Below are 87,089 nucleotides of genomic sequence, written 5' to 3'. Positions count from 1 at the left end.
CTTACAGACAGCACCACGTTGTTTGCCGCGGCCGTTGAGCCCATTCTTGAAAGCAAGTGTTACAGTTGTCATAATGAACAGAAGGCGAAAGGAAAACTTATTCTGACGTCGCTGGCCAGCATGGAGAAAGGTGGTAAGAATGGCACCTTGTGGAAAGCGGGTGACGCGAAGCACAGCCTTATCATGGAGCGGCTGACTTTGCCTTTGGGAAGCAAGGAGCACATGCCGCCGAAAGACAAGGCGCAGCTTACAGAAGATGAGGTGCTTTTTATTTCACGGTGGATCGGTGCAGGTGCTGATACAAGAACGAAGTTGAATGCAGTACCTGCCGTCGATACGCTGAAAAAACTGGCAAGCCCGATCGTGGCAAGATATTATGCCGAAGAGGGGATCGCGCCCCGGTACCATTTCCAGTTTTCATCGCAGCAGAAGGTGCGGGAGCTGAGCACACCTTATCGCACCGTTTCGCAGATCGCGCGCAATGAGCCCGCGCTCCAGGCGGAGTTTTACCTCAGCGGATCATTTCAGAAGAAATACCTTGAAGAGCTGAGCAGTGTTAAAGATCAGCTTATCGCGATAGACCTCTCGAAGATGCCGGTGGTGGATGATGACCTGAAGATGCTGGCAAAGTTCGATAACCTTGAAAAGATCATTCTGAACAACACGGCCATCACAGGCGATGGTTTCAAACACCTGTTGAAGCTTGAGCACCTTCGCTCGGTTTCATTGTCAGGCACAAAAGTCACGGCTGCGGCTTTAAAAACGCTTGCACCCAATACAAGCATCAGGGAAGTTTATTTGTGGAATACGCCCGTGACAGACAACGAGATGGCTGGCCTGCGACAAACGTATAAACAGATCAGCTGGGATACCGGCTACCGGCCCGATGAAAAAGAGATGCTTCGCCTGAGCGCGCCTTTCCTAAAAAACGATGCGCAGGTATTGAAGCAGAACGAGCCCGTGATGCTGAAGCACAACCTGCCGGGTGCCGTGATCCGCTACACCACCGATGGCAGCGATGCCGACAGCCTGAAGAGCAATACGTATAAGGATCCATTGCCTGTGACGCGCTACACGGTGATCAAAACAAAGGCTTACAAAGACCGCTGGCTGAGCAGCAAGCAGGTTGAATATGTGTTCTTCAAAACAGGTGTTAAACCATCACGGGCCGAGCTGTTGACGAAGCCGGACAGCAAGTATGCGGGAGAAGGACCTTCAACCCTGATCGATAACAAAAAAGGAATGCCTGATTTCTACCGCGATCCCTCGTGGATGGCCTTCCGGAATGAACCTCTTGAAGCTGTGTTTTTCTTTGAAGGCGATGTGCCCACGCTCACAAACATCACGCTGAGCTATGCAAGAAATATTGGCTCCATGTGTATGCCACCCGCCACCTTCGAAGTGTGGGCAGGCTCCAACCCGAAAGATCTTAAACTCTTGCGCAAGATCACCCCGGCACAACCCACCACCTGGGTTCCCACCCGGATCGAGGGCGCCACCATCGATATCCCTGCTTCCACGTTCGCGTGTTACAAGATCGTAGCCCGTCCACTCTCCAAACTCCCGGACTTCCGAAACGCAAAAAATGAAAAAGGATGGCTAATGGTAGATGAGGTGTTTTTTAATTAAAACCTGATCCTCACATCATCCTTATAATCCACCGGAACCTTGATCGGCACACCGTGATAAGATAATCGAAGCGAGCCCTTATAGTGAACTTCGAATTTTTTTCCACCGATCAATCCCAGTACAGTATCCATAAAGCCCAGCTCTTTGATCGCCAGCTTCACCTCCAGGGGTACGGTAAACTCACTTTGCGAGGGAATGTGGGTTTTCAACTTCTGATCCACATGCGCGGCCCTCTTGCCGTTGATAAAGATCTCTACGTTGATGCGCTTCAGCCTTCCACGCACTTTATTGGGATTGAAAAAAACGGCGTTGGCCTTGAGCATGGGGTCTGAAGAGGCATCTACCACCACATCCTTGATCCGGCGTAGCTCTATATCCTGATCGGGCTTCTCGCATGACGCAAGGAGAAAGATGATGGCAAATACGCCCAGGATCCTTTGAAGTGTAATTTTTTTATACGACCGTGCATTCATAATCGGCTGGTTGCTCGTAAGTATAGACATTTAGCGCGTAAATTTGTTACATGATCACTGTTTTCGATTCCATAGCCGACGACCTCGCAGAGCACGGATATGCCATTGCCGATCAATTTCTGAGCCAACAGGAAGTCAACAATATCCTTGACCTGGAAGAATTCAAAAATGGTGCTGAAAGTTTCAAAAAGGCCGGCATTGGCAAAAACAAAGGTTTGCAGATCAATGAGGCTATACGCGGAGATTATATTCAATGGCTCGACCGGAGCTCGGCGCCCCGCCCTGCCGTGGTCTACCTCGAGCGGCTGAGCGACATGATCCATTTTTTGAATCAGGCACTGTTCCTGAGCCTGAAAGATTACGAGGTGCACATGACGGTCTATCCGCCCGGATCATTTTATAAACGGCACCTCGATCAGTTCAAACAAGACGACCACCGGAAGCTTTCCGTGATCTGTTACCTCAACAACCACTGGCAGGAAGAACACGGCGGACAACTCAGAATGTACCTGCCCGACGGAACGCGTGATATCCTGCCCGTTGCCGGAAGACTGGTCTGCTTCAGAAGCGATCAGATCGAGCATGAGGTGCTGCCCGCCACCCGCGAACGCCTGAGCCTCACCGGTTGGATCCTGGACCAGCACTCCGAGCTCAGACACCTGTAGCCTTGAGTTACGAGCTGTTAGCCGTGAGATTTGGAGCACCTTCTCGAAGCTCGCGGCTCAAAGCTTATTAGCTCCAGTTTGATAACCGGAAACTTGGTAGTATTTTCAGGAACACGTGACCGTCCCGCGCTCTCGAACAAAAGTCTGTTCTAGTTAGTCTTGACGGCCCCAACTTTAAACCTGAAACTTTAAACCTGAAACTTTAAACCTGAAACTTTAAACCTGAAACTCCCACCCATGAAAAGATCCTGCCTGCTCCTAACGCTGACCCTGGCCATCGGTTGCAAACCCGCCAACGATCCTGCCGTAAAATTTTCGGTATTGTTCACCAAAGAAATGAGCGATCAGGCCCAGGATGGCAGGCTTCTGCTCATGCTCGCCGATAACGACAAAGGTGAACCCCGTACCCAGATCAGCGATGGATTGAACACCCAACTCATCTTCGGCGTTGACGTGGAAGGAATGAAACCGGGAGATGAGATCGCGATCGGCGACGATGCTTTTGGCTTCCCCATCCGCAGCATCAGCCATGTTCCCAAAGGAGAATATTTTGTTCAGGCACTCATCAATCGTTATGAAACATTCAAATTGAAGAGTGGTCACATCGTGAAGCTTCCGCCCGACCACGGTGAAGGCCAGCAGTGGAACAGCAAACCCGGAAATTTTTACAGCAAACCTCAGAAGATCAGCTTCGATCCCGCCTCGCAGGAAGTGGTGAAGATCACCATGGACCAGAAGATCGCACCCATTGAAGAACCCAAAGATTCGAAATACATCAAGCACATCCGCATCCAGAGCAAGCTGCTCACGGAGTTCTGGGGAAAGCCCATGTACCTTGGTGCGCATGTGCTGGTACCCGAAGGTTTCGATACCCATCCCGAAGCACGTTATCCGCTGATGGTATTTCACGGCCACTTTCCCAGCGACTTCGGTGGGTTCAGCGAGACACCACCCGATGCGAAAATGGATACCACCGATTACAATGCCAGGTTCGGCATCTACGGCTACAACAAATTTCAGGCACGGGAAGCGCACAACTTTTACACGCAGTGGATCAGCAAGAACTTCCCGCGTTTTCTCATCATCGAGATCCAGCACGCAAACCCTTACTACGACGACTCCTACGCAGTGAACTCTGCCAACGTTGGCCCTTACGGCGATGCCATCATGCAGGAACTGATCCCCGCCATCGAGAAACAGTTCAGGGGTATCGGGCAAGGTTGGGCAAGATTCACATACGGAGGGTCTACCGGCGGATGGGAAGCGCTGGCCGTGCAGATGTTCTATCCCGACGACTTCAATGGATGTTTCGCAGCCTGCCCCGATCCCATCGATTTCCGCGCCTACTGCCTCGTTGATCTTTACAAAGACAAGAATGCTTACTGGTACGAGAGCAATTTCAAGAAGGTGCCGCGGCCATCGCACAGAAATTACCTGGGCCAGATCCAGTCAACTACGGAAGAAAGCAATCACTTTGAGCTGACACTCGGAACCAAAAGCAGATCGGGCCAGCAATGGGATATCTGGGAGGCCGTGTACTCGCCGCAAGGTGACGATGGTTACCCCAAACGGATCTTTGACAAGCTTACCGGCGAAATCGATCCCGAAGTAGCGAAGTACTGGAAGGAGCATTATGACCTGCGCCACATCCTCGAACGCGACTGGGCTACGCTGGGTCCCAAGCTTAAAGGCAAGATCCATATCTATTGTGGCGACATGGATAATTATTACCTGAACAATGCCGTGTACCTGATGGAGGATTTTTTAAAACGAACGAACAATCCTTTTTACGGAGGAGAAGTGGCTTATGGCGATCGTGCCGAACATTGTTGGAACGGAGACCCTGTAAACCCGAATTATATTTCGCGTTTACGGTATAATACAATGTATCTTCCGAAAATACTGAAGCGCATCACAGAGAGCGCTCCCAAAGGGGCGGATCTGAAGAGTTGGCGATACTAAAGGCCCATACCGAATAATCCGGTATAAACACCAATGATGATGGCCACTGCAATCCCGATTACAACCAGAATTTTTCTTTTGCTGATCATGACATCAATCATAACGTCTATTTGACACCAAAATTAGGTTTCCGGTTGCTCCCGCTAAAATTTTTTTGACCAATCCCTCCGAATCCCGTGACGAAGTGTTGAAAATCTGAAGTGAAACGGAACGGTCCACAGTCCACAGACGACAGTCCACGGCAGATCAGTGTTGAAATGGATATTTGCCTACTGTTCGTTTGCCTATTGCCTACTTCGCCGAAAATGAGATACTTTCTACGAAGCACGATCCAGTAACATCACGCTACACTACCGTGGACTGTGGACCGTCGACCGTGGACTCTTCCTACTTCTGCCCCAGCATCAACGTCTCTGAAGCCGAAGTCGAGTATCCTTTATTGATTCCTTTCTCCACGGCCGGAATTCCTTTTTTCATCCATTCGGGAGCGGGTGCGCCTTTCAGGTAATGATCGAAGAACTGGCTCATGCGGATGGCGAAGTCGGTTCTGTCCTGCCGCTGGGTGAGGCCATGACCCTGGTTGTTGTAGTTGAGCATCCACACGGGTTTATCAAGCCTGCGAAGCGCCATGTAGAACTCTATTCCCTGGTACCAGGGCACAGCGCCGTCGCCATCATTGTGCATCATCAGCAGCGGCGTTTGGATCTTATCGGCAAAGAAGATCGGAGAGTTTTCGATGTAACGTATCGGCGTCTCCCACAAAGTGCCACCGATGCGGCTCTGTGATTTTTCATATTGGAACATACGGCTGAAACCCGACTCCCAACGAATGCCACCATAGGCGCTCGTCATGTTCGACACCGGCGCTCCTGCTTCTGCTGCCGCAAACATGTTGGTGCGGGTAACGAGATAAGCCGTCTGGTATCCGCCCCAGCTGTGGCCCTGAACACCGATGTGCTTTTCATCCACAAAACCTTTGGCGATGAGGCTTGTCACGCCCGGCAGGATACAGTTGTGAGCACTTTCTCCCGGATAGCCGATCTTGTAAACAATGTCAGGCACAAACACCAGGTAGCCGTTGCTGGTGTAATAGGAGTAGTTGATGTATGACCGGATCGGCGCCGGTACAATGTGGTTATACAGGTTGTCAGTATTCTTCTCGTAGAAGTAAACGATCATGGGATACTTCTTCTTCGGATCGAATCCCTCGGGTTTGTACAGTAGCCCCTGCAGTGGAATGTTGTCGAGCGATGTCCATGACACCATCTCAACCGAGCCCCACAGGTAGTTCTTCATTTGCGGGTTGGCCTGGCTTATCTTTTTTGGCGCGCTGAAGTTCGGGTCAGTAGTCCACACGTCGGGATATTCCGTGAAATTCTCGCGCGTATAGATGAGGCGTTCCGCATTTTTTGCTTTGATCACGGAGGCGTAACGGTGCTCGCTCATCACCAGCTTCGTGAGCTTGTTGTCTTTTAAAGACAGTTTATAGAATCCCGAGACCTTGGTGGTTTCATCAAATACCTGGAGCAGCATTTCTTTTTCAGGATCAATGAACCGCTCTTCAGGGTCGAGCTTCACGTAACGGAACACCAGCTTCTGCTCACGGCCGATCTTGGTCAGATTCACGGGAGCTCTTTTGTTTTCGGGATCCAGCGACCAGATATCGTAACGGTCATATACGAGCATAGACCTGTCGTTGGCGAGCCAGCCTGCCACGCCGTAAGAAGAAGGGAAATCCGGATGATCGTCTTCTTCATCGGCAAACCTGATCTTTACTTCCTGCGCCAGCTTATAGGTCTTTGAATCTTTGACAGCGTAGCTGAACCATGCGGTGTCGGGCAGGCTGAACCAGTAAACGTAACCTGCTTTTGGCGAGATGAAGGGATTTCCCTTCAGCTTTTTCACCACGTCCTTTTTGCTGCCATCCGCCACGTTGAGTAAAAACACATCTTCGTAGCCGCTGATGTCCCAGGTGGTGTTCCTGCGGTAGGCCATATCGGAGCGCCCGAGCGCCACAGCAGCGTTACCTTCGTCGGCCTGGTCAACCGTGGGCATCTCTTTGCTTCCCAGCGTCACCAGTTTTCCGTCAGCAAGGTGGATCACTGATTGGTAAGACCTTTTCTTTTCGTTATCGAGCTGTTTATTCTGCTGCGGATAGATGAGGCCGTCCTGCCAGTTCCATACCTCCACGTTCACGATCTCTTCTTGCAGCAGCATGGTATCCTGAACGACAGGCTGCGGGTTGATGCCTACAAAAAGTTTGGAGCCATCTTTGGAAAACGACGGAACGTAATGCTCACTGACGATCCATGACGGTGGCATGCCTGTTTTGTTTTCATCAGCAAGCACAATGGCGGAGGCATCACCTTTTTTCCAGTGATAAAGTTTGGGGTAACGCTTCAGGGCTTTGGTGGTATCGGCATCAACAATAAAAGACACTTGTGTGCCATCTTCGTTAATGGCCAGTCCTTTCATTTTCTGTTTCGCTTTTCCGGCATACAGCGGCTGCAGTTTTTCCTGCTGGAGGTCATACCAGTACACGCCGGCTTTCAGCGTGCTGTCGTTGCCGGTGGAGGCAAACAATACACCCTGGCCGTATTTGGCGATGGCGTAATCTTTCACATAACCGAACGAGGTCTCTTTGCCATCGGAGAGTTTTCTCAGCACCAGCGTGTAGCCGTTGTCATCGGTATTCTTTTTGATCTTTTTTGGCTTGACTTCTTTTTTTACGGAATCGGGTTTCGATTTGGTTTTGTCATCGGCCTTGGGCTTCGCTTCTTTTTTGGCTTCGAGCTGGTAGGCAACCCAGCCGCCCGCTTTTTCAGCGATCTTGTAAGAACGGATCTCTGCGATCTTCTCGAGCTTCTTTGTGCCGAACGCATAGATACCCAGTGAATCTTTGGGGAGATCTTCTTTTTTCTTTTTCTGCCTGCGCAGGTCTTTTACCGTATTGATGGGCGGCTTGATCCTGAAAACAGCGTAGCGGCTGTCGAAGGTAAGCCCGATCTCCGCGGCGCGTTTTACAGAATCCTGTGTATTGGCTTTCAGGTCGAAGAACACCACCTTGCCATCTCCGTCCTGGGGATTGATGGCCAGCGCCACAACGTTACCGTCGGTGGTAATTGCCTTGTAAGGGATTTCCCTCCACTGGTCATATACCGCATGTGTGAGCGGCTTTTTAACGACAGGAACAGTCTTGGCAGATTTCTTTTGTGACCACGCACAGAACGTGAGCAGGATGAATGATAAACTAAGAATAGCAGGTCTCATTTTGAGTTTAGGTTTAGCGAGGTAAATTAGAAATTTTAATCCCACGCCCGAAGCAGTAGTTACATATTATACCGATAACCTGATATGGAGGGATGCCACTACGTGCAAGCGGAGTCTCTGAGGCTTCAGCTGCCTCGGAATAGAATCAACTTTCCGATTTCACCAAAGTCCTTTACGGGAGATTCTGGCACGACTAGTGGTAATGCTTAATCGAAAAGGCCTGAAGGCCTTCGACATCGCGAGATGCATTTTTTGGCACGTAACATACGCTTGCAGATAGAGGCGAATGCTCAATGCCCATTTCCCAATGCCTCTTTTTGATAGCAATATTTTTCAAAATGCGGTTGCCTCAAACCCTTATCTTGACACGCAAACCAGACAGAATCATTATATGAGATCAGGAAAAATTTTATTCATTGCGCTGCTGGCGGTGGCATCGTTTGCTGCCCTAAGCTTCAAAGAGAAAACAGCTCCCCCTTCTAAAGCGGAACAATTGATTGCCGACTGGGAGCGGGCGAAAGCCTACACGTTAGATTATCTGAATGCGGCGAACGACGATGTGATCAGCTTTAAACCCACCGCCGAGATGCGCACCTTCGGCCAGCAGATGTTGCACATGGCCGACGACAATTTTGGCTTTGCTGCCCTCGCCTCCGGAAAGACCAGTCCTTCAAATTTCGGAGAACTTGAAAAAAGATCCGCAGAATTCAAAACCAAAGCAGCGCTCACGAAAGCGGTGATGGACAGCTATGATTTCACCATCAGCGTATTGAAAGATATGAAAGACGATCAGCTGAACGAAGTGATCAAGGTCTTCCGCTGGCAGGCAAGTCGCGAAGCCACCTTCCAGAAATCATTCGAACATCAGACTCACCACCGTGGCCAAACAACCGTATATCTTCGCCTCAAGGGAATCAAACCACCAGAAGAAAGATTGTTCTGATCAATTGCCACGGGTTTAAATCCGTGGCAATTGATGCTCTACCTCAACAGCTTGTCAAAGGTATTCGTAGCCACGAAGTGATAATTCGGTCTTGCTTTTTCGTAGATCTCCTTCGCGCGTTTTTTGCCGGCTTCCGTTTTCACAAGCTCATTGTACAACGGGCTGAGGAATTTTCTTCTGCCGGTGTTGATGAGGAACGACTCGATCTTTCCGTTCATCTTTTCATAATTGTTGCGGATGGCGATCACACCCCAGGCTGTGACAATCTCCGCATTGCCTGACGCCGAGAAGTTGCCAAACTCATCTACCGCCTTCATTTGCTGCGGTGTGAGCGATGGCGGCAGGTTCTTCAGGAAGTGCAGCCACTCATGGGTGCTCCAGTCTTTGGCGCGGCTTTTATCCAGGGGCTTTTCCGCTTTCCAGCCGGCCAGCAGCTCGTCTACCTGCTTGAATTTGGTGGACGAAGGCTGTGCAATATCTGCGGGCAGGCCCTCCGTGGTGATCCACGCGTTGAAAAGCGGGTCGTCGAGCGTTACCTTGAATTTGTCCTGGTAGTATTTTTTGATGTAACGTTTGAAACCTTCCGTGTCCATGGAAGTGAAGGCGTTCTCCGAGAAATAATCTTTCAGGAAGCTGTCGAACTTATCCCTTCCATGCTTCTCTTCAATGGAGCGCAGGAAGAAGTAACCTTTGTTATAAGCGATGTCTGTAACACCATCGTCGGGGTTGCGGCCTTCCAGGTTCAGCAGCAGCTTGGTGTCGGCGGAGTTATTGGCTTCGTTGAGCGATTTCACCTCGTCTTGCAGGTCCTGGAGGTTGAGAGACGCAAGCATTTCGGCATAGTCTCGGCCATAGAGCTTCTCCATGATGCGCGTCTCGAAATAAACTGTGAAGCCTTCGTTCAGCCAGAAGTCGTTCCAGGTGGCGTTAGTCACCAGGTTGCCAGACCAGCTGTGGGCCAGCTCATGCGCGATGAGTGATGTCAGAGACCGGTCGCCGGCCAGTATGGTGGGGGTGGCGAAGGTCAGCCGTGGATTTTCCATTCCCCCGAAAGGGAAGCTCGGTGGCAGCACGATCACATCGTAACGTTCCCAGCGGTAAGGACCGTAGAGCTCTTCTGCGCCTGCGATCATTTTTTCCAGGTCGGCAAACTCCCATGCTGCTGTGTCTAGTAAAGAATGCTCAGCATAAATACCAGCCCGTTCGCTAATAGGTTTGAAGGCTACATCGCCTACCGCCAGCGCCAGCAGGTATGACGAGATAGGTTGTTTCATTTCAAAACGGTAAGTGCCTGTGTTGTTCTTGTCTTTCGGATTGGAGGCGCTCATCAGTGCCAGCAGGTCTTTGGGAACGGTGACCTCTGCATCGTAGGTGAAGCGGATGCCCGGCGAGTCCTGGCAAGGTACCCAGCTGCGGGCCAGGATAGCCTGCGACTGTGTGAAGAGGAACGGAAACTTCTTGCCTGCGGTCTGCTGAGCGCTGAGCCATTGCAGCGCCTCGGCATCAGGACTGGTCTCGTATTGTATGTTCACCACTTTTGTTCCCGGTTTGATCAGCACCGCGAGCGCCTGCCCCAGAATGGCGTCATTGTCAGCGAGCTTGAACTGAGTGGGTTGGTCATTGTCGAGGGTCACTTTCTGTATGGTGAGTCCCTTGGTGTCGAGGATGATCACATCGGCATCGGGTGTGGCTTCTATTTTCCACGAAGCCGTGGCGCTGATCGTTTTGGTGTCGAAGCTGACCGTGGCCTTCCAGCTCAGGTGCGTGACTTTGGCTTCAGAAGGTTTGGCGAATGAATGTGGATCTTGTGGCATAACGATTTTTTCCGGTGTTGTTTTGGTTCCGCAGCCGCTCACGATCATGAGCGCGATCACGAAACCGGATATTTTTGAGAACATGCGTTGAGTATTTTTTCTGCCTGCAAGAACGGAAACTTTTTGATGAAGCGAAAGCAGCAACGATGCTTCGTCAGGCCGGGTTGTGGAAGTAACTTCCGCGCGATGAGCAGTCGTCAGACCACTGGCATGCGTCGGGGGTAGTGCGCGATGGTCCGACGACTAAACAAATGCCCGCAGTGATCCGACAACTAAGCATAAAAAAAGGCAGTCACGATGACTGCCTTCGCTAACGGGGTTAATAATAACCTTACCAACCATTAAACTCCCGTCCGCAAGATGGCCTGCTCCTTTCAAGATAGGAGGGCATATCGTCGTTGTAGTAGTCTACTTCATAACTTCTTGTTGTGCGTACGTTAACATGGCGCATGGCTACGGGAAGTGCTGCGCTCACTGTCCAGTTGTTTCCGGCGTACGATATGTAAACGCTCCGCTGGAAGTCATAGTATACATCGTAATCGCGATAGTAGATATACCGCGGGCGATTGTGATGATGATGTACTACCACGGGCCTGTGACCACAATAACGGTCGTGATAGTGAATGTGCACGTCGCGTCTCCTGTAATCATGGTGATGGTGACGATCCCTGTCATGGTCATGGTCTCTCCTGTTGTTGCTGTAACTGTCGTGATGGTCACGATCGTCGTGCCCGTTGTTGCCATGCCGTTCATGGTTATCATCATCCCGGCCTTTGTCTCTTCCTCGTCCTTGCGCCACTGCATCCATTGAAACACCGATTACTGCCAAACTCATGAGCAGTGAAAAAATTGTGCTTTTCGTTCTCATATTCTCGGGGTTAAATCCCTTCACGGGGATAAATGCAAATGAGGGGCCAAAAATCAGAAGTTAGAAGCAAGGAGTCAGGAGCCAGAAGAGGAGTGTATGAAAAGTAGTAAGGAGTAAGAATTAAGAAGCAAGGAGAACGCCTACCGTTTGGGGAAACGGTGTGCATACACGAAGCATTACCTTCTATAGGAGATCAAATCGTACCTCGTAAATCGTACTTCGTACTTACGAATAGACGAACTCTCCGAACTCACTCTTGATTGTAACTTTCTTTTGGGTTGAAGGTTCTACTCTACCGATGATGCGGGCTTCTACGCCAAAATTTTCGGAGATGCGGATGATCTCGGGGGCCAGCTCTTCGTCTACATAGAGCTCCATGCGGTGGCCCATGTTGAAGACCTTGTACATTTCTTTCCATTCGGTGCCGCTCTGCTCGCGGATGATCCGGAATAAAGGTGGCACATCGAACAGATTGTCTTTGATCACGTGCAGGTTATCGATGAAGTGAAGCACCTTGGTTTGCGCGCCGCCGCTGCAGTGCACCATGCCGTGGATGAGCCTGCGATATCGCGTAAGCACCTCAACGATAATGGGTGCGTAGGTGCGGGTAGGTGATAATACGAGCTTGCCTACATTCACATCCGTGCCATTGGATTTATCGGTCACTTTGTACGACCCGGAATAGATGAGCTTGGCGGGAACATCCCTATCGTAGGTCTCGGGATATTTCGAAGCATATTCGTTGTTGAACACATCGTGCCGCGCGGAAGTAAGGCCATTGCTGCCCATGCCTCCGTTGTATTCGTCTTCGTAGGCGGCTTGTCCGAACGACGATAAGCCCACGATAACATTGCCGGCTTTGATCCTGCTGTTGTCGATCACATGGTTGCGTTTCATGCGGCATACCACGGTGCTGTCTACCACGATGGTGCGCACCAGGTCGCCGAGGTCTGCGGTCTCGCCACCGGTGCTGATGATGTTGAGACCGTGTTTGCGCAGCATGGCCAGCACTTCTTCGGTGCCGTTGATGATGGCGGCGATCACTTCACCGGGGATGAGATTTTTGTTCCTGCCGATGGTGGATGAGAGCAGAATGTTTTCAGTGGCGCCTACGCACAACAGGTCGTCAATGTTCATAACGATGGCGTCCTGTGCAATACCTTTCCATACCGAGAGATCTCCCGTTTCTTTCCAGTAGATATACGCCAGCGACGATTTTGTACCGGCGCCATCTGCGTGCATCACAGCGCAATATTCCTCGTCATTGCCCAAATAATCGGGCACGATCTTGCAGAAAGCTTTGGGATATAAGCCCTTGTCCAGTTTGCTGATGGCCTGGTGAACATCTTCTTTGGAGGCAGAAACCCCGCGCTGGTTGTAACGGTCAGACACTGAATGAAATACTTTTTACCATCCCGTAACTCCGGGATGTCTCTGCAAAGTTGCAAATTTTAAAATTAAAAGGGATGACATCTTTTCAAAAGATGTCATCCCTTATTGGACAAAAAAAGACCCGTCAGACAACTGCTCCTTCCATCACAGTACGAACACGCTTTGCCTGACGGGGTATATAACTATTGTTTTCCTTATGTTTAAATACTGTTCGCAGCTAAAAAGGTTTCAACGTCACAGCTGAAGTTTTCGAAAAAATTCCCAGGTAATGATGCCGAGACATACTGAAACATTAAGTGAATGTTTTGTTCCATGTTGAGGAACTTCCAGTGCCAGATCTGCGTTTGGAAGTGCCTCCTCGCTCACGCCATTCACTTCGTTGCCAAAAACAAGACAGTACTTTTTGCCGGGCTCGGGATCGAACTGCTGCAGCGGTTTACTTTCCGTGGTCTGTTCAATGATCACGATCGTGTAATCTTTCTCTTTCATTGTTTTCAGAAGTGCGCCTGTCGATTCAGCATATTCCCAATCCACAGATCTGGTAGCGCCGAGGGCAGACTTCTCTATCTCGCGATGCGGCGGTGTGCCGGTAATGCCTGTGAGGAATATTTTTTCGAGCCGGAAAGCATCCGCCGTGCGAAAAGCCGAACCCACATTGTGCAAACTGCGCACGTTGTCAAGCACAATACAAACCGGGAGCTTATCAGACCCCTTGAACTCATCCACCGAGATCCGCCCCAGCTCTTCTAGTTGCAGTTTTTTCATCGGGCGAAGTTAGTTGAAAATTTAAAGTTTGAAGTTTAAAGTTGGGCGTGCTGGTTGCCAGTTGCCAGTTCCCGGTTGCCGGTTCGTGATCGTTGTAAAACTCAATTCCGGTTCTATTCTTCGGTTCCAACACCGACACTTCGATCATACCTCGTCTTCTTCTGGCTTCTGACTCCTGGCTCCTGACTTCTAGTCTCAACTCCTTACTACTTAATTCTTACTCCTTACTCCTTTTTCTTCCCCCTGAAAAGCACCACCTTCGATACCGGGAACCACGTTGTAAATACATGCGCCTGATCACGATCCTCCTCTTCACCATCACCATCACGGCTTCAGCCCAGAATCCCTGGAAGAACATTTATTCAAAACCTGCGTGGGAAGCACGCGATAAATGGCAGCGGGCAGACGAGCTTATTTCGATGATGAAGATCGCAGAAGGAAGCCACGTTGCCGATATTGGATGTCACGAAGGGTATATGACCTTCAAGCTGGCCAGGGTAGTGAACAACGCAGGCAAGGTATATGCGGTGGATGTGGACCAGTCGAAGCTCACGAAGTTGGACGGTTATATCGCCAACAAAAAACTGACCAACATCCAGACCGTCAAAGGCGACTACGATAACCCAAAGCTTCCGCAGGAGCAGCTCGACGCCGTGATCATTCTCGATACTTATCATGAAATGGACGACCACGATGAGATCCTGCAGCACGTAAAGAGGGCACTGAAAAAAGGTGGCAGGCTGGTGATCTGTGAACCGATCGCGGATGAACGCCGAAAGCTCTCGCGTTCGGTGCAGGAAGGCAAACACGAGCTGGGCATGAGCTACGCGCTGGAAGACCTCACCAAAGCCGGGTTCAGCATCGTCCACCAGAAAGACCCGTTTGTCGATCGTACAAAGGAGAAAGGGGATAAGATGTGGGTGATCGTAGCTGAAAAGTAGGCAGTAGGCATCCCGATAGCTATCGGGACCGATCGCAGGCGATCGGAGCAGTAGCAATAGTAAGGCTACGGGCATCACATGCGCTGTTCCAATTTCAACAGTAAAACGCTCATGATGGCTTGCACAATCCTTTGCCTACTGTTGTGATAGCGAAGCCATCACAATTTGCCTACTGCTACTATTCCGCTCATCGCTAACGGCTCGCAACTCACTAACCCACTGATCATCAATTTTTAACAAAAAAACCATTCGTCGCCTCCATGCTTTTCTATCTTTTCTATCTTTGCTTCAATGTCTGAAGCTAAGACCACCGTTGAAACCCCGTTGATGAAACAATACAACGCCATTAAGGTGAAGTATCCCGGGGCATTGCTGCTTTTTCGTGTAGGTGATTTTTACGAAACGTTCGGCCAGGATGCGGTGGCGGCGAGCAAAGTGCTGGATATCGTGCTCACGAAACGTGGCGCCGGATCAACCTCCGAAACCGAGCTTGCAGGCTTTCCTCATCATGCGCTGGATACGTATCTGCCGAAGCTAGTGCGTGCAGGGCACAGGGTCGCCATCTGCGATCAGCTGGAAGATCCGCGGTTTGTAAAGGGCATTGTGAAACGTGGTGTTACAGAATTGGTCACACCAGGGCTTTCTTACAACGACAACGTTCTCGATAAAAAACAAAATAACTTTCTCGCTTCCATATTCGCCGGCAAGGAGCTGGGCATCTCGTTCCTGGATGTTTCCACGGGCGAGTTTTATGTGGCGCAGGGTAATGAGAACTATGTGCTGAAGCTGCTCCAGAGCTTTGCACCTTCTGAAGTCATTTTCAGCAAAAGCTCGCGCGAAAGATTTGAAAAACTTTTTGGTGCCGAGTATAACACCTTTGCCCTCGATGAGTGGGTTTACGCCTACGACTATGGTTATGACAAGCTGATCAGCCAGTTCAAAACCGCCTCCCTCAAGGGATTTGGCATCGACGGCTCCGGTGAAGCCATCATCGCGGCAGGTGCCATTCTCCATTATCTGGACGATACGGAGCACAAAGACACCTCGCATATCGCGTCCATATCGCGCATCGATGAAGACCGGTATGTGTGGCTCGATAAGTTCACCATCCGCAACCTGGAGATCGTTCATTCACAGCATGAAGGAGGTGTTCCGCTGATCGAGATCCTCGATCATACCGTTACCCCCATGGGCTCGCGCCAGCTGCGCAAGTGGATGATCCTGCCACTGAAGAGTAAGGAGGCCATCGACGAAAGGCTCAGGGTTGTGGAGACCTTCCATGCCGACGATTACTTTGCCGACAAAGTACGGGAGCCTCTGAAGCAGATCGTTGACCTCGAGCGATTGATATCCAAGGTGGCCGTGAACCGCATCAACCCGCGCGAGCTGCTGCAGCTGAAGCGTTCGCTGAAATGTATTGTGCCCATACGCCAGGCGTTGAAAGACCATACTTCTGTTGAGCTTCAGCGAATGGCGGAGCAGCTTCATCCCTGCGAAGACCTCATCGACAAGATCGAACGTGAGCTGCGCGAAGACGTATCCATCAACAGCAACCAGGGCAACATCATCAAGGAAGGTATAGACGCCGAGCTTGACGAACTGCAGAAAATAGCCTTCTCCGGCAAAGATTACCTGCTGCAGGTGCAGAAGCGGGAAGTGGAACGCACCGGCATCTCGTCGCTGAAGATCTCGTACAATAAAGTTTTCGGATACTACCTCGAAGTAAGCAACGCCAATAAAGATAAAGTTCCGGCCGACTGGATCCGGAAACAAACCCTGGTGAATGCCGAACGTTTCATTACCGAAGAGCTGAAAGTATACGAAGAGAAGATCCTTCACGCCGAAGAAAAGCTCGTGGTGATCGAGCAGCGCATCTTCAACGCCATGGTGCAGCACGCAGCTACGTTCATCTCGCAGATCCAGCAGAATGCACGGGTGATCGGCCAGCTCGATTGCCTGCTCTCCTTCGCTTCTGTGGCGCGTGCCAATCGTTATAACAAACCGGAGATCAACGATTCGCTGATCCTCGACATCAAAGCCGGCAGGCACCCCGTGATCGAAAAGCAGTTGCCTGTGGGCGAATCATACGTGCCCAATGATATTTACCTCGATAGCGATCAACAGCAGATCCTGATCATTACCGGTCCTAACATGGCAGGTAAGTCGGCGTTGCTGCGGCAAACCGCGCTCATTGTGCTGCTGGCCCAGATGGGTAGCTTTGTGCCTGCGGAAAGCGCCAGCATCGGCATCGTAGACAAGATCTTCACCCGCGTGGGTGCTTCCGATAATTTATCGAGAGGTGAATCAACGTTCATGGTGGAGATGACGGAGACGGCCAGCATTCTCAACAACCTCAGCCACCGAAGCCTGATCCTCATGGATGAGATCGGAAGAGGCACCAGCACTTATGACGGTGTGTCTATTGCCTGGGCCATTGTAGAATATCTTCACAACCACGGCCATAAAGACTGTAAGCCCAAGACCCTGTTTGCCACACACTATCATGAGCTGAACCAGCTGGCAGAAGACCTCACCCGTGTGAAGAACTTCAATGTGTCAGTCAAAGAGATCGGCGACAAGATCATCTTCATGCGCAAGCTGAAGGAAGGCGGCAGCGAGCACAGCTTCGGGATCCATGTGGCGCAACTGGCCGGTATGCCCAACAAGGTGGTGTTCCGCGCCAACGAGATCCTTCACTTCCTGGAGAAAGACAAACACAAGAACGAAAAGAAAAAGATCCAGGAGCTTCCGAAAGCTACACCTCAAATGAACCTCTTCGAAGCCGACCCCCGCTTCATGCAGATCCAGGATATGTTGAGTAAGGTAGATATCAACACGTTGAGTCCGGTGGAGGCTTTGCTCAAACTGAACGAGGTGATAGGAGTTTTGAAGAAGTAGGAGTAACCCTCCTTCGCTGCTCTCGCACTAATGCCACGGCGTGCTACGGCGGGCGAAGGGAGCTGGGAATAGAAGTCAGGAGTCAGGAGCAAGGAGTCAGAAGAAGGCGGTGTGGATCAAGTGATGGTGTTGTGACTCTAGGGGAACGGAGCTGGGAAAGTGAGTTTCACCAGGGTCTGAACCGGCAACCCAACCTACGCTAAAGCTTCGGCGGGTAAAACTGGTAACCGGCAACTGGCAACCGGCAACCTGAAACTTGAAACCTTAAACTTCAAACTCTCCTAACCTCCATTAACCGTTTCCTGATCCGACTAAGCGACTCCGGTTGAATACCCAGATACGATGCAATGTACTGCTGGGGAATTCTTTCGATGATATCAGGACGGCTTTCGATGAGGTGAAGATAATTCTCTTCGGGAGAATGATAGAGCAACCGGTGTGTGCGCTCTGCCAGCACGATGAACAAATGTTCTGCCATCAGCCTGCCGTACTTCTGCCATACGGGATACTGTTCATACAATGCCTGCACCTTATCGTAGTGCAGCTCGATCAGCTCGGATTCTTCCAGCGCCTTTACACAGATGTCGGAAGGTTTGCGCGTGAGAAAGCTGATGTATTCGGTGGCATATTCGTTCGCAAAGAAAAAATGTTTGGTGAGGTCCTGGCCGTTCATGGTCTTGAACACCCTGAACGATCCCTTGTTGATGAACGATACATTGTTTACCACCTGGCCTTCGGAGACCAGGAATTCGCCTTTCCGGAGGAACCTGCGCGTAAGACAATCGCGGTGCGCCTTCCATTCTTCGTTCGTTGCATCAACGACTCCGGCTATGAACTGACGCAGGGGTGTGTATTCATCAGCTGACATGTTGCTTTTAACGGCAAACTCCTGTCAAATGATATGCCTCACAATATTAAGTTTTCTGTCGTTTGCCGCACCTCAAACGTTTGTTGGTCTAAAAATCCCCCGCCTTCACTCCATCGCGCTAATTCCATCGCGAGCTGCGGCGGGTAAAGAAGCAAGAAGAAGCTAGAAGTCAGGAGCCAGAAGCCAGGAGTCAGAAGGGGAAGGTGTGAGTTGACTGAAAGCTTCATAAAACTGAGAATACAGCCTCCTATATAGCTAATGTCAGATTCTTATAGCAGCCGCAAAATTGTCAGTTGAGCATCCCTACACCTGAAAAGTACACAAGACTTCAACTTAACTCGAACCTCTCCTGACTCCTGGCTCCTGACTTCTGACTCCTGAAACCCACCGAAACCATCAAAATGTAAATCTCACATAAGGAACAGGGAAGAACGCCTGCTGATATTGGGTAGCGATACTGTTGGTGCGCGGGTTATAGCTCTGGCTGAAAATGTTTTTGTTGTTGGTGAGGTTCTGAAGATCGAGCGATACCTCGAGTGTGCTCTTTGCATACTCCTTGCGGTAGGCCAATCGCAGGTCGGTGCGGAAATAACTGCTTTGCCGCTCACTGTAGGCGTCACTATTACGGTAAATGGTGCGGCCAAATTCCTGCGACTTCGCGAAGTCTATCGGTGTAAGAAATTTTCCGCCGATGGTGGTGAGCTTCAGGTTGAGTGAAAAGAACCTTCCATTGTTGCCCAGCTTCCATTCTTTGCCCGCCAGCGCATTGAATACAAACCTGGTGTTAAAAGCGGTGTTGCGTTCTATGCCGTCGCTGCCTTCGTAACGTGAGTCGAACAGCGATGTGGTGAGCAGGTAATAAAATCCGCGGCTGTAAAAACGCTCGAGTGTAAGCTCAAGGCCGTAGTTGGTTCCGGTGCCGCTGTTCACGAGGCTATCCTGGTCCAGGGGCGCAAAGCTGGCGCCGGTGTTGAGGGCCGAAAAAGAAGTTGGTTTCCGTTCAACCGGTACATCGTTCAGGCGCTGGTAATAGGCTTCGGCTTTCAGCCTGGTGTTGCCGGAGATATTCCAGTCGTAGGTGAGCACATAATGCTGGCTCGCGGTAAAGTCGAGGCCTTTGTTCGTCAGCACCATGGTACCGTCCTGTGTTTTAGTTTGGATAAAAGACGTGGTGATGTTTTGCATTTGGTGATGCAGGCCGTACCCCAGGCTCAGTGCATGCGAACCGTTGATCACATACTGAAGACTCACGCGCGGTTCGGCCACGATCTGTTCGTTCAGTGAGTAGTATTGGCCATGGATGCCGGTGTTCAGCGAAAAGCGGTTGGTGAACCGGTGACGCCATGTGGTGTAGAACTGGTAGAGCGTGGCATTCTCGTCAACATCCAGCCGTACCGTATCGCGGTTCAGGTTGGCATACGCATCGCGGTTGAACAGATCGAAGCTCATGGCGTCGATGTAAAATCCTGAGGTAAGACTGTTCTTGGTATCGAGCTTGGTGCGGGTGTAAAAGTTCAGTGAATATTTCCGTGTGGTGAAATCGGCTTCGCTGGTAAGATATTTGGCCACCACTTCATTAGTCTCATCCCTCACCAGGGAATCGGCATAAAAATTCTCGCTGGTAGCGCTGATGCCTGCCGTGAGCTTCAGGAAAGTTTTTTCCGACACACTTTTTTCATAGCTGATACCGGCCACACCCGTCTGGTAGCGCGGGTAAGAATCTATGTTCTCGCTTCCGTACAGGTCTGTGTCATTATCCAGGTCTGCCTCACTTCCCAGCAGGTCGATCTCGCTGGCGCCGCCGAGTCCGAATATCGAGATCTTTCCATTCTTGCCGGCAGGCAGACTCACCTTGAAGTTCAGGTCCTGGTACAGCGGTGTGTTGGAGCCGGTGCCGAACTCGATGCCCAGCGTCTGAAATACGGCCAGCGTCGAATAACGATAGTTGATAATGTACGATGCTTTGGAATTTTTGCCGAAATGCCCTTCTGCGCCGAGCTCAAAACCATTGAAGCCGATCTGGCCCAGGAACTCGTTCTTCTGATTGTTGCCATCGCGAAGCTTCAGATCAAAAACACCTGCGGTGGCATTGCCGTATTGTGCGGGGAAGGCGCTGGTGATGAAATCGGATTTGTCGATGTTGTTGTTGTTGAGGATGCTCACCGGTCCGCCCGTAGCCACCAGGGCGCCGAAGTGATTGGGGTTGGGAATGTTCAGTCCCTCCATCTGCCACAACATGCCGGTAGGCGAATTGCCGCGCACTACGATGTCGTTGCGGGAGTCATTGCCGCCTACCACGCCCGCGAAATTGGCTGCCATGCGCGAAGGATCACCCAGCGCGCCTGCATAACGTTTGGTGTCGTCAACGTTAAAAGACCTGGCGCTCACCACGGCCAGGTCGTTGTTGGTGGCTGTTTTGTCTTCTTTTGTGTCGGCGATTACCGTGACCTCGCTGAGCTGGCTCACCTTTTCCGTAAGGGTTATGTTCATCACCACTTCTTTTCCGGCAGTAACCATTACGTTGGGGATGGTTTGATCTTCGTAACCGATATAGCTGATCTTGAGCGTTTGCCTGCCCACGGGTACTTTTTCAATGCGGTACTCGCCACTTTCATCGGTAGTGCTTCCGAGCACAGCACCCGGGCCCGACATGACAACCACATTCACCCCGATGAGTGGTGTTTGCGAGACCTCATCCAGCACCCGGCCGCGAACGGTTTGTGTGGATTGCGCCGCCGCCGTAACAGCGAAAAAGAACATGATCAGTGTGCCTGTCAGCAGTAAAGGATTTGTTTTCATGGGTGTTGAGTTGTTATTACGACAAAATTGCCGGCCCGGGCCCCTATCCATCCTTGATGTCGGTTAGGTAAAAAGGAATATTGTATTGATCTCGGTTAGGAAATTCTGAACGGAGAGGGTGTGCTGACTAGGAGCCAGAAGTCAGAAGCCAGGAGTCAGGAGGGACGGAGCCGGTCAAGGAGCTTCTTCCTCCGATGTACAGCAAAAAAGTGACTTCAGTTGGTACACCGTACCATGTTACAACGCCGGTTCCCTTCTGGCTTCTGACTCCTGGCTCCTGACTTCTAGCCTTTACTCCTAAGCACCTTCAGCACACCCTAACACCCGTTCATGACCAAATCACCTGTTTAAAGGCGGATACTGAAAAAATTCCCCGTACCTTTGCAAAGTTTGAAAAGTGAAATTCAGCAGGCGCTTACGAACTTTATTAAATACCTCTGCTGTTAGCATCAGACATGAGTCAAACAACCATCACACCACAAGCACGCAAGAAACCTGTAGTTAAACAGGAAATAGCATTTCTAGCTGTGCACCTACTGCCGCTGGGCGCTATCTGGACAGGCGCTACTATGTTCGACTGGATCGTATGCGGCGTACTGTATGTTACGCGTATGTTCTGGGTTACCGGTGGATATCACCGTTACTTCGCGCATAAATCGTACAAGACCTCACGCTGGTTCCAGGCCGTGATCGCCTTCTGTTCTGAAACCACTGCGCAGAAAGGCGTGCTCTGGTGGGCAGCGCATCATCGCCATCATCACCGCCACAGCGATACACCTGCAGATCCGCATTCAATGAAGATCTACGGCTTCTGGTATTCGCACATCGGCTGGATCGTAGGTCCCGACTTTAAAGAAACCGACTTCAAAACCATCGGCGATTATGCCAAATATCCCGAGCTGGTGTGGCTGAACAAACATTACCTCGTGCCGCCCACCATCCTGGCCGTTGCTATGATGGCCCTCGGTGGAATTGTGAACGGCGGAAGCATCACTACAATGTTTACAGCGGCCGGTTTTTCTACCTTGTTCATCGGATTTTTCCTGAGCACGGTGATCCTGTATCACGGCACGTTCTCCATCAACTCCATCATGCACAAGTTCGGCAAGCAGCGTTATGAGACCGGCGAAGAATCGAAGAACAGTGTATGGCTGGCATTGCTTACACTCGGTGAAGGATGGCACAACAACCACCACTACTACGAGACCTCTGCACGTCAGGGATTTTTCTGGTGGGAGATCGATATCACTTACTATGGATTAAGAGCGCTGCAGGCTGTGGGCCTCATCTGGGATCTGAAAGGTGTGCCCAATCACATCAAATACTCCAAAAATAAGGAGCATGCCAAAGAGCTGAGAAAACAATATGACGCACAGAAAGAGAAGCAGCTTGAAGAGCAGGCTGCCTAGAAGATAAAATAGAACAGGTTAAAAGCCGTTTGAGTAACATCAGGCGGCTTTTTTTATGCCCTGATTGTCCATGGCTGGACAGTCAACTTTCTGAAAATGGGCACATTGCTTAAGTTTATTGTCGGGAACGTCGCTACAGCTGCTTAAAACCCTTCCTGTGAATCTGGTACAGGGTTCGCGCAAAGCATCGGCAAAAAAACTTTATGATCCGCAATTACTTTGTCATAGCCACACGGAACCTGAAGAACAGCACCCTGTATTCAATCATTAATGTTGTAGGGCTTTCCATCGGCATTGCCTGCTGCCTCATCCTTTCATTGCTGGTGCTGGATCAACTGAGCTTTGATCGTGATAACGTACATGCCAAAGATATTTTCCGTGTTGTTCACCGCCAGGTAGACGGAAATCAAACAATGAATGTTGCGTACACGCAGGGCGTGCTCGGGCCGGAGCTGATCCGGAATTTTGCCGAGATCAAAGAAGCAACGCGTGTGGGCATCTTACAGGAGAATGTGCTGATCGAGAATAAAGAGCCCATGGAAAGAAAGATCATCGCTGTTGACCCGGCGTTCTTTTCCATCTTCACCATTCCGTTCAAGACCGCTTCATCGAAAAAGAATGTGTTGCCTGACGATGGCATCCTGATCAGCGAATCGGAAGCCGTTACACTCTTCGGCAAGGATGATCCCATCGGTAAGGTCATCACCGTTCAGGACATGGCCTCGTTCAGGGTTGTTGGCGTGTACAAAGATATGCTTCGCTCTCACCTGCGCAGCGGCTACATTATTTCTTTCACCTGGGTTGAAAAGACACAGCCACACGCATCGTCATGGAATTTTAATTCATTCTACAATTATGTGTTACTGGCGCAGCGTGACGACGCAAAGGTCATCGGCAAACGCATCGACACTTTTGTGCACAAGCATACACCCGAGTCGTGGAAGTCGTTCGAGTTTTTTCTGCAGCCTCTCACGGAGATCTATGTTGACACAACGTATACCGGCAATCCAATGCCAGCCATCGGCAAAACGTATGCGTATGCGTTTGCTGCTGTGGGACTGGTGATCCTGCTGCTGGCGTGTTTCAATTATATGAACATGGCCACGGCACGGTCTGCCAGGCGCGCGCTGGAGGTGGGCATCCGGAAAGTGATGGGTGCCTATCGCCGTCAGCTGATCGCGCAATTTCTAATGGAGTCTTTTATCATCTGCACATTCAGCTTTCTGCTGGCCATTCTCTGGGCAGACCTTGCCCTTCCTTTCTTTCAGTCGTTCACCAATGCCTCGCAGATAGAAATGATGCGCTTCGATCTCAGCAACTTCTTCAGCGACTACAGGCTGGTGGCAGGGCTGATACTATGTAATTTTCTGCTGGCCCTGGTGGCGGGATGTTATCCTGCATTCTTTCTTTCGCGCTTTATTCCGGTTTCGGTGCTCAAGGGAAGGAAGATGAGCGACTCCAGCCGGAAGATGCGGAGAACGCTGGTGTCTGTACAGTTCACCCTCACGGCCATTCTTGTTGTGCTGGTTACAGTGATCTTCAGGCAAGTACACTACATGAAATCCAAAGACCTGGGTTTTAACAAAGAGGGATTGCTGCTGTTTGCGGCAGTGCCGAACAGCAATACCAGTGTTGCCTCATTCAAAGCCGAGTTGCAGAAGATCGCGGGCGTGAAGCAGATCACAGTTGCCTCAACATTACCGGGCAGGCTCATCAACACCACTGGGCTTCGCAGGGTCAACACACCGGAGGCGGAGAACCTCAAGATCGGGTTTGTCTCTGTTGATCATGACTACATTCCAACACTCAGGCTTACCCTGCTGGCCGGAAGGAATTTTCATGTGAACGGCGCTGACACTGATACCGGTATCATCCTGAATGAAAAAGCCGTACAGGCATTGGGTTGGACACCCGAAGAGGCTATCGGCAAAAAAGTATCAGGATTTATTTTCCGCGACTCGCTGCCTGGTGAAGTGATCGGTGTTATCAAAGATTATCACGTGTCGTCCCTTCGCAAAGAGATCATGCCGCTGGCCCTGAGCTATCAAGCAGTCAATAACCGCTACATTGCACGGCTTGAAAGTGGCAACCTTGCGCAGACGCGCGATCTGGTGAAGCAGGCAGCGACACCGCTCGTTTCCGGCACAACATTCGAAGCCAAGCTCATGGACGATTACCTGGACAGTGTTTACATGCTCGAAGAGAAAATGGGTCAGCTGTTTACTTTCTTCGCCACCCTGGCCATCATCATTGGTTGTCTTGGATTATATGCGCTCTCGGCTTACGAAGGAGAGCAGCGCATCAAAGAGCTCGGTATCCGCAAGATCATGGGCGCCACTTCGCTTCAGCTGCTGATCTTGCTCTCGCGTAATTTTCTCAGGCCTGTATTCATTTCGCTGGTCATTGCCATGCCACTGGCGTATGTCATCGGCAATTTCTGGCTTCAAACATTTCCATATCATACATCATGGTCTGCCGGCATATTTTTACAGGCTGCGTTCTGGCTGCTCATGCTGGGATGGCTTACCATTCTCGGTCAGGGCGTGCGCGCGTCGGGGCTTAATCCTGCGGACACATTGAGGCATGAGTGATCAATTGTCGAATTCACTTTTGTAGACCACAGTGCCGTCGTTACCGGTTACATCGACATAATCCACTTCGCATAGGCCATTAGAGATGAAGGCGAGCCCTGCAATATTTTTGGTGGACTGTTCATAGGACGTTTCGAGGGCAACCGCTCCGTTGATCCTGATCGTGACGTTCTTGTTTTCGGCATGCAGCTCAACTTCATTCCATTCCGTGAGGTTGTAGGCAATATTTTCCAGGTTCATTTGTTTGCCTTCCAGCTTTTTGTTTCCTAAAAGAACAAAAGCCTCTGATGCACATCCTTTTTCGGTGCTCTTGATGATCATATAGTATCGCTGGCAAAAGATTTCCAGCGTAATAAACGGACAGAGACTGTTTTTGACGTCCTTCATCCGCACCCTTGTTTTCATTGTAAAGTTGTCGCCGGATACGTTCTGCTGCGTGGGAAAAAATGAATAGGTGTAGAAGAAATTTTGCCTGGTGTCGATGCCGTTTTGGATCAGCGTTTCTTTTGATATTCCCAATGCGCCGTTTGAGATCGGCTTTTCGACCTCGATGTATTCAGTCTTGTACTTTTCCTTCTGCTCATTGGCGTAGAACACCCACCGGTCAGTGGGTATGCTCACCTCCACCACCCTGATGGCCGAATCGTTCGCTATCAACTTGGCAAGATGGTAGCCGGGCTCATAGTAGATGTCGGTAACCGTATAGTGATTTTTATAGATCCGGATCCTTTTGCGGTCATCCCACGATTGCTGTATGAAAAAACTGTCCGCATCTACATTGTCAACATTATAGGTAAACACAACCGTATTGGGCAATTGGTTTTCAGTGATCTTTTTGGCAGAGAACACCACCTTATTCCAATCACCCGAAACAGTTTTGCGCCGGGTCATGACAAATGCCGTCACCAGCACTGAGACGACAACCAGCGCTACGATAACCACCCGGAACAGTGGCCTGGCCGGTGTTGTGCTCACAGGCAGGTCTGTTAAGGATGCCATCCTTTCGGAGGATGTCAGCCTTGTATCCGGACCTGCTTCCGATGCTTTGTACTCCTGCCAGTTGGTGAAGCCAAAATAACGGGCGATGGCGTCGAGGGTTGCTACCTGGGGAAGTTTGCTGAATTCACCATGTGAAAGCCTTTTGATCGTGGTGCTGCTCAGCATAATCCCTGTCTTGTTTTTGATCTCGGTGCTGATGTGTTCGTAGTTGCGTTGCGTCATTTTTGCAGCGTCCGGGAACCCGTTCAGCCTGAAGATTTTCAGGAGGCTGTTTTTGACAATTGTTTGCTCTTCCATAACCCGATGCGGGATTTTAATATGTTTTGTTTGGCTTTTGTAGCCTTTTGTCTGGCTTTTGGCGAAGACGGATCAACGGATCATCCGTTTTTTTACAACGGTTCGATCAAAAAAATAAACGACCAATTTAAGACATATGTTAACATCAAAATTCAACCTTTTTGGACGCATTTTCTATGGCGTCTCGATCGCTGGCGTGGGCATCTTACAACTTTTGTCCGGCGAATTCAGGCGATTTATCTCACCCATACCGGCCGGAGAGTCTTATGGATTCATAATTTACATTGTTGGGATCTATTTCCTGATATCCGGTCTGCTGATAACATTTGACAAAAAACTAAGAATCACTTCGGTGATCCTGGCTTATGTGTTAATTCTGTTTATCGTGTTCAGTCACATCCCATGGGTATTTATCCATATTCCGGACAGCCTGGAGCTTGGCGCTTTCACGAACACACTCAAGCTGAGCGCATTTGCCGGAGGAGCGCTGCTGATTGCGCTTGGCAGCCGCGCTGAAAATATGCCGGGTAATTTTATGACAGGTTTGTCAAGGCTGGCGCCTTTCGGCAAATACTTCTTTTGTATCATGCTGTTCATTTTCGGGATCGATCATTTTATTTACCGCGACTTTGTAAGCAGCCTCGTGCCTAAATGGATACCGCTGCCGTTGTTTTGGACGTACTTCACAGGCATTGCGTTGTTAGGCTCAGCAATATCGATCGTGACTAACATCAAAGTGAAACTGGTGGCCCAGCTTTTAGCGATCATGCTTTTCATTTGGTTGCTAACGATACACCTGGTGCTCGCCATCAAATATCCCAACTGGAACGGCGGAGAGAATATAACGGCCTGCTTCCAGTGCCTGGCATTCACGGGTATTGCGCTTACCATCGCCTCCCAGGCGGAGGTGCCACAATACGAGCAAAAGATTTCGGAGCGGATACCAGGCTGAGACCTTGAGTTAAAAATTCCGCAAGATCATACAGCTAATTTTGATAGCTGCCGCTGAAATTTGAACAGTCTGTGTCAGGAAACTGATAACCGGTATTTTTTCATAAAACGCTATCTGTATGAAAAGAGATAATTTCATTCTATCACTATGCATGGTTGGTATTGTGGCTATGGCATTCATGTCAGTCGAAGACATCAACGATCGGTCCATGCCTTATCCGGAGGGTTTTCGGAAATGGGTACATATAAAAACAACGTTGACAGGTTTTGGCCGTGTGCCGCAAACAAAACTTGACGGCTTTCACCACATCTACGCCAATGAAAAAGCAATAACAGGATATGAAACGGGACATTTCCCCGACGGCGCCATCATTGTTTTTGACAAGCAGGTTGCAGATACCGCCAGGAACGTGATAAAATCAGGTAGCCGGAAATTTATCAACGTGATGTATAAAGACAGTAAAGCTTTTGCCGATACAGGCGGCTGGGGCTTCGAAGAATTTACCGGAGACTCTAAAACTGAAGGACGGCTTTCTGTGGAGCGTCAACAAAGCTGTTTTAAAAGTTGCCACCAGGCTCAGGCAAGTACGGAGTTTGTGTTCACCAAATTCACGAATTGACATTTCAATTTGTTGTGGTGCGCAGGTCTTAAGATAGATAAGGGCAATAAATGATCAAGGCGCATACCACCGCGGCAATGCAGATGATAAGTACCGCTCCTGCGGCCAGGTCTTTTGCCTGGCCTATCATTGGATCAGGATTCTCAGTAACCCGATCCGCTAACTTTTCAATGGCGGTATTGAAAATCTCCGCCATCCACACGATGCCTATGAGCATCAATGTAATTAGCCACTCGGTTCGGCTGACAGCGAGCAGACAATTTACGATAAGCACCGCCACTGCCGCCACCAAATGAAAAACCATATTACGCTCATAACGGAACGCGAGCGATATTCCGCGCATGGCATATCGATAGCTGGCCAGGTGTTTCCTAATCATGGTTCATCTTCTTTTGTTCATTTTTTACTAGAACTTCGCGGGTGATTTTAATTGCATTTATCGACTCACATGTGCCAGGTAAACCGAAAGGAAACATGCCAGGCAGATAAAACCATGGAGCGTAAAAGGAGATAATATGTTTTGTTGCGAACCGTGAGATTGAAATGAGCAATAGGCAAGCAACCAAAACAGCAGGTAAAATGCAATATCCCAAATATCAAACCTTCCATTAGTGACATGAACGAGCTGACAAAATTCCAATCCCACGGCAAATAGTATCGGCACAAGAACAACTTGTATTTTATATCGCCTGATTTTTATATAAAAATCTTGCGAAAGCGCTGTTGCACAAAACACCCATAGGCCTCCCGGCAGTGAAAATATTGCTGGCTTGTTCAACGGTATTGTATTGATAATGTAGTTTTTTATCGCAGTGTAAGTTTCAAATGACAGAATTAAAATCATGAACTCATTCACGACTGTCTTTTCGGATCGATAGAACAGGTAAATAAACAGGCTAATGGATAGTGCTATAACTATGCTATAAGCTCTTTTCATAGATCAGGATTTTGAAATAAGAAAACAGCCCTGCATTGAATTCTTCCAGCAGTTTAAATTTTTCAAGCTTACGTAAACTGGATATATGAAACACTGATTTAAAGTAGAATAGCCTGGAGAGGCTTTCAAAGGTTTTGTCTAAGTACTTCAGCCAATTATTGGGTGTGAAGTGATTGAGGATAAAGACTTTTCCATTGGGTTTCAACACACGATAAACTTCTTCCAATAATTTTTCCGGATCCTCGACTACTGCAATGACGTGTGAGAGAATAACGTAGTCAAAAGTTTTATTCTGGAACAAAAGGTTTTCTCCACTCATATGTAAGAGTCGAATATTACCCTTCAGATGCTTGCGTGCGCTGGCGAGCATACTTCTGGAAGTGTCGATACCAATAATTTCATGTGTATTATAATAATTGAAATGCGTTCCGTTTCCGACGCCGATTTCGAGCAACCGCCCATACGGGCAGCTGTTGATTCTGCTGAAGAATTTATGTTTCTGGGGCTTTAAGAAAAAGTCAATAATCGGATACAGGAAGGTTAATCGATCATAGAATTTTTCTGAGTTGTTAATCATTGTTCATTAAATATTTTCAGTCCGCTTAGTCTTTCCTTTTTGTGCCCTCAACAAATGTATTTAAAAGAACTTTGATTTTCAAAGTGAATGCGCAAAAAAGAGCGCAAAAGTCTCTTTTACTCATCACCCATCCGGTCAAAACAAAGCGTTCCTCGCAGGAGATTATCGGTCAGGTTTTTAGGAAAGGAAGGTGAAAACAACGGTAATTAAAAAGAATAAGAGCTGACCCCAAGAGAGGTCGGCTCTTTATATACCCCCAGAAGGGAGTAGAACCTTAGTGCGGAAGATACATCACTCCACTTTTATGATCGTTGCCTGCCGCGCAATAACACTCCAGGAATTATTCTTGAACATCCAGACATTGGTAAACCGCCTGGTCACCGTTTTGCCTGCGTTGGGCTGTGTGCCCTGAGGTTTTATTACTTCACTTCCCATCACCACCGCTACGTTGTCATAGAAAGAGATCTTTTCAATGTTTCTTTCAAAGGCCAGATACTTCAGCCCACCATTCCTCAGGAGCGCTTTGGTTCCCTGCACAGTGCCCACCACGTTGGCCGGCGTATTGACGATCATATTGGGTGACCAGAGCTTGTCAAACAATACAAGAGAATCACTTTTCAAAACCGACGCCACTTCCAGGGCATCCAATCGCCTGATCTCGGCTTCTTGTGGATGTTGCGCAAAGGCAACGTGCGATAAGCATGCCGAACCGATGAGCAAAAAGACAATGATGTTTTTCATAATAGATTTAATTGATGTTACAAGATTATCCGGGCAGCTTCTTTGTTGGTGTGCCGTTTTTGGTGTGCCCTGCCCTATGCCATTGTTGGTGTGCCGTTGTTGGTGTTCTTCACCAACAACCCCAGCCAAGCCACCTTCGAAGCACTACTCCTGGGCCCCTGTTGGTGTTCTTCACCAACAAACCACCTTCGTAGCACTACCGCCCGGTACTTGTACAAAAATCTATTGTGTCAGAGAAAAGATTGGGTAAAAAAAGGACTTTGTTTATCGCAGCTTCAAAATTCTTTCGGGGGCAGATAATTCAGCTTTGAACCATTCCTGCGGCGTGAGCCCGGTAAACTGTTTAAACTCTTTCTCCATGTGGTGGTAGTCTGTATAACTAAACTCCTGCGCAATGGACGACCACTGGGTATCAGGGTGTGTTAATTTGTAACGATAGGCATGGTTGAAGCGGGAGAGCCTGCTGAATAATTTGGGGCTCATGCCTATTCTCTGCGTGAATTTTCTGCGGAACTGCTTCGTGCTTAAGCAGGCCTGTTCAGCTACCCAGTCTAAAGAAAAGCAGGTGGGATCTGATAGCAATTCCGTCGCAACGGTATCCACGGAAGCCTGTATTTCCAGTTGTTTACATTTGGCCAGCATAAACTGCTCTGCAATGGCTACCATATCGGAGAGGCTATCTGCTTCAGCCAATTGTTCGCTTACAAACCTGACTTCAGTGCCGAAAAACAGCTCAGCATCACAACAATATTCCTGGAGAAGCTCCGACACAGGCAGCCGGATCATTCGATGCAAGGCACCTGGCTGCAGAAAAATGATGAGCGCGAAAAACTCGGGCGAGACCTGGATATTCTTCCGGTCCAGCTGATGGGTGAAAACCGCTACCGGTGGAGGTGTGAGCACGCCACCCGTTTCAACGTTGTACTGGTTTACCGATCCCTTGATATAAAAAACAATTTTCTGTTCAGGCTTAGGTGCTCTTGGTTTGGCAGGAACCGACTGATGTATATCGAATTGAAAACGTATGATCGTGTAGTTCCTTACGATCGCACTGAGCTGAGGGCTGGGTAAAAAACTTTTGTAGACCATATCTTCGTTGAAGAACCGGCGTAAACAACTAACTAAAAAGGAGGCATCGATAATGAATAGAAACGCGAAACCTAATCGTGCCGTTGCCGTCTCAATACAAGCGTGGCTGTAACTTATCTTGTAACTATGAACAACACTGCTTTTCTCACCGGTACCAAAAAGCTCTTTCAGTATTATAAGGGTCTTGGCGACAAGGCCATTGCGCAGCTTAACGATGAGCAGGTAAGCTGGCGCCCGAATGAGGCCAGTAATAGCATTGCCCTGATCGTGCATCACCTGAGTGGCAACATGCTGTCGCGGTTCACGGATTTTCTTACCAGCGATGGTGAGAAGCCCTGGCGCGACCGGGAGGCTGAATTTGAAGTGGGTTATAAGGATAAGGCCGAGCTGCTGGCCGCCTGGGAAAAGGGTTGGAACCAGCTGTTTCTTACCATCGATAGCCTTACGGAGGCCGACCTGGACAGGATCATTTACATCCGTAACGAGGGGCAGTCGGTGATGGATGCCCTTCAGCGGCAGCTGGCGCATTATCCGCACCATGTTGGGCAGATTGTGTACATCGCCAAGATGCTGAAGGGTGACGATTGGAAGTGGCTTTCCATCCCGAAGGGTGGTTCACAGGGTTATAACCAGGATAAATTCGCGCAGGAAAAAACAATCCGTCATTTTACAGATAAAGCTTAAGTCCGGAATTTGGAAATTTAGTCTTGGCGATTAAATTTGCAGTCCCTTTCGGGTTAGGATTTGCGGAGACAGGGTTTCTGATGTCAAAATCAGGGATTTTAGTCGAAAATCGTAACTTTTGGAAGTAACAAGCGGGAGTAGCTCAGTTGGTAGAGCATCACCTTGCCAAGGTGAGGGTCGCGAGTTCGAGTCTCGTTTCCCGCTCAGTTTAACCTTAAAAAGTGTGAGTTAATGGCTCACATTTTTTATTTTAGGCTAATGGGTAATTCTGCATGATGCATTTTCCTAATGCCTGATGCCCAATGCCTAAGAACCCGCCCGGGTGGTGGAATTGGTAGACACGCAGGACTTAAAATCCTGTGGCAAGTAATTGCTGTACGGGTTCGACTCCCGTCCTGGGTACTCAGCAGAAAGCCTTCGAATTGTTTAAAATTTGAAGGCTTTTTTTATTGGGCCAGAACCGGAATTTGAACCATGGGAACACGAGATGAGATGAAAGCTAAACCCACTGTTGTGCGTCTGCCCTTTATACGTTAATTGATGCCGCAATTCTGAAGCCAATGCACTCGTCTTTTGCGTCAGGAACAATTGCATATCTTTTTGAAACGGTGCAGTGATTTGCCCAATTATGATGACATCCTCCCCGAAGAACTATTTCATTACCTTCTTCCAAATAAGGTGTTCCATCTTTTGGTAGTAAACGAATATCACTTTGAAAATAGTCCTGGCACCATTCCCAAATGTTACCACTCATATCAAAAATGCCTAACTGATTTGGCTGTTTCTGTCCTACGTCGTGAGTAGTCGTACCTTTTTCACGATTTTTTAGTTTGGACAAAATCTCAAGGTCATTATATTTTCCGCTATTTTGGTCGTACCAACCAACATCATTGATGTTATTACTACCGCTAAATTGAAAATCATCAATCCAATGTGTGCCGCCTCTTGCAGCGTATTCCCATTCGGTCTCTGACGGCAAACGAAATGTCAATTTATACTCGTCTCCTGTAATAAGATTTAGTTTATCCAAGAAGCCACTTTTTTGCGTAATGTCGTTGAACGAAACATTCTCTACAGGCTTGTCTTGTCCACCAAAATGTGAAGGGCTATTGCCCATAATGTATTCCCAAAGTTTTTGGGTTATCTGGAATTTTGAAATAAAAAAATCGTTGACATGAATACCTACTTTATCACCGTCGCCAAACAAGTAAGTTGTCTCTCCTGTACCTTTCACAAAGGTCAGAGGAAAACGATAATTAATTTCAGGAAAGTGAATATCAAAATCTGTCATAGTTGTTTCGGAATGAATCATGGTAAATCACAAATACCTGTGTTCAGGGTCAACATTGAGGAATAGGTACGCCATAACGCGTGCTGTTGGTCTCAATTTTTCACGGCTAAGGACTCTGGCTGTTTTCTGAGGGCCGTAGAATTCGATGGCATCAAAGATATCCGCAATCTTGCCGTACTCAAATATCCGGACAATGGCCCAGTCGTCGTTTTCGCGCAGGACTGTTTCCACACGTTCGGGGCTAATGTCCCAGAAAAGTTCTTTCCGCTGCACCAACGGCGTCTTTAATATTGCATCGCCTGACATATCTTCCATAACGTCTATGCGAATTTATTAGCTTTTTTTGGATATGAGCCCGGTGTCCTATAAATAGATGACACACAGTCGGATTCGTATCGGAAGAGTACGTTCAGAAATCCACCAACACCGGTAGCGAAATATTCAACGCATCAGCGATCTCGGAAAGGCTATATAAGGTAGGATTCACCTTTCCATTCTCAAGCTTTTCAATAGCCTGACGGTCTTTGCCAACTGCACGGGCGAGGTCAGATTGGGTCCACCCCTTCTTTGTCCGGAGGTCTACAACCCGCTGCCCTATCAGTTTCTTAAGCTTGTCCTTGGTCACATAACAAATTTCCAGTTTGCGTGTGAGAAAGATGTCATATTATAAGTTGACAAACTGATTTGTAATGATTAAGATTGTCATACAATAGTATGACGCATCAATTATGGACATGGATAGGCATGTCACTTCAAACCAAACCAATAAACACATGGCGCTATCATTTGAAGAACTAGGCGAGATCCTCAAGACCGTCGGCGTCCGTATGGCGCCGAAAGAAGACTTTGATGACTTCTTTGAGATAATCGGTGAAAACCTGCGCAACGCACGACTGGCGAAAAATATCGATCTCGAAAGTGCGGCCCAGGCAGCAGGTATAACCCCTGATAACATGGAGCTGCTTGAAAACGGCCTCTATAATTTTGAGCTGCTCAAACTGGCCAATCTGTGTGCTTATTATAAAATTCCCATGAAGGGCATCGGCAGGAGGAAAATGAAACAAAAATGAAAGCCCTCAGCTTTCCCCATCGATATTGACAACTGTTTACCTATTCGTTTGAGTGAGTAGATTAGAGTTATGCGGATTTTCCAGTATCCCGCAAAAGATCCATTAAGGCCTGCGACGTTGACAACAATTCAGCCTCGATTATATTTTTCTTTCACACCCAGTGATGTAGAATGGGTTTTATCTTATTATCTGCCTTCCGGAAATCTCGCTGCGTACTGAGCAGCCGTGTCTAAAATGAATTGAAAATCCTGTGGCTAGTGAAGTATCACTGGCAATCTTTTGTCTGATCCACCCCCCATTAAAGTCCATTTCACACCACCCTCATCTCAAGGCACAACCATACTTTTGAGTAACTTTTAAGTTACCTATTATGACGAAGATTATTAAACACCGGTTTTTCTTCCCTCACCCAAAGGAGATGGTGTGGGAATACCTGACGAAATCAGAACTGCTGGAGCAATGGCTCATGAAAAATGATTTCATGCCTGTAGCGGGCCATGACTTTCAATTCAGAACGAATCCAATACCCAGCCTAAATTTTGACGGGATATGTTATTGCAAGGTATTGGAGATCATTCCCTTTAAAAAACTTTCATATTCCTGGAGAGGAGGTCCGGGTACGGGCCAGATCACCCTTGACACAGTCGTGGTCTGGAAGCTCGTACCCAGCGACACCGGTACCGAGCTTCTCCTGGAGCATAGCGGTTTTGGGAAAGAAGAAAACCTGAATTTCTATGCAGGTATGACGGAGGGCTGGGCCAAAAACGTGCAAAAGATCGCGAATCTTTTACAGGCTGCGCAACATGACACAACGAAGCCTTGACACCTTTCAGGTTATTGGAGATCCCAGCAGAAGAAGGATGCTGATGCTGCTTTCCAGGGAGAGTTTGACGATCAACAACCTGGCCGGGAATTTCAAGATGAGCCGGCCTGCTGTTTCAAAGCATGTTAAGATCCTCTACGGAGCGGGATTCATTTCCGTCCACAACATCGGACGCGAACGGTATTGCACCTTGAAGAAGGATGGCTTTGAAGAATTGCAGGCGTGGATCTCTTACTTCGACGCGTTCTGGGCATCAAAACTGAAAAAGTTGGAAACCTTATTAAATAACAAGCTGCCGGATAAGGGAAATTAAAAATTCTATGAAGGGAAAATCCCGAGTTAATTGAATCAAAAAACAACGAAAACTATGACTACAAAAGATTTTACAACTACAATACTGGTAGATAGCACTCCTCAGGAAGCTTTTAATGCCATCAACAACGTTCGGGGATGGTGGTCTGAGGAAATTGAAGGCGACACTGAGAAACTCAATGACGAGTTCAAGTACCATTTTGAAGACAATCATCGCGCCCACTTAAAACTAATTGAAGTGGTTCCCAACGAAAAAGTTGTATGGCTTGTGTTGGATAACTATTTTAAGCCCGAATTCTTTGCTGCTCTTTCAATACCGTTCTCGAACCAGGCTGAATGGACAGGCACAAAAATTATTTTTGAGATCTCTAAAGCGGATAACAAGTCTGATAGCCGTCGAACGCAGATCCGCTTCACCCACCTGGGCTTAGTCCCCGAATTTGAATGTTTTGAAGTTTGTTCAAACGGATGGAATTTTTACATACGGGCGAGTTTGTTGAACCTCATCACACTTGGGAAGGGTCAACCGAATAGTACCGGCAAGCCAAAGACTACACACGAAGAGAAATTTCATGCTACCGCCAAATAAAACGTGAAATTTTACGCCACTAAAAAAAAGGCCGTCTCAGAAATTCTGAGCGGCCTATAACCGGTTCTAACCTGTACAAAAGCTTCAATCCTCCACAAACCTGGTTCAAACTTTAACCCGCTTCACTGGCCTTACATGAAACACATACAATTTTTTCGAACATTATCGTAACGTTGATCAACCTGATCGGCGTCTTAGGCTGGTAACGCTAAGACCATGATGAGAAAAACAATTTTATTCTTTGCGCTGTTTTTTGTTGCCATGCTCCCGTCCTTTGGGCAGAGTCCGGCGACACCCTATGGCAACAACCCGGAAACCGGCGCATTCAAAAAGATCAACGGCATCAACTTATACTACGAAACATATGGTAGCGGAAAACCATTGGTTCTTCTCCACGGCAACGGCGGTTCGATCAAAGGTGCCCGCAACAAAATAGAATACTTTAAAAAGTACTTCCAGGTCATTGCTATCGACAACCGTGGTCATGGAAAATCGGCAGATCCTTCCCCTCATCTGACCTATATGCAAATGACGGAAGATGTGGCCGCGTTACTCGATTCACTTCACCTGGATAGTGTCTATGTGTCGGGGCAAAGTGACGGCGGCATCCTTGGATTGCTGCTCGCGATCAATCACCCGAATAAAGTATCAAAAGTGGTGACCTTTGGCGCCAATATGTTTCCTGGAAACAAAGCAATTCCTGACGTTATTGATAAAATGATCATGGATACGTTGCGGCTTACGAAGAATTTTCAGACAAGAAGACTCTTCGAATTGATGGGTCAGCAGCCTGATATTACTGAAAAGGATCTGCAGAAAATTACGTGTCCGTTCCTGCTGATCTTTGGTGATCGCGACGTAATACGACTTGAGCATGCGCTCACCATGTTTTATAACATCAAAAGATCCAACCTTTTTATCATGCCCGGTGCAACACACTTTGGATCGATCGAGAAGCCTGAACTGTTCAATGCGGTGGTAATGGATTTTTTTAATAAGCCTTTTGCCATGCCATCAACCGTTGAGATGTTTACAGGCAAGAAGTGAACGGAGTAAATTTGCTGGAGGCTCACTGCTTTTTTAAAGACGCGTTTCATTTTGTTTATCCCTGAAACGCCCTGGTTTCTTTCCTGAAGTCCAAGTTCAAGAAAAAGGTTCTAAGGGAATGACAATGGAAACCGTAAACCCTTAATGGCTTGAAGTTAATATAGTTTTTAAAATGACTACGCATGTTCTTGCTTGGATTTTTAATCCAAAGATTATTGTCATTTAATCTCAATAAGTAATAAATTCGACTATACATTTAGAATATGCTGCGACACATTGGTACTATCGCTTCGCCATTGGACAACAAATCCTATGGTTTCATAAGATATAATGAAGGTGAATCCATATTTTTTCACAGCAAGAAAACTCTTGAGCCTTTAAAGCAGGGAGACAAGGTCTTTTTCTTGCTGGGCGAGCCAAGAAGTGCTGACGAGAAACCAGAAGCTATAGCTGTTCGCAAGATCCATACTCAACCAGATGGGACAAAACTTATTTTAGGCATGAACCTTAGGATTGTCCCTGAAGCAAAGGTTTTCTTACTGAAAATCTTGCCTGAAATAAGGATCGAGTCATTGACGACTGAAGAAATCGTGATCGAACGTAAGTTTGATCACAATATTGGGGTGTCATTAGCAATTGAAACAACACCAGACGATGAAGTGTTTTTCGCCAAGCGTCATAAACGGAGAAACTACTCGAGATTTGTAAAGAACAAAGCTGGATCTGAAACTGATCGCTTCACTGTAATTATTAGGTACAACGATCAGGAGGGATTTTATGAAGTTCTTGCAGCTTACTTTGGACCAAAGACCCCACCCGAGCCTTGGGATAGAAAAGCAACGGCTGAAGCACTTCCCTTCTGGCAAACGCATGCGTTGATTCCCCATGATGTATTCCGAATTGAAGTCAGTGACATAAAACAATTTGATCCAAACTTTTTCAAGACGTTTGAAGAGCTGCAGGCAGGAGAAAAACCGGGTGAATATCAGGATTGATTACTAAATCGTTCAAATAACTATGGCTAAAGGAGGAACCAGACCGCCGAATGGTCCAAGCACCACCGGCAAGCCCTCTGGCGGAGGAAGGGGGAACAATCCACCTCTCAACCAAAAGGCAAGTAACAAACTCGATTTCAGCAGACAGGTTGTTAGAGACACTTAGCTTGACATAGTCGTGTCGAAGAGGAAATTTCTTTATCAACTGATTGAGAATTGGCTCCAGCCGATACAACAGCTCCAAAATCCTCAATAAACTGGTTCGACTTTCTGACCATCGCGGTACATTCCCGACCCAGTATCGAGTCGTAAAAATGGCTGTAAAACACCCTGTAGGCACTTTAAGAGACTTCCGACAGGTTAGTCCTAAGTCAAGCAAAGAAGCAAGCTCGCTTGACACCCAAGCCCATGAGAGTTAATACGAGAGCTTCACAGGTCGTTGAAATAGCCTAAACGCCCCCAAAAATTTAACAATTTCTTAACACACGAACCAGGTAGGAAAATGGCAATCGCCCCTATTTATATAAAAACCAAAACATATGAGTAGTCTTTATTGCTTTGCTTGCTCGGTATCTCTGGGATATAGAACAGGTATTATCACCAACAATATCAACTTTACTGGGAGCACGTACATGGTCGACAAATTCCATAAGCACACAACGATGTCTATTCTAACGGGCGTAGTCTCAACATATCTCGATACGTCATATTCATCCTACAGCGCACTCACTATCACCGCGTTGATATCGGGATCGACCCAAATTGATCGCGGAAAAACGAACATTGTATGGAACGCTAACGAAATCATCGGAAACCGCTATGTAAACGGGTCATTCACCAATACAGCGGATGTAATAAAAGTGGTAATTCCAAAAGATCCGGTCAAAGTTCATTCGTTTCCTGTAACGCTTGCTGATTTTGGGGCACATCGGTGCAGGCGTTGCGGACGCGATGCGTTGTGTTAACAAGGTCGAAACGAAAGTCCATCACAGTATCCACTGGTCAAGATCACAGGTTTCGAGGTTTATTAGGGTATCTAAGAGCTCTTGAAATAGGGCTTTTTTGTAACTTGTCTGGATGAACACGTATATATTTTGTTCAACGAGGCACCTTGATCTACCTCCGAATACCTTTTTTTCGTTCCGGCAAGTTACCCTAACAAATAGTCGAGCTATTGTTGAAGAATTTGTAACACAGTATAGAGATCATGCGCTTATTACTTTCGGCACTATCAGCCTAGAGGCCATAGCATCTTGTCCATATTTTTTGGTTCGGCAATCAGCGCAAAGTTTAATGCAGATTTACAACTCTTCTAATCTTTATACAGCTGCTCATATTATTCACGATGAAATAGACTTTTTTACAGCTTCCCTTTGGTTTCTAAAAGATAATGCCTGTTCTACAGCAATGTTGCATCTTTATTGTTCGGAGGCTGAAACAGCATTTAATAAATGGCGAACATCTGGACAATCTAACTCGAAGGGTGAATACGAGGTGGTTGAATTCAAAGAAAGGGAACTTAATGAGGCGTTGCATATATCAAATCGCTTCCGGTCAATTATAACTTCTTTTAGGCGTGTCGATAGCAAGCAATTTCATATGGATGTTGATTTTTCGAGAACGACGAGATCCTCGTTTGTTGAGGAACCTTACAACAACCATGATCGCATTGGCAGAGCGTTCAGCTTCATTAGCTTAGCTCGACAAAGTTCTCTTCTTCCCTTAAAGATTTCTCTTTATGTAGCTTCTTTCGAGTGCTTATTCACAAATGATCATTCAGAAGTGACTCATAAAGTATCTGAGCGTGGAGCGTTTTATTTGGCCAATGATAGAATAGAAGCCCTAGGAATTTTTAAAACATTAAAAGCTGGATATGCAGTGCGTTCTAGTTATTTGCATGGGCAGAAAGTAGCTGGCGGAACTAAGGAGAAATTGCAAGACACGTCGACAAAAATGGATGCTTTGTGTCGTCGCTTATTTCGTAAAATATTAGATGACCACACTCCTTTTACACTGAATGATCAAGAGTTGCAAAAATGGTTTGATCAACTTTTGTTTGGATAGGAAGATTCCGACGGTAGTACATAGAACTCAACATCATCGTGATAAAGCGCATATGTGCCTTCATCACGACCTTACTCGAGCTGTGCGGTTCGGTACCCCTATAGAAATTCTAAAACCTACGCCCTTAAGAAAGCAGTTGGTCCGGGAGCTTGATAGGCCCGGCATTTTACTTCTTATCGATCTCCAATTGATTTTAAGCAGCTAAATTGACCGGTTTGTGATCTTTCTGGCTCGGCTTCTCTTAAATTTTTCTTTCTTTTTTTCAAAAATCCCGATCGTTTGGCGAGGCTCAACCGTCAAAAGACAAATTTTAACAAAATGAAAAATCTGAAAGACAAAGTAGCCGTCGTATTTGCCGCATCGGGAGATATTGCGGGGGCAGTTGCCCGATCATTTTCTCAGCACGGTGCAAAGGTGTATGTTACCGCCCGAAATCCGGAAGCCATAAAGGCATTGACGCAGGAGATCAAAGCCAATGGTGGAAATGTGGAAGCCGCCAAAGTAGATGCATTGAATGAAACCGAAATTGACACCTTCTTAAAAAAGGTAGTTGCAGACAATGGCAAGCTCGATGTTGTGTTCAATGGTATCGGTGCCAGCTACAGTGAAATGGGTGGGCGCCCTCCTACAACCATGGCTACCTTTGGACAATTTATGGCCCCGATTGAAAAGATATGTGGCTCGCAGTTTCTTACCTCGCGGATAGCCGCGAAGCACATGATACAAACTCAATCCGGGGGAACCATTTTACTTTTAACTGCTGCATTGTCAAGATCCAAGCTTTCTAATGTGGCAGGCATCACAGCTGCCAGTGCAGCCATTGAAGGATTAACACGGGTGATGGCAGCCGAATGGGGCGGAGACGGTATAAAAGTGATCTGTATTTGTCCTGGTGCGCTCATGGAGACAAAAAGAATATCAGGATGGATCGAGGCCGCTGCACAACAGTACGGAATGCCTGTTGAACAGCTGGTGGCACAGTACAAAGCTTTCGACATATTAAAAACAAGCCCGACATTGAAACAAGTGGGTGAAACAGCAGCGTTCCTTGCTTCTGAAACCGGGCAGGCTTTCAATAGTCATGTTGTAGATGTGGATTGTGGTAAGTTGAATATTTTGTAATACAAAGCGCAGGTTGCAATCTTCCGGCTGAAGCTTGCAACCTTCGTTTTATCTTGTAATGAATTTAATGATGGAAAGAGAAAAAATACTTCAGTCGGCTTTGGCCGGAGACATCAACGCGTTCCAAACACTGTTTGCAGAATTTCAAAATCAACTGAAATCTTATCTGTACCGTTTGCTAACCGATCGAAACGATGTAAATGATCTGGCGCATGATACCTTTATCAAGGCCTACACTAAAATATCCACTTTTAATCAGGAATCTTCTCTGAAAACCTGGGTATTCAAGATAGCCACAAACCTTGCCTATGATCATTTGCGGAAATCAAAAAGATGGCAGACCGATGCACAGGATCGGGCGGCAAACTTAGCCATAGGTTCGGAGGAGATCAGAAAAGTTTTTTGGATGGTTCATGATACTTCTCCTGCAGGCGCTTACGAAATGAGAGAGCATATAGACTACTGTTTCACCTGTATTTCAAAAACTTTACCAATAGAAAAGCAGGTCGCACTGATCCTGAGAAATATTTATGACTTCCAGGTAAAAGAAATTTGTCTTATCCTCGATAAAACCGAAGGCGTTATAAAGCACTTATTGAATGATGCCAAAAATACGATGACCGATATTTTTGAACACCGGTGTGCGTTAGTCAACCAGAATGGGGTTTGCCACCAGTGCAGTCATATCAATGAGATCTTCAATCCTAAACAAAATCAGCAGGAAGAGCTGATGAAGCTGGAACTGGTAAAAGCTTCAAAAAAATATAATCGCGAACAACTTTTTGAGTTGCGTACGCTACTGGCAAAGGCAATAGACCCGTTGAACGCTGCCGGCACCGACTTCCACGAGGAAATCATGAGGTGTCTTAGAACGGCCATTGGAGAAATTGATTTTTTTGACCGGAGTGAAGATAAAACATAGAAAAATGGGCTTGCATCTCACTACCTCTCAAACTGCCTCAGATGATGGTCACTGTGTTCAGACTGCAAGGAGTCACATTCCACCCACGTCAACGCATGCCTGTAAGATTTTCCTGCTAATAAAAAGCAATAAATTTGGAGCAAACTCGTACTTTAAACAGGTTTACGCACCAATCTATGCTTCGCCTCCGATTGACCACCCCTTTGATGATCTTGTTCGGCCTGCTGATTCCCATATACGGGTTTTCACAAAAAGACAATTATAAAAAGAACGATAAGATCTCGAAAGCGGAAAACAAGCGCTATGAAAAAGACCTCGAGGACCATCCCTACAGTGCGGAGCCACACTGGCGGCATGCCAATATTGTTGGAGCATTCGACTTCAAAGAGGCGGAAGAGGCGTGGAGGTTTTATGACAAGGCACTGAAGATCGATTCTACCAACGCTGCTATCTGGTCTGACTTCGGCGACTATCTGCTGAAGGTACATCAGGATATGAAAACGGCGCTGTACTTATATGAACGCGCACTCAACCTGGAACCGGACAATAAAACACTTCAGGGCAAGGTAGACGTGCTGACAAAAAACATGCAGCAGATCGAGGAAACCACCCACCTTCGAAGCATCGGCAGGTCCATGCGCAGAAAGATCGATCACGGCATCAAATATTCGGTGATATCCAACTTCGATTCTTTGCAGATGATGACCACGAACACTGAAAGCCCTTATGCGTATGAAAAGCTGCTCAAACGATTTTTGGAAGATGATCTGCTAAGCGAATGGGAAACTTATCTTCTCTGTCTGGGTTATGCAAAGACGAACAACTATAGCCCATACTCGAATGCCTCCGGCGATCTTTATAAGTCTAACAAAGCTGGTGACTACGACAAAACGCTTGCGCAAGGGCAGGAGCTGTTGAAGAAAAACCCGGTAAATGCCTCGGTGTACCGTGAATTAATGTACGCACATCGCCGTAAGGGAGAAAATGAAATTGCAGATCTTTACCAGCGCCGCGCCCAGCGATTGTACGAGGCCATGATCTTCACAGGTGATGGTACGTGCGACAAACCTTATGTAACACTCACCACTACTGATGAGTACGGCCTCATTGGCTACCTCGGACTTTACAGCACCGGCATGCAATCTTTAGTGACGTGCAACGGAGCCAGGGCAGATGAGCTCAGCATCGAAGACCGCGATGGAAAAAAAGAAGGGCTTTTCTTTGATGTAACGTTGCTCTTTAAAAAGATGAGCGAATCGTTTAAGAAATAGTGAATCAGTGAAGGATCATACGCCAAATCCGGCTATTTCTTGCCTGCATTGATCCGGATAAAGTTTCCGCCGTAGAAAAGTCCTGTTGGTTTATCTTTATTGTCGTATTGCGTTGATCTCAGCTCGTATTCGTTTTCAGAGATCCACTTATAAGTATAGATGCGATACGTTCCCTCGGCTTCACCTTCAAATGATACTTTTAAAGTAACATCGCCATTGTCGTTCACTGTTCCCTTGCCCACGCCGCACCTGATCTCACCAAAACTTGATAAATGATGTACTTCCTTTTTCACCGGGTTGTATGTCCAGAAGATATGTCCAAAAGGTGGTGTGCCATCGATCACTGCGAGAAGGCTGTTATCGGTATTGAGCGGTTTGCAAACTGTGTGATGATGGGGGATCTTGATATGCTCCATACCTTGCCCCCAGTTTTGGGTCCAGTCATCAGCTTTCAAAGTCCATTCTCCAATGAACTTTTTGAATGGATTGTTGCCGGAACCTTGTGCATAGCCAAGGCTGCATGAAACGATCAAAAGAAGGGTCGTGAATTTGAAATTCATAAGAACGCTTTGTTTTGGCGATGTAGTCAATACTATAACTTCATCATGAAAAATGAAAGTCTGACAGATGGACTACCTTCATGGGCTGACATAAAGCCATCGGCGTGTTGTATTTTATGCAGTGCAGTTCATTCACAGCATGGACTGATGGCTCTTTCGACTAAGACGTAATCACATTCGTGATCTCCTCTTTTTTATTTCTCAGATCAAGGCCACCTTCAAGCACCGACTTCAGGTTCACCAGGTAAAAGATCCATCCCCGCGAGTCGCCCACAAAGTGTTTCAGCGCAGTACTTTCGTCGATGGGCAGATCGCTTTCAACAAGCTCAACAATGGTTTCGCCAGCTTCCGTGTATAGGGAGATCGTCACAGGACAACCCATCGAAAAAGTAAAGCCGAACTTATTCTCACCGTTGGCGTGCAGCACTTTTCCTTTTTCTGAAATGGTGTCGGGGTAGCCGTGCCAGTACCATTCATATGTGTCGCCGGGTTTCACAGGCTCATGTTTTCCGCGTACGTTCCCTTGCGGATCTTTGAAAATGGCTTTGCGCAGGAACCATGATTCCAATGCTGCTGAGGTGATCCAGCGTGCGTAGGCATCCATTGCTTTGGCACCAATGTTCACCCTTAATTTGAATTTGCTCCAGTCTTGCTTTCCATAGATGTTGTTTTTTTTCTTCAGCAAAATTAACGGAGCAGCCCGGATGGTTGCTTCTCGAAAATTGACAATTTTATTTTTCCACCTGCGCGCGGTTCAGCTCACGAAACTGCGTGGGTGACATGCCACACCGGACTTTAAACAAAGTGCTGAAGGAAGAAAGGCTTTCGAAACCTACATCCTGGCAGATCTCTGACACCGGGCTGTCAGTAGCGATCAGCAGGTTGCTGGCCCGCTTAATACGAAGGTCGATCAGGTATTGATGCGGCGTTGTCCGGAAAGCTTTTTTGAAGAGCCGTAAAAAATGGTGCGTGTTCAGCATGGCAATGTCGGCAACGTGATCGATGGTGAACGCCGCAGCACAGTTTGCCTCCATCCATTGTTTGGCCACGGTAAGGCGTTTGTACAGCGTTTTACGCGTCGATTGTTTTACCACATCCAGGTTCTTTGACACCGTGACAGCGGCATAATTTTCGGCGATGATGTTGTCGAGCAAATTGCGTAGCAGCATGTCGGCCTTCAGCGCATGGAACGACGAGCAGCTTGAGCCCAGGTTGATCAGCCACGGTAAATGGTTCTTTAAAGTGGCATGCTGAAAATGGATATGCTCCAGCAACGAAAAATCATACGTTTCAATGTCACGCTCCGCATCGGCAGGCACATCGCGGTAAAAAATGGCACGGATTAACAGATCACAAAGTATCGTATTAAAATACAACAGCACCGGAATATTGTCAGATCCCTGCAGCGCGAATGACAACCTGCTCCCCCGGTTTACAATGAGGAAGGCATTTTCATCAAGCGCAGCGGTTTCGTCATTGATCTTGAATTCACCTTTGCCCTTCAGCATGGCCACGATGCCCAGCGCTGTAAAATGTTCCGGATACCGGAAGGATGCAGGCAAAGAGTCCGTAAAGAGATAATGATCGGCATAAGCGGGAGTGATATCCTGTACGCCCGTAAGTTTAACTTCCGGTAGTTGATGCCGAACGATCATTCTTAATTCTTTTTCTTAAACAGTATCCTGTCCAGACTCCACGCTCCCGGGCCTGTGAAAAGAAACAGTAAGCCGAACAGCGCGAACATGAAGGGATGCTGGTCTTCATACCAGAACCTGCCGTTGCCCACAAAAAAAGTGATATATGAAAAAGTCCCGATGATGAGCACGCCACAAACACGGGTGATCAGGCCAAGGCAAAGAAGCACACCCGTCACTAACTCAGCCGACTTTCCCGCATACACTTTGAACGCAGCGGCCTGGCCCTTGAACTTATCCCACTCCGTATAGCCCTTCATTAATTCGGCATTAAACACTTCGAGACCATGATAGACCAACAGCAGACCAACGATGATCCTCACAATAGCAAGGCCACGGTTGGATAGGGAATCTGAAAAAGAAGCGTTCATGATACAGAATGTTGTGATAAAGGTAATTAATGTCCGCGCCTTCCTCCTAATCAAAAATTGTTATGCGATGAACGCGGATTGCATATGAGTATCGTCCGTTTACCGGCCATTGGTCCAGACCGGGTTGAGCTCATGAACCTCGAGCCGTTTAACGATAAACTTGCGGCTCACGTCTCTTGATGCCACCGCTTCGATCTTTCCGGTTTTTTTGCCGTTGAAGGGCACCACATAGTAAAGCTCGCCATCGTTGATGAAAAACTCCAGTATGTTTTTGTCTGCAATAACTTCGATCTTAAAAAGATCCGACTTCGGCGCATACATCACAGGCTGCGTATCCCGTTGATCCGAACCTTGAAGTGGCGTGGTGGAAAAGATCCATTCATTATCAAACCGCATTTCGTAACCGAGCATCCTGAATACGATAGGCGCATCACCTCTTTCAAACTCGGCGATCACGTGCAGGGGCGTGTCCGGGTTTACGGGCAGGCTGACATTTTCGCCCGCGGTAACCACACGGTTTTCCAGCACCTTGCTGTTCTTGTGCAGCGAATTGATCTCGTTCACCGGTGTAGGGCACAGTCTGTATCCATCTGTAGTCATTCTTAACGTGAGGGCTGTGGGAAACAACATGGCCTGGTTAAACGGCATGCCTGGATGTGTGATGTCGCGTCCCCAACCGATCTGGACCCTTCTTCCATTCGGCGCGTTGTTGAAAGTTTGTGCCGCATAAAAATATCCGCCGCCATGCTCATACCGCGTGAGATGTTGCTCGATGTTAAATTTCTTTCCATCAAAATCACCCACCACATATTTACCGGATGCATCGTACATCACCCACTTCTTCACGCCTGATTTTCCTTCCACAGGCAGCTCAAAAAGATCGGGACATTCGAAGAAACCTGCTACACCCGACTGATACGTCCAGCGTTTGAGATCAGGCGATGTATAGATCGAATGCTCACGCACCATGGCCTGGTCGCCGTTGCTCAGTTTCTTCGGCATGCCGGCGTCCCATACCACCATCACCCAGTGCTTATCTAGGTCATACCAAAATACTTTCGGGTCGCGGCCTTCGCCCTGATGTTTTAAAACAGGATTGCCTTCATAATCGGTGAAGGTTCTGCCTTTGTCGTAGCTCAGCTGAAGGCACTCTCCCCGCCCCGTGCTGGTGTACACGGCAATGATGGGATCAACGCCATTCTTCCGGAAGCCTGCTGTGTTTTCGGGGTCAACGACTGCGGTACCCGAAAATGCGGCATCATCTGTGACTCCTTCTTTTATTACGGGATAAATTGCTTCCTTCAATTGTTTCCAATGGAGCAGGTCGGTGCTCACGGCATGACCCCAGTGCATATTTCCCCACGGCCATCCGTAGGGGTTGTGTTGAAAGTACAGGTGATATTCTCCATCCTCGTAAAGAAGTCCGTTCGGATCGTTCAGCCATCCACGTTGCGCCGAGAAGTGTACCTGCGGCCTGCCTTTCTCCCTGTAAACACTGTCCTGCCCCGGGTAGGTGACATCGGCAAAGATCAGCGCTAATCCTTTAGCAGTTGTGCTCACGTCCGATTCAACCCGCGAGCCGTCACGTTTATTTTCGATTTCAATTACCAATGTTTTGCCCTGGTATTCGGACACATCAAAGTAAGCCCAGAATTGAGGATTACCATTGGCAAGGTTGATGGTGAACTGATCCAGCGTCTTGCCATCCAGCATAATGGAAGCTTTTACAGAGGGCGCTGCCTGGTTCACCGGGAAGTTCAGGTACTGCTGTCCTTTTTTGATCTTTATTTTTTTGCTTTCGGAAAGTTGTCCAAAACTTTGAACCGTCAGACCGATGCTGCATAACGCAATGAACAGGTATCTCATAAGTTTTATCTTATCAATACCAATCTACGATAATTCGATTCTTTTCGCCAGATGACCTGAGGCGTTTCCGAAAACGTATCCGAAGAAGCAATAGAAAAGAATTATGCAGCCGGCGGATAGTTAAAAGTCAAAATGCGCTTATATTGAAGTACCACCGTAAGATCTCTTTAAACCCCAACACTCATCATTTATGGCAAAGCCAAAAACCATCGTTCTCATTCATGGAAATTTCGTAAACAACACGAGCTGGGCAGCATGGAAACGCTACTATGAACAGAAGGGCTACACCGTTCATACACCCGCCAACCCGGGACATGAAGGCAACCCTGCTGCACTAAGAGCACAGGTACATCCTGATCTTGTCAAAACAGGTTTTACAGATGTGGTCATGAACATCGTCAGACTGATCGATTCGCTGCCTGAGAAACCGCTCGTGATCGGCCACTCCATGGCAGGCATGGCTGTGCAAAAACTGGTGGAGCTGGGCAAAGCGACAGCAGCCGTGAGCATCGACGGTGCTCCTCCAAAAAATATATTTCCTCCTTTTTCAACGGTAAAGATCGTGCTGCCTGCCTTTGGTTTCCTCTCGGGAAAGGATTATTTCATGGGTACGCGTGAGTGGTACGATAAAGCTTTTTTCAACACGTTGCCAGAAGCAGAAAGAGCAAAAGCATTTGAAGTCGTTGCCGTGCCTGAAAGTTATAAGGTAAGCCGGCAGCTGGTGCTGAACTCATTTGCCAATATAGATTTTAAGAAGCCCCATGTGCCGTTGTTGTTCATCGGCGGCGGAAAGGATCATATTTTCCCACATACGCTAACCCAAACCATCGCCGGCAGTTACAAGGATAAGAACAGCCGTGTTGATGTAAAAATCTTCGAAGACAAAAGTCACTCATCTGCGGAGAACCTGGATGGGAAAAAGTGGCGGATCATATTTTAAGCTGGTACGAGGGACTGTAGTCTTCTTTATTTTCCAAGCTTCTTCAATTCGTCCTTAAAAGACTGCTCTTCGGGCAACAGCTCGATCGCCTTTTTATAATATTGTTTTGCGAGTGTTTTATCTCCCGACCTCGCAACGCCTGTTGCCAGATGAGAATATGCCCAGGCTGAGTTTGGGAATTGCTCGAGGTTGAACTTGAACATTTCAATTGCTTCCGGGTACATCTCGTGTTCCATGTACAGGTATCCCGGATAGGCAAACGCGGCTTCATCTTCTTTCCAGAGGTAGAACTTTCGTTGAACGGTGTCTTCTTTTGTCTTGTTGAAAAATGCTTTTGCTTTGTCAATGCCCTCTACCTTCATTACTTCTGCAAATTTGAACCCGATCTGCCGCCTTCCTGGCAGTGGTTCGATACCCATGGTGATGTCTAACAGAGCAGCCGCAAGATCATAGGTACGCAACAGCTCGTCGTTGGCCACCAGCATAATGGAGAGATCTTTTTCGGGCACAAGCATGAAGTAGCTGCGGAAGCCGGTATCTCCACCAGAGTGCCCCACCGTTTTCACGCCGTTGCGCTCGCCCAGCCACCAGGCAATGCCGATCTGTGATTTACCTTCCAGGTTTACGGAGTTCTTCCACCAAAGGTCATAAGTAGAGTCGGCAAGGATGCGCGTGTTTTTATATACGCCTCGATTCAGGTGAGCGAAGGCATAGTGGGTCATCTCCAGCACGTTCGAGTTGAGGGTGCTGCTGGGGCCATGCATGCGGTTGTAGGGATAATGTTTGCTTACCACCGGCATGCCCGCCCATTGATGTCCGCTCACGCGAAGTGAGTCTGGTATTTCCGGGTACAAAAAGCTGGTGGTGTTCATTCCGAGCGGTGTCAGAATGTTTTTGCGTACATAGGTCTCAAACGACATCCCTGATATTTTAGCGATCACGTCCCCCAGCGTTTCGAAGGCCGTGTTGCTGTACTGCATATCCGTTCCGGGAGCAAACAGCATCTTGTCGTTGGCGATGCGTCTCACAAAACGTTCAAGCGCACCCGAGTCGTACTGTGGATTGTGCCATTCGTAATCGTCTACATCGCCGATGCCAGACGTGTGGTTCAGCATCTGCCGGATGGTGATGTCTTTATAAAATGCATCCTGCTGCTTGAAGTAAGGAAGATAAGTGATGAGCTTTTCGTCGAGGTTGATCTTCTTTTGCTCCCACAGCTGCATGATGGCCGTTGCCACAAAAGTTTTCGAAACCGATGCCCAATGAAAAACGTTACGCGGGGTCATCGGCTCTTTGGTTTCAATGTTGCGATACCCGAACGCGCCGGTATAGATCACCGAGTCGTTTCGGGTGATGGCTACGGTCAGTCCCGCAAGATTCAGCTGGTCTGCTGTTTCGATGAGATAGGCATTTAACTTCTTTGTGAGCGCAGGCTCGGGAGCCGTTTCGGTAACGGACCCGCTGCAGGCCGACAGCAAGATCATCAGAAGGATGGAAGGGACGAGGGATTTCATAACAGTGGGTATCGCAGTTGATAAAAAGAGATAGAATAAAAATACAGAAAAATACGCTTCCGCGATCGTTTAACTCATTCGCTTCGTAACACCTCCGCGGGATTTTTCCTGGCCACACGCAAACCCTGCGATGTTACCATGGCCAGGGCGATGGCGGCAACCACAAAGGCACCAGTGAAAAGCTCAGCGAAGGTGATGGGGTTGTGATAGACCACGTTCACCAGCACCACTTTTGTAAAGAATACCCAAGTTAACGGAATAGCGATGGCCGCGGAGAGCGATAACAGCAGCAGGAAGTTTCGACTCAGCAGGTAGGTTACGTTCCATGCTGGAGCGCCCATCACCCGGCGGATGCTCATTTCTTTCATGCGGGTTTCGGCAGCAAAGATCACCATTCCCAAAAGTCCGAGCGAACATATTATCACGGTGAGGAACGCCAGGAACCCGACAACTTTTCCGATGGATGAATATTCACGGTAGGCCGATTCGATCTGATGGTTATAAAGCTCCGCTTCCATGGGATGGGCGTCATCAATGGTGCGCCAGACCTTTTCGAGCTTTGCCATCGTGGCCTGAAGATCAGCTGACGCAATGCGCACGTTGAGGATCTTAGCGCGATCCAGTTGCCGGAAAACGAACGGACCGATCTGTCTGTCGAGCGTGCTGTAATGAAAATCTTCCGTCACACCTACGATCGTAAGCTCGTTGCCATCGATCGTCACCGTTTCGCCTATCGCCTTGCGAGGATCACCGCCAGCGATCTGCAGCTGCCGGATCAATGTTCTGTTCACGATCACCTCACGTTCCGGCGCGCCTTCCACCCGGCCCGCAATGTTGCGACCTGCTATCAATCTGAAATCAAACAGATCCAGGTAATGCTCGTCGATCTTGTTGTACCAGGCACGCAACGAGTCATTTGGATCCGCGCCCTTCACATGTGTGTAGTAATTATTTCCGGTGCTGGTGATCATAAACGAGCGCGATGTTTCTTTCACTTCAGGAAGCGCCGCCAGCTTCGATTCAAGCACATCAGCCTTGTTTCCCCTGAGCGCAATGTTCACAATGTTGTTTGTGTTAAAACCCAGGTCGAAGCTCACGAAGTCACGATACTGCTTGTACAGGATCACGGTAGACGTGATGAACGCCAATGCAAAAACATACTGCACAACGATCAGCGCTTTTCGCACGCCCATGCGCGCAGACCCTTTCCATCCGGTACCACGCAGTACATAGGCGGCGTTAACTTTCGAGAAGAACATCCCAGGAACCAACCCGCTGAACAATCCCGTGGCAACGGCAAAGACCACAAAGAGTGCGATGTGTGCCGGGGTCAGCGCGAGATCGAACAAACGGCTGAGGTTTGGTGTCAGCGACAGGAACTGTGACCTGATCAGCGTGAAGATCACGAATGCGAATAACAATGCCATCAGCGAGATCACTGTAGACTCGGCTATGAACTGGGCCATGACCTGGCTTCGCTTTGCGCCAATCACCTTGCGGATGCCCACCTCGCGCATGCGTGTAGAGGCCCGGGCTACTGAAAGATTGGTGTAGTTGAAACAGGCTGTTATCAGTACAATGATCGATAAGCCTGAGATCAGCCAAAGAAACCTTGTTGGCATCGATAAGCCGATCTGGTTATCCAGCCGCGGTCCGAAAAATACGATCTTCGTCAAAGGCTGCACGCCGAATGAAATTACCTGGCGATTGTCGTTGTTGGAGGCTACGTTTCGTTTTTCCGCGATCCCCTGAAGCGCTTCCTCGATTTGGCGGGTGTTCACACCTTCACGCATCACTACATAAGTATAGTTCCCCCAGACATTCGTCCAGCTGTTCAGCTCAGAACCATTCAGATCTTGCGTTGAAAAGGATGCCAGCGCTTCGAATTGCATATGCGAAAATTTCGGAACACCGCGCATCACGCCGGTAATAATGAACTCCGTATTGTTAGCTGGTTCAGCGCTACCTTTGGCCAGGCTCCTTCCAAGAACGTCTGTAGTACCAAAGATCCGCAATGCGGCAGATTCTGTGATCACCACCGAATTCGGTTCACGCAGCGCCGTTGACGCATCACCCTGCAGCAATGGAAAAACTAAAGACGTCGAAGAATGAAGGTTGCGCCCAAAATCCTTTCAACGGCTGAACCTTGTTCTCAAACATAAAATCACCGCCAAAGCCATAACCCACCGTTGTAACGGTCTCCGCTTCCGGAACATCATCCCGGATCTCCTGCGCCAGGGCAAAGGATGACGTTGCCAGCTTCACCTCGTTCTGGCTGTCGCGATGGTTGGTGATCACGCGTACCGTTCTGTCTTTCTTTTCGTGGAACCGGTCATACTTCAGAACATCGGTGAGAATGGAGATGAATAATAGTCCCACAGACATGCTGGCTGCAAGACCGATGATATTGATGAGTGAAAATACCCTGTTGCGTGTGATCACGCGCCTGGCCGTTTTAAAGTAGCTGGAGATCATGGCTGCATTGATTTTTGGTGAATAACGACTGAATAGAATATTACTAAAGCTAAGCAGATGATAGCGGACCAGCACCGGTGGTGACAATTTTTTACAATATTATGATCGATTGCAGCCTGCGTACCTTAGGGTAAAGGTGGTGCTTTGAGTTTTAGCCGTACGCCCAACGATCTTACCTCGTTAATGATGTTTAAAGTATTGGATCGCACGTTCGTGCTTTTGCGCAGCAGCTTTGCTTTTAAAGGTACCGAGGTTTCTGCGCTTGCCGGTTTTTGAATTTTTCTTCCTCGAGTATATCCGGTACTCGCCTGATTTAAGCTTCCGAATCATATGCAGGTTGTTTATCTGAAACGCTCAGTTGATGCGGACAAACAGCATGCCGACGAACCATTAATGTTGATTACCGCGTTCCATACGAACGGCAGTCGTGAGGTGCAGGAACACTTTTTTATCACCGCATATTGCTAACTCTCGAGGAGCGATCGCAAGATCAGAACCTTCACGACCTGAATTGGAAAATATTTCATAGTAAGGAAAGGGATTAGCCAAGGCTCCTGCTCCAGGCGGGAGCCTTGATTTTGTCAGGAGATCTCTGTTACACAAAAATGGAAAACCTTTCCCCGGTCTGTCGAAGGGAGAGTCTTACCGGCCGTAGGAATTCTTATTCAGAGACATTTTTCAGGAGTGATCTTTCTTCAAAATGAAGCGTATCGACACGGGAATTTTTAAGGGTGAGGATGGACTCATGAATGGCGTTAAAAGTTCCATTGTGGAATAACCTGGTGAACTTCAGATCATGGATACCATCGTTATCAAAATCCACCAACTGAATTTCCGGTCCATCGATGTTAAAGCTGGTTTTTAAACTTGTCGGTGTAAACGCACCGTCCTTGAACTCGAACAAGGCGTAGATCTTAAAATCCAGTGGGTCGGCGATGAACTCTTTTTTCCCGTTATCGTAAAACAGCACCTTACTGGTCACTTCATCAGAGGGATAATGCTTTAATAAGATCACAAAAGTGGTGGTCAGGCTATCGTGTAAACGAAGGGTGCGGATATACGTGTCCATGTAAGTGTGCAGGCTGTCGCCCAGGCAGTCATGGGTGTAATAATCCTGAACGGTATTCATTATCCCGGATACGATCCCATCGTTCAGTTGTACGATGTTACCCTGGTTAAGATCAAAGGTGCCGAGGTTGAGCGGGAATCTTGCATCGATGACGGTGAGGGCTGCGGCATGCGTTGTTGTTTCAGGATTTTTATCACTGCAGCCAATCAATGCTGTGAGTAAAAGAAGCAAGGCCGGTATTCTCATCTATATTTTGTTGGTCCCTTTTATTCAGGAAACCCCTTTACGGTAACAAGGTAAACAGATGCTTCACCCTACTCCACCCCGGGCGGAAGCTGGATCTGCGGAAGCACACTTTCAATATTCTTTAAAGAGTGCTGGAAAGAACGTTCTTTGACTTTGGCCTTGCCCGTTAAAAAAACGGTGTATGAAAAAACATTTTTCTTCAGGTAATAGGTCAGGGTGCACCTGGCCTTGCCGTTGTCGAGCTTCTCCAGGATGAAATTGGTGGTGTTACCGCTTCCTTCTTCCGTCTCGCTGAATTCGATCCTCTCGGTGCTGTAGCGGTAGCTGCTGGCCGTGGTGATCACTTCCCGGTCTTTGAATACGCAACGGCAGCGCATGCCAACCCTGGGAAGGAAATGGCCCACTTCCTCGACCCTGATCACGCCCTCCATCCACTGGTGGCGATGGTTAAAATCTCCGGCGGCATGGAACAGCCTGATCAGGCCGGTGTCATACTCGTGAGAGGCCGATGCCACCTTGAGCATTTTCGACAGATCGATGGCGGGAGGAGGCAAAGCTTTCACCTGGCCCCTGAGCTCACCCAGCTGCGTGTACATGAACTGGATCTCGCCCGAGTCTGTTTTCTTGGAGCTCTCTACCCATTTCATCCATTGGGCAAGCGACTCCGGCGTCTTCTGATCCAGCATGTTGGTGGTCACCAGCCAGTATTCATGCTGGTCGATGTCGTTCTTCAGCAGCTGATGGGCTACGATGATATCCTTGCCGATGAGCTTGCGGAAATTTTTGACCGAATACGTGCTGAACTCGCCGTAGTGTGTGATGATCTTCAGCGAAAGGTTCACCGCCGACATGCAGGCGTTGCACTGGCAATAACGGCGGAGCTCGTAAGAGGTGAGGCTCTGGTGGAAGGAGCAGAATGTTTTTTCGATCTGGGCAAAAAGCTCGCTGAGGCTGGGAGGGTTGCAGAATTTATAGAACAGTACGGCGTCACCTTCAACTTCCGATACCTCGAGACCTATCTCGTTGGAGTTGATGATGGTCTCCAGCAGCTCCTGGATGATCAGACGGCTGTGTGCAATATCGGTTTCGTTCACAAAGCGGGTAAAGCCGCTGATGTCAGGTATAAACAGTAATCCCTTGTCCTGCATGGAGCAATTTACTTCTAATTTGAGCGACAAGCTTGTTCGAAGCAAGCTTTTTATACGGCTTCGTCACTTCCTTCCCTTTGCCCGCCGGAAGGTCTCTCGCCCACAAATTTATATCCCACCTTGTTCACGGCTGCGCGGATGTTCTCGATGTTGACTTTCGATGGATCGTATTCGACAAAAACCGTTGCCGATGCAAGATCAACCCTCGAAGAAGCAACACCCTCGATGTTGGCGATCACTTTCTGCACCGTTCGTTCACAACCGGCGCAGGTCATGCCTTCTACCAGGTACGTTTGTTTCAGGGTCTGCATAGTTGCCTAATTTATAAAACGGGCAGCGATTTGCAAGCGACAAAATGCAGTTCACGCAAAGACCGCAATGAAGCGCAAAGGGCGCAAAGAATTTTTGAGCATCCCTCATACGGAGGAGGTACTTCTTAAGTATGCAGTAAGCGATCAGGGGATACTTCGTTCCTGCAGGCCGACACACGGTCGTCAGTCAGGGTGACGGGTTTCAGAAGTCCCGAAGGTTCTTTCCTGTAAGGTATAAATGTCTTTGCCGCTGCGTCTCCTCCGCATTCTCCGCGGTTAAAAAAAATCTTTGCGGTCTTTGCGCCTTCTCTGCGGCCTTTGCGTTCTGCATTTAAACCGAATCCAGTGGCTTTCTGTTTCTCTCGATCTCCCTGGATTTTTTCATCTCGGAAGGAGTAAAACCGGTTATTTTTTTGAACTGTGCGGAGAGGTGGGCCACGCTGCTGTACCCAAGCTTGTCGGCAATCTCGCTGAGGCTTAGCTCGTCATAGAACAGCAATTCTTTTACGCGTTCTATTTTCTGGCGGATGATGTATTGCTCGAGGGTGATGCCTTCAACACTGGAGAACAGGTTGCTGAGATAGTTGTACTCGTAGTGCATCTCTTCGGCAAGGTACGTTGACCAGTTCAGTTTCAGGTCAACCTTGTTGGTGTGATGGATCTGCTGAATGATCTTGTTCTTGACCGTTTCGATGAGCCTGGCCTTGCGGTCGTCGATGCGCTCGAAGCCGTGACTCACCAGGGCAGCATCCAGTTTATCCTGCTGTGCATCGCTCAGCTCATTTTCTTCAAGCACAACTTCACCGAGCGAGATCTTCTGAGGATGAAGCCCCTGGCGCTCCAGCTCCTGCCTGACTACCATCACGCAGCGGTTGCAGACCATGTTCTTGATGTGAAGCGTTAGCATAGTGATGCAAGTTGAGAATTCGGCGGTTATCCGGATTATACAATTGCTAAAATCTCTTATATAATTACTGGAATTACCACCATAAAGACAAGGTGGCTGCCCAAACCGTTCCATCCCGGCTAACAGTGCCTGATAACTGATTGATTGACAGATCGATCTATACACGCCAAAAAGGCCCCGCAGTTTTGTCTGCGAGGCCTTCTATGCCCTGTCCCGTCAGGCCTTCTGTTATAATATTGTTTCGTTGTCCGAACGAACCGGTTGCAGCACAGGCGAAGGATCGAGAATCTCTTCAACGGAAGCTTGCCTTGTTCGCTTCAGGTTATTCAGTTTGTCTTTCAGGCGATCTACGATGTAGTAGACCATCGGTACAACAAACACGGTGAGCATCAGAGAAGAAAGCAGGCCTCCGATCATGACAATGGCCAGTCCGTTCTTCCATTCGGCACCGGCACCATCCGCCAAGGCTATGGGAAGCATACCGATCACCATCGCGATGGTTGTCATCAGGATCGGGCGCAGGCGTGATTGCCCTGCATCGATCAGCGCGTCGAAGGTGCTGAGGCCGTCAAGCTTTCGCTGGTTGGTGAAATCCACAATGAGGATGCCGTTCTTCAGCACCAGCCCGATCAGCATGATCACACCAAGCATGGTGAAGATGCTGAGCGTGCTCATGGCGAGGTTCAACGCTATGAGTGCGCCGATGAGGGCTACCGGCACCGAGAACAGCACCACAAACGGGTAGATGAAGCTGTCGTAAAGCACCACCATCACGAGGTACACCAGCAGGATGGCCGCCGCCAACGCCAGGCCTAGTGCGCTGAAGGAATCGGCCTGCCGTTCAATGTCTCCGGTCCAGTTCATGTCTACCGTAGTCGGAAGGGGTTCAGTCGCGATCTTTTTGTTGATGTTTTCCGCCAGTGTGCCCGAAGTGATGCCCAGCACGTTGCTTTTGATCGTTACCGATGTTCTCCGGTTCTTGCGTTCTAGCATGGAGGGGCCACTGCTCTGCTGCACGCTGGCAAATTGTGTGAGCGCGATGCGCTCGCCTTTGTTGTTGATGAAGCTGATGTTCTCAACGTCGGCAGGATTGTTCCGGTCGAACTCATCCAGCCTTACATTGATGTCGTACTCATTGTTGCCCACACGGTATTGGGCGTCTGTATTTCCGGCATAGGCGTTCTGCAGGGTCTCGCCCACCTGCCCTACCGTTAATCCGAGCTGCGCCATCTTTTCGCGGTCGAGCCCGATCGTTAGCTCTGGGTTGCCATCTTCCACGCTCACCGAAACATCGTTGGCGCCGGGAATACTCTTGATCAGCGTCTCCAGCTGCCGTGTAGCTTTCGCCAGGTCTCCTTTGTGCTCGCTGTTGAGCACGATCTGGATCGGCTCTTCTGACTTGGTGATGCCGATCACGGTTGAGTTCACTTCCAGGCCGGGATAAGCCGATTCAAGCTCTTTGCGGATGCGGATCATGAACTCGCCGGTGGTCAGTGTTCTTTCATCCACATCCACCAGGCCTACCGTAAGCTCTGTTTTGTTCTCGCTTCCAATGGTGGCAACCACGCCTGATGTACTGGCACCACCTACGTTTGAGAATACGGTCCTGACTTCGGGTTGCGAACGTAAATAATTTTCAATGGAAAGCGTGCGGATATTATTCTCCGTGAGCGATGTGCGTTTATCGTACTCCAGCTTCAGCAGCAATTTTCCACGATCGCCAGAGGCCACCATTTCCTGCCCCAGGATTCCCATCTTCATTACAGCGATGGTTGCTATGAAAGCACAGATCACGGCTATGGTAGTGATCAGCTTGTGACGGAGGGTCCATCGCAGCTGGCCTGTGTACCAGGTGGTGAGCCGGTTCACCCATGATTCAAATGCAATCAGCGGACGATGCAACGCTTTCTTCTCATCAAGGTGTGTTACCCTTCCGAAGCGGGAGGCAAGCCAGGGTGTGATGGTGTAGCAGACGAACAGGCTCATGAGTGTAGAGACCACGATGGTTACGGAGTATTGCCTGAGCACGTCGCCGATGATGGTGTCGATGAGCGCGATGGGCAGGAACACCACTACGTCAACCATGGTGATGGCCATGGCCGAGAAGCCGATCTCTTTCCGTCCATCGAGCGTTGCCCTGATCTTGTCTTTGCCCATGTGAAGGTGGCGGTGAATATTTTCGAGCACCACAATAGAGTCGTCTACAAGAATGCCGATCACGAGCGACATCGCCAGCAGCGTCATCAGATTGAGCGAATAACCGAACAGATACATGGCAATGAATGTCGAGAGCAGCGAAGCAGGGATGGCCACCAGTACAATGAGCGAATCACGGATGCTGTGCAAGAATAACAGCATTACGGCAGCCACCAGGATCACGGCAATCACCAGGTCGTGTGTTACGGCGTCGGCAGCTTCCAGTGTAAACTCAGAAGTATCGTCGGCGATGATGATCTTCAAGCCGTTGTCTGCATACTTCTTTTCGATGGAGGTGATCTTCTTCCGAAGCTCTTCGCTGATCTTCACGGCGTTGGCCTTGCTTTGTTTTTTGATGCTGATGGCGATGCCTTCCTGGCCATTGAAACGGCTGATGGATGCCTGGTCTTTGGTGCCGTCAACTACGTCTGCCACATCGGCTACACGCACGGGGCTGCTTCCCCCGGTGGTAATGATCAGGTTTTCTATGGCTGATATCGACTCGAACTTTCCCGCAAGCCTCACCGTGATCTGGTCGTTGCGGTCTTTCACTTTACCGGTAGGAAAATCGAGGTTGGCCGAATTGATGGCCTGTGTAACCTGCGAGAGTGACAGGTTGTAATGCGCGAGCTTATCCTTGTCTACATTCACTTTGATCTCGCGTTCCTGGCCACCCAGCAGGCGTGTCTCACCGATGCCTTCGATCTGCTGGATCTGGGGAAGGATTTCGTTCTTCACCAGGTCGAACGATTCACGCGCGCTCAGGTCTGCCACCACCATCAGATCGATGATCGGCTGATCGCTGGGCGATACTTTGGTAATGGAGGGAGTCTCTGCATCTTCAGGCAACGTGTTCTGGATATTGTTGATAGCCCGTTGCGCGTCCTGCTGTTTGGTATCAGTGTCGGTGCCCACTGTAAATTCCGCGATGATGACCGACACGCCTTCGTACGATTGCGCCAATATACTCTTTACACCATCGAGGCCCGACACCACGTCTTCGATCTTCTTCGTTACAGATTGCTCCACTTCCGTTGGCGCCGCGCCGGGATACGGTGTGGTGATCACCAGCGTGGGCACTTCCATGGGCGGCAACAGCTCGTAGCGCAACGTGGTGTAACAGTATGCGCCACCCAGCATGAGTACGGCGAAGATCACAATGATGACCGAGGGCCTTCTGATCGATATTTCAGTTAAGTTCATAAATGACCGGATTTTAAAATTTCTTTATTTGATAATGGCGACGCTCGATCCATCGGCGAGGTTGATATGACCTGTTGTCACCACCACCTCACCGGCTTGCAAACCTTGCAGCACTTCTACTGATTCATCGATCGCCTGACCTGTTTTAATATTCCTGAGCACTGCTTTCTCGGCGTCCACTACAAATACCTGGGGATTTTTTGCCGAGCCCAGCAATGCAGCCCTCGGTACCATTACCGCATCGTGACTGAGTGACTTGTTCAGCAGCGCAGTGCCATACATGCCGGCCTTGAGACCTGCCGCCGGATCGTTGTTGGCAATGACGATCCTGACCAGGTAGTTGTGGGCATGATCGGCGCGGTCGGCCACGAAATCGATGGTGCCTGTTATTTTCCTGCCGGGATAGATGTCAGTAACCACTTCGGCCGTTTCGCCTTCGCGGAAGAAAACCACCTCTTTCTCCGGTACCGATATTTCGAGCTTCAGCTGGGTGAGGTCGGTGATCCTGGCCACAGGGCTGCCACCCACTACAGAACCCGGCTCCACATCGCGCAGGGTAATGGTGCCTGTAAAAGGTGCGATAATTCTGCTGAGGTCGATCTGCTTGGCGAGTTGCTTCAGCTGTGATTCGGCGCTCGTAAGACTCAGCCTGAAGTTATCCAGCTGCAGCTTGCTCACACCACCGCTTTCAGAAGCGTTCTCGTACCGCTCAAGGTTGCGTTTGGCGGTCTGGTGGTTGGCGTCCGCGGCCATGTATTGTGCCTGAAGCAGGTCATCGTCTACCTGAACCAGCAACGTTCCTTTTTTCACTACGTCGCCTTCGTTGAAAAAGACACCCACGGCTTGTCCGTGTACCTGGGGCACGAGCATCACTTCGCGGTTGGCGGTGAACGTGCCCGTATAGGAGAATTGTTTGTTCAAACTTTTCAAGGCGGTGATGTGTGCCTGCACCGGTACTTTTTTATGGGCGTCCGGACGATATACATTTTCTTCAACTGTGTGTTTGTTGCTGCGCAGCTTCAACGTTACGGTGAGCAACAGGAGTGTAAAAACGGTGGTGATGATAATTTTTGCTTTCATGATTGAGTTGATTTTTTTGTGTTAAGATCTGATCAGGGTTCCGTTGGCTTTCTTCAGCGACAGCTCGGCCAGTTTGAGATTCAGGAGCGCGGCGCTGTAATTGGTGCGGGCGTTTGAAAGATCGTTCTGAGCGTCGAGCAGCTCGGTGATCGAAGTGATGCCGTTCTTATACTCCGATTGTGCGCTGGTAAACAGTTGTTCGGCGAGGTCGAGGCTGTTCTTGCTGTTCACCACCAGGTTCTTATTGGTCTGGTAGTTCTTCACGGCGTCTTCAACCTCTTTGCTGGCGCTGCTTTTCATCATGGCCAATGTGTTGATGTTCTTCTGGATGGCGATCTCTTTTTGCCGGAGCTGGTTCTGCTTTTGGAAACCATCGAACACGGGGATCTTCAGCGTGAGCACAAAGTAGCTGCTCCTGATCCAGTCGTTGTTGATCTGTTTAAGCGGTGCGAAATCGTCATAATAACCTGTGTAGCCGTAAGAGAACCGGTTCGATAACACCGGAAAATAACCGGCTGCTACACTTTTCTTTTCCAGCTCGGCGAGCCGCACCTGTGACTGCTGTAGCAGGATGTCGGGCCGCTGAGCAATATCCTCTTCTTCGATCGCTTGCAGCACTTCCGTATAATTGAAAGCGTCGATCACCAGCGACTGGTCCATGGGCATATTCATCAGATATTTCAGTGTGGTGATGCTTTTATCCAGCTGCAGCTTCTGGTTGTCGTACTGATTGCGAAGGTTCTCGAGGCTGATCAATATGCGGTTATGGATGTTGGATGAAACGAGCTCATTGTCTTTGAGCACTTTATTGATCTGCGCGGTTTTGTCGAGGTTCGCGATGTTCTCTGCCAGTCGTGCGAGGTTGTCGTTCAACACCTGGATGTTGTAATAATTGGCAGTGACGTTGTAGACCAGGTTTTCGCGTACCACGTTCTGCTGGAGTGCGGAGGATTCTTTCACCGCTTTGGCAGCTTTTAATCCCGTGATGACGGTTTGATTAAAAATGGTTTGTGACATCTGCAGGTTGCCTGAAGTGGTCTGGCTCATGTTCATGCTCAGCTTTTTGTACTGACCCTCGGGACCTCCAAAAGCCGAAGCGGGTGCATATTGTTCGGGCAGGTCCTGGTAGTACATCAGCTGACCCACAACATCGATGGTGGGCATCAGCGCGCTTTTAACTTCTTTAATGCGATAGTCAGCCGCCTGGCTTTCGAGCTGGCTGTTTTTAAACTGCTGATTGTTGTCGAGGGCGATCTTGATACACGCTTCAAGGGCGTACGTTTGGGCAGCTGCGTTCCAGCACCAAAGGCTGAGCGCAGGAAAGAACATCAGGGTTAGTAATTTTTTCATGGATGATAGATTTGTTTCAACTTTTTACTGATCACTTTCATTTCAGATGATGCACGGCAGCACTCCTATCCAGGCCTGGTCAAATGGCTGCCATCACCATTGCATGTTTTGTCATCTGAATGGCTGTGTTTACGGCGAATGTTTGGGGTGCGACTATGCAAAGAGGTTCGGGTTGGCCAATCCGAACGCTGTTCCGGTTCGGATTTCAAAGTCCGTACATCACCCGGCTACAATTCATTGGTTATGGGGGTCGGAAACGCAACACGCCGGAGATCCGTTGCCATCAGGGCGCAGACATTCATCGACCTGTCGGGATTTCAATTTGAAGTGTCAATAGATGACATCCAGGTGCAGCGGGTTCGGGTTACCGAAAGAAGATCAGGCTACGGCAGGTTCGGGCTGGTGGCGCTCTTTAAAATCGCTCGGTGTGAGCCCGGTGAATTTTTTAAACACTGTGTTGAAGGTGGTCTTTGAATTAAATCCGGCGTCGAAGCCAACGGCCAGGATCTTGTTGGCCCTGCTTTTAGGATCGAGCAGCAAACGTTTGGCTTCCTCCACCCTGTAGCCATTGACCAGGTCGTAAAAAGTTTTTTGCAATCCATCGTTAATGGCTTGTGAAACCTGGTACGAAGGAGTTTTTAGCTTGTCGGCAAGATCCTGTAACGTGAGCTCGGTCTGAAGATACAGTTTCTCGTCTGTCATGAGCTCGAGCGTTCTGGCTACGATGTCGTTCATTTTTTCGCTGGCGGGCGCAGGCTTCAGCTTTTCCGGTTCCTGTTGTACCAGCAATTCAGTTTCTTCCGCTTCGCGGATCTCCTGCAGCACTGTGTCTTTATCGCGGCCGTGACTCACCTGCCACAGCGTAGGTTGTGTTACACCCTTGAAAGTAACCGCATACAGATAAGGCGTGACGAGCGCTGTATTGATCAGAATGAGCAGCCCGAAGTTCTCAGGGTTGCGCAGGATGAGCGAATAAAGGATGGCCATCATCATCGTCAGGATGAAGTAGCCGTTGATCAGCCATCTTACCCAGGCCAGGCTGATCTTGCTGGTCTCGGAAAACAAATGCCGGATCGATCGCTGGTAAGCAGTAAGCACCCTGCCCGCCATCAATGAATATACGATCATTTGCCCGATCCTGATAAAGACCCTGGCCATGACGGATGGATGATGAATAACCTCCATCGGCACCTGCTGCGTTAATGGATAGTGGCTCGCCAGGTTCACATACAGGTAATAATCATAGATGACGATCAGCATGAACAGCACAAAATGCGGCCATGCCTTGCCGAACGTTATTTTCTCTTTGAAGCTGCAGACGTACAGGTACAGGAACGGGGCCGTCAACAACAGGAACGGATCGAGGAACATCAGCCGCTGCCATGAGGAGAAATGTTGAACAATAGGCGCAAACATCGGAATGCACATCGACAGGGTGTAACATCCCAAAAAAGCATTTACCGAACGATCGCCTTTCGGATAAAAAAAGATCAGGCAGGCAAGAAAGATCGCCTGCAGGATGCCGGCGCCCACAACGAACAAAAGTATGTTCATTGAAATAGTCATCGCTGTTGCCTTCGAGGGGTTGGTCTCGTAATAAAGATAGGAAATTTCGATGGGGATAGCCATGAAAAAGCCCTTCCGATTTAATCGTCAGAAGGGCTATCGAAAGCCGAAGGTACGAGGTACGAAATACGAGGTACGATTGGTGAGGCACACCACAAGGCTGTGGACTGTCGTCTGTGGACTGTCGTCTGTGGACCGTGGACCTCTCAATTCAGTTTTCCCACCAGCGTAACGATCGATCTTTTCGGGATCACAATTTCATTTTCTGCAGCGATCTCGTTCAGCGGTTTCAGGTCTTCATCTTCAGCGGCACCGGTGATGTACGGCTTCCATGAGCTTACCGATCCACCTTCAAGTTTGATAGAAAGCGTTGATTCCGCATTACCATAATTGATGATCACAGTGGTCACCTGTTTTTGATGGTCATCGATGTATGACGATGCCATGATGCCGTTGGCGTTGCTGATGTTCACATTGTCAGCGGTGACAGCAACCCGTTGTGCACCCGGGCGGATGAACCTGCTGTAGTTGCCAAGTGCCCACAACAGCTTGCTGTCTTCAACGGCGCCATCGGTCTTGTGCTTATCCGCGTAGATCAAACCATCTTTGTAGTCATAAACAGAAACGGCCAGCCACCAGTGCCACGCGGCGGCATTGGCAACGGTGAGGTCGTGATGGATGAGCCTGGCCACATACAACGCGGGAATGATACCGGTATCTTTTCCGGCTCCCTTCACTTCTTCTTGGTCGCCCAGGATGCAGTACTCACTTTGGTAGAATTCAAGTGGCGTGGGTGCCTGTTGTATCGCTTCGAAAACTTTCTGCCGCACACTTACCATCGTTTCGGCCGGCGCCGTGGTAAAATAGCTGTGACCGGAGATCACCTTATCCACATGCGAAAAATTACCCGTATACAAAGGAGACGCTGGTGAAAAGAACTGGCTGATCTGTTCACCACGCAAAGCCTTGTCGGCCTTTTCATAAAGATAGTTCAGCTTGGCTGCTTCCGCGATCTGGATCTTGACGTTCTGATCTTGCACGCTCAGCAGCGAATCCAGGACGCGGGTGATGGCAAAGATCTCCGTGTTCTTATAGGGTGTGCCTTCCTGCCCGTTGCCGGTCCAGTCCCACTGCGGTTCGTTAAAAGGACTCAGGTACGTGAGCGGAACACCTTCATCACTCAAATGTTTTGAAACATCCGCCAGAAACCTGGCATAACGTACATAGTTAGCCTGGCCGACGTTGGCTTCCTCGCCATTGCTGGAAAAAGCTTTCCCGTTTTTTGTGAGCTGCACGGGTGGGCTATTGGTAAATCCCAACAACTGGCTCACGCCTCTTTGTTTGGCCGCGTGCATGAACCATCGCTGCCCCGCCTGTTTTGACCAGTCGTAGGTGAGGTCATTTTTCAGAAAACCTTCCGTTCTTCGCCACTCGTCACCGATGTTGTCTTGTGCTGCACTGCCGGCACCGATGTTGAATCGCCAGAGCGACAACCCAATGCCCAGGGGTTTTCCGTTCTCGTCTTCTCCCATGCTGAACAACCAGTCTGCTGCCTGGTTCCGTTTTGCGTCGGGCCATGTGCCGATGTACTGGCAGGTCCAGGCATCCGATGCACCGAAGCTTCTGATGATTTGTTTCCTGCTGTCGAGGTGGATCACCATGGCATTTTTTGTATCCCCGGGAGTCGTTTCGGCGGTTTCGCTTTTCGAGCATCCCGAAAAAACAAACGCGAGCGTTAAAAGCAGTGGTGAAATTGTAGTGTGGTATCTCATCTCTTTGGTTTACACTTTTGAAAATTTGAATGATCATTCCCTGGCAGCCGGCCCGTGAGATGCCGAACCATTGCGCGGATCTTGCTGAAAAATTCTTTTGGATAACGGATGCTGATTTTAAAAGGGGTGAAGGCTCCTGGAGCCCTCACCTTACTTTTCCCACATATTAACCCAAACTAATCGGCGGATTATTCATAGAGGGGGTTTTGCGTGATCGCACCCTTCGAAGCATTGATCTCTTCTATCGGGATCGGGAACCAATAGTGCTGTGTTTTGAAAGCTTTGTTGGTCAGCGCTACTTTGGTGGCATAGGTAAGAGAGCCGTCGCCGTTCTTTGTGATGGAGATGCCGCTGGCCTGTTCGTTCTCCTGCACATCTGCGATCATCCAGCGCCTTACATCAAAGTAACGGTGCTCTTCGTACGCCAGCTCCACACGCCGTTCGTTCCGGATCCTTGCACGCATCTGGTCTTTTGAGAGACCTCCCGGAAGCGCAGGCATCCCGGCGCGCAATCTCACGGCGTTCACCGCATCATACACAGACTGGTCAGGACCTGTTGCCTCGTTCTGCGCCTCGGCATAGTTCAACAGTATTTCTGCATAGCGGAAGTAACGCCAGGTTGCCGTGCCCATGTTGCTCCAGTCGTCAAGCGTAATGGTCTCCTTCAGGAATTTTCTCAGGTAATAACCGGTAGGCGATGAGTTCCAGGGCTCATTTCCGTCAGGACTGTCTTTGCCTCCGGGAAGGAAAGTTTCGATTTTTCTGCCACGATAGTCTGCGCCATTGTACAAGATGGTGCCATAGAAACGCGGGTCGCGGTTTACATAAGGGTTCTGCGCATTGTAACCTGACCCGGCATCTGTAATAGGCAACCCGTTGGTCATCTCATAATCATCCACCAGGTTTTGCATCGGGCAGTTGCCGCCCCATCCGCCGTAACCATTCGGTGCGTTCATGCGCTCCATGGCCATCGAAGGACTGGTGTTGGTGTATTCCCTGAAGAAAATATCTTCGGTGGTGGTTGGCGGTGCAACGAAGTACAACCTGTAGTTCTCTGCAGGATTGGCTGAAAGATTGGTGACCAGGCTGAACTTGTTCAGGTCCATCACATTTTTCGCGGCGGTGGCGGCCGCCTGCCATTTGGAAACATCGCTGGTGCCGCCGGTATACAACGGACTGGCTGCATACAACAGCACGCGTGACTTCAGCGCCATGGCAGCAGGTGTTGTTGCCCTTCCCCGTTCCCAGGTGCTTCCCGCTTCATTCGGCAATGTACCGATCACGGCATTCAGCTCGTTTACAATGTAGCTTACGGTTTCCGCAATACTTTTCCGTTGATAGAGCGGTGTAAAATCATCGGTAAGCTCTGTCACCTCATCGCCAACAATGGGCACACCGCCAAAACCTTTCAGTAAATCGAAATACCGGAACGCCCTGATGAAACGGATCTCCGCTACCAGCATGGCCCTGCGTTCTTCCGTGAGGGGGGTAGACGGGATCTTTTCCAACACCAGGTTGGCTTCACGAATGCTCCTGTAACTTCTTCCCCACACGGTGCTCATCCATCCGTAGTTGCTGGGGCTCAGCTCTGCCCGCTGCACCAGGTAGGTCTGGTCGTTGTTGCTGTACACCGCTTCATCGGTCACCGAAGCATACATGGCCCAGTGAAAGCCACGGCCAAAGCCGATGTATCGTTCATCCTTGCTCGCCTCTTTGTCCGTCAGGCGGATGCCGGTGTAGAGGTTGATGATATAAGCTTCCGTCAGGCCGGCATCTTTCCAGATGGCCTCATCCGTCAGTGAGGTGGGCGTAACATTGAGAAAATCATCGTTACACGACAGCACCGTTACAGCAGCTGCCAATAGAATATATAATGAAATCTTTTTCATGCGTTCAGAATTTGAGGTTTACACCAACGTTGTAGATCTGCTGCTGCGGATAGAACTGGCCGCTTTCGCTCTGGCCTTCCGGATCGAAGTCTTTCACCTTGCTGAAAGTGGCGAGGTTGAAGGCGTTCACATAGAGACGCGCACCTTTCAATCTCAGCCGCTCGAAAGCCGCCGTTGAAAAGTTATATCCCAGCTCCACATTTTTGATCCTCATAAACGAGGTGTTGTACAGCCAGAAATCGTTCTTGTACAACGCGCCGTTGATGCTCGATGAGGTGCGCACATCCACGCGCGGGTACGTGCCGTTGGGGTTCGACGGGCTCCAGCGGTTAGATGCCCATGAATTGAAGAAGTTACCCACTTCACCGGCTTCGGTGAGCACATATTGTACTGATCGCGCCTGGCCTTGCAGCAGAATGGTGAGATCGAAGTTCCTGAAAGATGCGGCAGCCGTGAATCCATACACGATCTGCGGAACGTTGCTTAGACTTTGCATCACCCTGTCGTCTGCCGTGATGCTGCCACTTTTGTTCACGTCTTCATAGATCAGGTCACCAGGGCCGGCGCCGGGCACATGCGGATAACCGTTGAGGTCTTCCACCGTTTTGAAGATGCCCATTGTTTTGTAGAACAACTGCGCACCCAAAGGACGCCCTTCACGCCGCTGGTACGAAGGAATTCCATCGGAGTCATCCATATAAACAACTTCACTCTTGTTGTAAGTGATATTACCACCCAGCGTCAGGTGTACATCACCTATATCGTGGTTGTAGCCGAGCTGCGCTTCCACGCCGCTGTTCTTCACCTCGCCGATATTTTCGTCAGGGATGATGGGTGATGGCGTTAGCGGATTGCCACTCTGGTATTCGTTCACAATACCCGACACATAAGGGATCGAGCCGGTGCGTGGGATCAAGAGATCGGTTCTGCGTTCGCTGAAATAATCCAACTCGAGCGTCAGCTTGCCGAACAACGTGGTCTCTACACCAATGTCGAGCTTGCGGGCAGTTTCCCAGGTAATGTCAGGGTTGGCGAGCTGCAGGATACCGAATGTGGGCACAGGTGTACCGTCCAGCACATAGTTGCTGCTTCTCAGGTTGAAGGTGTTCAGGTATTGGAATGCCCTGATCCTGTCGTTACCTAACAATCCGTAAGACGCGCGCAGCTTCAAATTTCCGATGGCGGAAACATCGAACCACGATTCTTCCGAGATCCTCCAACCAACGGAGGCGCTGGGGAAGAAACCGTACTGGTTGCCTTTCATGAACTTCGATGACCCGTCGTAGCGGAACTGCACTTCGGCAAGGTAACGTTGATTATGATCGAATGAGATCCTGCCAAAGTAATTACGACGGGTGAACCTTTCGCTGTTGCCACTGTTGGTCCGCTCTTCAGGAGCCGAACCGCCAAGGTCTATCTCGGGGATCAGCGGAGAGAGGTATCCCCTTCTGAAAGTTTCAAACCAATCGGCCTCCTGTACATTCTGCTCGTAAGCGACAAAGGCTTTGATGAAATTAGAGCCGATCGATTTTTCATAGTTGAGGCTGATGTTGGCTGTGCTGAGGCGGTCATTGCGTTCGCGTTGTGTCAGCTCTGCTGTAACAGGTCCGCGCTGCACGGGATCGAACGTAACGGGATTGGTGCTGCTGTTCAACGTGTAAACAGTCCAGGGCGTACGGAACAATTTGCGCGCGTCGAAGATCCGGTCGTGCGCATAAAAACCTTTTACAGACAAACCCGGTGCAAAGGGCAGCTTATAATCGAGGGTGAGCAACGAGTTGAGCACTGTTTTGGGCTGCTTGTCGGAGCCTGCCTTCGATGTGGCGATCACCACGGGATTGAGACCCGCTTCGATGCCGGGAGCAGGTAATCCGCCGGGATAATATACGGGCAGCACAGGATACGTTCTGAAGGTTGACCTGAAAATGCTTCCGGCGCTCTCCGTGGGGAACACGCGGTCTTCGATCCTTCCCGAAAGGTCGATGCCCATCCGCAGGTTCTTCGTCAGGTTTACATCGATGTTGGAGCGGATGTTGAATTGTTCGAATTCAAGGTTGGTGTTCTTGTAGATGCCATCCTGGTGCCTTCTTCCCAGGGAAACAAAATACTGTACATCACTTCCCCCGCCAGCGATGGAGAGGTTCTGCTGATCTTGTAACGAAACAGATTTCATTACAGCGTCGATCCAGTCTGTGTTCGGATAGTTGATGGGATCGGAACCGTTGGAAAATTTCTGGATCTCCTCTTCAGAATAGATCTGGTTCAATCCGCCGGATGAGCTGCGATAGTACTGGATCTCGTTGAGGATGCGCGCGTACGTTGGTGCGTCTGCCATCTCGGGCAGGCGGGTTGGCTTTGCGAAGCCCTGGTTATAAGTGAAATTGAAAACAGGCCCTGTGGATGTCGAGCCGCGTTTGGTGGTGATGAGGATCACGCCGTTGGCAGCCTGTGCTCCGTAAATTGCAGCGGAGGCATCCTTGAGCACCGAGATGCTTTCGATGTCGTTGGGATCCAAACGCTCGAGGCCGCCCAACCGGTTGGCAACACCATCGATCACCACAAGGGGAGAATTGTCTCCCGTGGTGCTTTGGCCGCGGATGAGCAGTCGCGCGTTGTCGCTGCCGGGTTCGCCGGTTGCTGTGCTGGCCACCACACCAGAAACCCTTCCTGCAAAGGAGTTTGAAAGGTTGGGTTGCGGGCTCTTCACAAGCTCTTTACCTTTCACAGATGTGATGGCGCTGGTGAGCGACTCTTTTTTGGTCTCACCATAACCTACCACCACAACTTCAGTGAGGGTCTCCACATCCGGCAACAGCTTGATCTCGAAAGACGACTGCGAGCCCACCGGCACTTCTGTGGTTTTGTAACCGATGAAAGAAAAAACAAGTACAGCGCTCTGGTTCGGGGCGTTGAGCGCGAACAAACCATCGGCGTCGGTGGTGGTGCCAATGGAGGTTCCTTTTATTATCACGTTAACTCCCGGCAGGGCGGTTCCGTTCTCTGCCAGCACCTTTCCGCTGATCTTACTTTCCTGCGCATACAGGAAATGGCAACTGAATTGCAACAAGACCACCACCGGTATGATGGCGATCCGTCCGATTCTTCTGGGTAGACGTTTAATCATAATTATTGGGTTTAATTGAAAATGACTGGGGGATAATGGCGACTCAAACGTTTGTAAATGTCATTGAAAACGTTTTCTGGAAAGGGGTGCTAACTGTTATAAAAGGGGGCACGGATGTAGTGCAGAAGGGCTTTTCCGCAAGAATTAGCCACTTGTCGGGGTGGACAAAAAGGTTCCGCCACTTCACCCATGGCAGATCAGGTATTGTGTAATGGTTGCCAGTTACCGGTTGCCAGGTGGCCGGTTGAGGGCGTCATGATTTTTTAACCGGTGTGTTTCAGTTCCAATCCTGGAATAGTACATTAATCGATCAAACTCTTTTAAGTGTTGAAATGACATGACCAACGACGGGAGTCTTTCGATTGATCGGGGGATGGAGTTGCGGTTACTCGGTGCAGCCGTAATAATGTCACCAGTCTAACAAATAGTCTATGGATTATGGACCATAGACCATAGACTACTGACCAGTGACTTTTCCTTCTTCTGTTTGTTTGATAAAATCTGAAGGAGAATAGCCGAATTCTTTCGTAAAACAGCGCCTGAAGTATTTCATGTCAGTGAAGCCCACCATATAAACCACTTCAAACACCTTGTATTGTTTGGTCTTGAGCAGCTTGGCAGCCTCCTGCATTCTCAGCGAGCGGATGTATTCTATAGGCGAAAGGCCCGTGAGCATTTTCACTTTTTTATATACCAGCGAACGGCTCATGCTCAGCTCGTCGCACAGCTCATTGATGTTGAATTCCGGCTTGTCGAGGTTGGCGATGAGCTTCTCATAAATGGTGCGCAGGAAATTTTCATCCAGGGCATTGGCATTTTTGGCGGCCGGCTGCTGAACGTCGGCGGTGAAGAGGTTGCGGTAGAAACGCATCACGTTCTCGCGCGATTGCAGCAGGTTGTGAACCGTCAACCGCAGGATCTCCGGACTGAAAGGTTTGGTGATGTAAGCGTCGGCGCCTGTTTCGATACCTTCCTTGTGATCGGAGAGACTGGTTTTGGCGGTTAACAATATTAGGGGAATGTGGCTTGTGCGCATGCTGCTGCGAATGGCTTTGCAGAAGGCGATGCCATCCATTTCGGGCATCATCACGTCGCTGATGATCAGGTCGGGGTGATGTTGTGCGGCTACGTCAAGCGCTTCGCTTCCATTGGCGGCTTCGAAGATCTTGTATTCCTTCTCAAAATACTCTTTCAGGAATCCGCGGATCTCTTCATCGTCTTCGATGAGCAAGATGCTCTTGTATCCTTTTTTGGAATGCCCTTCTTCACGATCGTCATGCAGCAGGAAATCTGTTTTGAAGGCTGTGGCTGTGTCCTGTTCGAGGGCTGGCGTGGCAACGATCTCCTCGGGCCTGAAGTGCTCGTTCCCCAGCGGGATCTTGATGCTGAAGGTAGATCCGTTTCCTTCCACGCTGTCTACAAACACTTCTCCCTTGTGCAGGTGCACCAGCTTCCGCGCAAGCGAGAGGCCGATACCCGAGCTCATGGCACCGTAGTTCTCTCCTTTGTAGAACCAGTCGAAAATATTACCCAGGTGTTTTTTAGGTATGCCCACGCCATTGTCTTTGATCTTGATGCAGGCCCTGCCTTTCGGGAATTTGTCGTTCACCTGCCGCGTCACGTAAACGCTGATCTCGTTGCCCTGGCCGATGTACTTGAATGAGTTTGAAATAATGTTGTTGAGCACCATCTCGATCTTCTCGCGGTCGAACCAAAGCATGATCTCAGGCTGGTCTGCCTGAACATGAAACTGTATGTTCTTGTGGTTGGCCAGCTCCCTGAACGTGGCGCAGATCTCTTCCACGAAAGAAACGATGTTGTCTTCTCTTACTTTCAGGATCACCTTTCCATTTTCAATTTTCCGGTAATCAAGCAGCTTGTTGATGAGGTTGAGCAGCTTGTGCGCATTGCGGTATACCATTCTCAGCTTTCTGCCTGCGGCGGTTTCGACAGATTCTTTCGCCATCATCTCTTCGAGGGGGCCGATCATTAACGTGAGCGGTGTTTTGAACTCGTGCGAGATCTCCGTAAAGAACGTGAGCTTCTGCTGCACCAGGTGCCGTTCATGCTTGCGCTGCTGCTTGGCAATTTTCAGCCTCCTTCTCAGCTTGAGCTGCTTGGCGCGGAAATGAATGATAACATAAGCAATGGCACAGGTGGTGAGCATGTAAAGAAAATACGCCAACGGGGTCATCCAGAAAGGCGGCCTGATGGTCACCGCCACACTGGCGAAGGTATTGCCCCATTCATTTTCAACGTTCGATGCCTTCACTTTAAAAACATAGGTGCCCGGGTTCAGATAACGGTAGGTGGCCGATCGCTGGTTGCCCACGAAGTTCCAGTCGTTGTCGAGGTTCTCCAGTTTGTAAGCGTAAATGTTTTTCTCGGGATACGTGTAGTTCAGGCCCACGAATTCGAACGTGAGCACGTTCTGGTCATGCTTCAGGGTGATGTTGTCGGTGTGGTGGATAACCTGTGTTAAGATGGCGTTGCCCTCGAGGCTGTCGTTGATGTGTACAGGTTTGTTGAAGAGCGAAAATCCTGTAAGCATGATCTGGGGCTGCTTCAGGCCATCGGTCACCTGGTCAGGAAAAAAAACATTGAGGCCAAGCGTGCCACCCATGCACATGTATCCGCCCACGCCATTGAAGAGCGCCGAGCCCGGATGAAACTGCCCCTCTTGCAAGCCGTCGGAAGCGCCGTAATTGAAGAATTTATTTTTGCTCACATCGAGCTTCGAAATGCCGGCGTTGCTGCTCATCCACACATTATCCGCATGATCGGTGAGCACCGCGTAAACGGTGTTGTTCGCCAACCCGTCTTTTTCCGTATATCTTTTGAATGTGCGCTTGCGCGGATTGAAAACGCAGATGCCTCCGCCGCCCGTGCCCATCCAGATGTTGCCGTTCCGGTCTGCCTTCACGGCAAAAACGATATCGTTCTTCAGCTGCTCTTCCGAACGCGGATCGTTGAAGTGCCGCTGGAATTTTTGGGTGGAAGGTGAATAAGAATAGATGCCGTCGCCATAACACCCGATCCATAAATTGCCCTGTGCATCTTCGGTGATGGAACGGATGTCGCCCTCGCGCATCGCCCCGCGGAAATGCGGCGGATTGGCGTACGACCTTTCCTGCTCGTTCAATAAGCACAACCCGCCCCGGTTGGTGCCGATCCAAAGATTACCTTTCGAATCTTCGAAGATCACGCGCACATCGTTGCCACCGGTCTTCACCTGTTGTGCATTCTGATATTTGTAATTGATAAAAGAATTTTTCGATCGGTCATACAGGAACAGTCCCTGCGAATAAGAGCCGAACCAGAGCCTGCCCCGGCTGTCGCACAAGGCCGATAAGATGGCGTTGTCGCGCAGGCCGTTGTTGTTTTCTACGGAGAAATGCTGCAGCGTATTTCCATAGAGATCGGATTTGTAGATGCCGTTTCCATCCGTGCCCAGCCAGAGATTTCCTTCCGGGTCGTAGCAGATGCCGTAATAGGCAACAAAGCTCATCGCCGAATTTTCATACACCGGTTTCTGGATCCTGATAAAGTTCTCTTTACTGCTGCTCACCAGGTAAATACCTTCTCCGAAAGTGCCCACCCAGATGTTCTTGTCTTTGTCTTCGTAAATGGATTGAATGGTGCGTTTCGAGATGTCGAAGTCGCTGAGGCTTTTGATGCGCACAATGATGAAGTCGCTGAGCGGTCGTGTGGCAGACTGACGCAGGTCGAGCTGGTACAGGCCGCCCCCCTGTGTACCGATCCAGAGGTTGTCGTTGCTGTCGGCCAGCAGGGAGAACACATTCGCGCCGGAAACCGCGAGCTTGTTACCCGTGAACGCAAAGAATTTATTCTCCTGTCTTTTATACACCACCAGGCCTCTCTTGGTGCCGATCCATACGTTTCCAAACCTGTCTTCTGCCAGGCACTGCACGTTAGACGACAGTTCCTGGAAGCCGTGGCTAAGGTGGTCGAGCTTGCCGATCACTTCACCTTTGCTTACGCGGAATACGTTGAGCGCTCCCTGCTGTGTAGCCACCCATAACAACCCGAAGCGGTCTTCCATGAGGGCCACCGTTTTTTCGTTGGAGAGCCCGGGCAGAGTTTCCGGTGTATAAGGCACAAAGGTTTTGGTCTTTTTATTGAACGACGCGAACCCGCTTCCGTACCAGCCGATCCAGAGATTACCCGCGCTTCCCTGTGTAATGAAGCTCACGTCATTGAAGGTGTAGTCGGCGTGGTCTTTGAAGTTGTGTCTGTAAAGCGAAAAGGTCTCGTGGTCTGCATCGAATTCCAGCAAGCCTTTGCGGGATGATACCCAGAGTGTTCCTTCGGGATCTTTGAACACACTTTGAATAAAGTTATCGGCGATGCTGAACTTGTTGTCGGGATCGTAGCGGAAGGTTTTGAAAGAATAACCGTCGAAACGGTTCAGCCCGTCTTCGGTGGCGAACCACATGAGCGACTCATTATCCTGAACAATGCTGTTCACCACACCCTGCGAAAGCCCTGCATGCGTGCCCCAGTGCTTCACGAGGTTTCTCGGCTGAAGTTGGGCAATAACATTTTGTACAGATAACAGAACAAAAACAACAACGGTAAACTTTAGTCCATTCATACACGGTCGCATCATCAGTAATTCCTCGTAAAAGATACGAAATTGGATCCATCATTCCGCTCACCGTCGTGTTGGTGTGCCGACTGTGCCGACGTTGGTGTTCTTCACCAACGTCCCCTCTGCACCGATGTTGACGTGCCGATGTTGTATTCTTCACCTGTGTGCCGATGTTGGTGTTCTTCACCAACATCTCCAATCTCCATCCACCACATTCCTCTCATTAATGTCGCAAACAGCCCTACAAATTGTCGCTATAGCCACTCGCCTGGCTTTCACTGACCTTATATTTTTGCTTCCATAAAAACGAAACACATGACACGATCCAAAAGATAGACCCGCATGCGCTTCGTAAAATGTTCAACTCCAAAAAAATAAAACACTTATGAAACGATTTTCGATTGAGATCAAATGGTCATTGATCTTCGCTATCATGAACCTCGTCTGGGCGCTGATTGCCAAGGCGCTTAATTTTGACGACACCGCCATTCAATATGGACAGCTATTCAATACGTTGATCCTGATACCCGCTTTTGTGCTCTATCTGCTGGCGGGGTTCGACAAACGCAAAAATTATTATGATGGGATCATTTCATATAAGCAGGCGCTGGGCAGCGGGCTGATACTTTCGGTATTTGTTGCCTTTCTCGGCCTGATCACCACGTGGCTCTCTGTTTCGGTTATTTCTTCCGACTTGTTTGCCAATACCATCCAGTATGTAACCTCAACAGGACAAATGACGGCAGCGGAGGCACAACAGCAATTCAACCTCGGCTCGTTTATGATCATCGGTTTCTTCGCCGCTCCGGTTACCGGCCTGATCCTTTCACTGATCACAAGCGCTATCGTTAAAACTAAAAAGTCTCAGACGTTGGCCACTACCAAGATCGCCTGATCTTGCCAGTTGACAACAAGGCAATTGACCAAAGTGAACCGGGTTGGGTGCCAGTGCTGGTGTTCAGTGGGTGCCAGTGTTGGTGTTCTTCACCAACACTCCTAACAGTGAATCGAGCCGCAGGTTCTTAGCTTAGTGCCCACCTTTGTCAACTGTTTTCTTGTCAACTGTCAACTCATTTACAGCCCTGCCACAGGTGACGGAAGTATCGTTTTGTCATCGTCGGTGATATCCATGATCGCGTAACGGGTGATGCCGGTAATGGTGATCTCGTCGAGCACGTCAACCACATTTTCATATTTAGCTTCGTCCATCGGTTTGATCAGCACCATGATGTCTGGAACATCCTTGCGTCGCTCGAGCAGGACTTTCCGGATACCATCCTTTGAATAGTTTGTTAACCTGGCTTGCGGCTCGGGGCCGGTCCACCAGTACACCTTGTTATCACCGGCGAGCACCACGGAGAGTGCTTTGTCTGCATTGAGCAGCTGCGGTGGAGAAGGTGAGTTGTCAGGCATCTGGAGCTCCATAGCCATATCTTTTTTGAAAGTGGTGGTGAGAATAAAGAAGGTGAGCAGCAGGAAAGCGAGATCGACCATCGGGGTCATGTCTATTCTGGTGGATGATTTTTTTGCCCTCACTTTGCCCCCATTTTTGTGGGCGTTGTTTTGAGATATTTCAGCCATAGGTTTAGTGTTTAAAGCCAGGATGCGGCAAGTGTACTTTTTCCATACAACTTTTACAGAACCTTTCACCAGACGCTCATTGAAAAAACATCCCGAGAAAATAGATGCTTTTTTCGTATGTTGGTTCAAACAAAAATCGTCCTATGGAAACAGTGGTCCTGACAATCAGGGACAGAACCGGCGCCGGTAAGGTCACCCATGAAATGAGGGTTCCCCTAAGAACCGACAAGGTAACGGTACAAGACATTATTGAGGCACGCGTGATCGCTGAGGTTGACGCCTACAACGCCAAATTACCCGAATATTTTCAGGGCCTGGTTCAGCCTACCGATGCGGAAAGCACGCTGAATGGTTATAAGATGAAAGTGCGCAAGAAGGTCGATCCCGAGAAACAGGTCTATATTGCGCTGGATGCGTTTCAAAAGAACGCATATTTTGTGCTGATCGATAACAAGCAGGCTGAAGCACTTGATCAGGAAGTGCATGTAAAATCATCTACCACTGTAAGCTTTCTAAAACTGACGCCTCTTGTCGGGGGCTGACCACATCTATGGGAATGTTCGATTTTTTAAAAAAGAAGGATCCGGGAGGTCAACACCCGGAGTCTGCCGCGAGCGCTTCTTTAAGTTCCAGCATACAAGCTGACGCCGGTTTTGAAGCGATGTTCGAGAGGATCGTGGCCGAAGCCTTGGCTACTGAAAAAGGATATGCCCTCATGTCGTTCGCGCCCTTGAAAAGTTATCAGCCTTATCCCAACATGGACATGGCAGCGCGCAAGAGTTTCCTGTTCTTCGCAATTAACCGTGTGACGCAGGGAAAGGTCATGGGCCCAGATCCATGGAAGGCCGGCATGAGACTGATCGGATTTTTGCTGCTGGATGATCTTGACCTTGACGATAATGACCTGATCACGATCTCAGAAGGGTTGAAGCGTGTGAACAAAGCCGGCATGTTCGCCGAAGTGATACCCAACAATACCTTTATATCCATTCTGGAAAGGGAGATCAAAAAGAAAGGTGTCACCACCGGGTTGAGATCGGCGTTACTCAATCTGTCATTAAGAGGTTCCAGGTCTTTTCTGTCACCAGCGGAGACCAAAAGAGAAAATTATATCACCTTTCTTCTCAGTAACCAGGGTGAGACTGCGTACGACAAGTATGACCGGTGGGGCGAAGTGCTTGAGAAATTCTTCAGCACTTTATCAGAAGAGGAGAAAAAGTTTTGGGAAAAATTATTCGGGCATAGCAGGCAAGGCGGGAGCAAAAGTGACCCTTCGGCAAAATGGCTGAAAGAAGCCGGAGCCATGGTTGCGTCTATTGGAGAGGAGCGATATGCCGAAACACTGACCGCGTGGCTGGCCCTGGTAAAGGAGATCATCAGGGAATCGCACCAGACGCGCGAAAAGACCGATTTCCTGCGCGATGAAAATCACAACATTCTGAGAGGCCTTATATGGGCAGCCGGCACTATCAATCACAAGGCGCTGAACATGCAACTTGACGACTATGCGGCCTGGGCCTACAAGAAGAAGCCAGTCTTCGGTTCGATCTCTATCAAAACGGGGTCGGCATGTATGTTTGCTTTCAGTCAGCTACCGCTGAAAGACGGAGTCTCAAGACTTTCGAAGTTCAAGTCGCGCATCAAGAACAATTCGATCCTGAAAACGATAGACCGGTACATCGCTAACACGGCAAAAGCGCATGGGGTAACCGAGCATGAGCTGCAGGAGTTGTCGATGCCCGATTTTGAGATCGTGAATGGAAAGCTCAGCCTGGCGTTCGGCAACATTACAGGCATTTATGATGTTGACACCGCTACGCTCAGCTGGGAAAAAGACGGCAAAAAGCAGAAGAGCGTTCCGGCCGAGGTCAAAGATCACTACATCGCCGGCTTAAAAGATCTAAAGAACACGATCAAGGAAATTGAATCACTGCTTCCCGCAGTAAAAGACAGGGTGGAAAAAAGTTACCTGCACCAGCGAGAGTGGCAATTCAGGCGCTGGTGTGAGCTGTATCGCGATCATCCGTTCACCGCCGGCATCGCCAGGAGACTGATCTGGCACTTTTATGAAGGCGATCAGAAAGCGCAGGGTTTTTTCATGGATGGAAAGATCGTGGATGTGAACGAAAAGGAGATCAGCTGGCTCCGCGACGACACACGCGTGCAGTTGTGGCATCCTGTTGGATTTACCACCGCCGAGGTTCTGGCCTGGCGCAGCTTTATCAGAAAACACAAAGTTGTACAACCTTTCAAGCAGGCATTCCGCGAAGTATACATTCTTACGGATGCGGAGGTCAATACAGAGCTGTATTCCAACCGGTATGCCGCGCACATTTTACGACAGCATCAGTTCGCTGCATTGTGCAAGCAGCGTGGATGGATGTATCATCTGATGGGCGCCTGGGATTCGCACAACACGCCCACGCTGCGTCTGCCATCGTGGGGCATCACGGCGCAATATTATATAGACAGTGACCACCACATGGAAACGAACGACGCCGGTATCTTCAACCACGTTGCAACTGACCAAGTGAGGTTTGTAAGGGATAACAATGAGCCCATACCACTTTATGATGTGCCCGCGCTGGCCTTCACCGAGGTGATGCGCGATGTAGATCTCTTTGTAGGTGTGACCAGCATCGGCAACGACCCGAACTGGAATGATTCGGGAACACCCTTCATGAACACCTACTGGCAGTCGTATGCCTTTGGCGACCTGACTGAGTCAGCAAAGATGCGCGAGCAGGTGCTGCGCGATCTGATCCCCAGTATGAAGATCGCGCCGCTGTGCTCGTTCGATAAAAAGTTTCTGGTAGTGAAAGGCAAGTTCAGGACCTACAAGATCCACATGGGCAGTGGCAACATTCTGATGGAACCGAACGATCAATACCTGTGCATTGTGCCCTTGCGTGGCGGAGGCCCCACGGAAAAAGTATACCTGCCCTTTGAAGAAGATCACCTGCTCTCAGTCATCCTCAGCAAGGCTGTGCTGCTGGCGGAAGATGATAAGATCAAGGACCCAACCATTTTATCTCAGATCAATCGCAGGTAGATTTTGAGATGTGGGAGACTTGTGATCGATGGCTATACGGATGAGACGTTTGTATCTCAAATGTATTTCTTAAATTAGGTTATCCGCGATGGATGCCACATGATCACGCAATACGATTTTTTCAAGACCAAGTACGGTGAGGAGCTGCTCATCGACCTGATCCGTCTTGAAGATCTTGAAAAATACATCCGCTCTTCGCCGGTACAGCGCCTGACGTATTATGATATCACCATCATTGCTGAAGGACAGGGCACCTTCATCATCGACAACTGTGAACGGCCCATCGTTGCAGGCAGTGTATTCTTCAGCGCGCCGCACCAGATCCGGGAGTGGCGCATCGATAACATCCCGAAAGGGTATGCGCTGATCTTTGAGGAGGAATTTTTATGCACGTTCTTCAACGATGCACGGTTTGTGAAGCATCTTTCATGCTTTCATTCGGATGCGCCGGCGCACGTTTTGATGCTAACGCCGGCTGACCTCCGTACCATTTCAAATCTGCTGGAAGATATAAAAAACGAGATCAGCGTATTCAAAAGTACCGACACCCATGTGCTTCGGGCGTTGTTGTACCAGGTGCTGGCACTGCTGAACAGGAAATTCATGTCGGCCTATCCCTCATCTGGAGAAAAACGTATGAACAGGCATGTGAGCAGTTTCGTGCAACTGGTGAGTGCCCATCATCACCTGCATCGCTCCGTTGAGTATTACGCCGGGCAGCTGCACATCACGGCCGGCCACCTGAACAGCCTTGTAAAAGATCAGCTTGGCGTCAGCGCCAAAAAATACATCCTCAATCAAAATATCCTGGAAGCCAAACGGATGTTGCGTTATACAGACCGAAGCATCGATGAAATTGCCAGCGCGCTGAATTACGAAAATACCACCTATTTCATAAGGACATTCAGCACACATACCCACGCCACACCCCTTCAATTTCGAAGGCAATCCAATCCCTGAAAAAGTGTCTTTTCTTCCGGGTTTTTTATTACGCTGCTTTCGAACGCGGCGCTACCTTTGTTGAGCACCTGAAAAATGATCGTGTATGGCAACAATGACCACTCCCACTACGGATGTATCGGCAACCATCATTGCGCTGGAAAAGGCTGCCCTGGCAAAATGGTACCAGGGTGATCCGGACGGATATCTTGCGCTTTCCGCCGACGATGTGGTCTACTTTGATCCTTTTACAGAACAAAGGTTAGACGGACTGGAAGCGCTGAAAAAATACTATGAACCGATCAGGGGGCAGATACACGTGTCACACTACGACATGCCTAACTGCCGCGTACAGGCTGTGAATGATATGGCGGTATTAACGTTCAATCTTTTTTCATATCACGGCGACATTGCCTCCAAATGGAATTGCACCGAAGTATACCAGCGTGATAATAGCGGTCAATGGAAGATCATTCAAACACACTGGTCTTTTATCAAGCCCGAGCTCAAATAACCAATCACAACTTACCGGCTACTGAAAACTTGGCCCCTATTCATGGATCAGACGTGTCCTGGCCTTTGTGTGTCACCTAACCAAAAACCGCAACCAGCTTTCAACTTTCAACCTTAAACTTGAAACCTTAAGGACATATTCCGGTCTTTATCTCCTGTCTCAAATCTCACATCTAACCCCCCGTTTGTCCGAAAATTTACCAAAGCTGTCCTGAGATCATACATCCCAACCGTTGTGTCCGCTGCATCTTTGTAAGGTCGATTTTCAAGAATGGAGCGGTTTGGGGGCTTGCGAGCCAGGCGGGGGCGTGATCCGGCATCCTGGCTGTCTCCATTTTTTTTACACTGCTGTTTTGACTGATCTCTGCTTAATCATTTGATAAAACCCTATAACTATGGAAAAGCTCATTACAAAAGTAAAAGGCACAATTCCAGGACATGGAATTTTAGGAAAAGGATTTGACATTTTTGGCAGGCTTGATTCTTCTTCGGCCAAAGCGGTATTGTTCGATACCAGTAAACCCGATGACCGCATCTGGAATGACAGCGCCGCGGATATCGATTACGTGATGACACAGAATGTTGCCGACCCCGAGCCCACCGGGAAACAAGATGGTACCTGCATCACATTCGACTCTAAATCAGACTTTTCGAGCTCCCTGTCAATGGAGCTGAACGTAAAAGGAAGCTCGGTTGCCTTCGGTGGCGAATTCGATGCGCAATTCTCCGAGGTGCGGAACACCACCTCTGAACATCACATGGCGCTGTTAATGATGAAGTCGAGCTCATTCAGGCTTCAGCTGATCGACGATTCTGCCAATAGCCTCGACCAACATGTTTTGAAGGACCCTGACTTTTTGAACCTGCCCAAAAAATTTGATCGCGCCAATAATGACAATGTACGGCGGTTCATAAGGTTTTTCGAGAAGTATGGAACGCACTATGTATATGGCGTTGAAATGGGTGGACGAATGGACTACTGCATGTATATCGACAAATCGTACAGCTATTCAAGCACGGATATCTCCGCCAAGCTGAAACTTGAATTCAATGCAGCGTTTGTCAGCGGCGAAGCCAGCGCAGGGGTTGCATGGTCCAGCGTAGGCAAGGAATGGGCGGAGCGACGTACCGTCAAGCTGAAAGCTATCGGCCCCAACTCAACCCTGAACGCCATACTGCCGGGCTACGGATCAAACTTCAACGACGTGTTCGAAGCTTGGTTGGGCGATGTAAGACGCGCACCCATGCCGATCTCTTTCAATTTAAAACCGATCTACAACCTGTTCAGCGATAACCAGTACGATGCTATGAAAGAAGCGCTGGATTATTACACCAATAATCACATCAGCATCAAGATCATCGGAAAAGGAGCCATGAACAAGGCTTCCGGATATATCGATGTGAATGGAAAGAGCCTGAAGAAGCCGGAGTTCCAGGGCCCCGGTATCCAGGTAGCCGCCATCAGCCGTCATACACTGGAGACATTGGTAACGGGCAGCTTTATATTTGATGGCCTCACTACACAGTATACTTATAAACGCGCTGTGGACCTCATCGGAAAATATGCCAACAACAGTGAGGTTTTTCTGGTCATCGCCCTGTGGGATGTGCATCCTAACATGTATCCCTCTGACGATTTTCTTGCGCTTCTTTCAAAGATCGGCGCAGGAACGGCCATACAATCGTGGTTCAATGCAAAAGGTATTACAACGCCCAATGGTTCTGTCAGCTATGGCATCGTGGGCATCCCGGGTATTTCAGAGGGCAGGGCAGCGGAGGAGATATTATTGTCGGCCGTTGCGCATGCAAAACCGGCCACCATGGCAGTGGAAGCGTTTCTCGAACCTTCATTCAGAGATAATACTATTTGTTTTCAATTGAGCTAATGTATGGCAACGATTTTTCCAGGATGCAGAATTATGTCCTATACAAGAAGTAAGGGCGCGTTGACACAAACTTACAGCTCTGTTTGTGCATTACTCCATCACCCCGAGAGAAAGAAGCTTTATTTGCTTGCGTCGGGTCATTCATTCGATGTGACTTTGATACCCGATGGAACGGACGCTATTCTATTTAAAGACGATGATGAAAGTAAAGATAAAAGGGTAGTTTCCGATCATTTCTCTTCGCCGATAGGAAAGCTGAAATACCTGACCAGGACTATGATGGTGAAAGATTCGTATAAATTCTTGGACATTGCTTTAATTGAAGGCAGCGACGACTGTATCCATAGGGCAAGGCCATCTTTCGATTATGATCTAACTACCTATGATCCATCGAAGGGTACGTGTACGTTTAACACCAGACTTCCTCTCGATTTTAATAAATTCAAGGACGACGATTACGTCGTTTACAATATAATTGAAGGGCACGTGTCATTGCAGAGAAGCGGGCAAATAACAACAATAGAAGACAGTGGATTGATTCATACATCAATAGAAGGTGTAAAAGGTGATTCAGGAAGCCCTATTGTATGCAACCTGAGACCCAAACAACAGAAGATGCTTTTATTAGGAATGATATCCGGCGCGCTGAAGGATGCAGCTACTGCTTCTCAAAGTTTTGTAGGCTTTGATCGCATCTTTAGCCATATCAATGCGGTGCCTGAATTTACTGGAATTAGTTTATGGGCCGGCAACGCTTGAAATCAAAGTATCGTCGTGGATGGATATTTCAGTTCAGCAATACTGGAAGAAATACGATCGGGATCATTAGACTGTTTTTCCGACCGCTGCTGAACATACTCCGTTGGCGTGACCCCGTACAGCACCTTAAAACATTGAGCGAAGTACTGCGGACTCTCAAACCCAACCTGGTAAGAGACCTCGGCCACAGTGAGGTCTTTTACCAGCAACGTGGTTGCTTTGCTTAACCGGTAATTGCGGATGAACTCGCTGGCCGTGATGCCAACCAACGCTGAAAGTTTACGGTTCAGGGTGCGTGAGCTCATGCTGAAGTGGCTGGCCAGGTCTTCCACACCAATGGCGCGCTTGTCTTCGAGACCGTCGTCCAGGAACCGGTAGGCTTTTGTCAGGAACTCATTTTCTACGGGCGCGGGCGAAGGCTCCGCATTGTTTTTCAGGAGCTGGTTATAAAAATACGCGCGTTGTTTTTTCTGGTGCCCCAGCAGGTTGGCGATCCGTAATTGCAGCTCATCAAAGCTGAAAGGTTTGGCGATGTAGTCGTTGACACCGGTCTGAAGCCCTTCGATCCTGTTTTCAACCGATGTCTTTGCGGTGAGCATGATGAGCCCGATGTGACTGGTGTCTTCGGTCTCACGCACTTTTTTGCTCAGCGTGATTCCATCCATGTAAGGCATCATCACATCGGTAACGATCAGCTCGGGCATTTCTTTTACAGCCTGCTCCCAGGCGTCGTTGCCATTGGCTGCCGTGATCACCGAATAGGTTTTGGCCAGCTGCTCGGCGAGAAAACCCCGCAGCTGATCATTGTCTTCAGCGATCAGTATCACCGGTTTGCCGCCATGATCGGAGGTGATCGTTTCAGGAGGGTGTTGATCCGCAGGTCTGGCTTCATTAGCAGACGTGATCACCTTGCTGTCTGAAATTTCAGTTGCCACTTTACCGGATCGATCCAGCGGAAGCGTTACCGTAAAAACAGTTCCCTTGTCTACGGTGCTTTCAACCGTTATGGTTCCTTTGAGCAGGTTCGTCAATTCCTTCACCAGCGAGAGGCCGATGCCTGTTCCTTCATACGTGCGGGTTGCCCGGTCGTCGGCCTGATAAAAACGGTCGAAGATCCGCGGCAGCGCGTTGGCAGGAATACCGATTCCCGTATCGGCTATGCGCAGGCTGATCAGGTCGTGGCCGTTCCTGTTATCCGCACTTTTTACCATCATTTCTATGCGCCCTCCTGCGGGTGTGAATTTGATGGCGTTCGATAAAAGATTGGTGACAATGCGCTCGAGCTTGTCCTTGTCGATGAAATATTCGCGGCCATTGACCTCACTTTGAAACACCAACGCCACGTGGTTGCTGGCGGCAATGCTGTAGAAAGGCATAACCAATCCTTCCACGAATTTTTCAAGATCCACCGGTGCGACAGAGGTCTGCATCAGGCCAGCCTCGAGCTTCGAAAGATCCAGCAGCTGGTTGATGAGCTGCAAAAGCTGACGCGAGTTCTGCTGAATGAGCCTGAGCTGTTTTTTGTCCGTTTCCGGAAGTTCATTGCCCTTGAGCATCTGTTCCAGCGGTGAGATGATCAATGTCAAAGGTGTTCTGAACTCATGCGTAATGTTGGTGAAGAACCTGTTCTTGATCTCGCCCAGGTGTTTGAGCTGCTCCGCTTCTTTGTTCTTCAGGTCTACAAGGTTTTCGAGACGTATCTTTTTTACAGTGTACCGCACGTACCCGATTACTGCACTGATGAGCAAGATGGCATAGAACAGGTACGCGCCTTTTGTTTCCCACAGCGGCGGATCGATGGTAATAAAAACCTGCCTTACGTTTTTGCTCCACACACCCGACGTATTGGTGGCATTCAGCTCGAGCGTGTATTCACCGGGTGGTAATTTCGTGTAGTTGGCCATGCCCAGGTGGCCGCTGTAGTTCCAGTGCGCTTCAAACCCGTTCAGGCGATAACGGTATTGGATCTTATCAACATTGTTGAACTGCAACCCGGCAAAATAAAAGGTGATAAAGTTCTGATCGTAGTCCAGCGCGAGGGTGGCGGGTTCGTCTAACAGCGTTTTCAGCGCGCCGCCAGCACCCAGGTCTGCCTCCTGGTTGTTGATCTTCACCTTGGTAAGTCTCACGTCTGGCTGAAAGGTATCATCCACAAATTGAAGCGGATCGAATACCGTAAATCCTGCGGTGCCGCCAAAAGCAATACGGCCATCGGGGAGCTTCAGCTTGTGGAACGAATTGAACTCATCTCCCTGCAGGCCGTCGCTGCTGGAAAAATTCTGCATCGTAAAAGAAACAGGATCGAACCGGCATAAACCCTTGTTGGTGGAGAGCCAGAGGAAACCTTTTTCATCGGCTGCAATACAATAGATGGTGTTGTTGGGCAAACCGTTCTTCACAGCGAATGTCATAGCCTTCCCCTGCTGCAGATTGAAACGAACCAATCCTGCCCGCGTGCCGATCCATACTACACTGTCGTGGATGGGGTCGCGCTCAAGATCCGTTAGCTCGTTGGTAGGCAATGAGTCGGGGTTGCGCCCTTGTTTGTACCAGCGAGTTTCACCGGTTAATACGTTGATGGATATCAGCCCGTCGTGTTTAGTGGTGGCCCAGAGAATATCACCTTTTTTTACGATGTCAAGAATGTTGGTGGGATTGGTCAGTCGCCAATCTGCGCCCAGTGGATAAGCCCATGCTTTTTTACCAGCGTCGTAATAAACCGGAGTTCCCGTAAAGGAATAAACGCGCCAGCAGGTATCGTTGCTGATGGTCATGGGC

Annotated in this window: 68 protein-coding genes and 2 tRNA genes (1 of these 70 cut by a window edge); 31 read left to right on the top strand and 39 right to left on the bottom strand. The window is 49.0% G+C overall.

Features of this window, described 5'->3' with window-relative positions; genetic code table 11:
- Positions 1 to 1,629: c-type cytochrome domain-containing protein (locus KK083_RS10855; RefSeq protein WP_254163247.1), on the top strand; the 1,629-nt coding region annotated here is incomplete at its 5' end.
- Here the strand turns inward: KK083_RS10855 and KK083_RS10850 are convergent.
- Positions 1,626 to 2,132 (bottom strand): LEA type 2 family protein, encoded by a 507-nt coding sequence (locus tag KK083_RS10850; protein WP_254163246.1) that lies wholly within the window; start codon positions 2,130 to 2,132, stop codon positions 1,626 to 1,628. The genes KK083_RS10855 and KK083_RS10850 overlap by 4 nt on opposite strands.
- 20 nt (positions 2,133 to 2,152) lie before the next feature.
- On the opposite strand from KK083_RS10850, the gene KK083_RS10845 reads away from it, so the two are divergent.
- Both KK083_RS10845 and KK083_RS10840 read left to right on the top strand, forming a co-directional pair.
- A complete protein-coding gene (locus KK083_RS10845; protein ID WP_254163245.1) occupies positions 2,153 to 2,767 on the top strand; it encodes a 2OG-Fe(II) oxygenase in 615 nt (204 codons plus the stop codon).
- Positions 2,768 to 3,004: 237 nt separating this feature from the next.
- A complete protein-coding gene (locus KK083_RS10840; RefSeq protein ID WP_254163244.1) occupies positions 3,005 to 4,729 on the top strand; it encodes an alpha/beta hydrolase in 1,725 nt (574 codons plus the stop codon).
- A gap of 387 nt (positions 4,730 to 5,116) precedes the next feature.
- Here the strand turns inward: KK083_RS10840 and KK083_RS10835 are convergent, their stop codons facing one another.
- Entirely contained in the window at positions 5,117 to 7,999 is a 2,883-nt protein-coding gene (locus tag KK083_RS10835) for an alpha/beta hydrolase family protein (RefSeq protein WP_254163243.1), read from the bottom strand.
- Between the two features lie 391 nt (positions 8,000 to 8,390).
- Between KK083_RS10835 and KK083_RS10830 the strand changes: the two genes are divergently transcribed.
- Positions 8,391 to 8,942: a DinB family protein gene (locus tag KK083_RS10830; RefSeq protein WP_254163242.1), complete on the top strand. Its 552-nt coding sequence runs from the start codon at positions 8,391 to 8,393 to the stop codon at positions 8,940 to 8,942.
- Positions 8,943 to 8,980: 38 nt separating this feature from the next.
- Here KK083_RS10830 and KK083_RS10825 read toward each other — a convergent pair whose 3' ends face one another.
- From KK083_RS10825 to KK083_RS10810, 4 genes are all read right to left on the bottom strand, one after another.
- The gene (locus KK083_RS10825; protein ID WP_254163241.1) at positions 8,981 to 10,840 is read right to left on the bottom strand and encodes a M1 family metallopeptidase; all 1,860 of its coding nucleotides are present in this window, start codon (positions 10,838 to 10,840) and stop codon (positions 8,981 to 8,983) included.
- Positions 10,841 to 11,087: 247 nt separating this feature from the next.
- Positions 11,088 to 11,624: a hypothetical protein gene (locus KK083_RS10820; protein WP_254163240.1), complete on the bottom strand. Its 537-nt coding sequence runs from the start codon at positions 11,622 to 11,624 to the stop codon at positions 11,088 to 11,090.
- Between the two features lie 225 nt (positions 11,625 to 11,849).
- The gene (locus KK083_RS10815) at positions 11,850 to 13,016 is read right to left on the bottom strand and encodes an AIR synthase related protein (protein ID WP_254163239.1); all 1,167 of its coding nucleotides are present in this window, start codon (positions 13,014 to 13,016) and stop codon (positions 11,850 to 11,852) included.
- A gap of 234 nt (positions 13,017 to 13,250) precedes the next feature.
- Positions 13,251 to 13,781, bottom strand: a complete 531-nt coding sequence (locus KK083_RS10810; RefSeq protein WP_254163238.1) for an RNA methyltransferase — start codon at positions 13,779 to 13,781, stop codon at positions 13,251 to 13,253.
- Between the two features lie 287 nt (positions 13,782 to 14,068).
- Here KK083_RS10810 and KK083_RS10805 point away from each other — a divergent pair, with 287 nt between their 5' ends.
- Together KK083_RS10805 and mutS are read left to right on the top strand one after the other, a co-directional pair.
- Positions 14,069 to 14,722: a class I SAM-dependent methyltransferase gene (locus tag KK083_RS10805; RefSeq protein ID WP_254163237.1), complete on the top strand. Its 654-nt coding sequence runs from the start codon at positions 14,069 to 14,071 to the stop codon at positions 14,720 to 14,722.
- Between the two features lie 291 nt (positions 14,723 to 15,013).
- Entirely contained in the window at positions 15,014 to 17,620 is a 2,607-nt protein-coding gene (mutS, locus tag KK083_RS10800) for a DNA mismatch repair protein MutS (protein ID WP_254163236.1), read from the top strand.
- Positions 17,621 to 17,891: 271 nt separating this feature from the next.
- Here mutS and KK083_RS10795 read toward each other — a convergent pair whose 3' ends face one another.
- Together KK083_RS10795 and KK083_RS10790 are read right to left on the bottom strand one after the other, a co-directional pair.
- The gene (locus KK083_RS10795) at positions 17,892 to 18,488 is read right to left on the bottom strand and encodes a Crp/Fnr family transcriptional regulator (protein ID WP_254163235.1); all 597 of its coding nucleotides are present in this window, start codon (positions 18,486 to 18,488) and stop codon (positions 17,892 to 17,894) included.
- Between the two features lie 396 nt (positions 18,489 to 18,884).
- Entirely contained in the window at positions 18,885 to 21,287 is a 2,403-nt protein-coding gene (locus KK083_RS10790; RefSeq protein WP_254163234.1) for a TonB-dependent receptor, read from the bottom strand.
- Between the two features lie 455 nt (positions 21,288 to 21,742).
- On the opposite strand from KK083_RS10790, the gene KK083_RS10785 reads away from it, so the two are divergent.
- The gene (locus KK083_RS10785) at positions 21,743 to 22,696 is read left to right on the top strand and encodes an acyl-CoA desaturase (RefSeq protein WP_254163233.1); all 954 of its coding nucleotides are present in this window, start codon (positions 21,743 to 21,745) and stop codon (positions 22,694 to 22,696) included.
- A gap of 203 nt (positions 22,697 to 22,899) precedes the next feature.
- The gene (locus tag KK083_RS10780; RefSeq protein WP_254163232.1) at positions 22,900 to 25,287 is read left to right on the top strand and encodes an ABC transporter permease; all 2,388 of its coding nucleotides are present in this window, start codon (positions 22,900 to 22,902) and stop codon (positions 25,285 to 25,287) included.
- Here KK083_RS10780 and KK083_RS10775 read toward each other — a convergent pair whose 3' ends face one another.
- Positions 25,288 to 26,583: a hypothetical protein gene (locus KK083_RS10775; protein ID WP_254163231.1), complete on the bottom strand. Its 1,296-nt coding sequence runs from the start codon at positions 26,581 to 26,583 to the stop codon at positions 25,288 to 25,290.
- A 136-nt stretch (positions 26,584 to 26,719) separates the two neighbouring features.
- On the opposite strand from KK083_RS10775, the gene KK083_RS10770 reads away from it, so the two are divergent.
- On the top strand, positions 26,720 to 27,535 hold the full coding sequence (locus tag KK083_RS10770; RefSeq protein WP_254163230.1) for a DoxX-related protein: 816 nt from the start codon (positions 26,720 to 26,722) through the stop codon (positions 27,533 to 27,535).
- 118 nt (positions 27,536 to 27,653) lie between these two features.
- Positions 27,654 to 28,154 carry a cytochrome P460 family protein gene (locus tag KK083_RS10765; RefSeq protein ID WP_254163229.1) on the top strand — a complete coding sequence of 167 codons (501 nt, stop codon included), beginning with the start codon at positions 27,654 to 27,656 and terminating at the stop codon, positions 28,152 to 28,154.
- 28 nt (positions 28,155 to 28,182) lie between these two features.
- Here the strand turns inward: KK083_RS10765 and KK083_RS10760 are convergent, their stop codons facing one another.
- From KK083_RS10760 to KK083_RS10740, 5 genes are all read right to left on the bottom strand, one after another.
- Positions 28,183 to 28,533, bottom strand: coding sequence for a diacylglycerol kinase family protein (locus tag KK083_RS10760; RefSeq protein ID WP_254163228.1), 351 nt, complete (start codon positions 28,531 to 28,533; stop codon positions 28,183 to 28,185).
- 57 nt (positions 28,534 to 28,590) lie between these two features.
- The gene (locus KK083_RS10755) at positions 28,591 to 29,091 is read right to left on the bottom strand and encodes a hypothetical protein (RefSeq protein WP_254163227.1); all 501 of its coding nucleotides are present in this window, start codon (positions 29,089 to 29,091) and stop codon (positions 28,591 to 28,593) included.
- A complete protein-coding gene (locus tag KK083_RS10750; protein WP_254163226.1) occupies positions 29,075 to 29,668 on the bottom strand; it encodes a class I SAM-dependent methyltransferase in 594 nt (197 codons plus the stop codon). The genes KK083_RS10755 and KK083_RS10750 overlap by 17 nt, the downstream gene beginning before the upstream one ends.
- Before the next feature lie 291 nt (positions 29,669 to 29,959).
- Positions 29,960 to 30,409, bottom strand: coding sequence for a nuclear transport factor 2 family protein (locus KK083_RS10745; RefSeq protein WP_254163225.1), 450 nt, complete (start codon positions 30,407 to 30,409; stop codon positions 29,960 to 29,962).
- Between the two features lie 264 nt (positions 30,410 to 30,673).
- A complete protein-coding gene (locus KK083_RS10740; RefSeq protein WP_254163224.1) occupies positions 30,674 to 31,498 on the bottom strand; it encodes a helix-turn-helix domain-containing protein in 825 nt (274 codons plus the stop codon).
- A 126-nt stretch (positions 31,499 to 31,624) separates the two neighbouring features.
- On the opposite strand from KK083_RS10740, the gene KK083_RS10735 reads away from it, so the two are divergent.
- The 3 genes from KK083_RS10735 (at position 31,625) to KK083_RS10725 (ending at position 32,584) form a co-directional block, all read left to right on the top strand.
- Positions 31,625 to 32,182 (top strand): DUF1572 family protein, encoded by a 558-nt coding sequence (locus tag KK083_RS10735; RefSeq protein ID WP_254163223.1) that lies wholly within the window; start codon positions 31,625 to 31,627, stop codon positions 32,180 to 32,182.
- 131 nt (positions 32,183 to 32,313) lie between these two features.
- Positions 32,314 to 32,386: transfer RNA gene (locus KK083_RS10730), tRNA-Gly, on the top strand.
- A gap of 112 nt (positions 32,387 to 32,498) precedes the next feature.
- Positions 32,499 to 32,584: transfer RNA gene (locus KK083_RS10725), tRNA-Leu, on the top strand.
- A 124-nt stretch (positions 32,585 to 32,708) separates the two neighbouring features.
- Here KK083_RS10725 and KK083_RS10720 read toward each other — a convergent pair.
- The 3 genes from KK083_RS10720 to KK083_RS10710 form a co-directional block, all read right to left on the bottom strand.
- Positions 32,709 to 33,473 (bottom strand): formylglycine-generating enzyme family protein, encoded by a 765-nt coding sequence (locus tag KK083_RS10720; RefSeq protein WP_254163222.1) that lies wholly within the window; start codon positions 33,471 to 33,473, stop codon positions 32,709 to 32,711.
- A gap of 27 nt (positions 33,474 to 33,500) precedes the next feature.
- Positions 33,501 to 33,788, bottom strand: a complete 288-nt coding sequence (locus KK083_RS10715; RefSeq protein ID WP_254163221.1) for a DUF6922 domain-containing protein — start codon at positions 33,786 to 33,788, stop codon at positions 33,501 to 33,503.
- Positions 33,789 to 33,882: 94 nt separating this feature from the next.
- Positions 33,883 to 34,098, bottom strand: coding sequence for a helix-turn-helix domain-containing protein (locus KK083_RS10710; protein WP_254163220.1), 216 nt, complete (start codon positions 34,096 to 34,098; stop codon positions 33,883 to 33,885).
- Between the two features lie 148 nt (positions 34,099 to 34,246).
- On the opposite strand from KK083_RS10710, the gene KK083_RS10705 reads away from it, so the two are divergent.
- The 10 genes from KK083_RS10705 to KK083_RS10660 all read left to right on the top strand — a co-directional run bounded on the left by KK083_RS10705 (position 34,247) and on the right by KK083_RS10660 (position 43,688).
- Positions 34,247 to 34,543 (top strand): helix-turn-helix domain-containing protein, encoded by a 297-nt coding sequence (locus KK083_RS10705; RefSeq protein ID WP_254163219.1) that lies wholly within the window; start codon positions 34,247 to 34,249, stop codon positions 34,541 to 34,543.
- Between the two features lie 370 nt (positions 34,544 to 34,913).
- Complete coding sequence (locus KK083_RS10700) at positions 34,914 to 35,366, top strand: SRPBCC family protein (RefSeq protein ID WP_254163218.1); 453 nt, start codon at positions 34,914 to 34,916, stop codon at positions 35,364 to 35,366.
- Positions 35,347 to 35,679, top strand: a complete 333-nt coding sequence (locus KK083_RS10695; protein ID WP_254163217.1) for an ArsR/SmtB family transcription factor — start codon at positions 35,347 to 35,349, stop codon at positions 35,677 to 35,679. The genes KK083_RS10700 and KK083_RS10695 overlap by 20 nt, the downstream gene beginning before the upstream one ends.
- Positions 35,680 to 35,733: 54 nt before the next feature.
- A complete protein-coding gene (locus KK083_RS10690; RefSeq protein WP_254163216.1) occupies positions 35,734 to 36,267 on the top strand; it encodes an SRPBCC family protein in 534 nt (177 codons plus the stop codon).
- 216 nt (positions 36,268 to 36,483) lie between these two features.
- On the top strand, positions 36,484 to 37,314 hold the full coding sequence (locus tag KK083_RS10685) for an alpha/beta fold hydrolase (protein WP_254163215.1): 831 nt from the start codon (positions 36,484 to 36,486) through the stop codon (positions 37,312 to 37,314).
- Between the two features lie 263 nt (positions 37,315 to 37,577).
- The gene (locus tag KK083_RS10680) at positions 37,578 to 38,309 is read left to right on the top strand and encodes a cold shock domain-containing protein (protein WP_254163214.1); all 732 of its coding nucleotides are present in this window, start codon (positions 37,578 to 37,580) and stop codon (positions 38,307 to 38,309) included.
- A 1,293-nt stretch (positions 38,310 to 39,602) separates the two neighbouring features.
- Positions 39,603 to 40,373, top strand: coding sequence for a HEPN domain-containing protein (locus tag KK083_RS10675; RefSeq protein WP_254163213.1), 771 nt, complete (start codon positions 39,603 to 39,605; stop codon positions 40,371 to 40,373).
- Between the two features lie 318 nt (positions 40,374 to 40,691).
- Positions 40,692 to 41,495, top strand: a complete 804-nt coding sequence (locus tag KK083_RS10670; protein ID WP_254163212.1) for an SDR family NAD(P)-dependent oxidoreductase — start codon at positions 40,692 to 40,694, stop codon at positions 41,493 to 41,495.
- A gap of 67 nt (positions 41,496 to 41,562) precedes the next feature.
- On the top strand, positions 41,563 to 42,417 hold the full coding sequence (locus tag KK083_RS10665; RefSeq protein WP_254163211.1) for an RNA polymerase sigma factor: 855 nt from the start codon (positions 41,563 to 41,565) through the stop codon (positions 42,415 to 42,417).
- A 206-nt stretch (positions 42,418 to 42,623) separates the two neighbouring features.
- The gene (locus KK083_RS10660) at positions 42,624 to 43,688 is read left to right on the top strand and encodes a DUF4919 domain-containing protein (RefSeq protein ID WP_254163210.1); all 1,065 of its coding nucleotides are present in this window, start codon (positions 42,624 to 42,626) and stop codon (positions 43,686 to 43,688) included.
- Positions 43,689 to 43,720: 32 nt separating this feature from the next.
- Here KK083_RS10660 and KK083_RS10655 read toward each other — a convergent pair whose 3' ends face one another.
- The 5 genes from KK083_RS10655 to KK083_RS10635 form a co-directional block, all read right to left on the bottom strand.
- On the bottom strand, positions 43,721 to 44,248 hold the full coding sequence (locus tag KK083_RS10655; RefSeq protein ID WP_254163209.1) for a hypothetical protein: 528 nt from the start codon (positions 44,246 to 44,248) through the stop codon (positions 43,721 to 43,723).
- Between the two features lie 160 nt (positions 44,249 to 44,408).
- A complete protein-coding gene (locus KK083_RS10650) occupies positions 44,409 to 44,933 on the bottom strand; it encodes an SRPBCC family protein (protein ID WP_254163208.1) in 525 nt (174 codons plus the stop codon).
- 46 nt (positions 44,934 to 44,979) lie between these two features.
- Positions 44,980 to 45,903, bottom strand: coding sequence for a helix-turn-helix domain-containing protein (locus KK083_RS10645; protein WP_254163207.1), 924 nt, complete (start codon positions 45,901 to 45,903; stop codon positions 44,980 to 44,982).
- A 2-nt stretch (positions 45,904 to 45,905) separates the two neighbouring features.
- A complete protein-coding gene (locus KK083_RS10640) occupies positions 45,906 to 46,313 on the bottom strand; it encodes a DoxX family protein (RefSeq protein WP_254163206.1) in 408 nt (135 codons plus the stop codon).
- Between the two features lie 99 nt (positions 46,314 to 46,412).
- On the bottom strand, positions 46,413 to 48,179 hold the full coding sequence (locus tag KK083_RS10635; RefSeq protein WP_254163205.1) for a glycoside hydrolase family 32 protein: 1,767 nt from the start codon (positions 48,177 to 48,179) through the stop codon (positions 46,413 to 46,415).
- A 190-nt stretch (positions 48,180 to 48,369) separates the two neighbouring features.
- Between KK083_RS10635 and KK083_RS10630 the strand changes: the two genes are divergently transcribed.
- Entirely contained in the window at positions 48,370 to 49,119 is a 750-nt protein-coding gene (locus KK083_RS10630; protein WP_254163204.1) for an alpha/beta hydrolase, read from the top strand.
- 26 nt (positions 49,120 to 49,145) lie between these two features.
- Here the strand turns inward: KK083_RS10630 and KK083_RS10625 are convergent, their stop codons facing one another.
- The 15 genes from KK083_RS10625 to KK083_RS10555 all read right to left on the bottom strand — a co-directional run bounded on the left by KK083_RS10625 (position 49,146) and on the right by KK083_RS10555 (position 75,584).
- On the bottom strand, positions 49,146 to 50,633 hold the full coding sequence (locus KK083_RS10625) for a serine hydrolase (protein WP_254163203.1): 1,488 nt from the start codon (positions 50,631 to 50,633) through the stop codon (positions 49,146 to 49,148).
- 74 nt (positions 50,634 to 50,707) lie between these two features.
- Positions 50,708 to 52,669: an FtsX-like permease family protein gene (locus KK083_RS10620; RefSeq protein WP_254163202.1), complete on the bottom strand. Its 1,962-nt coding sequence runs from the start codon at positions 52,667 to 52,669 to the stop codon at positions 50,708 to 50,710.
- 34 nt (positions 52,670 to 52,703) lie between these two features.
- Complete coding sequence (locus KK083_RS10615) at positions 52,704 to 53,108, bottom strand: ABC transporter permease (protein WP_254163201.1); 405 nt, start codon at positions 53,106 to 53,108, stop codon at positions 52,704 to 52,706.
- A 661-nt stretch (positions 53,109 to 53,769) separates the two neighbouring features.
- Positions 53,770 to 54,423: a hypothetical protein gene (locus tag KK083_RS10610; RefSeq protein WP_254163200.1), complete on the bottom strand. Its 654-nt coding sequence runs from the start codon at positions 54,421 to 54,423 to the stop codon at positions 53,770 to 53,772.
- Positions 54,424 to 54,491: 68 nt separating this feature from the next.
- Positions 54,492 to 55,571 carry a DUF2652 domain-containing protein gene (locus KK083_RS10605; RefSeq protein ID WP_254163199.1) on the bottom strand — a complete coding sequence of 360 codons (1,080 nt, stop codon included), beginning with the start codon at positions 55,569 to 55,571 and terminating at the stop codon, positions 54,492 to 54,494.
- Between the two features lie 50 nt (positions 55,572 to 55,621).
- Positions 55,622 to 55,882 carry a heavy-metal-associated domain-containing protein gene (locus KK083_RS10600; RefSeq protein WP_254163198.1) on the bottom strand — a complete coding sequence of 87 codons (261 nt, stop codon included), beginning with the start codon at positions 55,880 to 55,882 and terminating at the stop codon, positions 55,622 to 55,624.
- Between the two features lie 331 nt (positions 55,883 to 56,213).
- Entirely contained in the window at positions 56,214 to 56,789 is a 576-nt protein-coding gene (locus KK083_RS10595; protein WP_254163197.1) for a helix-turn-helix domain-containing protein, read from the bottom strand.
- Between the two features lie 228 nt (positions 56,790 to 57,017).
- Complete coding sequence (locus KK083_RS10590; RefSeq protein WP_254163196.1) at positions 57,018 to 60,188, bottom strand: efflux RND transporter permease subunit; 3,171 nt, start codon at positions 60,186 to 60,188, stop codon at positions 57,018 to 57,020.
- Between the two features lie 24 nt (positions 60,189 to 60,212).
- Positions 60,213 to 61,268 carry an efflux RND transporter periplasmic adaptor subunit gene (locus KK083_RS10585; protein ID WP_254163195.1) on the bottom strand — a complete coding sequence of 352 codons (1,056 nt, stop codon included), beginning with the start codon at positions 61,266 to 61,268 and terminating at the stop codon, positions 60,213 to 60,215.
- Positions 61,269 to 61,289: 21 nt separating this feature from the next.
- Positions 61,290 to 62,618 carry a TolC family protein gene (locus KK083_RS10580; protein WP_254163194.1) on the bottom strand — a complete coding sequence of 443 codons (1,329 nt, stop codon included), beginning with the start codon at positions 62,616 to 62,618 and terminating at the stop codon, positions 61,290 to 61,292.
- 378 nt (positions 62,619 to 62,996) lie between these two features.
- Entirely contained in the window at positions 62,997 to 64,247 is a 1,251-nt protein-coding gene (locus KK083_RS10575) for a helix-turn-helix domain-containing protein (protein ID WP_254163193.1), read from the bottom strand.
- Between the two features lie 143 nt (positions 64,248 to 64,390).
- A complete protein-coding gene (locus tag KK083_RS10570) occupies positions 64,391 to 65,956 on the bottom strand; it encodes a glycoside hydrolase (protein ID WP_254163192.1) in 1,566 nt (521 codons plus the stop codon).
- Between the two features lie 188 nt (positions 65,957 to 66,144).
- A complete protein-coding gene (locus tag KK083_RS10565; protein ID WP_254163191.1) occupies positions 66,145 to 67,845 on the bottom strand; it encodes a RagB/SusD family nutrient uptake outer membrane protein in 1,701 nt (566 codons plus the stop codon).
- A gap of 4 nt (positions 67,846 to 67,849) precedes the next feature.
- A complete protein-coding gene (locus KK083_RS10560) occupies positions 67,850 to 70,969 on the bottom strand; it encodes a SusC/RagA family TonB-linked outer membrane protein (RefSeq protein ID WP_254163190.1) in 3,120 nt (1,039 codons plus the stop codon).
- 457 nt (positions 70,970 to 71,426) lie between these two features.
- Positions 71,427 to 75,584, bottom strand: coding sequence for a hybrid sensor histidine kinase/response regulator (locus KK083_RS10555; protein ID WP_254163189.1), 4,158 nt, complete (start codon positions 75,582 to 75,584; stop codon positions 71,427 to 71,429).
- A gap of 382 nt (positions 75,585 to 75,966) precedes the next feature.
- Between KK083_RS10555 and KK083_RS10550 the strand changes: the two genes are divergently transcribed.
- Entirely contained in the window at positions 75,967 to 76,476 is a 510-nt protein-coding gene (locus tag KK083_RS10550; RefSeq protein WP_254163188.1) for a DUF4199 domain-containing protein, read from the top strand.
- 179 nt (positions 76,477 to 76,655) lie between these two features.
- Here KK083_RS10550 and KK083_RS10545 read toward each other — a convergent pair whose 3' ends face one another.
- Positions 76,656 to 77,162 carry an ExbD/TolR family protein gene (locus KK083_RS10545; protein WP_254163187.1) on the bottom strand — a complete coding sequence of 169 codons (507 nt, stop codon included), beginning with the start codon at positions 77,160 to 77,162 and terminating at the stop codon, positions 76,656 to 76,658.
- A gap of 143 nt (positions 77,163 to 77,305) precedes the next feature.
- Here KK083_RS10545 and KK083_RS10540 point away from each other — a divergent pair, with 143 nt between their 5' ends.
- The 6 genes from KK083_RS10540 (at position 77,306) to KK083_RS10515 (ending at position 84,311) form a co-directional block, all read left to right on the top strand.
- Positions 77,306 to 77,704 (top strand): hypothetical protein, encoded by a 399-nt coding sequence (locus tag KK083_RS10540; RefSeq protein WP_254163186.1) that lies wholly within the window; start codon positions 77,306 to 77,308, stop codon positions 77,702 to 77,704.
- Between the two features lie 14 nt (positions 77,705 to 77,718).
- Positions 77,719 to 80,214 carry a DUF4132 domain-containing protein gene (locus KK083_RS10535; protein ID WP_254163185.1) on the top strand — a complete coding sequence of 832 codons (2,496 nt, stop codon included), beginning with the start codon at positions 77,719 to 77,721 and terminating at the stop codon, positions 80,212 to 80,214.
- Between the two features lie 99 nt (positions 80,215 to 80,313).
- The gene (locus KK083_RS10530; protein WP_254163184.1) at positions 80,314 to 81,174 is read left to right on the top strand and encodes an AraC family transcriptional regulator; all 861 of its coding nucleotides are present in this window, start codon (positions 80,314 to 80,316) and stop codon (positions 81,172 to 81,174) included.
- 85 nt (positions 81,175 to 81,259) lie between these two features.
- The gene (locus KK083_RS10525) at positions 81,260 to 81,667 is read left to right on the top strand and encodes a YybH family protein (RefSeq protein WP_254163183.1); all 408 of its coding nucleotides are present in this window, start codon (positions 81,260 to 81,262) and stop codon (positions 81,665 to 81,667) included.
- 394 nt (positions 81,668 to 82,061) lie between these two features.
- On the top strand, positions 82,062 to 83,552 hold the full coding sequence (locus KK083_RS10520; protein WP_254163182.1) for an MAC/perforin domain-containing protein: 1,491 nt from the start codon (positions 82,062 to 82,064) through the stop codon (positions 83,550 to 83,552).
- A 3-nt stretch (positions 83,553 to 83,555) separates the two neighbouring features.
- Positions 83,556 to 84,311 (top strand): hypothetical protein, encoded by a 756-nt coding sequence (locus KK083_RS10515; protein ID WP_254163181.1) that lies wholly within the window; start codon positions 83,556 to 83,558, stop codon positions 84,309 to 84,311.
- Between the two features lie 2 nt (positions 84,312 to 84,313).
- Here the strand turns inward: KK083_RS10515 and KK083_RS10510 are convergent, their stop codons facing one another.
- On the bottom strand, positions 84,314 to 87,089 hold the 3' portion of the coding sequence (locus KK083_RS10510) for an ATP-binding protein (RefSeq protein ID WP_254163180.1). The gene runs 1,238 nt beyond the window's last position; 2,776 of the gene's 4,014 nt are visible here — the last part of the coding sequence; its start codon lies off the right edge, out of view — the gene reads right to left on this strand; it ends in the stop codon at positions 84,314 to 84,316.

The organism is Chryseosolibacter histidinae, assembly GCF_018598225.1.
GTDB classification, from domain to species: Bacteria; Bacteroidota; Bacteroidia; order Cytophagales; family Cyclobacteriaceae; genus Chryseosolibacter; species Chryseosolibacter histidini.
Note: the sequence above shows the minus strand (reverse complement) of the source record. Positions and strands in the feature narration are given on the sequence as shown.

Bases quoted from the DNA above. Each gene is read 5' to 3' on its own strand.
- KK083_RS10845 (WP_254163245.1), top strand. From the start codon at position 2,153: ATGATCACTGTTTTCGATTCCATAGCCGACGACCTCGCAGAGCACGGA.
- KK083_RS10555 (WP_254163189.1), bottom strand. From the start codon at position 75,584: ATGAATGGACTAAAGTTTACCGTTGTTGTTTTTGTTCTGTTATCTGTA.
- KK083_RS10685 (WP_254163215.1), top strand. From the start codon at position 36,484: ATGATGAGAAAAACAATTTTATTCTTTGCGCTGTTTTTTGTTGCCATG.
- KK083_RS10640 (WP_254163206.1), bottom strand. From the start codon at position 46,313: ATGAACGCTTCTTTTTCAGATTCCCTATCCAACCGTGGCCTTGCTATT.
- KK083_RS10735 (WP_254163223.1), top strand. From the start codon at position 31,625: ATGAACAACACTGCTTTTCTCACCGGTACCAAAAAGCTCTTTCAGTAT.
- KK083_RS10820 (WP_254163240.1), bottom strand. From the start codon at position 11,624: ATGAGAACGAAAAGCACAATTTTTTCACTGCTCATGAGTTTGGCAGTA.
- KK083_RS10850 (WP_254163246.1), bottom strand. From the start codon at position 2,132: ATGTCTATACTTACGAGCAACCAGCCGATTATGAATGCACGGTCGTAT.
- KK083_RS10525 (WP_254163183.1), top strand. From the start codon at position 81,260: ATGGCAACAATGACCACTCCCACTACGGATGTATCGGCAACCATCATT.
- KK083_RS10655 (WP_254163209.1), bottom strand. From the start codon at position 44,248: ATGAATTTCAAATTCACGACCCTTCTTTTGATCGTTTCATGCAGCCTT.
- KK083_RS10705 (WP_254163219.1), top strand. From the start codon at position 34,247: ATGGCGCTATCATTTGAAGAACTAGGCGAGATCCTCAAGACCGTCGGC.
- KK083_RS10775 (WP_254163231.1), bottom strand. From the start codon at position 26,583: ATGGAAGAGCAAACAATTGTCAAAAACAGCCTCCTGAAAATCTTCAGG.
- KK083_RS10740 (WP_254163224.1), bottom strand. From the start codon at position 31,498: ATGGTCTACAAAAGTTTTTTACCCAGCCCTCAGCTCAGTGCGATCGTA.
- KK083_RS10535 (WP_254163185.1), top strand. From the start codon at position 77,719: ATGTTCGATTTTTTAAAAAAGAAGGATCCGGGAGGTCAACACCCGGAG.
- KK083_RS10695 (WP_254163217.1), top strand. From the start codon at position 35,347: ATGACACAACGAAGCCTTGACACCTTTCAGGTTATTGGAGATCCCAGC.
- KK083_RS10690 (WP_254163216.1), top strand. From the start codon at position 35,734: ATGACTACAAAAGATTTTACAACTACAATACTGGTAGATAGCACTCCT.
- KK083_RS10835 (WP_254163243.1), bottom strand. From the start codon at position 7,999: ATGAGACCTGCTATTCTTAGTTTATCATTCATCCTGCTCACGTTCTGT.
- KK083_RS10645 (WP_254163207.1), bottom strand. From the start codon at position 45,903: ATGATCGTTCGGCATCAACTACCGGAAGTTAAACTTACGGGCGTACAG.
- KK083_RS10830 (WP_254163242.1), top strand. From the start codon at position 8,391: ATGAGATCAGGAAAAATTTTATTCATTGCGCTGCTGGCGGTGGCATCG.
- KK083_RS10680 (WP_254163214.1), top strand. From the start codon at position 37,578: ATGCTGCGACACATTGGTACTATCGCTTCGCCATTGGACAACAAATCC.
- KK083_RS10565 (WP_254163191.1), bottom strand. From the start codon at position 67,845: ATGAAAAAGATTTCATTATATATTCTATTGGCAGCTGCTGTAACGGTG.
- KK083_RS10625 (WP_254163203.1), bottom strand. From the start codon at position 50,633: ATGAAATCCCTCGTCCCTTCCATCCTTCTGATGATCTTGCTGTCGGCC.
- KK083_RS10575 (WP_254163193.1), bottom strand. From the start codon at position 64,247: ATGGCTATCCCCATCGAAATTTCCTATCTTTATTACGAGACCAACCCC.
- KK083_RS10545 (WP_254163187.1), bottom strand. From the start codon at position 77,162: ATGGCTGAAATATCTCAAAACAACGCCCACAAAAATGGGGGCAAAGTG.
- KK083_RS10635 (WP_254163205.1), bottom strand. From the start codon at position 48,179: ATGAGATACCTGTTCATTGCGTTATGCAGCATCGGTCTGACGGTTCAA.
- KK083_RS10670 (WP_254163212.1), top strand. From the start codon at position 40,692: ATGAAAAATCTGAAAGACAAAGTAGCCGTCGTATTTGCCGCATCGGGA.
- KK083_RS10745 (WP_254163225.1), bottom strand. From the start codon at position 30,409: ATGAAAAACATCATTGTCTTTTTGCTCATCGGTTCGGCATGCTTATCG.
- KK083_RS10780 (WP_254163232.1), top strand. From the start codon at position 22,900: ATGATCCGCAATTACTTTGTCATAGCCACACGGAACCTGAAGAACAGC.
- KK083_RS10520 (WP_254163182.1), top strand. From the start codon at position 82,062: ATGGAAAAGCTCATTACAAAAGTAAAAGGCACAATTCCAGGACATGGA.
- KK083_RS10700 (WP_254163218.1), top strand. From the start codon at position 34,914: ATGACGAAGATTATTAAACACCGGTTTTTCTTCCCTCACCCAAAGGAG.
- KK083_RS10785 (WP_254163233.1), top strand. From the start codon at position 21,743: ATGAGTCAAACAACCATCACACCACAAGCACGCAAGAAACCTGTAGTT.
- KK083_RS10605 (WP_254163199.1), bottom strand. From the start codon at position 55,571: ATGCAGGACAAGGGATTACTGTTTATACCTGACATCAGCGGCTTTACC.
- KK083_RS10540 (WP_254163186.1), top strand. From the start codon at position 77,306: ATGGAAACAGTGGTCCTGACAATCAGGGACAGAACCGGCGCCGGTAAG.
- KK083_RS10615 (WP_254163201.1), bottom strand. From the start codon at position 53,108: ATGATCTCCAGCTACTTTAAAACGGCCAGGCGCGTGATCACACGCAAC.
- KK083_RS10805 (WP_254163237.1), top strand. From the start codon at position 14,069: ATGCGCCTGATCACGATCCTCCTCTTCACCATCACCATCACGGCTTCA.
- KK083_RS10570 (WP_254163192.1), bottom strand. From the start codon at position 65,956: ATGAGATACCACACTACAATTTCACCACTGCTTTTAACGCTCGCGTTT.
- KK083_RS10585 (WP_254163195.1), bottom strand. From the start codon at position 61,268: ATGAAAGCAAAAATTATCATCACCACCGTTTTTACACTCCTGTTGCTC.
- KK083_RS10560 (WP_254163190.1), bottom strand. From the start codon at position 70,969: ATGATTAAACGTCTACCCAGAAGAATCGGACGGATCGCCATCATACCG.
- KK083_RS10610 (WP_254163200.1), bottom strand. From the start codon at position 54,423: ATGAGAATACCGGCCTTGCTTCTTTTACTCACAGCATTGATTGGCTGC.
- KK083_RS10590 (WP_254163196.1), bottom strand. From the start codon at position 60,188: ATGAACTTAACTGAAATATCGATCAGAAGGCCCTCGGTCATCATTGTG.
- KK083_RS10790 (WP_254163234.1), bottom strand. From the start codon at position 21,287: ATGAAAACAAATCCTTTACTGCTGACAGGCACACTGATCATGTTCTTT.
- KK083_RS10795 (WP_254163235.1), bottom strand. From the start codon at position 18,488: ATGTCAGCTGATGAATACACACCCCTGCGTCAGTTCATAGCCGGAGTC.
- KK083_RS10550 (WP_254163188.1), top strand. From the start codon at position 75,967: ATGAAACGATTTTCGATTGAGATCAAATGGTCATTGATCTTCGCTATC.
- KK083_RS10840 (WP_254163244.1), top strand. From the start codon at position 3,005: ATGAAAAGATCCTGCCTGCTCCTAACGCTGACCCTGGCCATCGGTTGC.
- KK083_RS10810 (WP_254163238.1), bottom strand. From the start codon at position 13,781: ATGAAAAAACTGCAACTAGAAGAGCTGGGGCGGATCTCGGTGGATGAG.
- KK083_RS10630 (WP_254163204.1), top strand. From the start codon at position 48,370: ATGGCAAAGCCAAAAACCATCGTTCTCATTCATGGAAATTTCGTAAAC.
- KK083_RS10595 (WP_254163197.1), bottom strand. From the start codon at position 56,789: ATGCTAACGCTTCACATCAAGAACATGGTCTGCAACCGCTGCGTGATG.
- KK083_RS10825 (WP_254163241.1), bottom strand. From the start codon at position 10,840: ATGTTCTCAAAAATATCCGGTTTCGTGATCGCGCTCATGATCGTGAGC.
- mutS (WP_254163236.1), top strand. From the start codon at position 15,014: ATGTCTGAAGCTAAGACCACCGTTGAAACCCCGTTGATGAAACAATAC.
- KK083_RS10580 (WP_254163194.1), bottom strand. From the start codon at position 62,618: ATGAAAAAATTACTAACCCTGATGTTCTTTCCTGCGCTCAGCCTTTGG.
- KK083_RS10765 (WP_254163229.1), top strand. From the start codon at position 27,654: ATGAAAAGAGATAATTTCATTCTATCACTATGCATGGTTGGTATTGTG.
- KK083_RS10515 (WP_254163181.1), top strand. From the start codon at position 83,556: ATGGCAACGATTTTTCCAGGATGCAGAATTATGTCCTATACAAGAAGT.
- KK083_RS10760 (WP_254163228.1), bottom strand. From the start codon at position 28,533: ATGATTAGGAAACACCTGGCCAGCTATCGATATGCCATGCGCGGAATA.
- KK083_RS10530 (WP_254163184.1), top strand. From the start codon at position 80,314: ATGATCACGCAATACGATTTTTTCAAGACCAAGTACGGTGAGGAGCTG.
- KK083_RS10770 (WP_254163230.1), top strand. From the start codon at position 26,720: ATGTTAACATCAAAATTCAACCTTTTTGGACGCATTTTCTATGGCGTC.
- KK083_RS10720 (WP_254163222.1), bottom strand. From the start codon at position 33,473: ATGACAGATTTTGATATTCACTTTCCTGAAATTAATTATCGTTTTCCT.
- KK083_RS10715 (WP_254163221.1), bottom strand. From the start codon at position 33,788: ATGGAAGATATGTCAGGCGATGCAATATTAAAGACGCCGTTGGTGCAG.
- KK083_RS10750 (WP_254163226.1), bottom strand. From the start codon at position 29,668: ATGATTAACAACTCAGAAAAATTCTATGATCGATTAACCTTCCTGTAT.
- KK083_RS10660 (WP_254163210.1), top strand. From the start codon at position 42,624: ATGATCTTGTTCGGCCTGCTGATTCCCATATACGGGTTTTCACAAAAA.
- KK083_RS10675 (WP_254163213.1), top strand. From the start codon at position 39,603: ATGCAGATTTACAACTCTTCTAATCTTTATACAGCTGCTCATATTATT.
- KK083_RS10665 (WP_254163211.1), top strand. From the start codon at position 41,563: ATGATGGAAAGAGAAAAAATACTTCAGTCGGCTTTGGCCGGAGACATC.
- KK083_RS10600 (WP_254163198.1), bottom strand. From the start codon at position 55,882: ATGCAGACCCTGAAACAAACGTACCTGGTAGAAGGCATGACCTGCGCC.
- KK083_RS10755 (WP_254163227.1), bottom strand. From the start codon at position 29,091: ATGAAAAGAGCTTATAGCATAGTTATAGCACTATCCATTAGCCTGTTT.